Here is a 115343-nt window from a genome sequence, read left to right as displayed (position 1 = left end):
GTATCGAAATTGTAGGTTTTCGCGGCATTAACCGGCTGTCGCTGATGCTGGACGACAACACGCTGTTGCTCGGCGAAAACGCCTGGGGTAAATCCAGCCTGTTGGATGCGCTGACGCTGCTGCTGGCGCCGGAGCAGAAGCTGTATCGGTTTGAAGCGCACGACTTCCATTTCCCTCCCGGGGAGGAGGCGGCCAAAGAGCGCCACCTGCAGGTGGTGTTCACCTTCTGCGAAAAAGACATCGGCCACGCGCACCTGCCGCGCTATCGCCACCTGACGCCGCTGTGGGTCAAGGGCGAAGATGGCTTGAGCCGCATTCATTACCGCTGCGAGGGCGAGCTGGCCGACGACGGCACGGTGTGCACCTGGCGTGGTTTTCTCGACGCCGACGGCAACGCCTTTCAACTGCACCATATCGAACAACTGGCCCACGCCATTATCCGCATCCATCCGGTATTGCGCCTGCGCGACGCGCGCTTTATTCGTCGCCTGCGCCCCAGCAGCCTCGGCGATGAACGCAAACCCGATACCCAGGCGCTGGCGCAGCAGTTGGATCAGCTGACGCGCGAGCTGGTGCGCAATCCGCAGAAGTTGACCAACGGTGAGCTGCGTCAGGGGCTGGCGGCGATGCAGCAGCTGCTGGAGCACTATTTCGCCGAGCAGAGTTCACAGGTGACGCGGCCGCGCCGCCGCGGCGGTGAACCGGAGCAGGACGCCTGGCGCGCGCTGGACGGCATCAACCGCATGGTGGCCGAGCCGAACAGCCGCAGCATGCGCCTGATCCTGCTGGGGATGTTTTCCACCCTGCTGCAGGCCAAGGGCGACGTCAAGCTGGATCCCCATGCCCGGCCGTTGCTGCTGGTGGAGGACCCGGAAACTCGCCTGCATCCGATCATGCTGTCGGTGGCCTGGGGGCTGCTCAATCAGCTGCCGCTGCAGCGCATCACCACCACCAACTCCAGCGAACTGGTGTCGCTGGTGCCGGTGGAGCACGTCTGCCGGCTGGTGCGCGAGTCGGGGCGGGTTGCGACCTACCGTCTCGGGCCGCGCGGGCTGAGCGCCGAAGACGGGCGGCGCATCGCGTTTCACATCCGTTTCAACCGGCCGTCGTCGCTGTTCGCCCGCTGCTGGCTGCTGGTGGAAGGCGAGACCGAAGTGTGGCTGCTGAACGAGCTGGCGCGCCAGTGCGGCTACCATTTCGAGGCGGAAGGGGTGAGGGTCATCGAATTCGCCCAGTGCGGCCTGAAGCCTCTGCTGCGCTTCGCCCGCCGTATGGGTATCGAGTGGCATGCGCTGGTGGACGGCGACGAGGCGGGCAAAAAGTACGCCAATACCGTGCGCAGTCTGCTGGACAATCATGAAGACAACGAACGCGATCGGCTGACCGCGCTGCCGGCGCCGGACATGGAGCACTTCATGTTCCGCGAAGGGTTCGGCCCGGTTTATCACCGAATGGCGTCGGTGCCGCTCAACGCGCAGATGCCGGTGCGCAAGGTGATCCTGAAAGCGGTTCACCACTCGTCGAAGCCGGATCTGGCGATTGAGGTCGCGATGCAGGCCGGCGAATGGGGCACGGACTCGGTGCCGCCGCTGCTGAAGAAAATGTTCTCACGGGTAATCTGGCTGGCGCGCGGCCGGGCGGACTGACGGCCCGCCGGGCGTTATCGGGCGCAGAAATGCGCCGTCAATCCCTGTTCCAGTTCGTCCAGCAACTGATAGCGGCGGCGATACTCGGCGCGCTTCTTGCTGGCAATCTCTTCGATCGGCTTGCGGGCGATGCGCTCGGGCAGCAGGAAATAGCCGCTGTCGAGCGGTTTGGCGCCCATCGACAGCCAGAACTGATCGTAATCGGCGTGCAGTTGATCCTTCTTCTTACTCTGGTAACGCCAGTTTTGATAGATATGGGTGGCATTGCCGACGGCTACGATCCGGCGGATGCCGAGATGCCGAGCCAGCGTGCAAACGCCTTCCAGCACCAGACGTTTAGGGAACAGACCGTGACACTCCTTGGTGGTGTGCTGGATCTCGGCGTGCGGCACCTCATGGTTCGCGCCCTGCAGGCCGCCGATGAACAGCGTCGGCTGCTGCTGATAATGCATCAGCGCAAAGGTGATTTCCGCCAGCATCACGCCGTTGGCGTTGCGCAGCAGCAGCGTGGCTTCCCCTTCCTTATTCAGTTTGTCGATCGCCGCCAGTTCCAGCGAGATCGGCGCTTCGTTTTTGCCCATCGCGCGGGCCAGCACGAAAGGCTGTGGGCCGAGGTGGCCGAGACGCATCTTCAGCGGCATGCGCTGCACGATGAGATCGTAATGATCGCGCAGGGCGAACAAGCATTCGATCTTGCTCATGTTGGCCGCCAGGTAGGGGCGATGCAGCTTGCACGGCAGGTTCGGCTGCGCGTTCAGGATCTCTTCCAGCAGCGGGTTGCTGGCCAGGGTGCTGAGCAGGCCGCTGGTGGTGCGCCAGTTGAGCAGCGAACGGCCGAGAAACTTCAGGCGAAACGAGGTTTTTTTCCAGGCGTTGCTTGGCGCCTTTTCGCCATTGATCAACGCCGTCATCAGTTGCCAGCCGTTAAGCGGCCGGGGGGAGGCGAGTGGGTAGCTGAGCTGTGACATGATGAAATCCTTGGCTGTGTTGAATGGCGGTATTTCATCAAGGTTTCACTAAACGGGAGTTCAATGCTGAACTGTAACCAGGCGTGTCTCCACATTGTGTTGAGCTAAGGTTTAGTTATTCCCTACGTTGCATGCTAATTTAGCTCCGCCGCCGCAATGGGCGGTCGATATTCACAAGCACAGGCAGGTCAATTTTGACAGGGTTTAAAGGACATAAACGCCGCTGGATACTCGCACTGGCGGTGATTGCGGCGCTTGCCGCGGCGGCCGTTTGGCACTTTCGCCATCCGGCGCCGACCGATTTCAAAACGGTGAAGGTCACCCAGCGCGATCTGCAGCAGAACGTGTTGGCGACCGGCCAGCTGGACGCCGTGCGCAAGGTTGACGTCGGCGCGCAGGTCAGCGGGCAGTTGGAAAAACTGTATGTCGAGATCGGCGACAAGGTGAAAAAAGGCCAGTTGCTGGGGGTTATCGATCCGCAACAGGCGCAGAACAGCATCCGCGAAGGCGAGGCGACGCTGCGCGAACTGCATGCGCAGCTGCTGCAGGCGCAGGCGGAACAGCAGCTGGCGGCGGTCACGCTGCAGCGCAACCAGGCGCTGGCCAGGCTGCAGGCGGTGTCGCGTCAGGATTTGGATCAGGCGGCGACGCAGCTGGCGGTGAAGAAGGCGCAGGTGGGCACCATCAATGCGCAGATCGCGCGGAATCAGGCCAGCCTGGACACCGCCAAGATCAACCTGGCCTACACCCGCATCGAAGCGCCGATGGATGGCGACGTGGTGCAGATCACCACGCTGCAGGGCCAGACGGTGATCGCGGCGCAGCAGGCGCCGAACATTCTGACGCTGGCGGATCTCGGCACCATGCTGGTGAAGGCGCAGGTCTCGGAGGCCGACGTCATTAACCTCAAGCCGGGTCAGAAGGCCTGGTTCACGGTGCTGGGCGATCCGACCCGGCGCTTCGACGGCGTGCTGAAAGACATTCAGCCGACGCCGGAAAAGGTCAACAACGCCATCTTCTATTACGCGCGTTTCGAAGTGCCCAACCCGGAAAGGCTGCTGCGCTTGCAAATGACGGCGCAGGTGCACATTCAGTTGGCCGGCGTCCAGCAGGCGCTGGTGATCCCGCTGGCGGCGCTGGGCGATCAGATCGCCGACAATCGCTACCACGTTTCGGTGCTGAAACAGGGCAAGGAAGAGAAGCGTGAGGTGGCCATCGGCCTGCGCAACAATATCGATGTGCAGATCCTCAGCGGGCTCGAGGCGGGCGATGAGGTGATCGTCAGCCGCGGCGGCGTGGAGGCCGGCTGATGGCGGCGCTGTTGCAGCTGAACGGCATTCGCCGCAGCTACCGTTCCGGCGAGCAGACGGTGGAGGTGCTGAAGGGGATCAGTCTGAGCATCGACACCGGTGAAATGGTGGCGATCATGGGGGCTTCCGGCTCCGGCAAATCGACGCTGATGAACATTCTCGGCTGCCTGGACAAGCCGAGCGCCGGCGTGTATCGGGTAGCCGGGCAAGATGTGGCGATGCTGAGCGACGATGCGTTGGCGCAGCTGCGGCGCGAGCATTTCGGCTTTATCTTTCAACGCTATCATCTGCTGCCGCACCTGAGCGCGGCGCACAACGTCGAGGTGCCGGCGGTGTATGCCGGGCTGGGCAAAGCGGCGCGGCGCGAACGGGCGGAAGCGCTGTTGCGCCGTCTGGGGCTGGGGGAGCGAGTCAACTATCGGCCGAGCCAGCTTTCCGGCGGCCAGCAGCAGCGCGTCAGTATCGCCCGCGCGTTGATGAACGGCGGGCAGGTGATCCTGGCGGATGAGCCGACCGGCGCGCTCGACAGCCATTCCGGCGAAGAGGTGATGGCGATCCTTAAACAGTTGTGCGCCCAGGGGCACACGGTGATCCTGGTGACTCACGATCCGGTGGTGGCGCGCCAGGCTGAACGGATCATCGAGATCCGCGACGGCGAAATCATCTCCGATTCGCGCCCGACGCCGTCGGAGGATGCCCAGGCCAAGCCGCTGGCGCTGGCCGCCGTGGCGCCTTCCTGGCGGCAGATGGGCGGCCGTTTCCGCGAGGCGCTGATCATGGCCTGGCGCGCGATGGCGGCCAACAAGATGCGCACCGCGCTGACCATGCTCGGCATCATTATCGGCATCGCCTCGGTGGTGTCGATCCTGGTGATCGGCGACGCCGCCAAGCAGATGGTGTTGGCGGACATCAAATCCATCGGCACCAATACTGTCGATATCTATCCCGGCAAGGATTTCGGCGACGACGATCCGACCTACCGGCAATCGTTGAAATACGGCGATCTCGACGCGCTGCGCGAACAGCCTTACATCAGTGCGCTGTCGCCGAGCATCAGCAGCAGCATGCGGCTGCGTTTGGGCAACGTTGATGCGGCGGCCAACGTCAACGGCGTCAGCGAGCAGTTCTTCCGCGTGTACGGCATGAGCTTTACCCAGGGCGTCGGCATCGATCCGATGCAGGTACAGTCGCAGGCGCAGACGGTGGTGATTGACGCCAATACCCAACGGCGGCTGTTCCCGCACCAGAAGAACGTGGTGGGGGAAGTGATCCTGGTGGGCAACATGCCGGCGACGGTGGTCGGCGTGGCCAAGGAGAAGCAGTCGATGTTCGGCAGCAGCAAGACGCTGAACGTGTGGGTGCCGTACAGCACCATGGCCAACCGGCTGATGGGCAACAGCTATTTCGATTCGATCACCGTGCGCATCCGCGACGGTTACGACAGCAAGGAAGCGGAGCAGCAACTGTCGCGCCTGTTGACGCTGCGCCACGGCAAGAAGGACTTTTTCACCTATAACATGGACAGCCTGGTGCAAACCGCGGAGAAAACCACCCGCACGCTGCAGCTGTTCCTGACGCTGGTGGCGGTGATTTCGCTGGTGGTCGGCGGCATCGGCGTGATGAACATCATGCTGGTGTCGGTGACCGAGCGCACGCGCGAGATCGGCATCCGCATGGCGGTGGGCGCCCGTTCCGGCGACGTGTTGCAGCAGTTCTTGATCGAGGCGGTGTTGGTCTGCCTGGTGGGGGGCGCGCTGGGGATTACGCTGTCGTTCGCCATCGGCCTGGCGGTGCAGTTGGTATTGCCGGGCTGGCAGATCAGCTTCCCGCCGGCGGCGTTGCTGAGCGCGTTCCTCTGTTCCACCGGTATCGGCGTGGTGTTTGGCTATCTGCCGGCGCGCAATGCCGCGCGGCTGAATCCGATCGATGCGCTGGCGCGCGAGTAAGTAAAAGGCATAAAAAATGCCAGTCACACGGCGGCTGGCATTTTTATCGCAGTCAGGGTCAATGCAGCGCGACGCTGCTGGAGGCGTTCAGGACAGCGCCTCGCTTTCCACCGGCACAATCAGACTGGCATGGTTCCCTTTTGGCCCTTGATGCACGTCGAAGCTGACCTGCTGGCCTGCCTTCAACGTTCTGTAACCATCCATCTTGATGGTGGAATAATGCGCGAAAATATCTTCGCCACCGCCGGCTGGGCAGATGAAGCCAAAGCCTTTGGCGTTGTTAAACCATTTAACAGTACCCGTCTCCATGCTTTTACATCCCTCGCAACGCTATTTTAAGTGAGATGAATAACTGAATTCGCACCCGCCGTGGGCGGGTAGCAGGGTGGACAAGGGGTGGTTAAAAGACCACCAGCCACGAATTTACACTCTAGAGCAAATGATCGGGGCGTCAAGGGATCGGCTTTTGTCGGCGGGGAGCAGTTCACCAAAGTTTGAAGCAGGTAACGCTATTGCCACGATTCAGTCACAATTGGCCCGTTTTTTTGCGCACGTTACAGTGCGGCGGGACGATGGCGAAGATGATAAAATAGTAACTATCCCCACTTTGAATAACCGAAACCTGTCCCCATATCAGAGGGCAGAGCAGAGAAGATGAGCAGCGATGGGCAATAACAACGACTGGCTAAATTTTGAACACTTGGCCGAAGAAAAACAAATCGATGCGGTAAAACCGCCGTCTATGTATAAAGTTATACTTAACAACGACGATTACACACCGATGGAATTTGTGATTGACGTTCTGCAAAAGTTCTTTTCTTATGATATTGAACGCGCAACGCAACTGATGCTCACGGTCCACTATCAAGGCAAGGCGATCTGTGGTGTTTTCACCGCCGAGGTGGCGGAAACCAAAGTCGTCCATGTGAACCGGTACGCAAGGGAGAACGAGCATCCGTTGCTTTGTACGCTGGAAAAAGCCTGAATAAGGCAATCTATTGGGGAGGTGCTTATGCTCAATCAAGAACTGGAACTCAGTCTCAACATGGCTTTCGCCAGGGCGCGTGAGCACAGACACGAGTTTATGACCGTGGAGCACCTGTTGCTGGCGTTGCTGAGCAACCCTGCCGCGCGAGAAGCGCTCGAGGCATGTACGGTGGATCTGGCCGCGTTGCGCCAGGAGCTGGAAGCCTTCATCGAACAAACCACACCGACGCTGCCCGCCGGCGAAGAAGAGCGCGACACTCAGCCGACGCTCAGCTTCCAGCGCGTGTTGCAGCGCGCGGTCTTCCATGTGCAATCTTCCGGCCGCAGCGAAGTCTCCGGCGCCAACGTGTTGGTGGCCATCTTCAGCGAGCAGGAGTCGCAGGCGGCCTATCTGCTGCGCAAGCACGACGTCAGCCGTCTCGACGTGGTGAACTTCATTTCACATGGCACGCGTAAAGACGAGCCGGGCCAAGCGCCGAATGCGGAAAACCCGGTGAACGAAGAGCAGTCCGGAGGGGAAGACCGTATGGAAAACTTCACCACCAACCTCAATCAGTTGGCCCGTGTGGGCGGCATCGATCCGTTGATCGGCCGCGATCGTGAGCTGGAGCGCGCGATTCAGGTGCTGTGCCGCCGTCGTAAAAACAACCCGCTGCTGGTCGGCGAATCCGGCGTGGGCAAGACCGCGATCGCCGAAGGCCTGGCCTGGCGTATCGTGCAGGGCGACGTACCGGAAGTGATGGCGGACTGCACGCTGTATTCGCTGGATATCGGTTCACTGCTGGCCGGCACCAAATACCGCGGCGACTTCGAGAAGCGCTTCAAGGCGCTGCTCAAGCAGCTGGAACAGGATCAGAACAGCATCCTGTTCATCGATGAAATTCACACCATCATCGGCGCCGGTGCGGCTTCCGGTGGGCAGGTGGATGCCGCCAACCTGATCAAACCGCTGCTGTCGAGCGGCAAGATCCGGGTGATCGGCTCGACCACCTACCAGGAGTTCAGCAACATCTTCGAAAAGGATCGCGCTTTGGCGCGCCGCTTCCAGAAGATCGATATCACCGAACCGACGGCGGAAGAGACCGTTCAGATCATCAACGGCCTGAAGGCCAAGTATGAAGCGCACCATGACGTGCGTTATACCGCCAAGGCGATCCGCGCCGCGGTGGAGCTGTCGGTGAAATACATCAACGATCGTCATCTGCCGGACAAGGCGATCGACGTGATCGACGAGGCGGGCGCCCGCAGCCGGTTGATGCCGGCCAGCAAGCGCAAGAAAACCGTCAACGTGGCCGATATCGAATCCGTGGTGGCGCGCATTGCGCGCATCCCGGAGAAAACCGTGTCGGCCAGCGATCGCGACGTGCTGAGAAATCTGGGCGATCGCTTGAAGATGCTGGTATTCGGCCAGGATCAGGCGATCGAAGCGCTGACCGAAGCGATCAAGATGAGCCGTGCCGGTCTGGGCCACGAGCGCAAGCCGGTCGGTTCCTTCCTGTTTGCCGGGCCGACCGGGGTCGGGAAAACCGAGGTCACCGTACAGTTGGCCAAGGCGATGGATATCGAGCTGCTGCGTTTCGACATGTCCGAGTACATGGAGCGGCATACCGTCAGCCGTCTGATCGGCGCGCCTCCGGGCTACGTCGGTTACGATCAGGGCGGGCTGCTGACCGATGCGGTGATCAAGCATCCGCATGCAGTGGTGCTGCTCGATGAGATCGAGAAGGCGCATCCGGACGTGTTCAACCTGCTGCTGCAGGTGATGGACAACGGCACGCTGACCGACAACAACGGCCGCAAGGCGGATTTCCGCAATGTGATCCTGGTGATGACCACCAACGCCGGGGTGCGGGAAACCGAACGCAAGTCGATCGGCCTGGTGCAGCAGGACAACAGCACCGACGCGATGGAAGAGATCAAGAAGGTGTTTACGCCGGAGTTCCGCAACCGTCTGGATAACATCATCTGGTTCAACCATCTGTCTACCGAGGTGATCCAGCAGGTGGTCGACAAGTTTATCGTCGAACTGCAGGCGCAGCTGGATGCGAAGGGCGTCTCGCTGGAGGTGAGCGACGAAGCGCGTGATTGGCTGTCGGTGAAGGGTTACGACCGTGCGATGGGCGCTCGTCCGATGGCGCGCGTCATGCAGGAGAACCTGAAGAAACCGCTGGCCAACGAGTTGCTGTTCGGCTCGCTGGTGGACGGCGGTTCCGTGAAGGTCGAGCTGGACAAGGACAAGAAACAGCTGACCTACCACTTCCTCAGCGCCGCCAAGCGCAAAGCGGACGAGGGCGCGGTGCACTAAGGCCGCCTTCAGGCAAAGAAAAAGCGATGCTTCGGCATCGCTTTTTTTATGGGTGAGATTCACCGTATAACAGAAACGAGTGAGCCCTCTCAGTTTACCTGCGCACCTGCAACCCGTTGTGTAACGTCGCTGCGGGGGTAAACGGAAAGGGCTCCCGAGGGATTACATCCTCGATGCCGCCAGCGTGTGGCGCGCGGTGAGCCGATTAACGGCTACGGAAGACAATGCGGCCTTTGCTCAGGTCGTACGGGGTCAGCTCTACAGTGACTTTGTCGCCCGTCAGGATGCGGATATAGTTTTTACGCATTTTACCGGAGATGTGTGCGGTTACCACGTGCCCGTTTTCCAATTCAACGCGGAACATGGTGTTCGGCAGCGTATCAAGAACGGTGCCCTGCATTTCAATATTGTCTTCTTTGGCCATCGAATCCTCTAGGTCTAACTACCTTAGTTTTTAACCGGCAAGATAATGCCGAAAAACCCCCATTATGTAAAGATGTGTCGGTGAACATTGCACCGTTTCCACCAATTAGTTTGCTGGGCAGGGCGGTTCAACCGGCTGTGGGGATATGACTTGCGGCGCCCAGCACGCCGGTGCCAAAGGCCGCCGTTGAAGGGTGCTGAGCTGCTGCAAAAATTGACGGCGCGGAATTTCACGCGCGCCAAGGCGGGCAGTGTGAGCGTTCAGCACCTGGCAGTCAATCAATTCCCCGCCATAAGCGGCAAAATGGCGGCAAAAGGCCATCAATGCGCATTTTGAGGCGTTGGTGACGCGGCTGAACATCGATTCGCCGCAGAACAACGCGCCCTGCGCCACGCCGTACATGCCGCCGACCAGTTGATCATCCTGCCATACCTCCACCGAGTGCGCGTAGCCGAGGCGATGAAGATGTTGATAGGCGCGCTGTACCTCCGGGCCGATCCAGGTGCCTTCATCCGGCCGGTGGGCGCAGGCGGCGATCACTGAGGCGAAGTCGTGATTAAGCGTGATGCGAAACGGATCGTGGCGCAGAAAGCGTTTCAGGCTGCGGTTGAGATGAAACTCGGCCGGGAACAGCACCGCACGCGGATCGGGTGACCACCACAGAATCGCTTCCCCCGGCGAGTACCAGGGGAAGATGCCGCGCTCGTAGGCTGCCAGCAGCCGTGGTGCCGTCAGGTCGCCGCCGATCGCCAGCAGGCCGTTGGGATCGCGCAGGGCGCCCTCAGGCGAGGGAAACGCCAGCGACTGAGGGGAAAGCTTAACGATGCGCATACAGGGTTTCTGCGTCCTCTACGGGCCGATTACGGCGCCAGGTTGCTGATACGGTTGCGAAAGCGGGCATAGCGGCCCTGCTGGCGCATTAGGGCGGCGTGATCGCCCTGTTCGACAATTTGGCCGTCATCCATTACGCAAATGCGATCGAGATGCTCCAGGCCGTACAGGCGGTGCGTCACCAGGATCAGCGTCTTGCCCTGACAATGCCGGCGCAGCAGCGCCAGGATCTGCTGCTCGGTCTCGGCGTCCAGCCCTTCGGTGGGTTCGTCAAGCAACAGCAGCGGGGCAGGGTGCAGCAGCGCGCGGGCGATGCCCAGCCGGCGCTGTTCGCCGCCGGACAGCTGCCGGCCGCCTTCCCCCAGCCAGGCGTTCAGCCCGCCGTCGCTGTCCAGCAATTTGCCGAGCCCCACCTGCTGCAACACCTCGCTCAGGCGAGCGTCGCCGGCATCCGGTGCGGCCAGCCGCAGGTTTTCCCGCAGCGTATCGCTGAAGATATGCACTCGCTGGCTGACGACCGTGGTCATTCGACGCAGCGTGGTTTCATCATAATCTTCCAGCGGTTCGCCGTTGAGCAGAATTTTTCCGCCGTCGGTGCGCCAGGCGCGGGTCAGCAGCTGCAGCAGGGTGGACTTGCCGCAGCCGGTGCGGCCGAGCAAGGCGATGTGTTCGCCGGCTGCCACCTCGAGCGTGACGTCGCGCAGCACCGGCTGCGGCTGATCGGGGTAGGTGAAACTCAACTGCCGCAGGCTAAGCTGAGCCCGGTCGGCGGCGGCCGGGCCGACGGCCGGGAAGGAGACTTCCGGTTGGCGATCGATGATCTGTTTGACCCGCGTGGCGGAGGCGATCACCTGGCCGAGGTGCTGGAAGGCGCCGGCCACCGGCATCAGCGCTTCGAACGACGCCAGCGCGGCGAAGACAAACAGCGCGATCAGCGCGCCGGGTTGGGTATCGCCGCCGATGCCGGCGGCGGTCAGCCACAGCAGCAGTGTCACCGTCAGCCCGCTGGCGAGGATCATCAGCGCCTGCGCCTTGCCGCTCAGCGAGGCTTGCTGCCACTGGCGGCGTTGCCACAGCTGTTCGGTGGCGTTCAGCGTCTGGCGGAAGTCGTTGACGGCGCCGAACACCACCAGCTCCGCCTGCCCCTGCAGCCAGGCGGTCAGGTCGGTGCGGTATTGGCCGCGCAGGGCGGTGAGTTGCCCGCCGATCGGTTTGCCGGCGCGATAGAACACCGGCGGCACCAGCAGCAACAGCAGCAACAGAATGCCGCCAAGCGTCAGGGCAAGCGCAGGATCCAGCCAGCTCAGGCCGTAGGTGACCACCAGGATCACCGCCGCCGCGCCTACCAGCGGCGAGATCACCCGCAGATAAAGGTGATCCAGCGTGTCCACGTCCGCCACCAGGCGATTGAGCAGGTCGGCCTGGCGGAAACGGGCGATGCCGCCCGGCGTCAGCGGCAGGATCTTGCTGAAGGTGAACACCCGCAGGTGCGACAGCACGCGGAAGGTGGCGTCGTGGCTGACCACGCGCTCGGCGTAGCGCCCGGCGGTGCGGAAGATCGCCGCGCCGCGCACGCCGGCGGCCGGCAGCATATAGTTGAAGGTCAGCAGGCCCGCCAATCCGGCCAGCGAAGAGGCGGCCAGGAACCAGCCGGAGAGCGCCAGCAGGCCGATGCTGGCCAGCAGGGTGACGATCGCCAAAAGGATGCCCAGGCTAATCAGCAGGCTATGGCGGCGATACAACGCCAAAAACGGCAGCAAAACGCGCATGATTAAAGCTCCCCGCGGCGATGGGCGATCAGCGTGGCGAACAGGCCCGGCTGGGCGCTGAGGGTGGCGTAATCGCCCTGCTGCACGATGCGCCCGTTATCCATCACCCAAATCTGATCGTAGTCTTCGGTATCTTCCAACTGGTGCGTCACCAGCAGGGTGGTTTGCTGATGCGAAGCGGCATTCAACGCCTGCATCACCCGTTGTTCGCTATGGGCATCGAGGCTGGCGGCCGGTTCATCCAGCAGCAGCAAGCGGCGCGGGCCGATCAGCGCCCGGGCGACCGCCACGCGCTGCGCCTGGCCGACCGACAGGCGGGCGGCGTTGTCGCCCACTTCGGTGTCGAGCCCCTGCGGCAGATACGGTAACAGTTCGCTGACGTAGGCGAGCTCCACCGCCTGCTGCAGCTGCGCTTCGTCGGCCTGCGGGCAGCCCAACAGGATATTGGCGCGCAAGGTTTGCGCCGGCAGATGCGGGTTCTGCCCGACCCAGCTCAACTGTTGCCTCCAGTTTTCTGCGGACAGTTCACGCAGCTCGACGCCGTTGACGGTCAACGAGCCGCGGTAGGGCAGAAAGCCGAGCAGCAGATTGAGCAGCGAACTTTTACCGGCGCCGCTCAGCCCGACCAGCGCCACGCGCTGCTGCGGTTGCAGGGTGAAACTCAGCGGCCCGGCCAGCAGCACGCCGTTCGGCGACAGGATTTCCAACGCGTTCGCCTGTAGCGTCAGCGGCTGATCGGCGGGCAGCTGCCGCGTGCCGTTGCCCATCTGCTCGCCTTCGGCGCTGAGGAAGGTTTCCAGCGCTTCCGCCGCGCCGACCGCCTGTGCTTTGGCATGGTAGAAGGTGCCGAGATCGCGCAGCGGTTGGAAAAACTCCGGCGCCAGAATCAGCACCAGAAAACCGGAAAACAGCGTTACGCCGAGGCCGTAGCTGCCGAAATTGAGTTCGCCGAGGTAGGAAAAGCCGAAGTACACCGCCACCACGGCGATGGAAATCGAGGCGAAGAACTCCAGTACGCCGGAAGAAAGGAAGGCCATGCGCAGCACTTCCATGGTGCGGCTGCGGAAGTCTTCGGAGGATTTGGCGATTTGCGCGGTTTCGGCCTGCGCGCGGTCGAACAACCGTAGGGTGTCCAGGCCGCGCAGGCGGTCGAGGAAGTTGCCGCTCAATCGCGCCAGTGCCACGAAGTTGCGGCGGTTGGCGTCGGCGGCCCCCATACCGACCAGCGCCATGAACAGCGGGATCAGCGGCGCGGTCGCCAACAGAATCAAACCGGCGGCCCAATTGATCGGGAAAACGGCGATCAGGATCAGCAGCGGGATGAAGACCGCCAGATACATCTGCGGCAGATAGCGCGAGTAATAGTCCTGCATATCCTCGATCTGCTCGACGATGATGCTGGCCCAACTGCCCGCCGGTTTGCCCTGGATCCAGGCCGGGCCGAGCTGCTGCAACTTATCCAGCACCTGCTGGCGCATGCGCTGACGGATCACCTGGCCACACTGGAAACCGACCCGCTCCCGCAGCCAGCTCAACAGCGCCCGCAATGCGAACGCGACGATCAGCCAGATAAACGAAGGGATCAGCTGTTCGCGCGGGATGTGCTCGATGATCAGGGCGTGCAGCAGGCTGGCCAGCAGCCACGCCTGCGCCACGATCAGCAGGCCGCTGAACAGCCCCAACAGCATGGAAAGGCGCAGCCAACGCTGCGCTAACGAACTCTGGGTTTTAAGCCAACGGGTTAACTGTTGCTGTCTGGTTTTTTTCATCAGATATGCGTCTGCGTCGCCGGCGCCCGTTTGTTACGGGCTGGGTTAACGTACTGTTAAATAATAGTGTTTGGCGCAATCGGCGACAAACAAGCGAGGCCTCATGTTACCTCGTCACCCGGCAGACTGAAAAGAATAAAGAGGGCAAATATGGCTATAACAGATGGGAAGGAGAGATTGCTAAACCCAGAAACAAAAAAAGCGGCTCGAGAGCCGCTTTTTGCCGATGATGAAAACGTCTTAGCAGACTTCCGCGCCGGCGATGCCGTCCAGGTAACGTTCTGCGTCCAGCGCCGCCATACAGCCGGTGCCGGCGGAAGTGATCGCCTGGCGGTAGACGTGATCCATCACGTCGCCTGCGGCGAAGACGCCGGGGATAGTGGTTTGGGTCGCATTGCCGTGAATGCCGGACTGTACCTTGATGTAGCCGTTTTCCAGCTCCAGCTGGCCGCCGAAGATGCCGGTGTTCGGGCTGTGGCCGATAGCGATGAACACGCCGGCCAGTTCCAGTTCACGGGTTTCGTTTTCCGCTTTGGTGCTGCGGATGCGCACGCCGGTCACGCCCATTTCATCGCCCAGCACTTCGTCCAGCGTATGGTCGGTGTGCAGCACGATGTTGCCGCTTTTCACTTTTTCCATCAGCCGGTCGATCAGGATCTTCTCCGAGCGGAAGCTGTCGCGACGGTGGATCAGGTGAACCTCGGCGGCGATGTTGGACAGGTACAGCGCCTCTTCAACGGCGGTGTTGCCGCCGCCGACCACCGCGACTTTCTGGTTGCGGTAGAAGAAACCGTCGCAGGTCGCGCAGGCGGAAACGCCTTTGCCCTTGAAGGCGTCTTCGGAAGGCAGGCCAAGGTAGCGGGCGGAGGCGCCGGTCGCGATGATCAGCGCGTCGCAGCTGTATTCGCCGCTGTCGCCGAACAGGCGGAACGGACGCTGCTGCAGATCGACGCTGTTGATATGATCGAAGACGATTTCAGTCTGGAACTTCTCCGCGTGCTCGCGCATGCGCTCCATCAGCGCCGGGCCGGTCAGCCCTTCGGCGTCGCCCGGCCAGTTTTCCACTTCGGTGGTGGTGGTCAGCTGGCCGCCTTGCTCCAGACCGGTGATCAGCACCGGATTCAGGTTGGCGCGCGCCGCGTAGACGGCGGCGGTGTAACCGGCCGGGCCGGAGCCCAGAATCAGTAATTTGCTATGTTTAGCCGTGCCCATGAATAACCTCTTTATTCCACAATGGCGGACAATGAAGCCGATTGTAGGGAAAATGGCGCAGTAAAAAAAGCGCCGGGCGACGTTGTTAACGATTTGTATGATAGTTGTCGCCTATTAATGCACCCGCTGTCGGCAAATCGTACGCCGAACGCAGAAATTTACCTTATCAAAGCCGCATTCGGCTGCTGAATCGCCAACCGCGCAAAAACGGCGCATTCTGCGACTTCAGCCGCTCCCCGCCGGGGTTTATCTGCCAGCGATTCATAACCAAAAATGGGATGCAGACTTTTCGTGACGGTACGTTGTTCTGATTTTGCTTCTTTTACTTTGACAATCCGCTGCGCATTTGCGAAAACATCATAGGAAGAAGAAATTATCCCCGTAACACCAGCAAATCGTACGTATTTGCGCCGCGAGGCGGCAATGCGCGATGGGTGTGCGGAGCAGAGCGCGCAAGCGTTTGCTGATTTTTTCTCGACCTAAACGTCGTTACCTGCATCGCGCGGAGTTGGACAGACAGGCTGCGCGGCGTGGAATGATGGTAGTGAAGAAGCATATGACAGGCATCGGGTCTTCGCTTGGAACGAACCCTTACACATTGACGTTGGCTAGGGTGTGGCAAGTGCACGGAAGAAAATAAGAGAGACAATAATAATGGCAGACAACAAGAAACGCCCGGGTAAAGATCTTGACCGTATCGACCGCAACATCCTGAATGAGCTGCAGAAGGATGGGCGTATTTCGAACGTCGAGCTTTCGAAGCGCGTGGGGTTATCCCCGACACCATGTTTGGAACGCGTGCGCCGTCTCGAGCGCCAGGGTTTCATTCATGGCTATACCGCATTGCTTAACCCGCATTATTTGGATGCGTCCCTGCTGGTTTTCGTGGAGATCACGCTGAACCGCGGCGCGCCGGATGTGTTTGAGCAATTCAACTCGGCAGTGCAGAAGCTTGAAGAGATTCAGGAGTGTCATCTGGTTTCCGGCGATTTCGACTACCTGTTGAAAACCCGCGTACCGGACATGTCGGCTTACCGCAAATTGCTGGGCGAAACCTTGCTGCGTTTGCCGGGGGTTAACGACACCCGTACCTACGTAGTGATGGAAGAAGTGAAACAGAGTAACCGTCTGGTTATCAAAACACGGTAAGGTGCAGGTGCAAAACCTGATTAAATTGGTTACACTCCTGTTTATTCATACAGTTTCGGCGCCGGGGCAGTTTCTCGGCGCTGTTGCTATGTCAGCTAACAGGAACCTGGAGAGCCTTTCTTGAGCCAGGAATATACAGAAGATAAAGAAGTTACCCTGAAAAGACTCAGCAGTGGCCGGCGTTTGCTGGAAGCTGTGCTTATCGTGGTAGCGATTTTTGCCGTTTACCTCATGGCTGCGTTGGTCAGTTTCAATCCGTCTGACCCAAGCTGGTCGCAGACCGCGTGGCATGAGCCGATTCACAATCTGGGCGGCGGTGTCGGGGCCTGGTTGGCCGATACGCTGTTCTTCACCTTCGGGGTGCTCGCCTACGCGATACCGCCGATCATGCTGGTCCTGTGCTGGGCGGCTTATCGCCAACGCAGCAACAGAGACTATATCGACTATTTCGCGCTTTCCCTGCGCCTGATCGGCACCCTGGCGTTAGTGCTCACCTCCTGCGGGCTGGCGGCGCTGAACGTCGACGATCTCTATTACTTCGCTTCCGGCGGCGTGATCGGCAGCCTGCTGAGCAACGCCATGTTGCCGTGGTTCAACGGCATCGGCGCTACGCTGGCGCTGCTGTGCGTATGGGCGGCGGGGTTGACGCTGTTTACCGGCTGGTCCTGGCTGGTGATCGCCGAGAAGATCGGCGGGGCGGTGCTGGGCGTCGCGACGGTGATGACCAATCGCTCACGTCGCGAAGAGCGCTATTTTGAGGATGACGAGCGTTACGTCGACGACGAGCCTGAGCAGGCAGGGAAGGGCGCCGCCGCAGCGGTTGCCGCGACCGCCGCCGGAGCCGCGGCCGCCGATGACGACGTGCTGTTCTCCGCGCCTTCGGTCACCGACAGCGCCAAAGCGGCGGCGGAAGACGCCGCCGATCCGTTGCTCAGCGGCCTGCGCGCCGACGATGGCGAGCTTGAAGCAGAAGCCGCATCCATCGCGCCGGCGGCTTCGCCTGCACCGGCGGTGAAGGCAGAGATCCACGAGCCCGTTGCAGCGCCGATCGCCACACAGGCGCCGTCGGTGACGGTGGCGCCGGCCGCGCCGGCCTCTGTCAATCAGCACCCGGTGAGCGCCCCGGCGCAAGACGCTACGCCGCCGCTGTATTCCTTCGAGATCCCGGAAGAAACGCCCGCGCCTAAGGCGACGCGTCCAACGCCCGCGCCTAAGGCGACGCGTCCTGTCGATCCTTATCAGGATGACGATGAGCCGCGCCTCGGCAACTGGCAAGAGCCGGCCGCACCGCAGCCGCCGGCGCGTTCTCCCTTTGATTTTACCGCCGCACAGCGTGACAGCGTCGACATCGGCAATTCGAGCGGTTTCAGCGCCACCGGCGCCAAACCGCAGCCGGATACGGCGGCAGCCGCTGCTGCTGCAGGTGCCGCGGCGGCGACCTTTATGCCGGCCTTCACGGCGACCAGCGACGGCAATCCGCAGGTTAAGCAGGGCATCGGCCCTGAACTGCCGCGGCCGAATCCGGTGCGCATCCCGACCCGTCGCGAACTGGCTTCCTACGGCATCAAGCTGCCTTCGCAGCGTGCGGCCGAACAGGAGCAGCGCCAGACAGAGGCGGTGGTGAACCCGCAGGAAGAAGAGGCGCTACAGGAAGCCGCGCTGCGTCAGGCGTTTGCCGAGCAGCAAAGCCAGCGCTATGGCGAAAGCTACGCGCCGGAGCAGGATGATGAACAGGCTCAGCAGGAGGCCGAGCTGAGCAAGGCGTTTGCCGAGCAGCAGCACCAACGCTACGGCGAAGGCTATCAACAGGACGACGAAGAGGCGCAGCAAGAGGCCGCGCTGCGCCAGGCGTTCGCCGAGCAGCAGCAGGCGCGCTACGGCCAGCAAGCACCTGCTCCGCAGGCACCGGCCACCAGCCCGATCGATACCCGCAATGCTTTCAGCTTCTCGCCGATGGCGGATCTGGTGGACGATGGCCCGAGCGAGCCAATGTTCACGCTGTCCCCGCAGCTTGAAGAGCGCATTGAACAGCAAAGCGAGCAGGAGGACGATGTGCCGTTCGGTCAGTTTGAGCCTGTGGCGCCTGCGGCTCAACCTCAGCAATCGCATCAGCCGCCTCAACAATACCAACAGCCGCAGCCGCAGCAATACCAGCAGCCGCAGCAACAGCAGTATCAACAGCCGTCGCAGCCGCAATATCAGCAGCCGCAGCAACCGGCGCAGCAGCAGCCTCAGCAAGCTCAGGCCGAGCAACATCCGGCGATGGACAGCCTGATTCACCCGTTCCTGATGCGCAACGATCAGCCGCTGCAGAAGCCGACCACGCCGCTGCCGACGCTGGATCTGTTGACCGAAGCGCCGAAAGAGGTGGAGCCGGTCGATTCCTTCGCGCTGGAACAGAAGGCGCGCCTGGTGGAGGCCAGCCTGGCTGATTACCGCGTGAAAGCCGACGTGGTGGACATCCTGCCGGGGCCGGTCATCACCCGCTTCGAGCTGGATCTGGCGCCGGGCGTTAAAGCGGCGCGCATTTCCAACCTGTCGCGCGATCTGGCGCGCTCGCTGTCGACTTCGGCGGTGCGCGTGGTGGAAGTCATCCCCGGCAAGCCTTATGTCGGTCTGGAGCTGCCGAACGCCAAACGGCAAACGGTGTATCTGCGCGAAGTGCTGGATTGCCCGGCTTTCCGTGACAATCCGTCGCCGCTGTCCATCGTATTGGGTAAAGACATCTCCGGCGAACCGGTAGTGGCCGATCTGGGCAAAATGCCGCACTTGCTGGTCGCCGGTACCACCGGTTCCGGTAAGTCGGTCGGGGTCAACGCCATGATCCTGAGCATCTTGTATAAGGCCACGCCGAAAGAAGTGCGCTTTATCATGATCGACCCGAAAATGCTGGAGCTGTCGGTTTACGAAGGCATTCCACACCTGTTGACCGACGTGGTCACCGACATGAAAGACGCCGCCAACGCGCTGCGCTGGTGCGTGGGTGAAATGGAACGCCGCTACAAGCTGATGTCAGCTCTGGGCGTGCGTAACCTGGCCGGCTACAACGAGCGCGTCGATCAGGCCGAAGCGATGGGGCGTCCGATCCCGGATCCATTCTGGAAGCCGACCGACAGCATGGACATCACGCCGCCGGTGCTGGAGAAAGAGCCGTACATCGTGGTGATGGTCGACGAATTCGCCGATCTGATCATGACGGTGGGCAAGAAGGTCGAAGAGTTGATCGCTCGCCTGGCGCAGAAAGCGCGTGCGGCGGGTATCCACCTGGTGCTGGCGACCCAGCGTCCGTCGGTGGATGTGATCACCGGCCTTATCAAGGCCAACATCCCGACGCGTATCGCCTTTACCGTGTCGAGCAAGATCGACTCTCGCACCATCCTCGATCAGGGGGGCGCCGAGTCCTTGCTGGGCATGGGTGATATGCTTTATCTGGCGCCGAACTCCTCGATCCCGGTGCGCGTACATGGCGCATTCGTGCGCGATCAGGAAGTGCATGCGGTGGTCAAGGATTGGAAAGCGCGCGAGCGGCCCCAATATAAAGAGGGCATTCTCAGCGGCGGTGAAGACGGCGAGGGCGGTGCCGGCGGCGGCATGGACGGCGACGAAGAGCTGGATCCGCTGTTTGACCAAGCGGTGGATTTCGTGGTGGATAAACGCCGCGCCTCCATCTCCGGCGTACAGCGCCAGTTCCGTATCGGCTACAACCGCGCGGCGCGCATCATCGAACAGATGGAGGCGCAGGGCATCGTCAGTGAGCAGGGGCATAACGGCAACCGCGAGGTGCTGGCGCCGCCGCGGCATGACTGATGGTTTAGCCGTTGCAATTCAATAAGAAAGGGCCGCTTAAGCGGCCCTTGTGCAAAGAAGCGTAAACCCGTTTCTTCTCGGAACATTGGCCTACCGGCCGATCGCCGGCTTCAGGTAAAGTAACGGGAGTAAAGGGTTGATTGACCCGCACGGCGTCGCCCTGCGGTTAACGCATTTCATAAGGTATCTGGAATAATGAAAAAACTGTTAGTTGCCTGCTGTCTGCTTTCGGGATTCGCTTCTACCTCCGTGCTGGCCGACGCCGCACAGGATCTGCAAAGTCGCCTGGCGAAGGTGAACAGTTTCCACGCCAGCTTCTCGCAAACCGTGACCAGCGCCGAAGGCGCCGCGGTGCAACAGGGTGAAGGCGAGCTGTGGGTGAAGCGGCCGAACCTGTTCAACTGGCACATGACCTCACCCGATGAGAGCGTGCTGGTCTCCGATGGCCAAACCCTGTGGTTTTACAACCCGTTCGTCGAGCAGGTGACGGCGACCTGGTTGAAGAACGCCACCGGCAATACGCCGTTTATGCTGATCACCCGCAATAATGCCAGCGACTGGAAACAGTACAACGTGAAGCAAAAGGGCGATGATTTCGAATTAACGCCAAAATCCGCCAGCGGCAACCTGAAGCAATTCGCCATCAGCGTGACCAACAGCGGCACCATCCGCAGCTTCGCCGCAGTGGAGCAGGACGGCCAGCGCAGCGCTTATACGCTGAAAAGCCAGCAGAACGTTGCCGCCGATCCGGCCAAATTCAAATTTACCCCGCCGAAGGGGGTGACGCTGGACGACCAGCGCCAGTGAGGTGCAAGTGAGTAATAATCTGTCGCTCGATTTTTCCCAGAACGAGTTCCAGCCGTTGGCCGCGCGCATGCGGCCGACCACGCTGGCGCAGTATATCGGCCAGCAGCATCTGCTGGCCGCCGGCAAGCCGCTGCCGCGCGCCATCGAGGCCGGGCAGTTGCACTCGATGATTTTATGGGGGCCGCCGGGCACCGGGAAGACGACGCTGGCAGAGCTGATCGGCCGTTATGGTCAGGCGGATGTCGAACGGATCTCCGCCGTGACCTCCGGCATCAAGGAGATCCGCGAGGCGATCGAACGGGCGCGGCAAAACCGCGACGCCGGCCGCCGCACTATTCTGTTCGTCGATGAAGTGCACCGCTTCAACAAAAGTCAGCAGGACGCCTTCCTGCCGCACATTGAAGACGGCACCATCACCTTTATCGGCGCCACTACCGAAAACCCGTCGTTCGAATTGAACTCGGCGCTGCTGTCGCGCGCCCGCGTGTATCTGCTTAAGGCGCTGACCGCCGAAGATATCGGCCAGGTGCTGGATCAGGCCATGAACGACAAGGCGCGCGGCTTTGGCGGCCAGAACGTCGAGCTGCCGGCGGAAACGCGCCGCCTGCTGTCGGAGTTGGTGGGCGGCGATGCGCGCCGGGCGCTGAACAGCCTGGAAATGATGGCGGACATGGCGGAGATCGACGCCAAAGGCGTGCGGGTGCTGACGCCGCAGCTGCTGAAAGAGGTGTCGGGCGAGCGCAGCGCGCGCTTCGACAACAAGGGCGACCGTTATTACGACCTGATTTCCGCGCTGCATAAATCGGTGCGCGGTTCGGCGCCGGACGCCGCGCTGTATTGGTATGCGCGCATCATTACCGCCGGCGGCGATCCGCTCTATGTGGCGCGCCGTCTGTTGGCGATCGCCTCTGAAGACGTGGGCAACGCCGATCCGCGCGGCATGCAGGTGGCGATCGCCGCCTGGGATTGCTTCACCCGCGTGGGGCCGGCGGAGGGCGAGCGCGCCATCGCGCAGGCGATTGTTTACCTGGCCTGCGCGCCGAAGAGCAACGCGGTTTACACCGCGTTCAAGGCCGCCATGCGCGACGCCAGGGAGCAGGCCGATTATGACGTGCCGGAGCATTTGCGCAACGCGCCGACCAAGCTGATGAAGGAGATGGGGCTGGGGGCGGAGTACCGTTACGCCCACGACGAACCCAACGCCTACGCCGCCGGCGAGAACTACTTCCCGCCCGAAATGGCCCATACGCGCTACTACCAACCGACCTCGCGCGGGCTGGAAGGGAAAATCGGCGAAAAGTTGGCATGGCTGGCTGAGCAGGATCAAAATAGCCCGACAAAACGCTACCGCTAGCGTGGCCGTTGCGGTAAGGTTAGCGGGTATCACTCTTCTTTTATGCGGCTATAAATCAGCCGCATAGAACAACAACACTTCTTTCAATAACAACAAGCACAGGATTAGCATGCTCGATCCCAATCTGCTGCGTAATGAGCTAGACGCAGTCGCCGTCAAACTGGCTCGCCGAGGCTTTAAACTCGATCTGGATCTGCTGCGTTCGCAGGAAGAACGCCGCAAAGTTCTGCAGGTAGAAACTGAAACGCTGCAAGCGGAACGCAACTCCCGATCGAAATCCATCGGCGCGGCCAAAGCGCGTGGGGAAGACATCGAGCCGCTGCGTCGCGAAGTGAACGAGCTGGGTGACAAGCTGGATGCCGCCAAGGCGGCGCTGGATGCGCTGCAAAGCGAGATCCGCGATTACGCCCTGACGCTGCCTAACCTGCCGGACGACGCGGTGCCGGATGGTAAAGACGACAGCGAAAACCTGGAAGTCACCCGCTGGGGCGAACCGCGCCAGTACGACTTCGCGGTGCGCGATCACGTCGATCTGGGCGAAATGGCCGGCGGGCTGGATTTTGCCGCCGCAGTTAAGCTGACCGGTTCGCGTTTCGTGGTGATGAAAGGGCAAATCGCCCGCATGCACCGCGCGCTGTCCCAGTTCATGCTGGATCTGCACACCGAGCAGCATGGCTATCTGGAGGCCTACGTGCCTTATCTGGTCAACCACGCCACGCTGTACGGCACCGGCCAGCTGCCGAAGTTCGGCGAAGATCTGTTCCATACCCGCCCGCTGGAAGAAGAAGCCGACAGCAGCAACTACGCGCTGATCCCAACGGCGGAAGTGCCGCTGACCAACCTGGTGCGCGACGAGATCGTGGAAGAGGAATCTCTGCCGCTGAAGATGACCGCACACACGCCATGCTTCCGTGCGGAAGCCGGTTCTTACGGCCGCGACACCCGTGGTTTGATCCGCATGCACCAGTTCGACAAGGTTGAAATGGTGCAGATCGTCCGTCCGGAAGATTCGATGGATGCCCTGGAAGAGCTGACCGGCCACGCGGAAAAAGTGCTGCAGTTGCTGAACTTGCCTTACCGCAAGGTGCTGCTGTGCACCGGCGACATGGGCTTCGGCGCGTGCAAGACTTACGATCTGGAAGTGTGGCTGCCGGCGCAGGATACCTACCGCGAGATCTCGTCCTGCTCTAACATGTGGGACTTCCAGGCGCGTCGCATGCAGGCGCGCTGCCGCAGCAAGGCCGACAAGAAACCGCGTCTGGTTCACACGCTGAACGGCTCCGGCCTGGCGGTCGGCCGTACACTGGTGGCGGTGCTGGAAAACTACCAGCAGGCCGACGGTCGCATTCAGGTGCCTGAAGTGCTGCGTCCTTATATGGGCGGCCTGGAATATATCGGCTGAACAGCCAATCACTAGAAAAAAGCGCCTGCGGGCGCTTTTTTTATGTCGAGAATTCAGCCTTTCGCCAGCGCGTAGGCTTGTTTAATGTAGTCCGCCAGGTGCTTGCTTTTCACTTCGGCGGGCGAGTGAAGCTTGATGTGCCGCCGATATTGGCCGTTGCCTTCAAGTTGCTGATAGCGATCTTCCAGTCGGTGCCCTTGGCCGAATTCCACCGTGACGTGATTGCGGTAGGCGAAAACGCCGCAGAAAAATTGAGTATGCGAGAACATGATGCCGCCGTATTTGACCGATTCGCTGACGCCACTGCCGCTCGCCGTGGCGATCCGGCGCACCTGTTGTACGATCTCCAGCAGCTCGCCGTGCGTGCTGCCGATGTCCGCCAGCAAGGTCTCGACCGCCGCATTATTTGCCTGACTCATCTCGCTTCTCCGTCGTCAAATCCGCTCTGCGCTGAGCATAACGCTTTTTCGGTCGTTTGGTCGGAAACAAATCGTGCGCTGGAATGATAAGAGGCGATTGACTTTTTTATCGCCAGTGGCATGATGCGCGCACTCTCATTGCGCGTTCGGTCACAATTTCACTATGTCCGCATACTCCCGCCCAGTGCTCCTGTTGCTCTGCGGCCTGTTGTTGCTCACGGTATCCATTGCCGTTTTGAATACGTTAGTGCCTCTTTGGTTAACCCATGCTCAGCTGTCGACCTGGCAAGTGGGAATGGTCAGCTCCTCCTATTTCAGCGGCAACCTGTTGGGCACGTTGGTGGCGGGTAAACTGATCCAGCGCGTCGGCTTCACCCGCAGCTACCATCTCTCCTGTTTGTTGTTCGCCGCCGCGACCGCCGGTATGGTGCTGTCGATCGATTTCTGGAGCTGGCTGGGCTGGCGCTTCTTCGCCGGCGTCGGTTGCGCCTGGATTTGGGTGATTGTGGAAAGCGCGCTGCTGCGCAGCGGTAATCTCAGCAACCGCGGCCAGCTGCTGGCGGCCTATATGATTGTCTATTACCTCGGGACGGTGACCGGCCAGTTACTGTTGAGCATGACCTCGACCGAATTGCTGCACGTGGTGCCGTGGGTGACCGCGATTGTGATCAGCGCCATGCTGCCGATGCTGTTCGCGCGGGTAAACCGCCATGAAGACGAGCCGCAGCAAGCGGCGGTATGGACAATGTTGAGACGCCGCAGCGCGCGCCTGGGCATCAACGGCTGCATCATCTCCGGCATCGTGCTCGGTTCGCTGTATGGCCTGATGCCGCTGTACCTCTCTCATCAGGGCATGAGCGACGCTAACGTCGGCTACTGGATGGCGCTGTTGGTCAGCTCCGGCATCGTCGGCCAATGGCCGGTCGGGCGCCTGGCCGATCGTTACGGGCGCCTGCTGGTGCTGCGCATTCAGGTGTTTGTGGTGATCCTCGCCAGCGTGGCGATGCTCGGCAACTACGCCATGGCGCCTTCACTGTTCATCCTCGGCTGCGCCGGCTTTACCCTGTATCCGGTGGCGATGTCTTGGGCCTGTGAGAAGGCAATGCCGCACGAACTGGTGGCGATGAACCAGGCGCTGCTGATGAGTTACACCATCGGCAGCTTGCTGGGCCCATCGATGACGGCGCTGCTGATGCAGAACTATTCCGACCGCGTGCTGTTCGTGATGATCGCCGCCGTGGCGCTGGTTTACCTGCTGATGCTGCTGAAGAAGCAGAAGCCGGATCACCATCACACGCCGTTCGCCGCCGCCTGAGCATAAAAAAACCGGCTATGAGCCGGTTTGTCTTTGGCGCTGCGCCAATCAGTAAATGACTTTGTGGCCGTAGCTTTCCAGGATGCCTTTGACGCGATCCATGGTCTCGGCCTTCGGCGGATGCACGCCGTCCAGTTTGTACTCTTCCCCCATCGCTATCCATTTGTGCTTGCCCAGCTCGTGGTAAGGCAGCAGCTCGATTTTCTCGATGTTGGTCATGTCTTTGGTGAACTCGCCCAGCAGGTGCGCCGATTTATCGTCGTCTGACCAACCCGGCACCACCACGTAACGGATCCAGGTGCGCTGGTTGCGTTTCGCCAGGTAGCGGGCGAATTCCAGCGTGCGATGGTTGGAAACGCCGACCAGATTCTGGTGGATCTCATCGTTCATCTGTTTCAGATCCAGCATCACCAGATCGGTAGTGTCCAGCAGCTCGTCGATCACCGGATCGTAGCGGCGCACGAAGCCGTTGGTATCCAGACAGGTATTGATGCCTTCGGCGTGGCAGGCGCGGAACCAGTCGCGCACGAATTCAGCCTGCAGGATCGCTTCGCCGCCGGACGCGGTCACGCCGCCGCCGGAAGCGTTCATGAAGTGGCGGTAGGCCACCGCGTCTTTCATCAGCTCTTCGACGGTCACTTCTTTGCCGCCGTGGGTATCCCAGGTGTCGCGGTTATGGCAATAGAGGCAGCGCATCAGGCAGCCCTGGAAGAAGACGATAAAGCGGATCCCTGGCCCGTCGACGGTGCCGCAGGATTCGAAGGAGTGGATGCGACCAGTTACTGACATTGCGGGGTTTTCTCCAATATTGACTGTCAAACGCAGTCTAAAAATAGGCGCGTGGCCGCCGGCCAGGTATCTGCGATGCAGTGGCGGAGTGAGCCCGCCACCGGGGGTAATGATGCCTGTCGGCCGGTCAGTTGCCGGATAACTGTTTTGCCGGTTATCCATTCAGTATAGATGTCCGGCAAAACAGACTCGTACAGAGTCAGGGGAGAGCGGTGGGAGAAAAGGGCCGGCAGAACCGGCCCTGACGTTGCTACCGGGCAGTTTCCCGCCCGGCTGGCGCATTACATCGTTTGAGTGAAGGTACGAGTAATGACGTCCTGCTGTTGCTCTTTGGTCAGCGAGTTGAAGCGCACGGCGTAACCGGAGACGCGGATGGTCAGCTGAGGGTATTTCTCAGGGTTTTCCATCGCGTCCAGCAGCATTTCGCGGTTCATTACGTTGACGTTCAGGTGCTGGCCGCCTTCGATGGAGGCTTCATGGTGGAAGTAACCATCCATCAGGCCCGCCAGGTTGGCTTTACGCACGTCGTCGTCTTTACCCAGCGCGTTAGGCACGATGGAGAAGGTGTAGGAGATCCCGTCTTTCGCGTAGGCAAACGGCAGTTTGGCTACCGAGGTCAGGGAGGCTACTGCGCCTTTCTGGTCGCGGCCGTGCATCGGGTTGGCGCCTGGGCCGAATGGTGCGCCGGCGCGGCGGCCATCCGGGGTGTTACCGGTTTTCTTACCGTACACCACGTTGGAGGTGATGGTCAGTACGGACTGGGTCGGTACCGCGTTGCGGTAGGTGCGCAGTTTCTGAATTTTCTTCATGAAACGCTCAACCAGGTCGCAGGCGATGTCATCGACGCGGGCGTCGTTGTTACCGAACTGCGGATACTCGCCTTCCACTTTGAAGTCGATAGCCAGGCCGTCTTCGTCGCGAATGGTGGTGACTTTCGCGTACTTGATGGCGGACAGGGAGTCGGCCGCCACGGACAGACCGGCGATGCCGCAAGCCATGGTGCGATAAACGTCACGGTCATGCAGCGCCATCAGCGCAGCTTCGTAGCTGTACTTGTCGTGCATGTAGTGAATGATGTTCAGCGCGGTCACGTACTGCTTGGCCAGCCAATCCATAAAGTGGTCCATGCGCGCCATGACTTTGTCATAGTCCAGCACTTCGTCCATCATCGGCGCTTCTTTCGGGCCGACCTGCATTTTCAGTTTTTCGTCAACGCCGCCGTTGATGGCGTACAGCATGGTTTTCGCCAGGTTGGCGCGGGCGCCGAAGAACTGCATTTGTTTGCCGACGATCATCGGGCTGACGCAGCAAGCGATGGCGTAGTCATCGTTGTTGAAGTCAGGGCGCATCAGGTCGTCGTTTTCGTACTGAACGGAAGAGGTGTCGATGGACACTTTCGCCGCGAATTTCTTGAAGTTCAGCGGCAGCTTCTCAGACCACAGGATGGTCATGTTCGGTTCCGGAGACGGCCCCATGGTGTACAGGGTGTTCAGGAAGCGGAAGCTGTTTTTGGTGACCAGGGTACGGCCGTCGACGCCCATACCGGCCAGGGACTCAGTCGCCCAGATTGGGTCGCCGGAGAACAGCTCATCGTACTCAGGGGTACGCAGGAAGCGCACCATCCGCAGTTTCATCACCAGGTGGTCGATCAGCTCCTGCGCTTGCTCTTCGGTCAGTTTGCCCGCCTTGATGTCGCGCTCGATGAACACGTCGAGGAAGGTGGACACGCGGCCGAAGGACATGGCGGCGCCGTTCTGGGATTTCACCGCGGCCAGGTAGCCGAAGTAGGTCCACTGCACCGCTTCTTGCGCGCTGGTGGCTGGGCCGGAGATGTCGTAACCGTATTTGGCGGCCATCTCTTTGATCTGAGCCAGAGCGCGATGCTGTTCAGCGATCTCTTCGCGCAGCTGGATGGTCATTTCCAGGTCTTCGCCGTTTTCCAGTTTTTCCTGCAGCGATTTGAACTGGTTCAGCTTGTCGGCCATCAGGAAGTCGATACCGTACAGCGCCACGCGGCGGTAGTCGCCGATGATGCGGCCACGGCCGTAGGCGTCCGGCAGACCGGTCAGCACGCCGGATTTACGGCAGTTCAGGATGTCTTTGGTGTAAACGTCGAATACGCCCTGGTTGTGGGTTTTGCGGTATTCGGTGAACACTTTTTTCAGCTGCGGATCCAGTTCGCGGCCGTACACTTTGCACGAACCTTCGACCATTTTGATGCCGCCGAACGGGATCAGCGCGCGTTTCAGAGGGGCGTCGGTCTGCAGACCCACGATGGTTTCCAGCTCTTTGGCGATGTAACCCGCGTCGTGAGAAACGATGGTTGAAGCAACGTTGGTGTCGAAATCAACCGGCGCATGAGTGCGGTTTTCCAGTTTGATCCCTTCCATAACCTTGTCCCACAAGGTGGTGGTGGCTTGAGTAGCGCCAGCCAGGAAGGATTCGTCACCCTCATAAGGCGTGTAGTTTTTCTGGATGAAGTCACGAACGTTGACTTCATTCTGCCAGTCACCCTTGCTGAAACCTTCCCAAGCGTTGGCTAATTTCTCGTTAAGTTCGGTCATTGTACACCTACCTTTGATTGTGGATTTCTAACTCTGCGCGCGGTTACTCACAGCTTAGTGCTGCTCGCGGCCCCCGCGCAGATAAATTACCCAGTAAGTCAACCCAACCAGCAGACCACCGCCGATGATGTTACCGAGGGTGACCGGAATCAGGTTGTCGATGATGAAGTTGCTTACTGTCAGATGAGCGAATTGCTCAGGTACCGCCCCTACGGCTTGCCAGAACTCCGGCGTGGCGAAGTGTTTGACCACGATGCCCATAGGGATCATAAACATGTTAGCGATGCTGTGTTCGAAGCCGCTGGCGACAAACATCCCGACCGGCAGCACCATGGCGAGCATCTTGTCGGTCAGGGTGCGGCCGGAGTAGCTCATCCAGACCGCCAGGCAGACCATCAGGTTGGCCAGAATGCCGAGGCAGACGGCTTCGATGAAGGTGTGATGCAGCTTGTGGTCTGCGGTTTGCAGGACATTCAGGCCCCACTGGCCGTTGGCGACCATATACTCGCCGGAGAACCAGATCAGCGCCACGAAGAACAGCGCGCCGACCAGGTTGCCGAGATAAACGTTCAGCCAGTTGGCGCCCAGCTGGCCCCAGCTGATGCGGCCGCTGGCCTTGGCGATGACGATAAGCACGGTAGAGGTGAACAGGTCGGCGCCCGACACCACCACCAGCATTAACCCGAGAGAGAAGCAGATGCCGCCGACCAGTTTCGCCAGCCCGAAAGGCACGCCGGCGGTGCCGGTGGTCGCCGTGATGTAGAAGACGAAGGCGATGGAAATGAAGACACCGGCGGTGATCGCCAAATAAAACGTTTTCAGCGGATGTTTGGTGGCTTTATACACGCCGGCATCTTCAGCGATTTTCGCCGTTGCCGCAGGTAAAATCAGATCGAAGGGGCTGTCAGTTTTCAAACTAACTCTCGCTCTTAAGGGTTAAAACAACGCAATGAGATACTAGCAAAGCAGTATAGGGGAAAATTTGATTTGGATCATAAGGCGGGGAAGTAGAGCGGTGAAATGGCGTGTTTTTTGTGTGGCTTTTATGGTTAATTTATTGATTTTTAATCAAAAACAATTTTTTAATGTTTGCAAATTTTTTTGAATCCACCGAGTGGTCGGCGTGGAGTAAAGTTAAATTTTTAGGCGTTTTGTCGCCGCGCGGCGCTGAAAGTTTAATTATCGGTTAATTATTATTTCACCGTCCGGCAACAATTGACGGTTTATTTATTTTTATGGTCGTTTAACCACCTATTTCCCGGCGAAAAAATAAAACCGAATGCGTTGAAATAAACCGCAAAATTGAAAACGCCGCAACGGAGTGCGGCGTTTGGCAACAGGGGTACTCCCAAAGTGGCAGTATCCCCTGATGATGCTTAGGCCTTGGCCCAGTGGCGGCGTTTGGCCGCCTGCAGCTTCTCGTAAGCCGCCAGCAGCGCCTGATGGGCCGGCAGCGCCTTCAGATCGGCATCGACGGCGAACAGCCCGTTGAAGCGCTCTTCACCGCTGATGGCGGCGGAGGCGGCGTCGACCGCTTCCTGGCCGTACATCTTCACGAACGCGGTATAGTACTGCGCCGCTTCGCGTTCAGGCTCCTGCGCCAGCAGCAGCAGCGTTTGCAGGCAGCGGTAGTAGTTGCTGCGCGCCGGGCTCAGCACCGAGGCGTTGAAGTCCTGCGTCCATTCGGTCCAGATCAGCGCCTGATCCAGATCGCCGCCCGCCAGCGCCAGCATCGACTTCAGCTCGCCCACGCGCAGGGTATACCAGGCGTTGTCTTTGCCGCTGGCAATGCCCAGCAGTTCGCGTACGCGGGTGAAATCGTCCAGCCCTTCGTCGTCCAACTGCTCGATCAGCGCCAGGTATTCTTCCGGCTCCCACTCGCTGCCCGGCAGCGCCAGCAGCGTATCGCGCAGGTGCGCCCCCATGCTGTTGTTAGCCAGCAGCAGGTCTTCCGCCGGGTAGATATCGGACATGCCCGGCACGATGATGCGGCAAGCGTAGACGCCCAGGTGCTCGTAGTCGGCGATGTACACTTCCGCGTCTTCCTTGTCGAAGATGCTCATCAGGGTGGCGAACTCTTCCTGCGTGCTGCCGCTGAAGTTCCAGTCAACGAACGGATAGTCCGCGTCCTGCTTGAACAGATCCCAGGAGATCAGGCCGCTGGAGTCGATGAAGTGCGTTTCCAGGTTGGTGTGTTCCGCCACTTCTTCGTCATCGAAGGTCGGCGCGGTGAACACGTCGAGATCTTTCAGGCTGCGGCCCTGCAGCAGTTCGGTTACCGTGCGCTCCAGCGCCACGCCGAAGTCCGGGTGCGCGCCGAATGAAGCGAAGCAGGTGCCGTTGGTCGGGTTGAACAGCACCACGCAGATCACCGGGTAGTTGCCGCCCAGCGAGGCGTCATAGGAGAGGATCGGGAAACCTTCCTCTTCCAACTTGGCGATGGCTTCCACCACGCCCGGGTAGCGGTTCAGCACCTCGTCCGGGATCGCCGGCAGGCTGATGGATTCGGCGATGATGCGGTTTTTCACATAACGCTCGAACACTTCCGACAGGCCCTGCACGCGCGCTTCGTTGGCGGTGTTGCCGGCGGACATGCCGTTGGAAACATACAGGTTGCCGATGATATTCATCGGGATGTACACGGTTTGCTGGTCGGACTGACGGGTGAACGGCAGCGCGCACACGCCGCGATCGGCGTTGCCGGACTGCAGATCGACCAGATCGCTGGCGCTCAGCTCTTGCTGCGGATCGTAGAAGGCGTGCAGACGTTCGTCGAGGATGCCGGCCGGCAGCGCGTCGTCTTCAGGGATCGGGAACCATTTCTCATTCGGATAGTGCACGAAGTCGCCTTCGGCGATCTGCTTGCCCAGATAGAAATCGGCGAAGAAGTAGTTGGTGGACAGGCGCTCGAAATATTCACCCAGCGCGGAGGCCAGCGCGGCTTTTTTGCTGGCGCCTTTGCCGTTGGTGAAGCACAGCGGGCAATCGCGATCGCGGATGTGCACCGACCACACGTGCGGCACCGGGTTCAGCCAGGAGGCTTCTTCGATGTTGAAACCGAGATCGCTCAGCTTCTGCTGGAAACGGGAGATGGAGTCTTCCAGGGCGGCGTCTTTACCGGGGATAAAAGTTTGCGTCATTGTCTTCACTTTTTGCGCGTACTAAAAACGCGCAATGATACGGGGTTTTACGCTGGAGCTCCACGTATTCCTAAAGCGGTGGCAAAGTCACAGTTTTTTTAAGGATAAAGACCATAATTCAGCAAGTTATCTGTCACGGAGAAATCTAATGAAATCAGTGAAACTCAGCGCGTTAACCCTCTTGTTGACCGGTGTCAGCGCCTCGGCGCTGGCGCTGCCCAACATCACCCTGCTGGCGACCGGCGGCACTATCGCCGGCGGCGGCGATTCGGCGACGAAATCCAACTATACCGCGGGCAAGCTTGGCGTCGAGGCGTTGGTCGATGCGGTGCCGGCGCTGAAGGATATCGCCAACGTGCAGGGGGAGCAGGTGGTGAACATCGGCTCGCAGGACATGAACGATCAGGTCTGGCTGACGCTGGCGAAGAAAATTGACGCCGACTGCGGCAAAACCGACGGCTTCGTCATCACTCACGGCACCGATACGCTGGAAGAGACGGCCTATTTCCTTGATTTGACGGTGAAATGCGACAAGCCGGTGGTGTTGGTGGGGGCGATGCGGCCGGCGACGGCGATGAGCGCCGACGGCCCGTTCAACCTGTATAACGCGGTGGTGACGGCGGCGGATCCGCAATCGGCCAACCGCGGCGTGCTGGTGGCGATGAACGACACCGTGCTGGACGCGCGTGACGTCACCAAGACCAATACCACCGCCGTGCAGACCTTCCAGTCGCCAAACTACGGCCCGCTGGGGTATATCCACAACGGCAAGATCGATTACCAGCGCTCGCCGCAGCGTAAGCATACCCGGGAGACGCCGTTCGACGTCAGCAAGCTGAACGAGCTGCCGAAGGTCGGCATCGTCTACAACTACGCCAACGCCTCCGATGCGCCGGCCAAGGCCCTGATCGCCGAAGGCTATCAGGGCATCGTCAGCGCCGGGGTCGGCAACGGCAACCTGTATAAAACCGTGTTCGACACCCTGGCGACGGCGGCGCACAACGGCGTGGCGGTGGTGCGTTCTTCGCGCGTGCCGACCGGCGCCACCACCGAGGATGCGGAAGTGGACGACGCCAAGTACGGCTTCGTGGCCGCCGGCACGCTGAATCCGCAAAAGGCGCGCATTCTGCTGCAGCTGGCGCTGACGCAAACCAAAGACGCGAAGCAGATCCAGCAGATGTTTAATCAGTACTGATCGTTTCCTCTCCTGCGGGGGCCATCCGGGCTCCCGCAGCCATGTTGGCTGAATACAGCATAAAACACCGCGTTAACCCGCTGAATTTCCCCATGTCACAGGGTTTTATCGTCCAAACAATCGCGACGGCCGCAGAGCCTGTCATCACCCGGCACGGCCGTTTGCCGCCGACGGGCGAATAAGCGTTGCAGCCATGGGGCGTGAGTGATAAAACCGATGGGTTGGTTAACGCGAGCGTTAACTTCGGGCGTCTTTTCGACAGGTCGCTTTTCTGCGGCGAACAGTGAATGTGGTGAGGGGAAATGACTCAGGTTTATAATTTTAGCTCTGGCCCGGCGATGCTGCCGGTGGAAGTGTTGCGTCGTGCGGAACAGGAACTGTGCAACTGGCACGGCCTGGGAACGTCTGTGATGGAGATCAGTCACCGCAGCAAAGAATTCATCGCCGTTGCCGAGCAGGCGGAACAGGATCTGCGCGATCTGCTGAAAGTCCCCTCCAACTATAAAGTGCTGTTTTGCCACGGCGGCGCCCGCGCGCAGTTCGCCGCGCTGCCGCTGAACCTGCTGGGCGACAAGGCCACCGCCGACTATATCGACGGCGGCTATTGGGCGCACAGCGCCATCAAGGAAGCGGAAAAGTATTGCGCCCCGAACGTCATCGACGTGAAAACCCGCATCGACGGCCTGAGCGGCATCACGCCGATGAAAGAGTGGCAACTGAGCAACGACGCGGCTTACGTGCATTATTGCCCGAATGAGACCATCGACGGCGTGGCCATCGATGAAACGCCGGACTTCGGCGACAAAGTGGTGATCGGCGATTACTCCTCGACCATCCTGTCCCGCCCGCTCGACGTCAGCCGTTTCGGCGTGATTTACGCCGGCGCGCAGAAAAATATCGGCCCTGCCGGCCTGACGCTGGTGATCGTGCGCGACGATCTGCTGGGCAAGGCGCGCAAAGAAGTGCCGTCTATCCTTGACTACACCGTGCTGGCCGAGAACGGCTCGATGTTCAACACCCCGCCGACCTTCGCCTGGTACTTGTCCGGGCTGGTGTTCAAATGGCTGAAAGAGCAGGGCGGCCTGGTGGAGATGCAAAAACGCAATCAGGCCAAGGCCGAGCTGCTGTACGCGACCATCGATAAATCTGACTTCTACCGCAGCCAGGTGGCGATCGCCAACCGTTCCTGGATGAACGTGCCGTTCCAGCTGGCCGATGCGGCGCTGGACAAGGTGTTCCTCAGCGAAGCCGAGGCTATCGGCCTGCAGGCGCTGAAAGGCCACCGGGTAGTTGGCGGCATGCGCGCTTCTATTTACAATGCCATGCCGCTGGCCGGCGTCCAGGCGCTGACCGACTTCATGGCCGACTTCGAACGTCGTCACGGTTGATTCCGGCAGCCCGCCAGGCGCGGGCGGCCTCAGGCTGTTGTCCTTTTGCATTAAAGCGGCTCCGGCATTATTCCGGAGCCGTTTCGTTTATCAGAATTGGAGAGTTTTGTTCACATGGTGGATTCCCTGACGTTACAACCGGTCGCCCTGGTCAATGGCACCGTCAACTTACCCGGCTCGAAGAGCGTTTCTAACCGCGCTCTGCTGCTGGCGGCGCTGGCGGAGGGAACGACCCGGCTGACCAACCTGCTGGACAGCGACGACGTGCGTCATATGCTGAATGCGCTGCAGGCGTTGGGTGTGAACTACCGGCTTTCCGCCGACCGCACCGTGTGTGAAGTGACCGGCGTGGCCGGGCCGTTGGTGGCCAACCAACCGCTGGAACTGTTCCTCGGCAATGCCGGCACCGCGATGCGCCCACTGGCGGCGGCGCTGTGCCTTGGTGAAGGCGACGTGGTGCTGACCGGGGAACCCCGCATGAAAGAACGCCCGATCGGCCATCTGGTGGACGCGTTGCGCCAGGGCGGGGCGCAGATTGATTACCTCGAACAGACCGATTACCCGCCAATTCGCCTGCGCGGCGGTTTCCAGGGCGGCGACGTCACCGTTGACGGCAGCGTTTCCAGCCAGTTCCTGACCGCGTTGCTGATGACCGCGCCCCTGGCGCCGCAGGATACGCAGATCCACATCAAGGGCGAGCTGGTTTCCAAGCCGTACATCGACATCACGCTGCATCTGATGCGCACCTTCGGCGTATCGGTGAGCCACGACAACTACCGGGTATTCCATATCCAGGGGCGCCAGACGTATATCGCGCCGGGCGATTACCTGGTTGAGGGCGACGCTTCTTCCGCCTCTTACTTCCTGGCGGCGGCGGCGATCAAGGGCGGCACCGTGCGCGTGACCGGCATCGGTCGCAAAAGCGTGCAGGGCGACACCAAGTTTGCCGACGTGCTGGAGAAAATGGGCGCGCGCATCACCTGGGGCGACGATTTCATCGAGTGCAGCCGCGGTGAACTGCGCGGCATCGACATGGACATGAACCACATTCCCGACGCGGCGATGACCATCGCCACCGCAGCGCTGTTCGCCGAGGGGCCGACCACCATCCGCAATATCTACAACTGGCGGGTGAAGGAGACCGACCGTCTGGCGGCGATGGCCACCGAGCTGCGTAAAGTGGGGGCGGAAGTGGACGAAGGCGAAGACTACATTCACGTCGTGCCGCCGGCCAAACTGCAGTTCGCCGAGATCGGCACCTACAACGATCACCGCATGGCAATGTGCTTCTCGCTGGTGGCGCTGTCGGATACGCCGGTCACCATTCTCGATCCGAAATGCACCGCGAAGACCTTCCCGGATTATTTCGAACAGCTGGCGCGCATCAGCCAGCCGGCGTAACCCGTCAAATCGTTTATTTTAAGGCCCCTTTGCGGGCCTTTATCGTTTTTAACCTTTGGCGACCGGCGTTTCTTCTATACTTTTTCGCGGTTGTGCGCTTATTTTCAACAACCGGATAGTTCCAGGGTAACAGATCGCCGTAGGGCAGCGTATAATACGCCACCGTATTTGCCCCTGATTGGGCAGGTGACAGAGCTCACGGGCTTCGAGTCGAAGCACGCCGTGTCTCTGTGAGGTTTTCTACCTGAAGGAGAGAGAAATGACGGCTACAGCCCCGGTGATAACCGTTGATGGACCAAGTGGCGCGGGCAAAGGCACGCTGTGTAAAGCGTTGGCCGAGTCCCTTGGTTGGCGTTTGCTGGACTCCGGCGCGATCTATCGCGTGCTGGCGCTGGCGGCGTTGCATCATCAGGTGGATATCACTTCTGAGGAAGCGCTGGTTCCGCTGGCCGCACATCTCGATGTTCGCTTCGTTGCCCAGGACGGCAAGCTGCAGGTGATTTTGGAAGGTGAGGACGTCAGCAATGAGATCCGCACCGAAACCGTCGGCAACACCGCGTCGCAAGCGGCTGCGTTTCCGCGCGTGCGCGAGGCGTTGCTGCGCCGCCAGCGCGCATTCCGTGAGGCGCCCGGCCTGATTGCCGATGGCCGCGACATGGGCACGGTGGTGTTCCCTGACGCGCCGGTCAAGATTTTCCTCGACGCCAGCTCGGAGGAGCGCGCGCACCGCCGCATGCTGCAGTTGCAGGAGAAAGGCTTTAATGTTAACTTTGAACGTCTTTTAGCCGAGATAAAGGAACGGGACGACCGTGACCGTAATCGGCCTATCGCGCCTCTGGTGCCCGCTTCTGACGCCCTCGTGCTGGATTCTACCAGCATGTCGATCGAAGAAGTGATCCGGCAGGCGTTGACGTATGCACAGAAAGTGTTGGCGTTGCCGCAGCAATAAGCGCGGCGGCGCTATTGGCTTTTTGTCATATTTGTCATAGCGGTATCGCAATATATCGGGTAAAATTTTACCCCTGTAACCTTAAACCCTGTCGGCATGGAGCCAATGGCGGGGTATGTGAAACAACCCCATTCGGCGGGACGCTAAATGGACGTTAAACTAAAGAACCCTGAAGATTAACAACATGACTGAATCTTTCGCTCAACTCTTTGAAGAATCCTTAAAAGAAATCGAAACCCGCCCGGGTTCCATCGTTCGTGGCGTCGTTGTTGCTATCGACAAAGATATCGTACTGGTTGACGCCGGTCTGAAATCTGAGTCTGCCATCCCGGCTGAGCAATTCAAAAACGCCCAGGGCGAGCTGGAAATCCAGGTTGGTGACGAAGTTGACGTTGCTCTGGATGCTGTTGAAGACGGCTTCGGTGAAACCCTGCTGTCCCGTGAGAAAGCTAAGCGTCACGAAGCTTGGATCACGCTGGAAAAAGCCTACGAAGAAGCTGAGACTGTAACCGGTGTTATCAACGGCAAAGTGAAGGGTGGCTTCACCGTCGAGCTGAACGGCATCCGCGCGTTCCTGCCAGGTTCCCTGGTTGACGTGCGTCCGGTACGTGACACTCTGCACCTGGAAGGCAAAGAGCTTGAGTTCAAAGTCATCAAGCTGGATCAGAAGCGCAACAACGTTGTCGTTTCTCGCCGTGCGGTTATCGAATCCGAGAACAGCGCTGAGCGCGATCAACTGCTGGAAAACCTGCAGGAAGGCATGGAAGTTAAAGGTATCGTTAAGAACCTCACTGACTACGGTGCATTCGTTGATCTGGGCGGCGTAGACGGCCTGCTGCACATCACTGACATGGCTTGGAAACGCGTTAAGCACCCAAGCGAAATCGTCAATGTTGGCGATGAAATCACTGTTAAAGTGCTGAAGTTCGACCGCGAGCGTACTCGTGTATCCCTGGGCCTGAAACAGCTGGGCGAAGATCCATGGGTTGCTATCGCGAAACGTTACCCAGAAGGCACCAAGCTGACTGGCCGTGTAACCAACCTGACTGATTACGGCTGCTTCGTAGAAATCGAAGAAGGCGTTGAAGGTCTGGTACACGTTTCTGAAATGGATTGGACCAACAAAAACATCCATCCGTCCAAAGTTGTTAACGTGGGCGACGTAGTGGAAGTGATGGTTCTGGACATCGATGAAGAACGTCGTCGTATCTCCCTGGGCCTGAAGCAGTGCAAATCCAACCCATGGCAGCAGTTCGCAGAAACCCACAACAAGGGCGACCGCGTTGAAGGTAAAATCAAGTCTATCACTGACTTCGGTATCTTCATCGGCCTGGACGGCGGCATCGACGGCCTGGTTCACCTGTCTGACATCTCCTGGAACGTTGCAGGCGAAGAAGCAGTACGTGAATACAAGAAAGGCGACGAAATCGCTGCTGTTGTTCTGCAAGTTGACGCAGAGCGCGAGCGTATCTCCCTGGGCGTGAAGCAACTGGCTGAAGACCCGTTCAATAACTACCTGTCTATGAACAAGAAAGGTGCTATTGTTACTGGTAAAGTCACTGCAGTTGACGCCAAAGGTGCTACAGTTGAATTGGCAGGCGGCGTAGAAGGTTACCTGCGTGCATCTGAAGCCTCTCGCGACCGCATTGAAGATGCAACTCTGGTTCTGAACGTAGGTGACGAAGTTGAAGCTAAATTCACCGGCGTTGACCGTAAGAACCGCGTTGTAAGCCTGTCCGTACGTGCTAAGGACGAAGCTGACGAGAAAGACGCCATCGCAACTGTTAACAACAAACAGGAAGAAGGCAACTTCTCTAACGCAATGGCTGAAGCTTTCAAAGCGGCTAAAGGCGAGTAATGACGGGGGGCGGTCGCTGACCGCCCCAATACGGTAGTTTAGCTGCAAAGCTTGGAGGTACTATGACCAAGTCTGAACTTATTGAAAGACTTGCTGGCCAGCAATCTCATATTCCGGCGAAGGCCGTTGAGGATGCAGTGAAAGAGATGCTTGAGCACATGGCCGCTACGCTGGCCGAGGGCGAACGCATTGAGATCCGCGGATTCGGCAGTTTTTCTCTTCACTACCGTGCCCCGCGTGTAGGCCGCAACCCGAAAACCGGTGACAAAGTCGAGCTGGACGGCAAGTACGTTCCTCACTTCAAACCAGGCAAAGAGTTGCGTGACCGCGCCAATATCTATGGCTAGTCGCTGACTGAGCATAGCGTTGTTGCTTGTAAAGAATATAAAACGGTGCCTGTAAGGCGCCGTTTTTTTTCGCCTGCGATTCTCCACGATACGCTTGTGAATTGCGTACTGCGCCGCATTTGCGGTGTAGTTGCTGCATAAACCTCTCTTACCCTGGCGCGCTCGCCGCATTCTCGCTAAAGCCCGCTGGTCGCGACATGCCGCTTGACTCATCCTGTTTGCCTGCCGTAACGCGCTTGTGCGCGTGGCGGGTGCGATGGGAGAAGAACGATCAAAATTTCGCTGGATCTGGCGATATTCGCCGTTATCTGCGGCATCTTGCCGCTGCTGATTTTACCGCAGTTGCCAGAACTATGGCTGCTGTGGCCGATGCTGTTTGTCGGCTGCTTGCTGTTGCGCGCGCGTTGGCCGTTCTGCCGCTATTTGGCCTGCCTGGGATTGGGATTCACATGGGCGGTTTTCAACGCCGGAAGCCTGCTCGGGCAAATGGAGCGCTTAACTCGCATGCCGGACGTGACGGCGGTGGTGCAGGTGAGCAGCGTCGCGCTGGAGCCCGCCGCCAGTAAACAGACGCTGATGCGCATCGAGCGGGTCGACGGTCATTGGTTGGCGCCTGCGCTGGCGTTTACCACGACGTGGGCTCCCGAACAGCAGCGGCTGTGCGCCGGGCAGCGTTGGCAATTGAAACTGCGCCTGCGGCCGGTACATGGCAAGCTCAATGAAGGCGGATTTGACAGCCAACGTTGGGCGATTGCCCAGCGCCAGCCGTTGACGGGGCGGGTCAGGCAGGCTCGTTTGCTGGATGGCGACTGCGGGCTGCGTCAGCGCATCATCAGCCATGCGGAAACTAACATCGGTGAATTGCGTTACAAGGCGGTATTGCTGGCGCTGGCGTTTGGGGAACGAACCGCGCTGGAGCAGGCTTTGCGCACGCTGATGCTGAAAACCGGCATCGCTCACCTGATGGCCATTTCAGGGTTGCATGTGGCGATGGTCGCCATTTTGTTCTGGGCCGCGTTGCGAGCGCTGCAGTTTTTTCTTCCCGCCCATTTGATTGGCTATCGCTTTCCATTGGTCGCAGGCTGGGTGGCGACGCTGATCTATGTTTGGTTGGTGGGCGCCCAACCGCCGGCGGTGCGTACCGCGTTGGCGATGACGCTGTGGATGCTGCTGCGCTTGCGCGGCGTTCATTGTTCTTCCTGGCAAGTGTGGCTGTGGTGTATCGGGCTGATTTTGCTGTGCGATCCGTTGGCGGTTTTGTCAGACAGTTTTTGGCTGTCGGTGCTGGCGGTGGGGTGTTTGATTTTTTGGTTTGAATGGGCACCGCTCAGCGAGCGATTTCGCTCGGCCTGGTATTGGGCGCCGGTACGCTGGCTGCATATTCAGTTGGGCATGACGTTGTTGCTGGTGCCGATGCAGGTCGCGCTGTTTTTAGGCCTGACGCTGACCTCGCTGCCTGCCAATCTTTGGGCTGTGCCCATCGTCTCATTGGTGACGGTGCCGTTGATTTTGCTGGCGGTGATCGGCGGCGTCTTCCCCTCGCTAAGTTACGGGCTTTGGTGGTTGGCAGATTTCACGTTGAGCGGGGTGTTTGTGCCGCTGCATTACCTGCAACGCGGTTGGGTGGATTTGGGGGCCGCCTCGCTGCTGGCCAGCATAGCGGGATGGCTTATCGTTATCTGCTGGCGCTTTCATTGGTGGTGGCGCTATGCGCCGGGGCTGGCGGCGGTGGCGATATGCTGCGTGTTGTGGCGTGGCAAAGCGCCGGACTATCGCTGGCGCGTCGATATGCTTGATGTCGGGCACGGGTTGGCGGTGGTTATCGAGCAAAACGGCAAGGGGATACTGTACGATACCGGCGATCGTTGGCCCACGGGCAGCGCTGCCGAACGGCATATCTTACCGATGTTGAACTGGCGGAATATTGAACTGGAGCAGATCATTATCAGCCATATTCACCTCGATCATATCGGCGGGCTGCCGGTGATGCGGCGGGCGTTTCCGCAGGCGACGGTGCGCAGCCCGATACGCGGGGAAGGGCACTTGCCCTGCATCGCCGGGGAGCGTTGGCGCTGGCAATCGCTGCAATTCGAGGTGCTGTGGCCACCGAAAACGCGCAAAAGGCCGGTCAATGACGACTCCTGCGTGATCCGCATCGACGATGGGCAATTCAGTTTGCTGCTCACCGGCGATGCGGAAAAGAAGGCGGAGGCGCAGCTGTTACGGTTGCGGCGCGATCGCTTGGCGGCTACGGTGTTGCAGGTGGGGCATCACGGCAGCAAGACGTCCTCGACGCCGCCGTTTCTGCGCGCGGTCAATCCCGAAGTGGCGCTGGCCTCCGCATCGCGTTACAACAAATGGCGATTGCCGGCGCGGAAAGTGGTCGCCAGATACCGGGCAAATGGCATCCAATGGCGCGATACAACGCGCTCGGGTCAGTTATCGGTACTTTTTTTCGACAACGATTGGCAAATTAAAGGCTTTCGCGAACAATTAATGCCCCGTTGGTACCATCAGCGGTTTGGCGTAGAGGGTGATAATGAGTAAAATAGGCCGCTATTTCTTCCGATGCTGGTATTTGCATGATGAATGATAAAGATCTCTCGACCTGGCAGACGTTCCGTCGACTCTGGCCGATGATCACTCCTTTTAAGACCGGGCTGATTGTGGCCGCCATTGCGTTGATTATGAACGCAGCGGGGGACACGCTGATGCTGTCTCTGCTTAAACCGCTATTGGACGATGGGTTTGGAAAAACCGACAGCAGCGTGCTGGTATGGATGCCGTTGGCGGTGATTGCGCTGATGTTGATGCGCGGCGTGACCAGTTTTGTTTCAAGCTACTGCATTTCCTGGGTTTCCGGCATGGTGGTGATGCAAATGCGCCGCCGCCTGTTTGGCCACATGATGAGAATGCCGGTGGCCTTCTTCGATCAGCAGTCCACCGGGACTTTGCTGTCGCGTATTACCTATGATTCCGAGCAGGTAGCTTCCTCCTCTTCCAGCGCGCTGGTGACCGTGGTGCGTGAAGGAGCCTCGATCATTGGCCTGTTCATCATGATGTTTTACTACAGCTGGCAGCTGTCGGTGATCCTGATCGTGCTGGCGCCGATCGTCTCCATCGCCATTCGCCTGGTGTCCAAGCGTTTCCGCAACATCAGCAAGAACATGCAGAACACCATGGGGCAGGTGACCACCAGCGCCGAGCAGATGCTGAAAGGCCATAAAGAAGTGCTGATCTTCGGCGGCCAGCAGGTGGAAACCGAGCGTTTTAACTCGGTGAGCAACCGCATGCGCCAACAGGGCATGAAACTGGTCTCCGCGTCTTCGATTTCCGATCCGATCATTCAGCTGATCGCTTCGCTGGCCCTGGCGTTCGTGCTGTTTGCCGCCAGCTTCCCAAGCGTGATGGAAACCCTGACCGCCGGCACCATTACCGTGGTGTTCTCGTCGATGATCGCGCTGATGCGTCCGCTGAAGTCGCTGACCAACGTCAATGCCCAGTTCCAGCGAGGGATGGCGGCCTGTCAGACGCTGTTCTCCATTTTGGATATGGAACAGGAAAAAGACACCGGCACCCGCGAAGTGAAGCGTGCGAAAGGCGATATCGAATTCCGCAACGTCACCTTCTACTACCCGGCCAAAGAAACGCCGGCGCTGCGTGATATCAACCTGAAAATCTCCGAAGGCAAAACCGTCGCGTTGGTGGGCCGTTCCGGTTCGGGTAAATCCACCATCGCCAACCTGCTGACGCGCTTCTACGATATTCAGGAAGGCGAAATCCTGATGGATGGCCACGATCTGCGTGAATATACCCTGGCCTCGCTGCGCAATCAGGTGGCCCTGGTTTCACAAAACGTGCACCTGTTCAACGACACCATCGCCAACAACATCGCCTATGCGCGCGAGAGCGAATACAGCCGCGAGCAGATTGAGAAAGCGGCGGAAATGGCGTACGCGATGGACTTCATCAACAAGATGGAAAACGGTCTGGATACGGTGATCGGTGAAAACGGCGTGATGCTGTCCGGCGGCCAACGCCAGCGCATTGCCATCGCGCGTGCTTTGCTGCGCGATTGCCCGATCCTGATCCTGGATGAGGCGACGTCTGCGCTGGATACCGAATCCGAGCGTGCCATTCAGGCCGCGCTGGACGAGCTGCAGAAAGACCGCACTTCGCTGGTGATCGCACACCGTCTGTCGACCATTGAGAAGGCGGACGAGATCCTGGTGGTGGAGGACGGCCGCATCGTCGAACGCGGTGAACACGCCGAGTTGCTTGAGCGCCAGGGCGCCTATGCGCAGCTGCACCGCATGCAGTTTGGTCAATAATGATTGAGCGCATCTGGTCCGGCGGTTCGTTGCTTTATCTGGCGCTATTGCCGCTCTCGTGGCTTTATGGCTTGTTCAGTTGGCTGATCCGCCTCAGTTACCGCTGCGGCCTGCGTAAAAGTTGGCGTTCGCCGGTGCCGGTAGTGGTGGTGGGTAACCTCACCGCCGGCGGCAACGGTAAAACGCCGATGGTGATTTGGCTGGTGGAACACCTGCAACAACGGGGCTATCGCGTTGGCGTGGTGTCACGCGGCTACGGCGGCAAGTCGGCGGTTTATCCGCTGGTGCTCGGTCAGAATACGTCGACCCGCGAGGCGGGCGATGAGCCGGTGCTGATTTATCAACGTACCGGTGCGCCTGTGGCGATCGCGCCCAAGCGAGCCGAGGCGGTGCAGGCCCTGCTGCAACAACAGCCGCTGGATGTGATCATCACCGACGACGGCTTGCAGCACTACGCTTTACAGCGTGACTTCGAGCTGGTGGTCATCGACGGCGTGCGTCGTTTCGGTAACGGCTGGTGGTTGCCGGCCGGGCCGATGCGTGAACGTGCCGCGCGGCTTGGCAGCGTCGATGCGCGCGTCGCCAATGGTGGCGTGGCGCAGGCCGGGGAAATTGCCATGCGCCTGCAGGCGCGTGATGCGGTGAACCTGCTGAGCGGTGAACGTCGCCCGGCGGCCGAGCTGCCGCGCGTGGTGGCGATGGCGGGCATCGGCCATCCGCCGCGTTTCTTCGCGACGTTGGAAAAGTTGAACGTCGAAGTCGTGCAGGAAGTGGCGTTTGCCGATCATCAGGAATATCAGCAGGAACCGCTGGCGGCGTTGGTTAATGCAGATCAAACGCTGTTGATGACGGAGAAGGACGCGGTGAAGTGTCGCGCCTTTGCCCAGCCCAATTGGTGGTATTTGCCGGTTGATGCGGTGCTACCGTCCGCTCAGGCTGAGCAACTGCTGCAGGATATCGAGTCCCTGCTGACTAAGTAATCTCAGGATGCCAGCGTGGCAAGCCCCAGGGCTTGCGCGCAGGCTTCCAGCGAACGCTGCTGGGTTTGCTGATACAGCGCCAGCTCGTCGATCACCTCACTGCCCAACGCTTGTTCAAACGCTGCCCGGCTGGAAACCGCGTTGTACTGCGCGTGGCGGCTGTCCCCCAGATTCGACTGGAAAATCCCCGCCGCGCTGACCGGCAGAAAATCTTCATACACCAGAGGCTGGAAGCGAACGTGTTCTTTCTCGATCAGCTGTTCCAGGGTGCTGTGCTTGTCCAGCGACTCTTTGGCCGCCAGGCCGCATTCGGTCGGGAAATAGCGGAACCAGGCTAGCTGTTGCTCACGCAGCGTGGCGTAATCATCCGGAAACGCCCGGAAGTTTTCCTCCAGCAGTTGATAGTAGCGCTCGGCATTCTTCTCGCTCGGCGGCGCCTGCAACGCATCGTTGGTCGCCTGCAGCAAACGGTCGTAAAGTTCGCGTCCTTTAGGCGTTAGCGCCACGCCGCGTTGTTCGATCTCGCCGAAGCGCGCGGTATGGTGACCGGCGATGGCGTGGCCGTCGTGCTCAACGAAATCGACGCTTTCTTCCAACGCTTTGAAGCTGGTTTGGCGCAGCAGGATCGCGCGGCGGCGGCGCGGCGGGCCCTCGATGACCGCTTTGGGCGTAATACCGCGGCCGGGCATCGCTTGCTGAACGCGATCGATATCCAGCGTACGTGGTGTCAGGTGGTTGATATGCGGCCCTTTAAACGCCACTACGTCGGCGATCAGGCGATGCTGATCGTGCAGCTGCCGGTATTCTTCGGCGCTGACCGTCGCCTGGTTATGCCAGCGGAAGGTTTCCAGCGCTTGTTCGACAAATTCTTGCGCCTGCACTTCATTCAGCCCGCCTTGCGCTTCCTGCAGCGCCATCAGCTCCAGCGCGCGATCGGTAAAGATACGGCGGCGCGCCAGCAAGCGCTCGGCCAGCGCACGCAGCGCGGGATCTTCTATCAGTTCCAGGCGCAGCAGGGAGGTGAACACGCGGAAAGGACTGATCTGCAGCGCGTCTTCGTGTATGGCGCGAAAAGCGGTGGAGTGCACCGGAACGCCCGCCACCGACAGGTCATAGTAACCGACCGGCGCCATGCCCATTACCCGGAACAGGCGGCGCAGGGTGGCCAGTTCGTCCGCCGTGCCGACCCGGATCGCGCCGTGGCGCTCCATGGCCAGGCGTTCGATCTCGCCGGTGATTTGCAGTTGATGAGCCAGTGCGGCATCTTCGCGTAGAACCTGCCGGTTGGTTTCCGCCACCAGCTCCAGCAGATCGCCGTACAGCGGTACCTCTTTTTGATACATGTCCGACATCGCGTGAGAGAATCTGGCGCGGATTTCATTAGGTGAAACGAACTGCTGGGCGGTCATGCGCATAGCTCCTTGATTCAGCATAATCTGAAAAATCGTGTTTTTAGCGGCAAAAGTGCTGGCGAAAAAGCCGTCTGCCTTGTTTTCCCCTCAAGTTTAGCCATCTGATTTGGGATTTGTTATAGCGGCGTCAAGCATATTAGAGTTTTATGCGTTAGCTCTCATTTGCAGCGCTCAGACGGGCAAATGATGCCCCGGTGAGGAGAGGAACGCGCTGGATCGGCTGCGGCGAGCGTTAAATTAAGTCATGTATATTCATGGGGATAAAAATAAATTCGGTGTAATGATGAATTTATTGCAATAAACCTCTTGTGCATTCACCATTTTTATGAGTAAATGCAAGTCGGCCTGTAATCCAGACCTATTTATGTTCGAGTTTAGAGTTAAGCAGTTCCTCCAAAAACGTTATCATCCGATTCCGCTTCAAAGACGAACCTTCTAAGTACCTCCCATAAGTAATGTTTCTGAAATGGCCGCAATTGCCTCTTATGGCAGGTTTTGTAAATATATTTAAAGGTAAAAGTAATGTCTAAGAAGACTGGTCAAGTTAAGTGGTTCAACGAAAGCAAAGGTTTTGGTTTCATTGAGCAGCACGACGGCGGCAAAGATGTATTCGTACACTTCTCCGCAATCATGACCGACGGTTTCAAGACCCTGGCTGAAGGCCAGCGCGTCGAGTACACCATCCAGGACAGCCCGCGCGGGCCGGCTGCCGCCAACGTAGTTGCTCTGTAAGAAGACAGGGAACGCGTATAAAGAGATCTTAATACAACCATGGTGACGCTTCAGCGCTGAGTCATGCGGAAGATATTAAGTTCAACAAGCCCGCCTTAGTGCGGGTTTTTTATTTTTTTGCTCACGAGAGGTTTGTTACGAAAAACTTTAGGATGGGCTGGTAGCGTCCAGACAATATAAAAAATGACGTTGTCAAGGATGCTCAAGTAAAAGGATATAAGTTATGTTTAAAAATACTGTGTTAAAAATGGGGCGTGTGAAATGGTTTAATCAGGCCGAAGGCTATGGTTTTATTTCACCGGTAGATGGCAGCGACGAAATCTATGTCAACCGCAACGCTATCGCCAACACCAAAAATAAGTCGTTGAACGAAGGTCAGAACGTTGAGTTCTCGATCTATCGCAGCTCGCATGGGCTGTCCGCGGCAGACGTTATCGCGTTCTGATCGCATCCTCCTTCCTCGCCAGTGCCGGTGTCGCCACCCGCAAGCACTGGCGAAGATAAATCCCGCGATATCCACTATTATCAGGCCATTGCCTACTCGCCACGGATATCAGGATGACCACCCCGACCATTTCCCTTACCGCCGCTCGCGCACTGCACCTTGCCGCCCAGGGGCTGCTTTCTCCGCTTAAACGCCAGGCTCGGCCCGATGATGTCGTGAGCGCGATCCAGCGCATGGGGCTGTTACAAATCGATACCATTAGCGTCGTCGCCCGCAGCCCGTATCTGGTGCTGTTCAGCCGTTTGGGGGCCTATCAGCCGGAGTGGCTGGAGCAGGCGCTCGCCGGCCGCAAGCTGTTCGAGTATTGGGCGCACGAGGCCTGTTTCCTGCCGATCGAGGATTTTGGTCTGTTGCGGCATCGCATGCTGGCGCCGCATGATATGGGCTGGAAATACTCGGCTGACTGGGTGCAGCAGCACCAGGCAGCGATGGACAACCTGCTGCGGCACATCGAACAACAGGGGCCGGTGCGTTCCGCCGATTTCAGCGCCGAGAAGAAAGGCAACAGCGGGTGGTGGGACTGGAAACCGGAGAAACGGCACCTGGAGATCCTGTTTACCGCCGGCAAGCTGATGGTGGCCGAGCGTCGCAACTTCCACCGGGTTTACGATCTGACCGAAAGGCTGCTGCCGGCCTGGGACGATGCGCGTCATGCGCTGCCTGCGGAGCGGGCGCGCCGGCAGATGTTGCATCGCACCTGCCGCTATCTGGGCATTTTCCGCGCCGAGTGGTTGGCGGATTATTATCGGCTGAAACGCGTGGCGCCAAAAGCCTTGCTGGCAGAGCTGCAGGCGCAGGGGGAAATTTCGCCGGTGCAGGTAGAGGGGCTGGAAGGGCAGTTCTATGTGCATGAATCACTGGCGGAACTGCTGCCGCTGGCGGAGCAGGGCAAACTGAAATCGACGGTCACCAGCCTGCTGTCGCCTTTTGATCCGGTGGTGTGGGATCGCCGCCGGGCGCTCGAACTGTTCAACTTTGACTATCGGCTGGAGTGTTACACGCCGAAAGAAAAACGTCGCTATGGTTACTTCACGTTGCCGGTGCTGCATCGGGGCGAGCTGGTGGGGCGGATTGACGCCAAGGCGCACCGTCGCCAGGGCATCTTCGAGATCATCAGTTTCCATGCGGAGCCGCAGGTGCGCTTCGGTAAACAGCGAACGCAGGACATCCGACAGGCCATCGCGCGCACGGCCAAATGGCACGGTGCGCAACGCGTCGCGCTGGGCGACATTCCGGCCGCGTTGGCCGCGGAATGGGGTGCCGGCTGGGAAGTGGGATAACGAGCGACGCCGTCGGTGGGGTAAAACGAAGTGAAGCGTCGCTCGTTACAAAGGGTCTCAGTGGCTGAAGTTAGCGAACAGAGCGATGATTTTATGCAGACGTTTGATCATGTATCACGGCTTTCTTTTGTGATTTGTGTCACAAAATTCTACGCCGGGATGCGCCGCAGTTCAAGCTGTCGCGCTGACGCAGTGAGGAAATATCGGCACCTTGGCGCCGCCGATGATTAACCTGAGGCCGGGCGTTATGCTATCCTCACTGCCTTTCCCAGATGACCTATCCCCTAGCGGAGGATGCATGGACCACCGTTTACTCGAAATCGTTGCCTGCCCGGTATGCAACGGCAAACTCTATTTCAATAAAGAAAACCAGGAACTGGTGTGCAAAGCGGACGGGTTGGCTTACCCGCTGCGTGACGGCATTCCGGTGCTGTTGGAAAATGAAGCGCGTGCGCTGTCGCTGGATGAGAAGCACGCATGAGTTTTATCGCTATTATTCCCGCCCGCTATGCCTCAACCCGTTTGCCGGGCAAACCGCTGGCCGATATTCACGGCAAGCCGATGGTGGTGCATGTGATGGAGCGCGCCCGTGAGTCCGGCGCCAGCCGCGTCATCGTGGCGACCGATCATCCTGAAGTCGCCAAAGCGGTGGAAGCCGCCGGCGGCGAAGTGTGCATGACCAGCCCGGATCACCATTCCGGCACCGAGCGTCTGGCGGAAGTGATCGCGCACTACGGCTTTGCCGACGACCAGATCATCGTTAACGTGCAGGGCGATGAGCCGCTGATCCCACCCGTTATCGTGCGGCAGGTGGCGGAAAACCTGGCGGGCAGCCAGGCCGGCATGGCGACGTTGGCGGTGCCGATCGAGAGCGCCGAAGAGGCTTTCAATCCCAATGCGGTGAAGGTGGTGATGGACGCGCAGGGCTACGCGCTCTATTTCTCACGCGCCACCATTCCGTGGGATCGCGAGCGTTTCGCCGCGTCGAAAGAGAGCATCGGCGACAGCCTGCTGCGTCATATCGGCATCTACGCATACCGCGCGGGCTTCGTGCGCCGCTACGTCAGCTGGGCGCCGAGCCAACTGGAGCAGATCGAGCTGTTGGAACAGCTGCGCGTGCTGTGGTACGGTGAAAAGATCCACGTGGCGGTCGCGAAAGCGATCCCGAGCGTGGGGGTCGATACGCCGGAAGACCTCCAGCGCGTGCGCGACAGCATTCAACCCTGAGCCTGATTTCGTCGGCGCGCCGCGCAACGCGCCGACGATGCAATACCCCCATTATTGATCCCCGTTTTGTTGATCTGCGTTGAAGAATTTTTCCGCTCGCCGTTCGATGATGTTACGCATCCCCCCTAATTAGCCTGAGGTGAATGCCTTATGGAGCAGTTACGCGCCGAACTGAGCATTGTGCTGGGTGAGTCCATCAGCCGGCTGGAGCGGGTGAGCGAACAGCCTTATGCGCATATGTATTCGCTGTACGATCGGCAGGGCAACGCGATCCCGCTGATGGCGAAAAGCTTTATCTGTCGGGGCATCGCCCAGCAGGAGGCGTACAAGCTGTCGATGCTGGCGCGCGACGGGGATATTCGCCTGCCTACGGTGTATGGCGTGGTGTGTACCCAGCAGGCGCCGTATACGGAAATCCTGCTGATCGAGCGCCTGCGCGGCGTGTCGGCTGAGGCGCCGACGCGCTCGCCGGATCGCTGGAATATGTTGATGGAGCAGATCGTTGACGGGATATTGGCCTGGCACCGCATCGACAGCCACGGCAGCGTCGGCAGCGTTGACAGCACGCAGGAGAATGACTGGTTTTGCTGGTATCAACAGCGGGTCGAAGTGCTGTGGGCGACGGTGGTCAATCTCACCACCCCGCAGTTGACCATGGCGGATCGGCGTTTGCTGTACCGCACGCGCGAAGCGCTGACCCATTTCTTCGTCGGCTTCGATGATCCCTGTGTTCTGGTGCACGGTAACTTATCGCTGCGCAGCATGCTGAAAGATCCCAAAAGCGATCAACTGCTGGCGATGCTCAATCCCGGCGTAGTGCTGTGGGCGCCGCGCGAATACGATCTTTTCCGCCTCTGCGAGGCGGGCATGCCCAGCCAGCTGCTGTTCAGCTATCTGCAGCGGGCGCCGGTCGCCGACGCTTTCCTGGCGCGGCGCTGGCTATATGTGGTGTGGGAAGCGGTAGGGCGTTTGATCCATACCGGCAAGCTGGAGCGGCGGCCGTTCGACTATGCGTCGCAACAGCTGCTGCCCTGGCTGGCCGGTTGAACGAGCTTTACTCTGCGCCGGCGCTATCTGCGCCCTTCAGCCATTGCCACAGACTACCCAGCGTTTCATACCACGCGCGCTCGGTATGGCCGAGGAACATTGACGACGGTGTGGCGCGATCCCAGATATTCAGCGGCGAGTCGATCGCTAACTGGTTGGCCGGCGCCGGGATCGGGTGCAGCCCCTTAGCCTTGAAGAAACGCATGGCGCGCGGCAGATGGTTGGCGGAGGTCACCAGAATGAACGGTTGCTCGCCGACCAATTTGGCGACCTGAGTGGCCTCTTGCTCGGTATCGCGCGGTTCCCCCAAGATCACCATATCACTGCGCGGCACGCCCAGGCTTTCGGCCACCAGCGCCGCAGTGGCGGCGTTGCTTTGCATGGGGCCGGCGGACGCGCCGGTGAACACCATCCTGGCGCCGGGATGTGCAAGGTAGAGCCGCACGCCTTCCGTCACGCGCGGCAGACTGTTGCCGAGCAGGTTTGAACTGGGCGCCCAATCGGGATTGTAGGTATAACCCCCGCCCAACACGACGATGTAGCTGACCGGATCGTTACCGCGATAAGTCTGGTATTCGGCCTCGATCGGCCGCAGCAGCCGGTCGGCCACCGGTTGCAGGCTGAAAAGCAGTAAAAACAGCCAGCTCAGCGTGAAAATCGTCTTACCGCTTTTTTGCCAGCGGGTGAACCACAGCAGCAGCAGCGCCAGCCCCATCAGCAGCATCAACAGCGGCAGTGGCATCAGCAGGGCGCCAAAGAACTTTTTCAGGTTGAACAGCATCGAAAATCAGATCCTTTTGGGTGAAAAAGCGGCATCCAGGTATAAACAGGCCGCAAGAAGATACATTCTAAGTCAGTCTGTGCCAAAATAGCAGGTTTGAATGGGCGTGCGCTTTGCCGCCGACAAGAATGAGATCAGCGGAGCCGTTGTCCATGCAGGATCGCAATTTTGACGATATTGCTGAAAAATTTGCGCGTAATATTTACGGCACCACGAAAGGAAAAATCCGCCAGGCGGTGGTTTGGCAGGATCTGACCGGGCTGCTGGCGCAGTTGCCGCAGCGGCCGCTGCGCATTCTCGACGCCGGGGGCGGTGAAGGCCATATGGCCTGCCAACTGGCAGAATTAGGACATCAGGTGTTGTTGTGCGATCTTTCTGGTGAGATGATCCAGCGCGCCGCGCTGCTGGCGGAGCAGAAAGGTGTGAGCCAGAACATGCAATTCGTACAAAGTTCTGCGCAGGATATCGCTCAACATTTGGAACAGCCGGTTGATCTGATATTGTTTCATGCAGTGCTTGAATGGATCGCCGAGCCCGAAGCGGCGCTGCAGGCGTTGTATGACTGCCTGACGCCGGGCGGCGCACTGTCGCTGATGTTCTTCAACGCCAACGGCCTCTTGATGCGCAACGTGGTGTTGGGTAATTTCCAACTGGTGGATCCCGAGGTCAGACGGCGCCGCAAGCGTTCGCTGTCGCCGCAATATCCGCACGATCCGCTATTGGTCTACGGTTGGTTGGAACAGCTGGGCATGCGCATCGGCGGCAAAACCGGCGTGCGGGTGTTCCACGACTATCTGCAGAGCAGACAGCTGCAAACACAAAAATTTGAAGAGTTACTGGCGCTTGAACAGCACTATTGCCGGCAGGAGCCGTACGTGAGTTTGGGGCGCTATATTCACGTCATGGCGCATAAACCAAACCTGAAGGACGAACTATGAGTGAATTTTCCCAGACAGTACCCGAACTGGTCGCCTGGGCACGGAAAAATGATTTCTCTATTTCGCTCCCTACGGAGCGTCTCGCATTTCTGCTCGCCATCGCCACCCTGAACGGCGAACGACTGGACGGCGAGATGAGCGAAGGTGAGCTGGTTGATGCATTTCGCCATGTCAGCAAGGGTTTTGAACAGACGCATGAAACGGTGGCGATGCGCGCCAACAATGCGATCAACGACATGGTGCGCCAGCGCCTGTTGAACCGCTTTACCAGCGAACTGGCGGACGGCAACGCGATTTACCGCCTGACGCCGCTGGGTATCGGCATTACCGATTACTATATTCGCCAACGCGAATTCTCCACGCTGCGTCTGTCGATGCAGCTGTCGATCGTGGCGCAGGAACTCAAACGCGCCGCCGATGCCGCCGACGAGGGCGGCGACGATTTCCATTGGCACCGCAACGTGTTCGCGCCGTTGAAATATTCGGTGGCGGAAATCTTCGACAGCATCGACATGACCCAACGCGTGATGGACGAGCAGCAGCAGAGCGTGAAGAACGACATCGCGGCGCTGCTGAGCAAAGACTGGCGGGCGGCGATCTCCAGCTGCGAGATGCTGCTGTCGGAAACCTCGGGCACCCTGCGCGAGCTGCAGGATACGCTGGATGCGGCGGGCGATAAGCTGCAGGCCAACTTGCTGCGTATCCAGGACGCAACCCTCGGCAACGTGGAGCTGGGTTTCGTTGACAAGCTGGTGTTCGATCTGCAAAGCAAGCTGGATCGCATTATCAGCTGGGGTCAGCAGGCGATCGACCTGTGGATCGGCTACGATCGCCACGTGCATAAATTTATCCGTACCGCTATCGATATGGACAAAAACCGCGTGTTCGCCCAGCGCCTGCGCCAGTCGGTGCAAACCTATTTCGACCACCCGTGGGCGCTGACCCATGCCAATGCCGATCGTCTGCTGGACATGCGCGACGAAGAACTGGCGCTGCGCAGCGATGAAGTGACCGGGGAACTGCCGCCGGATCTGGAGTTCGAAGAGTTCAGCGAGATTCGCGAACAGCTGGCGGCGATGATCGAAGAGGCGCTGAAGGTGTACCAGGAACAGCAGATGCCGCTCAACCTTGCAGCGGTGATGCGCGATTATCTGGCGCAATATCCGCGTGCGCGTCATTTCGACGTGGCACGTTTAGTGGTCGACCAGGCTGTGCGCCTCGGTGTGGCTGAAGCAGATTTCTCAGGGTTGCCGGCGGAATGGCAGGCAATCAATGATTACGGAGCCAAGGTCCAGGCCCATGTCATCGACAAATATTGAACAAGTAATGCCAGTCAAGCTGGCCAAGGCGCTGTCCAACTCGCTGTTTCCGGCATTGGATAGCCAACTGCGCGCGGGTCGTCACATCGGTATCGATGAGCTGGACAACCACGCCTTTTTAATGGATTTCCAGGATGAGCTGGAAGAGTTTTACAACCGTTACAGCGTCGAGCTGATTCGGGCGCCGGAAGGTTTCTTCTATTTGCGCCCGCGCTCCACCACGCTGATCCCGCGTTCGGTGCTGTCCGAGCTGGATATGATGGTGGGTAAGATCTTGTGCTACCTGTATCTCAGCCCCGAGCGCCTGGCGCACGAGGGCATTTTCAGCCATCAGGAGCTGTACGACGAGCTGCTGAGCCTGGCCGATGAGAACAAGCTGCTGAAGTTCGTCAACCAGCGCTCTACCGGTTCGGATCTCGATCGGCAGAAGCTGCACGAAAAGGTGCGCACCTCGCTGAACCGTCTGCGCCGCCTCGGCATGGTCTATTTCATGGGCAATGACAGCAGCAAGTTCCGCATTACCGAGGCGGTGTTCCGCTTCGGCGCCGACGTGCGCAGCGGCGACGATCCGCGTGAAGCGCAGCTGCGCATGATTCGCGACGGCGAGGCGATGCCGGTTGAAACCAGCCTGTCGCTGAACGATGAGAATGACGCTGAGGATCAGCAGGTTGATAACGCTCCTGACGGTGCAGAGGATGAACAGGAATGATTGAACGCGGTAAATTTCGCTCGTTGACGCTGGTTAACTGGAACGGCTTCTTCGCCCGCACCTTTGATCTGGATGAGCTGGTGACCACGCTGTCCGGCGGTAACGGGGCGGGGAAATCCACCACCATGGCGGCCTTCGTCACCGCACTGATCCCCGACCTGACGCTGCTGCACTTCCGTAACACCACCGAAGCGGGCGCCACCAGCGGCTCGCGCGACAAGGGCCTGCACGGCAAGCTGCGCGCCGGCGTGTGTTACTCAACTCTTGACGTCGTCAATTCACGCCACCAGCGCGTGGTGGTTGGCGTGCGTCTGCAGCAGGTGGCAGGGCGCGACCGCAAGGTCGATATCAAACCGTTCACCATTCAGGGGCTGCCGACCGCGGTACAGCCGACTGAATTGCTGACCCAGACCGTGGGTGAGCGCCAGGCGCGTGTGCTGTCGCTGCAAGAGTTGAAAGAGCGCGTGGAAGAGATGGAGGGCGTGCAGTTCAAGCAGTTCAACTCCATCACCGATTACCACTCGCTGATGTTCGATCTGGGCGTGATCCCGAAACGTCTGCGTTCGTCCGCCGATCGCAGCAAGTTCTACCGTCTGATCGAAGCGTCGCTGTACGGCGGTATCTCCAGCGCCATCACCCGCTCGCTGCGTGATTACCTGCTGCCGGAAAACAGCGGCGTACGCAAGGCGTTCCAGGACATGGAAGCGGCGCTGCGCGAAAACCGCATGACGCTGGAAGCGATCCGCGTCACCCAGTCGGATCGCGACCTGTTCAAGCATCTGATCTCCGAGGCCACTTCCTATGTGGCGGCGGACTATATGCGTCATGCCAATGAACGCCGCATCCATCTGGACGGTGCGCTGGCGCTGCGCAGCGATCTGTTGGGCAGCCGCAAGCAGCTGGCCGCCGAACAGTATCGCCATGTGGAAATGGCACGCGAGCTGAGCGAACAGAGCGGTGCCGAATCCGATCTGGAAACCGATTACCAGGCCGCCAGCGACCACCTGAATCTGGTGCAGACGGCGATGCGTCAGCAGGAGAAGATCGAACGCTATGAAGCCGATCTGGAAGAGCTGACCTACCGTCTGGAAGAGCAGAACGAAGTGGTGGCCGAGGCGAGCGAGCAGCAGGCCGAAAACGAAGCGCGCGCCGAAGCGGCCGAGCTGGAAGTGGATGAGCTGAAGAGCCAGCTGGCCGACTACCAGCAGGCGCTCGACGTGCAGCAGACCCGCGCCATTCAGTATCAGCAGGCGCTGCAAGCGTTGGAGCGCGCGCGCGCGCTGTGCCAACTGCCGGATCTGACCGCCGACAACGCCGAGCAGTGGCTGGACACCTTCCAGGCTCGCGAGCAGGAAGCGACCGAAGCGCTGCTGATGCTGGAACAGAAGCTGAGCGTGGCCGACGCCGCGCACGGCCAGTTCGAGCAGGCCTATCAGCTGGTGGGTAAAATCGCCGGCCAGGTCAGCCGCAGCGAAGCCTGGCAGTGCGCGCGCGAATTGCTGCGCGACTGGCCTTCGCAGCAACACCTCGCCGAGCGCGTTCAGCCGCTGCGCCTGCGCCTGAGCGAACTGGAACAGCGCCTGCGCTCGCAGCAGGACGCCGAGCGCCTGCTGCAAGAATTTTGCAAACGCCATGGTCAGGAGTACCAGCCGGACGATCTCGACATGCTGCAGCAGGAGCTGGAAGAGCGCCTGGAAGCGCTGTCGCAGAACGTCAGCGAAGCCGGCGAACGCCGCATGGAGATGCGCCAGGAGCTGGAGCAGATCCAGCAGCGCATCCGTGAGCTGACGGCGCGTGCGCCGGTTTGGCTGGCGGCGCAGGACGCCCTGAGCCAGCTCAGCGATCAGAGCGGAGAGCCGCTGGAAAACAGCCAGCAGGTGACTGAATACATGCAGCAGCTGCTGGAGCGTGAGCGCGAAACCACCGTCGAGCGCGACGAAGTGGCGGCGCGCAAGCGCGAAGTGGAAGCGCAGATCGAACGTCTCAGCCAGCCGGGCGGCGCGGAAGATCAACGCCTGGTCACCTTGGCCGAACGTTTCGGCGGCGTACTGCTGTCGGAAATTTACGATGACGTCACCATCGACGACGCGCCTTACTTCTCGGCGCTGTACGGCCCTTCGCGCCACGCCATCGTGGTGCCGGATCTGTCGCTGGTGCGCGAGATGCTGGAAGGGCTGGAAGATTGCCCGGAAGATCTCTACCTGATCGAAGGGGATCCGCAGTCGTTCGATGACAGCGTATTTGCCGTCGAAGAACAGGACAAAGCGGTGGTGGTGAAGATCGCCGATCGCCAGTGGCGTTATTCCCGCTACCCGGAAGTGCCGCTGTTCGGCCGCGCGGCGCGCGAAAACCGCCTGGAAGTGCTGCATGCCGAGCGTGAAACGCTGGCGGAGCGCTATGCCACGCTGTCGTTCGACGTGCAGAAAACCCAGCGTTCGCATCAGGCCTTCAGCCGCTTTATCGGCACCCATCTGGCGGTGGCGTTCGACGCCGATCCGGAAGCGGAGATCCGCGGCCTGAACGCCCGTCGCGGCGAGATCGAGCGTGCGCTGAACAATCACGAAGCGCAGAATCAGCAGCAGCGTCAGCAGTACGACCAGGCCAAAGAGGGCATTTCCGCGCTCAACCGCCTGATGCCGCTGGTGTCGTTGCTGAACGATGAAACGCTGCAGGATCGCGTCGACGAGATCCGTGAAGAGCTGGAAGAAGCGCAGGACGCCGCGCGCCACATTCAACAGCACGGGGTGTCGCTGACCAAACTGGAGCCGCTGCTGTCGGTGCTGCAGAGCGATCCGCAGCAGCATGAACAGCTGCAGCAGGACTACGCGCAGGCGCAAAGCGTGCAGCGTCAGGCCAAACAGCAGGCGTTCGCGTTGACAGAAGTGGTGCAGCGTCGCGCGCACTTCAGCTATACCGACTCCGCCGGCATGCAGAATGCCAACAACGATCTCAACGACAAGCTGCGCCAGCGTCTGGAACAGGCGGAAGCCGAACGCGCCCGCGCCCGTGAGCAGCTGCGTCAATATCAAACCCAGTTCACCCAATACAGCCAGGTGCTGGCCTCGCTGAAAAGCTCGTATGATGCCAAGCGCGACATGCTGAAAGAGCTGAGCCAGGAGCTGGTGGATATCGGCGTGCAGGCCGACGCCAACGCCGAAGCGCGCGCGCGTCAGCGCCGCGACGAGCTGCATGCGGCGCTGAGCAACAACCGAGCTCGCCGCAATCAGCTGGAGAAACAGCTGACCTTTTGCGAAGCCGAAATGGATGGCCTGCAGAAGAAACTGCGCAAGCTGGAACGCGACTATCATCAGTTGCGCGAGCAGGTGGTGACCGCCAAGGCGGGATGGTGCGCGGTGATGCGCCTGGTGAAAGACAACGGCGTGGAACGCCGCCTGCATCGCCGCGAGCTGGCGTATATGGATGGCGACGAGCTGCGCTCGATGTCGGATAAGGCGCTCGGCGCGCTGCGTCTGGCGGTGGCGGACAACGAACACCTGCGCGACGTGCTGCGTCTGTCGGAAGATCCGAAGCGGCCGGAGCGTAAGATTCAGTTCTATATCGCGGTGTACCAACACCTGCGCGAGCGTATCCGCCAGGACATCATCCGTACCGACGATCCGGTCGAGGCCATCGAGCAGATGGAGATTGAGCTGGGCCGTCTGACCGAAGAACTGACCGCGCGCGAGCAGAAATTGGCAATCAGTTCGAAAAGCGTGGCCAACATCATTCGCAAAACCATTCAGCGCGAGCAGAACCGCATTCGCATGCTGAACCAGGGGTTGCAGGCCGTGGCTTTCGGCCAGGTGAAGAGCGTCCGTCTGAACGTCAATGTGCGCGAAGCGCACGCCACTCTGCTGGACGTGCTCTCCGAGCAGCAGGAACAGCATCAGGATCTGTTCAACAGCAACCGCCTGACCTTCTCCGAAGCGTTGGCCAAGCTGTATCAGCGCCTGAATCCGCAGATCGACATGGGGCAGCGTACGCCACAGACCATTGGCGAGGAGTTGCTGGACTACCGCAACTACCTGGAAATGGAAGTTGAGGTGTACCGTGGTTCCGACGGCTGGCTGCGTGCGGAAAGCGGCGCGTTGTCTACCGGTGAAGCCATCGGTACCGGGATGTCAATCCTGGTGATGGTGGTGCAGAGCTGGGAAGAAGAGTCCCGCCGCCTGCGCGGTAAAGATATCTCGCCGTGTCGCCTGCTGTTCCTCGATGAAGCGGCGCGCCTGGATGCCAAGTCGATCGCCACGCTGTTCGAACTGTGCGATCGTCTGGAGATGCAGCTGATCATCGCGGCGCCGGAAAACATCAGTCCGGAGAAGGGCACCACCTATAAACTGGTGCGTAAAGTGTTCCAGAACCACGAGCATGTGCACGTGGTGGGGCTGCGCGGTTTCGCTGGCGAGCCGCCGGCGCTGGGCACTGCGCCGGTTGAGACGCCGTAACGCAGAAAAACGCCCTAAAAATCCGAAAATAGCCGCCGCAGGGTGGCTATTTTTTTGTGCGCGTGGATGATAGTCCTGCTTTTTTATCCGTTGAAAAGCGGTTAGTTTAATCAGATAAACAGTAATTCGACGTCCTCAGGGCGAAACGGCCTTTCTGTTTGTATACTGAAACTATATGCAATTTTTGACGTTTTTTTTGTGAGCATACAGGGGGCAAGGGATGTTGCTTAAAAAGGGAAACTCTCTACGACGTTTGGCGCTGAGTGGCGCTATCGCCTGTAGTCTTGTGTCGTCGTTTTCCGCCTTGGCCACCGTAACGGCGTTACCGGTGGCATCAGCAGGCATGTCCGTTGCGCAGAGTCGTTCTGAACTGCTGGCCGCGTTGCCGCGCGGTATGGATCTGCACTACCTTTCCACGCTGGCGCCGCTGTATGCGGCGAATCATATGCAGCCGATGTGGCAGGATCGCGAGGCCGTTCAGCAATTTCAACAGCAGCTGGCCGAACTGGCGATGTCCGGCGTACAGCCGCAGTTCACCCAGTGGGTGAAGATGTTGACCGATCCGGCGCTCAGTGAAGCGGGCCGCGATGCGGTGTTGTCCGATGCGATGCTGGGCTATTTGCAGTTTGTATCCGCCATCGGCGCCAACGGCAACAACTGGCTGTACAGCAATATTCCTTACAAGCTTGGTTTGCCACCCACGGCGGTGATCAATCAATGGCAGCTGGCGGTGCGCCAGGCGCGAACCCTGAGCTACGTGAATTCGCTTGCGCCGCAGCATCCGCAATACGCCAAGATGCATCAGGCGCTGCGTGACATGCTGGCGGACAACCGCCCCTGGCCGCAGGTGGGCAGTGGCCCGAGCCTGCGCCCAGGCCAAATGAGCAACGATATCCCGGCGCTGCGTGAGATCCTGACGCGCACCGGCATGCTGGCCGCCTCGGCGCCGGAAGCGGAGCCGGAACCGGCGGTGGTTTCGGCGAAGAGCAATGAACCCGACGACGGCGGGCTGACGGTAGACGAAGAGAAAAGCCGCGTGACGGTCAGCCCATCGGCGGCGCCGGTGACGGAGTTGACCGCGGAACAGACGCCGCCGCAGATCGGCAGCGTGGTGAGCGACAACCTCTATACCAACGAGCTGGTGGAGGGCGTCAAGCGTTTCCAGAAATGGCAGGGGTTGACGGCGGACGGCGTGATCGGCGTGCGCACCCGCGAGTGGCTCAACGTGTCACCGAAAACCCGCGCCGCGCTGTTGGCGCTGAATATCCAGCGCTTGCGCATCTTGCCGGGGCATGTCGGCACCGGCATTATGGTAAACATTCCCAACTACTCGCTGACCTACTATCAGAACGGCAACGAAGTGTTGTCCTCCCGCGTTATCGTCGGGCGGCCGAGCCGCAAGACGCCGTTGATGAGCAGCGCGTTAAACAACGTGGTGGTCAACCCGCCTTGGAACGTGCCGACTACGCTGGTGCGTGAGGATATCGTGCCGAAGGCGATGCGCGACGGTAACTATTTCCAGAAACACGGCTATACCGTGCTGTCAGGCTGGAGCAACGATGCGGAAGTGATCAACCCGGCGATGATCGACTGGAGCATGGTTTCTGCGCGCAACTTCCCGTATCGCGTCCGTCAGGCGCCGGGGGCCACCAACTCGCTGGGGCGTTTCAAGTTCAATATGCCGAGCTCGGATGCCATCTACCTGCACGATACCCCGAACCACAGCCTGTTCCAGAAAGACATCCGCGCGCTCAGCTCCGGCTGCGTGCGGGTGAACAAGGCTTCCGATTTGGCGAATATGCTGCTGCAGGATGCCGGCTGGAACAATAGCCGCGTTTCCTCCACGCTGAAAGAAGGCAATACCACTTATGTGAATATTCGCCAGCGTATTCCCGTAAAACTGTATTATCTAACCGCCTGGGTTTCGGATGATGGCCAACCGCAATTCCGTACAGATATTTACAATTATGATAATACGGTGAGATCGGGCGCACAAATTTTGGCTCAGGCCAAAAAATTAATGCAGTAAATGCAGTAATTATAAATAAATAACGGTCAGAATGTTTGGCTATACCGCAGGCCCTCGTAGGCGGGGGCCTGTAAACCTAGGCGTATCGCGGGTTGACTCAGCATACGCAGGCGGTTATGGTTCGGACAGTGCGCTGCTTTGTGCATTTATTTTGACATTCTTGCCGGGTTTAACAGAGTCATGGACAAAATTGATCATCATCGCCGTAAATGGCTGGCGCTAGGTGGCGCCGCTATGGGCATAGCGCTGCTTCCAGGGCAGGCATTTGCCAGTCTTTCCACCGCTCGACCGCGTATTTTAGTGCTGAATAACCTGAATACCGGTGAATCTATTAAAGCCGAGTTCTTTGACGGCAAAGGCTACAATAAAGAAGAGTTGGTTCGGCTAAATCATCTGTTCCGCGATTATCGCGCCAACAAGGTCAAATCGATCGATCCCAGCTTGTTTGATCACCTCTATCGCCTGCAGGGGCTGCTGGGTACCAGCAAGCCGGTGCAGCTGATCTCCGGTTACCGTTCCGTAGATACCAATAACGAATTGCGCGCGCACAGCCGTGGTGTGGCCAAGCACAGCTACCATACCAAGGGCCAGGCGATGGATTTCCATATTGAAGGTATCCAATTGAGTAATATCCGTAAAGCGGCGTTAAAAATGCGCGCTGGTGGTGTAGGATATTACCCACGTAGCAACTTCGTGCACATCGATACCGGCCCGGTTCGGAGCTGGTAATCGCGGTGCCCTCAGTGAATAACGCCGCTCCTTGCGGAGGCGGTGTTATTGTCGTTGGAGCCTTATGAAATACCATCTTATTCCCGTTACCGCCTTTAGCCAGAATTGCAGCCTGATCTGGTGTGAAAACACGCAGCAGGCGGCGTTGGTCGATCCCGGCGGCGAAGCGGAAAAAATCAAAGCGGAAGTGGCGAAACAGGGTGTGACAATCACGCAGATTTTGCTGACGCACGGCCATTTGGATCACGTCGGTGCGGCGGCGGAGCTGGCGGAACATTATCAGGTGCCGATTTACGGCCCGGATAAAGAGGACGCTTTTTGGCTGGATGGTTTGCCGGCGCAGAGCCGGATGTTCGGGCTGGAAGAGTGTGCGCCGCTGACCCCGACCCGCTGGCTGTCGGAAGGCGATGAGATGCAGGTGGGTGAGATGACGCTCAAGGTGTTGCATTGCCCTGGGCACACACCGGGCCACATCGTCTTTATCAATGAGCAGGCGCGTTTGGCGCTGGTGGGTGACGTGCTGTTTAACGGCGGCGTGGGGCGCAGCGACTTCCCGCGCGGTGATCATCAGGCGCTGATCGCCTCTATTCGCACCAAGCTGCTGCCATTGGGCGACGATATGCGCTTTATTCCCGGCCACGGCCCGATGTCGACCTTTGGCCACGAGCGCCAGACCAATCCGTTCCTGCGCGAAGAGCCGGCGGTGTGGTAACGATTATTTCCCGGCCGAAATAATCAAGGGCGCATAGAGCGCCCTTTTTTTATGATTTATGACCTGCGTCGATGCTTTAGAGCACGGCGACGATGGCTTCACACAGCGGTGCCATGTTGTCCGGCGTCATGCCGGCCACGTTCACCCGGCCCGAGTTTACGGCGTATACGCCGAACTCTTCACGCAGACGCAGCACCTGTTCTTTGGTCAGGCCGCTGAATGAGAACATGCCGTTCTGCTGGATGATAAAGCTGAAGTCCTGTTGTGCGCCTTTCTCCTGCAGGGTGTTCACGAACAGCTGACGCATGCGGTGAATGCGCTGGCGCATGTCGGTCAGCTCCTGCTCCCACATCGCGCGCAGGGCGTCGTTGCCCAGAATGGTGGCGACAACGGCCGCGCCGTGCGACGGCGGGTTAGAGTAGTTGGCACGAATGGCCGCTTTCACCTGGCTGAAGGCGCGATCGGCGGTTTCGGCATCGGCAGCTACAAGGGTGCAAGCGCCGACGCGCTCATTGTACAGGCCGAAGTTTTTCGAGTAGGAGCTGGCGACGATCAGCTCTTGATGTTTGGCGGCGAAAATACGCAGGCCCTGCGCATCCTCTTCCAGACCGTTGGCGAAGCCCTGGTAGGCGAAGTCGAACAGCGGCAGCCAGCCATTGGCGGCGGAAAGCTCAGCCAGCTGTGCCCACTGTTCCGCCGTTGGATCGATACCGGTCGGGTTATGGCAGCAGCCGTGGAACAGCACGACATCACCGGCCTGAGCCTGTTTCAGGCTGTTCAGCAGGCCGTCAAAATCCAGCGCGTGGTTGGCAGCGTCGTAGTAGGCGTACTCCAGCACTTCCAGGCCAACGGCGCTAAAGACGTTCTTGTGGTTCGGCCAGCTTGGGTTGCTGATCCAGATGCGCTTGGCGCTGGTCTGGTTGGCGATAAAGTCTGCCGCTACGCGCAAGCCGCCGGTGCCGCCTGGCGTCTGTGCGGTGCGTGCGCGACGATCGGTGACGATCGGGCTCTCTTTACCGAACAGCAGCTCTTGCGTGCAGCTGGCAAACGCCGGGATGCCTTCAATGCCGAGATAGTTTTTGGTGGTCTCGTTTTCCAGCAGATACTGTTCAGCTTTTTTTACGCTGGTCAGCACCGGGGTTTTGCCGGTTTCATCTTTATAAACGCCAATGCCTAAATTGATTTTATTCGGGCGGGCGTCGGCGCGGAAAATGTCGGTCAGGCCCAGGATCGGGTCGGCGGGTGCGGCGGTGATTTTTTCAAACATGTCAGGTGCTTCCAAATCTCGGAGTTAAGCAGACAGAAGCATCAGGGTAGCGCCAGTTATCGGCTTTGCCAACCGTTTGCGATAAAAACACCGCGATCTTGTGAACGGGAAGGATTCGACAGAAAAAATGAGGGATAAGGGGAAATCTGCAGGATAAAACGTTACCGGCAGACACAAATAAAAACAGGGCCGAAGCCCTGTTTTTTTAACTTAGCCGACGGTAAACCGCCGTTAAGCGAGACAACTTAGAACTGGTATACCAGACCAACAGCTACGATATCGTCGGTAGCGGTGCCGGTTGCTTTGGTGAACTCGTTGTCATCCAGCAGGTTGATTTTGTAATCAACGTAGGTGGACATGTTCTTGTTGAAGTAATAGGTGGTACCAACAGAAACATATTTAACCAGATCCTGGTCAGAACCCACGCCTGGGACGTTCAGGTTTTTACCTTTAGATTGCAGGTAAGACACTTCTGGACGCAGACCGAAGTCGAACTGGTACTGAGCAGTCACTTCGAAGTTCTGAGTTTTGCTCGCGAAGCCGCCGCACTTGTCATCGGTAGCTGCACAGCCTGCACCGAAGTTACCGCCGCCGAACGGAGTCATGTTACGGGTTTCTGCGTACATCGCCGCCAGGTAAACGTTGTTGGCGTCGTATTTCGCGCCCACGGTCCATGCGTCAGCCTTGTCGCCACGCTCGTTGGAACGCAGTTTTTGGTCGTCGGTACGGTTAGAAGATGCGTATGCAGCGCCGAAGCTTACGCCTTCGCCGATGTCATAAGTAGAGGAGATGCCCCAGCCGTCGCCGTTTTGTTTCTTGACGTTACGGCCGTCGTTCTGGTTTTTGCCCTGGTACTGAACGGCGAAGTTCAGACCGTCAACCAGACCGAAGAAGTTGTTGTTACGATAGGTCGCAACGCCGTTGGTACGGCCGGTCATGAAGTTGTCGGTGTAGGTGTAAGTATCGCCACCGAACTCTGGCAGCATATCGGTCCAGCCTTCCACGTCGTACAGTACGCCGTAGTTACGGCCGTAGTCGAAGGAGCCGTAGTCAGCGAATTTCAGACCCGCGAAGCCCAGACGGGTTTTGGTGCCTTCGGTGCCCTGAGATTCGGAGTGGTTAGCCTGGACGTTGTATTCCCACTGGCCGTAACCGGTCAGTTGGTCAGTAATCTGAGTTTCACCTTTGAAGCCGAAACGAACATAGGTCTGATCGCCGTCATTACCTTTGTCGTCGGAGAAGTAGTGCAGACCGTCAACTTTGCCGTACAGATCCAGCTTGTTGCCGTCTTTGTTGTAGATTTCAGCTGCGTTTGCTGCACCAGCAGCCAACAGAGCCGGGATAACCACTGCAAGAATGTTGCGCTTCATCATTATTACCCTCATTGGTGTTATTCGGACACCTTTGCCACTGCCGCCAATAATTCCTTGGGAACTATTGTTGATAGATTGGTGTCGTCCTGTGTCTGAACGCAGTGTTCCATTCACAGGCGGGTTAATCTAGGACGAAAATGATACCAATGTCGCAATGAGGTTGCAAAAGGAAAGTATGTGTAACCAAATGTAATTTTTCGGGAACTTTGTGACGTGCGTCAATATTAAAAAATGCGAAAGGCCAGCGAGGCTGGCCTTTGTTTTGTAACGAAATCGTTTAAAAAACGTGTGATCGTATAAATTAGAAGCTTGCGTTACGTGGGGTGCGTGGGAACGGGATCACATCGCGCACGTTTTGCACGCCGGTGACATAGGCGATTAAACGTTCAAAGCCCAGGCCGAAACCGGAATGCGGCACGGTGCCGTAACGACGCAGATCGCGATACCACCAGTAGTCTTCCTTATTCAGGCCCATCTCTTCCAGACGCTGATCGAGTACGTCGAGACGTTCTTCACGCTGAGAGCCCCCGATGATTTCACCGATGCCCGGCGCCAGCACGTCCATGGCCGCGACGGTTTTGCCGTCTTCGTTCATGCGCATATAGAACGCTTTGATGTCTTTCGGGTAGTTTTTCACCACTACCGGCGCCTGGAAGTGTTTCTCCGCCAGATAACGCTCATGTTCGGAAGAGAGATCGATACCCCAGGAGACCGGGTTTTCGAAGGTTTGGCCAGAGGCCAGCAGGATCTCAATGGCGTCGGTGTAGTCTACCTGGGCGAAATCGGAAGAGACGAAGCGCTCCAGACGCGCGATAGCGTCTTTATCCACGCGCTCGGCGAAGAATTTCAGATCGTCTGCGCGTTCATCCAGCACAGCCTGGAACACATACTTCAGCATGCTTTCGGCCAGGCCGGCGACATCGTCCAGCGTCGCGAAGGCCACTTCCGGCTCGATCATCCAGAATTCCGCCAGGTGGCGGCTGGTGTTTGAGTTTTCGGCGCGGAAGGTTGGGCCGAAGGTGTATACCTTGGACAGCGCACAGGCGTAGGTTTCGCCGTTCAGCTGGCCGGAAACGGTGAGGAAGGCTTCCTTACCGAAGAAATCCTGGCTGAAATCGACGGCGCCCTTGTCGGTGCGCGGCAGGTTTTCCAGATCCAGCGTGGAGACGCGGAACATCTCGCCGGCGCCTTCGGTGTCGGAGGCGGTGATCAGCGGGGTAGATACCCAGAAATAGCCATTTTCATGGAAGAAGCGGTGGATCGCCTGCGCCAGGGTATGACGCACGCGCGCCACGGCGCCGATCAGGTTGGTGCGCGGGCGCAGGTGGGCCACTTCGCGCAGGTATTCGATGCTGTGACGTTTGGCCGCCATCGGGTAAGTATCCGGATCGTCGACCCAGCCGACCACTTTGATCGCGGTGGCCTGCAGCTCGAAGCTCTGGCCTTCGCCCGGTGAGGCGACGACCTTGCCGGTAACTTCAACCGAACAGCCGGTGGTCAGGTGCAGCACTTCATCTTGATAATTCGGCAGAGAATTATTAACGACGGCCTGTAACGGATCAAAGCAGGAACCGTCATAGACGGCCAGGAAGGAGATACCAGCTTTTGAATCTCTCCGGGTACGTACCCAGCCGCGTACGGTGACTTCACTGTCAACCGCAGCACGACCTTGCAGTACGTCGACTACAGGCACTACGCTCATAGATTTCTCTCTTTAATAATTTGGTTTAGAAATAGCTTACAACCCAAGAATATGGGGGTAATGGCTATGTTACTTGCCGCGGTGCAGAGCACAAGCAGAAATCATCGGATTGGCGCAACATTTATCGCGGCTGACTGAAAAGAGGGCGTTCGGGATAAAAACAAAAAAGCCGGCGCGTGAACCGGGCCGGCTTTCTCTCTTTATATAAAGAAGGCTCAGCTGGCTTTCTTCACCAGCGGCAGATCGAAGGCCTTGCGCAGAGCCCTGACGAACGCCTGGTCCTGGCAGATGGTCTTGCCGGGGCTGTCGGAGAGTTTGGCCACCGGCTTGCCTTTGCACTCGACCAGCTTGATCACGATATTTAACGGCTTAACGCCGGGAATATCGCAGGTCAGGCGCGTGCCGATGCCGAAGCCGAGATTAATGCGCTGATAGAAATGGCGATAGAGCGCCAGCGCTTTTTCCAGATCCAGATTGTCCGAGAACACCAGCGTTTTGCTCAGTGGGTCGATGCCCAGTTTCTGATAGTGGGCAATGGCCTTTTCACCCCACTCGACGGGATCGCCCGAATCGTGGCGAAGCCCCTGATAACGCTCGGCGAACTGCGGGCCGAAGTCGCGCAGGAAGGCATCCATGGTGATGCAGTCGGTGAGCGCGATGCCAAGCTGGTCCGGATATTCATCCAGCCAGGCCTGCAATGCGGCGCGCTGGCTGTTGGCCAGCACCGGGCTTATCTGCTGATGCGCCTGGAACCACTCATGCGCCTGCGTGCCGACCGGCGCCAGACCCAGCTGGTGCGCCAGATCGTAATTGCTGGTGCCCGACAGGTACGGGAATTCGGCCTGCAAGGTGCTGACGATAGCCTGTTGCACGCCCTGAGAGAAACGGCGGCGGGTGCCGAAGTCCATCAACTTGAAGCGCGAAAGATCCAGATCGCCCGCCAACGTCTTGAACTGCGCCAGCTTGGTTTGCAGATGCGCCACCGCCTGTTCCGGCGTCGCCAGCGGCGAGCGCCGGCGGTGCACCACTTCGCTGATCACCGCCAGCAATGGGACTTCCCACATGATCACTTCACGCCAGGGGCCGGCGATGCGGATTTGCAGCTTGCCGTCGCGGTTGTCGATGGTGACCTGCTGCGGATCGTAGCGGAACGTTCGCAGCCAGTTCAGGTAATCTTGACGGAAGAAGGGCAGGCCCGAAAGATAAGCGAATTCGGCGTCGGTTAGCGCCAGCCGGCTCATCAGCGCCACCTGCGCGCGGATCTCGTCGGCATATTCGCCCAGCAGTTCGTCGCCGCGGCAGCGGAATTCCGCCGCCACGCTGATCGCGGGATAGCGATGGAACACTGCTTGCTGCATATGAAGCTTATAAGCATCGGTATCAAGCAGTGATGTCAAAATCGGGGAAGCGTATTGAGTCATAGCGCGTTACAGCATCCTCGTCAGGCGCGTGTCCAAATCCGGATAATCATAAAAGTGGGGGTGGAGTATACCCGGATTATCCTGTTATTGAAGCTGCATCACACCATAAATCACCGAAGCGGGTCGAGGATTAAACGTGCCTTTATGGCAGCCGGATAGCGGCGGAGAGGAAAAAAAGCCAGATATGCCTGTAAGGTGAATGACTTAGCCTAATTAGTCATAAAAATTATAATGTTAATTATTTTAAACAGCGAATCAGATAAAGCCGGCCTGGGTATGCACGCTGACCCGATCCTTGCCGTTCTTTTTGCAAAAGTAGAGCGCTTCGTCCGCCTGTTTGATCGCCGCCTGCAGCGCGGTGAACGCGCTGACTGGCGCAATGCCGCAGCTGGTGGTGAAACGCACTTGCCGTCCGTCGGCCAGATTTAGCGTCAGGCGATGAGTACGGGCGCGCAATTGCTCCATGATGTCCCGCGCGTTGTCCAACGAACAGTTGCCCAGCAGCACCGCGAACTCTTCGCCGCCATAGCGGCAGAAGATGTCGCTGGCGCGGAACGCGCGTTGCAGCAGGTGGCCGAAGGCCACCAGCGCCCGGTCACCCACGTCGTGGCCGTAGCTGTCGTTGAGTTGTTTGAAATTGTCGATGTCGATCAGGCAAAAGGCCTGCGGGTAGCTGGCGTTGCCCAGCAGTTGACATTCAAGGAAGAATTTACGGCGGTTGTAGATATTGGTAAGCGGATCGAGGAAGGAAGAGGCCTCGAGCTCTTTAATCAGCAGTTGTTTCTCGCTCTCAAGCGAGACCTTGTCCAGCTGGTATTGCCTGAGCTGCTGAATGGCGTCGCTGATGGCGATCAATTCCTGGCTGTAGAAGGCGTCGTTGCGATCGATATTCATCTCACCGCGCGACAGCCGCACGATATTGTTGTGGGTCTTGGTCAGCCAGCGGTTGATGCTGGTGCAGAACACCAACGCCGGCAAAATGAACAGCAAAACCACCAGGCCGGCCAGCGCGATCATGCCGTAAATGGTCGTCTGGCTATCGTAAATCTTGTGGCGCGAAGCGACGGTTTCCAGCTCGAAGCTGCGTTGATACAGCGCCTGCGAAAGCCCGCTCAGCTCGTCGACATAGCGCGAAATAAGCGCTGCGGGATAGGGTTTTTGGGTATTGATGGCGGTGTATAACCCATCGGTGATCTGCTTGAGACGTTCGGCCGACACTAGGGTGAGCAACTGATTGACGAGCTCGGTGGTTTGCACGTCGTCGTAGTTGATCTTCATGAAGATCAATCGGGTGCTCAGCGCGTTCAGCACGCCGGTTAGCTGAATGGACTTCAGATAGGCGTCTTTGCGAACGAGCTGGCTGACGTTGACGTCGATAATCTGATCGCTTAATTCCGTCAATGACATATTTAGCCGGTTATTGAGGCGGATGGCCTCGAGAAACATAAAGGAGTCGGTATCCACCATCCGGGTATCGTAGGTGTAGCGGTAATAACTCTTGCTGGTTTGCGAGATGTAATAGGCGCTGTTGATGTTGAACAGATTGGCGTTGGTGTTATTGACCTGCGAAAGCTGCAGGTTGTCATTATCCAGCAGCTGTTCCATCAAAGCGATCATCGACAGCGCGGCGATTTTTTGCTGAACCCCAAGCTGTCTGGCGACCTCATCGTCCAGATGTTCGCGGATCCGGGTGATTCTCTCACGCGCCACCCGATCGGCGGCCAAACATTGCGCACGGGTGATTTGCGGATCGATCAGGCTCAATCGTTTGAGGCGATGAGCCAGCAACGCAGCCTGAAAAGCTTCGGAAATTTCTTTGGCGCGATCAATTTTGTACAGGTTTAGCTGGTTGTCGCGGTAGTCGGTATGGGCTTCGAGCAGCTCATCGACGATGAACAGAGAGAAAGAAGTCATCAGGCACAGGGTGAAAAAATAGATTGCGTATTTAATCTTCATAATGCGAGCCATCCCTGAACCTGATGCCGCAATTATACCACCATGCCGCCGGTGTCGCCTCAACTATGCCGGCGCGCCGCGATGGCGGTTTTTTAGCAGTAAATGCTGATTTTTATTTGGCCATTGGTCACCCGCACTGCCGCCTGCCGGGCGATTTATGATTTGCCTCTGATTTCTCTCTCCTGGTCGCCCTGCGGCTCTGGGCTTTTCGGCCAGCTGTGATACAGTTTATTCACAATTCAGGCTCACCGCGCGCCGCAGGGGAACATACCGGCTGCGGTACGAAGGAGAAGAGCAGCCTGGCACCTATAACTCACTGAGACGTTTAAGGGTTTTTATGACACAACAGCCACAGGCAAAATACCGCCACGATTATCGCGCGCCCGATTACACCACGACCGATATCGATTTGGACTTCAGTCTGGACGCGGAAACCACGCGCGTGACCGCCGTCAGTAAAATCAAACGTCAGGGGGCGGCCGGTGCACCGCTGGTGCTGGATGGCGAAGATTTGACGCTGGTGAGCATTCAGGTGGACGGCCAACCGTGGAGCGCCTACCGTCAGCAGGATAACCAGCTGATCATCGAAGAGTTGCCGGCACAATTCACTCTTACCATTGTCAACGATATTCACCCGGCGAAGAACACCGCGCTGGAAGGGCTGTACCTGTCCGGCGATGCGCTGTGCACGCAATGCGAAGCCGAAGGCTTCCACCACATTACTTATTACCAGGATCGCCCGGACGTGCTGGCGCGCTTTACCACCCGCATCGTGGCCGACAAGACGCGCTATCCGTTCCTGCTGTCGAACGGCAACCGCATCGGCCAGGGCGAATTGGCCGATGGCCGCCACTGGGTGCAATGGCAGGATCCGTTCCCGAAACCTTGCTACCTGTTCGCGCTGGTGGCGGGGGATTTCGACGTGCTGCGCGACAGCTTCACCACCCGTTCCGGCCGTAAGGTCGCACTGGAGCTGTTCGTCGATCGCGGCAACCTGGATCGCGCCGACTGGGCGATGACTTCGTTGAAGAACTCGATGAAGTGGGACGAGACCCGCTTCGGCCTGGAATATGATCTCGACATTTATATGATTGTGGCGGTCGATTTCTTCAATATGGGCGCGATGGAGAACAAAGGGTTAAATATCTTTAACTCCAAATATGTGCTAGCGAAGGCGGAAACCGCGACCGACAAGGATTACCTGAACATCGAAGCGGTGATCGGCCACGAATACTTCCACAACTGGACCGGTAACCGCGTGACCTGCCGCGACTGGTTCCAGCTCAGTCTGAAAGAGGGGCTGACGGTGTTCCGCGATCAGGAATTCAGTTCCGATCTGGGATCGCGTTCGGTCAACCGCATCGACAATGTGCGCGTGATGCGCGGCGCGCAGTTTGCCGAAGACGCCAGCCCGATGGCGCACGCCATCCGCCCGGACAAAGTCATCGAGATGAACAACTTCTACACCCTCACGGTGTATGAAAAGGGTTCCGAGGTGATCCGCATGATGCATACCCTGTTGGGGGAGGAGAACTTCCAGAAAGGGATGCAGCTCTATTTCGAACGCCACGACGGCAGCGCCGCTACCTGCGACGATTTCGTGCAGGCGATGGAGGATGCGTCTAACGTCGATCTGTCGCGCTTCCGCCGTTGGTATAGCCAGTCCGGCACGCCGCTGTTGACGGTGCGCGACGAGTACGATGCGGAAACTCAGCAATATCGCCTGCATGTCAGCCAGAAAACTGCGCCGACCGCCGATCAGCCGGAGAAGTTGCCGCTGCATATTCCGCTGGATATCGAACTGTACGACAGCGAAGGCAATGTCATTCCATTGCAAAAAGGCGGCCTGCCGGTCAACAACGTGCTGAACGTCACCGAAGCGGAGCAGACCTTCGTGTTCGACGGCGTGGCGCACAAGCCGGTACCGTCGCTGCTGCGCGAATTCTCCGCGCCGGTGAAACTGGACTATCCGTACAGCGATCAGCAACTGACCTTCCTGATGCAGCACGCACGCAATGAATTTGCACGTTGGGATGCGGCACAGAGCCTGCTGGCGACCTATATCAAGCTGAACGTGGCGCGGCACCAGCAGAAGCAGCCACTGTCGCTGCCGCTGCACGTGGCCGATGCGTTCCGTGCGGTGCTGCTGGACGAAAAACTGGATCCGGCGCTGGCGGCGCAGATCCTGACGCTGCCGTCGGAGAACGAAATCGCCGAGCTGTTCGCCACTATCGATCCGGAAGCGATCGCCGCGGTGCACGAAGCGATCGTACGCTGCCTGGCGCGGGAGTTGGCCGAAGAGTGGCTGGCGGTGTATCACGCCAACAAGACCGACGGCTACCGCGTGGAGCATGCCGAGATCGCCAAGCGCGCCTTGCGCAATGTGTGCCTGGGCTATCTGGCGTTCGGCGAAGATGAGGCGCTGGCGGACCAGCTGGTGAACGAACAGTATCGCCAGGCGGACAACATGACCGACTCGCTGGCGGCGCTGTCTGCCGCGGTCGCGGCCCAGCTGCCGTGCCGCGATGCGCTGCTGGCGGCGTTCGACGAGCGCTGGCATCAGGATGGCCTGGTGATGGACAAATGGTTCGTGCTGCAGGGCGGCAGCCCGGCGGCAGACGTGTTGAGCAAGGTGCGCGCGCTGTTGCAACACCGCTCGTTCAGCCTGAGCAACCCGAACCGCACCCGTTCGCTGATCGGCGGCTTCGCTTCCGGCAACCCGGCGGCGTTCCATGCCGCGGACGGCAGCGGCTATCAGTTCCTGGTGGAGATCCTCAGCGATCTCAACCAGCGCAACCCGCAGATCGCCGCGCGCCTGATCGAACCGCTGATTCGCCTGAAGCGTTACGATGCCGGCCGCCAGGCGCTGATGCGTAAGGCGCTGGAACAGCTGAAAGGGTTGGAAAACCTGTCCGGCGATCTGTACGAGAAGATCAGCAAGGCGCTCGACGCCTGATTTTTTCGCGCTAGAGACATCAAGGGACGGCCTGGGCCGTCCCTTTTTCATTCATTCAATTCGCCGCCCGGCGCGCGGCGTCCGTCGCGGCAGGCGGCGATAACACCCGTTCCAGCACTTCGGCCTCCAGTTCCGCCAGCCTGGCCGAGCCTTTGCGGCGCGGCCGCGGCAGATCGATGCTCAGATCCAGCCCGATATGCCCCTCTTCAATCAGGATCACCCGATCCGCCAGCGCGATGGCTTCGCTGACGTCATGTGTGACCAGCAGTACGGTAAAACCGTGTTGTAGCCACAGCGTCTCTATCAGACCTTGCATCTCGATGCGCGTCAGGGCATCCAGCGCCCCGAGCGGTTCGTCCAGCAGCAGCAGGCGGGGGCGGTGGATCAGCGCGCGCGCCAGGGCGACCCGCTGTTTTTGTCCGCCGGACAGCGCCGCCGGCCAATCGCGGGCGCGATCCGCCAAACCGACCGCTTCCAGGGCTTGCAACGCCGCGTCGCGCCACTGGCCGCGCAGCCCCAGACCCACGTTATCGATCACCGTTTTCCATGGCAGCAGGCGCGCATCCTGAAACATCAACCGGGTATCCTCTTTAGCGGCGGCGAGCGGCGCGTTGCCGCTGAGCAAAGCGCCGCTGCTGGCCTGTTCCAGGCCGGCCAACAGGCGCAGCAGGGTGCTCTTGCCGCAGCCGCTGCGGCCAACCACCGCCACGAACTGCCCGGCGGAAATGCGCAGCTGAATATTGTCCAGCACCGTGCGGTTGCCGTAACGTTTGCCGATAGACTCCAGCGTCACCGGCGTGCCTTGCGCAAGGCGAGCGGGAAGGGTCATAGCGCTTCTCCCTGTTTCAGTTGATAGGCCGGATGCCAGCGCAACCAGACGCGCTCCAGCAGCTGCGCGCCCACGTCCGCCAGCTTGCCGAGCAGGGCGTACAGCACGATCGCCACCACCACCACGTCGGTTTGCAGAAATTCACGCGCGTTCATCGCCAGGTAGCCGATGCCCGAATTGGCCGAGATGGTTTCGGCGACGATCAGCGTCAGCCACATGAAGCCGAGAGCGAAACGCACGCCGACCATAATCGACGGCAGCGCGCCCGGCAGCACCACCTGTGTAAACAGGCGAAAACCGCTCAGGCCGTAGCTGCGGGCCATCTCCAACAGGCCGCGATCGATGTTTTTGATGCCGTGATAGGTATTGAGATAAATCGGGAACAGCGTACCGAGCGCCACCAGAAAGATCTTGGCGGATTCATCGATGCCGAACCACAGGATCACCAACGGGATCAGCGCCAGATGCGGCACGTTGCGGATCATTTGCACCGAGCTGTCCAGCAGGCGTTCGCCCCAGCGCGACAGCCCGGTAATAAAGCCGAGTATCAGTCCGATGCTGCCGCCGATGGCGAAGCCTAACAACGCGCGCTGGCTGCTGATGCTCAGGTGCTGCCACAGTTCGCCGCTTTGGCTCAGGCGCCAGAAGGCGGCCAGCACCGCACTCGGCGCCGGCAAAATGCGGTTGGACAGCCAGCCGGTTTCGACGGCGATTTGCCAGATGATCACCAGCGCCAGCGGCAGCGTCCAGGGGGCCAGCCGATACAGGATGCGTTGTACGTTATTTGCCATCGGGGCGCTCCTCAGCTCTGCGATACTTTTTGCGGAACATAGATGTTGGCCACCACTTCGCCCTGCGGACGCACCGGCTGAAGGCGAGCGGGCGTTTCCTCCTGCGCTAGATCGAGGTGCGGGAACAGCAGTTCGCCGACGCGGTAGGCCTCTTCCAGATGCGGATAGCCGGAGAGAATAAAGGTGTCGATGCCCAGATCGGCATATTCCTGCATGCGCGCCGCGACCGTCGGGCCATCGCCCACCAGCGCGGTGCCGGCGCCGCCGCGCACCAGGCCGATGCCGGCCCACAGGTTCGGGCTGATCTCCAGGTTATCCTTTTTGCCGCCGTGCAGCGCCGCCATGCGCCGTTGGCCGACGGAGTCGAAGCGCGCAAAGGCCTGCTGCGCGTTGGCGATGGTTTCCTCATCGAGGTGGGCGATCAGCCGGTCAGCGGCGCGCCAGGCTTCTTCGGTGGTTTCCCGCACGATGACGTGCAGCCGGATGCCGAAACGCACCTGGCGGCCTTTCGCCGCCGCTTTGGCGCGCACCTCTTCGATCTTCGCCTTAACCTGCGCCGGCGGCTCTCCCCAGGTGAGATACATTTCTACCTGCTCGGCGGCCAGATCCTGCGCGGCGGCGGAGGATCCGCCGAAATAGAGCGGCGGGCGCGGCTGTTGCACCGGCGGGAACAGCAGTTTGGCGCCTTTCACCTGAATATGCTTGCCGTGGAAATCGACGGTTTCCCCTTCCAGCACCCGGCGCCAGATGTGGGTGAACTCGGTTGAGGCTTCGTAGCGTTCTTCATGGCTAAGGTGCAGCCCCTCGGCCGCCAGCTCTTCCGGATCGCCGCCGGTGACCAGATTGAACAGCGCGCGCCCGTTGGACAGGCGATCCAGCGTCGCCGCCTGGCGCGCCGCCAGCGTAGGGGAGATGATGCCCGGCCGCAGCGCGACCAAAAATTTCAGCCGCTGGGTGACCGGGATCAGCGAGGCGGCCACCAGCCAGGAGTCTTCGCAGGAGCGGCCGGTGGGGATCAGCACGCCGCCGAATCCCAGCCGATCCGCCGCCTGGGCGATCTGCTGCAAGTAACCGTGATCGACGCTGCGCGCCCCTTGTGCGCTGCCAAGATAGTGGCCGTCGCCGTGGGTGGGTAAAAACCAGAAAACGTTCAGGCTCATCGTCAATGCTCTCCCGTATTTATTGCGCGCTAGGGCGCCAGATGCGTTGCGAGATGTCGACCTTCACCGGCACCAGCCGGTTGGTGTAAAACAGGTCGGCGGTTTGCTGCTGCGCGGCGATGGTATGCGCATCGAGCGGTGTGATGGCGGTCGGGGGGCGGTGATCCAGATAGCTGGCGATCACCGGTTCCGGCAGCCCCATGGCGTTGGCCAGCAAGGTCACGCTTTGCGCCCGGTCGCTGCGGGTGAGCGCATCGGCCTGGGTCAGCACCGTCAGGATCTGGCTGATAAAGGCGCCGTTGGCTTCGACATAAGGGCGCGCCGCCAGATAGAAGGAGCCGGTCTGGTTCAGATCGGTGCCGTCGCCGAGCACCCGCACGCCGCCCTGCAGCAGCGCGGCGGAATAATAAGGATCCCAGATCGCCCAGGCATCGACGTTGCCCTGTTGGAATGCGGCGCGCGCATCGGCGGGCGTCAGATAGGCGGGCTGGATATCCGTAAATTTCAGTCCGGCTTTTTGCAGCGATCGCAGCAGCAGGTTATGTGAGCTGGATCCTTTCTGGAACGCGACCTTATGGTCTTTCAGATCTGCGACGGTTTTGATCGGGCTGTTTTCCGGCACCAGGATCACTTCCGCCTTCGGTTTGGGCGGCTCAACGCCGACATACAGCAGATCGGCCCCGGCGGCCTGCGCGAAGATCGGCGGAATATCGCCGGTGCTGCCCAGATCGATGCTGCCGACGTTCAGGGCCTCCAGCATTTGCGGGCCGGCGGGAAACTCGATCCAACTGATGCGGGTGGCGGGGAAACGTTCCTCCAGCAGCCGGTGGCTCTTCGCCAGCACCAGACTGACCGATCCTTTTTGGTAGCCGATGCGGAACTGCGCCGGATCCTGAGCGACGGCGGCGTTGGCCCAAACCAGCGACAGCAGGCCGGTGAAGGCGGCGGCGCTCAGCCAACGCCGCAAAGCAATGCGTTGTTTCATTCAGGCTCTCCTTTTCCAGGCGTTTCAGGCGGTTTGACGCGCCGCCAGTGGCGAGGCGACGCGCAGCGCCGGCGGTTTGCGGCGGCCAAGTGCCAGATAGAAACTGGCCAGTGCCTCTTCCAGCCGGGCGGCCACGGCGTCGGTGAGCGTGGCGCCTTCGTCGGTCAGCTGGATCTGGCTGTCGTCGGCGAACACGCCGTGCAGCACCTCTTGCGCTTTCAGCGCCGCCAGTACCGGTTTCAACGCATAGTCCACCGCCAGCATGTGGCCGATCGAACCACCGGTCGCCAGCGGCAACACCACCTTATGATCCAGAGCGCGTTCCGGCAGCAGATCCAGCAGGGTTTTCAGCGCGCCGGAGAACGACGCTTTATAAACCGGCGTGGAAATCAGCAGGCCGTCGGCCTGCGCCAGCTGCTCGGCAAACGCCTTGATCGCCGGACTGTTGAAGTTGGCGTACAGCAGATCTTCGGCGTCAAAGTCGTGCAGGGTATAGGCCGTCACTTCCACCCCTTGCTGCCGCAGCCAGTTCTGACTCAGCGAGAGCAGCGCGGCGGAACGTGATGGGATGCGTGGGCTACCGGCCAGTGATATAACGCGCATTGCCACTCCTTATAACTAAAAGTTAGGTTTAATTAGAAAATCAATAGGAAGTGTTTTAAACCTACCAGCAACCCGGCGCGTTTTTTAAATCTCATTTTTTGATTTGGATATGCGCAAAAGCGGATTAGCGCCGATTTGGCGGTGAAGAGGGAAAACGATTGCGTAAAAACGGCTTTTTTTGCCTTTAATCAATTCCAATTAGGCGGGGGATACCGGATAATACGCCCCCGGTTTGCAACCGGGAAATCAGGAGAGTCCATGTACTACCCCCTCATCAGGAAAGCGTTGTTCCAGCTCGATCCGGAGCGCGCGCACGAAGTGACCTTTCGTCAGCTCAGCCGTATTACCGGCACCCCATTAGCGTTTCTTGTCCGTCAGTCCGTGCCGACCAAACCGGTCAACTGCATGGGGCTGTCGTTTAAAAACCCGCTGGGATTGGCCGCCGGTCTGGATAAAAACGGCGAATGCATCGATGCGTTCGGCGCGATGGGCTTCGGCCATGTGGAAGTCGGCACCGTGACGCCGCGTCCGCAACCGGGCAACGACAAGCCGCGCTTGTTCCGCGTGGTTGAGGCGGAAGGCCTGATTAACCGCATGGGGTTCAATAACCATGGCGTGGACAATCTGGTTGAAAACGTTAAGAAATCCCATTTCGGCGGCATTCTTGGGATCAATATCGGCAAGAATAAAGACACGCCGGTCGAGCAGGGCAAAGACGATTATTTGATCTGCATGGATAAAGTTTATCCGTATGCCGGATATATCGCGATTAACATCTCTTCACCGAATACGCCGGGGTTACGATCCTTACAGTATGGCGAAGCGCTGGACGATCTTTTGGCTGCGATTAAAAATAAGCAGCAGGAATTACATGCGCGTCATCACAAATATGTGCCGGTGGCGGTAAAGATCGCGCCGGATCTTTCAGAAGAAGAATTGATCCAAATTGCCGATAGCCTGGTGCGGCATAATATCGATGGCGTGATCGCCACCAATACCACGTTGGATCGAAAATTGATCCAGGGGTTGAATTACTGCGAACAAGCGGGCGGGTTAAGCGGGCGTCCGTTGCAATCACGCAGCACCGAAGTTATCCGTCGTCTCTCCACCGAACTGCAGGGGCGCCTGCCGATTATTGGCGTAGGCGGCATCGATTCGCTGACGGCGGCGCGCGAAAAAATGGAGGCCGGCGCGAGCCTGCTGCAAATTTATTCCGGATTTATCTATCACGGCCCGCGTTTGATTAAAGATATCGTTACCCATATCTAATATTTTTCCTCTCATTTTATTCCGGGGGTTTATTTCTGCCCCCGGCTCGTCTATATTTTGTTCGTTAGCTTAAATATCGTTCGCGGAATTATCCGATGTTTAAGCGATTTCATCGGTGATAAAATCGCCTTTTAGGGTGAGTGCGGCGTTGGCATAGGCAGCGAGAAGGATACGAAATGAAGATAAAACCTGACGATAATTGGCGTTGGTATTTTGATGCCGAACACGATCGGCTAATGCTGGATTTAGCTAATGGTATGATCTTTCGTTCACGTTTCCCGGCCAAAATGTTAACGCCGGACGCCTTTGATGAATGTGCTTTTTGCGTGGATGACGCCGCCCTTTATTTCACCTATGAAGAACAGTGCAAGCAGGTCAAGCTTAGCCATGAACAGCGCGCCGAGCTGGTGCTGAATGCGCTGGTCGCCTATCGCTTCCTGAAACCGCTGATGCCAAAGAGCTGGCATTTCTCGCAGCAGCATTACCCGCTGCAGCCGAAAAACGGCGAGCTGGCGGCGGTGAAAGTGATGGAGAGCGGCGCGGAAGCGCGCTTGCTGGTGGTGGAGGCCGGGGATAACGCCAGCCTGTGCCTGCTGGCGCAAAATCAGCTGACGGTCGCCGGCCGTACCATGGTCTTGGGCGACGCCATCAAGGTGATGCACGATCGGCTGAAGCCCTGCGCACAGGATGAAAGCGCCGCCCCGGCTTACGACAGGGCGGTATAAGGCGGTTTACGCCAGGGTCAAATCACTTTTCGGGATGCAGCTGCAGCACAGGATGGTGCCGTTGTCGCCCAGCGCGCTTTTCTTCAGGGGCGCGACTTCACCGTTCAGCAACGTAATGCGGCAACTGCCGCAAATCCCGGCGCGGCAGGAGTAAGGTACGCGGATGCCTTGCTGTTCCAACTGTTCGAGCAAGATCTGCTGGTTGTTGCCGGTAAACACCTTTCCTTCATATTCGATCGTGACGCTGTGCGCGCTGTCTTGCGGCGCCTGCACGCTCTCCACCACTTTGCCTGCGCCATAAGGGCGCGGCGGCTTGGTCGACAGCACTTCCACCGTATCGCCCACGCGGATGATGCCGCTGTTGCGGGCGATCATATTCTGGCCGAAATCGATATCGCCGTTGTCGGCGGAGCGGAATTTTTGCAGCGTGCTGAGCGGTTCGCCGCTCGGGTGCTTGCGGCCGCGCTCGGTGCTGACGGTGGTGAGCACGCAGCGGCTGCAGGGTTTCACCAGATCGAACATCACGTCGCCGACGCGGATCACCTGCCAGCCGTCCTCGGCCCAGGCGGTGGCGCCACTCACCACCAGATTGGGGCGGAACTGCTCCAGCTTGATGCTGCCAGGGCAACGCTGCTGCAGATCGTTAAACGAAGCCTGGTTAATCAGCAGATAAGGATAGCCGTCGGCAAACGTCAGTGGGATTTCGGGGTGCTTCTTCACCCGGCGGGTCAGCTCCGGCCCCAGCCAGCGCAGCTGTACGTCGCGCTGGAAATAGCCGCTCAGCCAGCGGTTGATCTCATCCGGCGCGGTCAGCGCGGTGAAATGGTTGCCCCACACCTCGGTCGGCTGCGGCGCGGCGGCGAAGTCGCTGAAGCGAATGGCGGCGCTTTCGCCGTCCGGCGCGGTCAGGAATAGCCCGTCCGGCAACAGCGCCGGCGTGAACAGCACCATCTGCGGGTATTGGCGCGCGGTAATAAAGGTGCCGTCCGGCTCGGTGATCATAAAGTTGCGGTCGAAGGCCAGACCGCTGCTGCCGACCTGGGCGTAGGAAAGCTGCAGGCCGCGCAGTGATTTAACCGGATGGACGTAGAGTCTGGAAAGCGTGATCACCCTTATCTCCGTGCGATGATTAAATAGAAGGGAGCAACTTTATGACAAGCGGTGCGGATTAGCTATAATGCGCAACAATTTTCTTTTTGGTGATAAGTACGATATGAACTCTCTGTTTGCCAGCACGGCGCGTGGATTGGAAGAACTGTTAAAAAGCGAGCTGGAAGCGCTTGGCGCTCACGACTGCAAAGTGGTGCAGGGCGGGGTACATTTTCAGGGTGACGATCGTCTTCTGTACCAAAGCCTGCTGTGGAGCCGCCTGGCTTCGCGCATTCTGTTGCCGCTGAACGAATTCCGCGTGCACAGCGATCTGGATCTGTACCTCGGGGTGCAGGCGATCGACTGGCCGAGCATTTTTGGCGTGGATAAAACCTTTGCCGTGCATTTCAGCGGCGTGAACGAAGAGATCCGCAACAGCCAGTATGGCGCGCTGAAGGTGAAAGACGCCATCGTTGACAGCTTCACCCGTAAGCTCGACCAACGCCCGACGGTTGCCAAACAGCAGCCGGACATTCGCGTTAACGTCTTCCTGCAGCGCGATATGGCCAGCGTGGCGCTCGATCTGAGCGGCGAAGGCCTGCACCAGCGCGGCTACCGCGATCTCACCGGCCAGGCGCCGCTGAAGGAAAACCTGGCGGCCGCCATCGTGTTGCGTTCCGGCTGGCAGCCGGGCACGCCGATGCTTGATCCGATGTGCGGCTCCGGCACGCTGTTGATCGAAGCGGCGATGATCGCCGCCGATCGCGCGCCGGGTCTGCACCGTCAACACTGGGGCTTCAGCGCCTGGAATGGCCACAACGCCGAACTGTGGCGTGAAGTCACCACCGAAGCGCAGGTGCGCGCGCGTCGCGGCCTGCAGGAAACCGCCTCTCGCTTCTTCGGCTCCGATATCGATCGCCGGGTGATTGAGATGGCGCGCGGCAACGCCCGCCGCGCCGGCGTCGCCGAGCTGATCACCTTCAACGTCGGCGACGTCGCGCGCTTGACCAACCCGCTGCCGGAAGGCCCGCACGGCACGGTGATCAGCAACCCGCCTTACGGCGAGCGTCTGGAAAGCGAACCGGCGCTGATCGCGCTGCACAACATGCTGGGGCGCGTGATGAAAAACGCCTTCGGCGGCTGGCAGCTTTCGCTGTTCAGTGCCTCGCCGGAGCTGTTGAGCTGCCTGCAGCTGCGCGCCGAGCGCCAGTTCAAGGCGAAGAACGGCCCGCTGGAGTGCGTGCAGAAAAACTATCAGCTGGCGGCAAGCCCGGCCGGTAGCGCCACCGGCGGCGTGCAGGTGGCGGAAGATTTCGCCAACCGTCTGCGCAAGAATTTGAAGAAGCTCGACAAGTGGGCGAAGCAACAAGGCATTGAATGCTACCGCCTGTACGACGCCGATCTGCCAGAATACAACGTCGCGGTGGACCGTTACGGCAGCAAGGTGGTGGTGCAGGAGTATGCGCCGCCGAAAACCGTCGATGCGCAGAAGGCGCGTCAGCGCCTGTTCGATGTGATCAACGCGACGCTGGCGGTGCTGGAATTGCCGTCGAATCAGCTGATCCTGAAAACCCGCGAGCGCCAGAAGGGCAAAAATCAGTACGAGAAACTGGCGCAGAAGGGCGAGTTCCTGCTGGTGGAAGAGTATAACGCCAAGCTGTGGGTCAACCTGACCGACTATCTCGATACCGGCCTGTTCCTCGATCACCGCATCGCGCGCCGTATGCTGGGCGAGATGAGCAATGGCAAGGACTTCCTCAACCTGTTCGCCTATACCGGCACCGCCAGCGTGCACGCCGGGCTGGGCGGCGCGCGCAGCACCACCACGGTGGACATGTCGCGCACCTACCTGGAATGGGCGGAGAAGAACCTGCGCGCCAACGGCCTGACCGGCCGTCAGCATCGGCTGATCCAGGCCGATTGCCTGTCTTGGCTGAGCAACGCCAATGAACAGTTCGACGTGATCTTCATCGATCCGCCGACGTTCTCCAACTCCAAGCGGATGGAGAACACCTTTGACGTGCAGCGCGATCATCTGGCGCTGATGAAAGATTTGAAACGGTTGCTGCGCCGCAACGGGACCATCATGTTCTCGAACAACAAGCGCGGTTTCCAAATGGATATGGCAGGGCTGAGCGCGTTGGGTCTGGAGGCGAAAGAGATCACCGCCAAGACGCTGTCGCAGGATTTTGCCCGTAACCGTCAGATCCACAACTGCTGGCTGGTGACTCACGCCGGCGAAGGAAAATAATTACTATGTCGTTAATCAGCATGTCCGGCGCCTGGCTCTCTTTCAGCGATGCGCCACTGTTAGACAACACCGAAATTCATATTGAAGACAACGAGCGCGTGTGTCTGGTCGGGCGCAACGGCGCCGGCAAATCCACGCTGCTGAAGATCCTCGGCAAAGAGATCCCGCTGGACGACGGCCGGGTGATCTACGAACAGGATCTGATCGTGGCGCGTCTGCAACAGGATCCGCCGCGCAATATCGGCGGCAGCGTGTTCGACTTCGTGGCGGAAGGCGTTGCGGAGCAGGCGGAACACCTGAAGGCCTATCACGCGATCTCCCACCTGGTGGAAAGCGACCCGAGCGAGAAAAACCTGGCGCGCATGGCGCAAATCATGGAGATCCTCGATCACCAGGGGCTGTGGCAGCTCGACAGCCGCATCAGCGAAGTGCTGCTGCAGCTGGGGCTGAACGGCGACGCCGAGCTTTCCTCACTGTCCGGCGGCTGGCTGCGTAAAGCGGCGCTGGGCCGCGCGCTGGTGAGCTCGCCGCGCGTGTTGTTGCTCGACGAACCGACCAACCACCTGGATATCGAAACCATCGACTGGCTGGAAGGTTTCCTGAAAGAGTTCGACGGCAGCATCGTCTTCATCTCGCACGACCGTTCGTTTATCCGCAACATGGCGACGCGCATCGTCGATCTGGATCGCGGCAAGCTGGTTTCCTGGCCGGGCAACTACGATCTGTATCTGCAGAGCAAAGAAGAAGCGCTGCGGGTGGAAGAGCTGCAAAACGCCGAGTTCGACCGCAAGCTGGCGCAGGAAGAGGTCTGGATCCGTCAGGGCATCAAGGCGCGCCGCACCCGCAATGAAGGCCGCGTGCGCGCGCTGAAGGCGCTGCGCGTCGAGCGCTCGCAGCGCCGCGAAGTGATGGGCACCGCCAAGATGCAGGTGGAAGAGGCGACCCGCTCCGGCAAAATCGTGTTCGAGCTGGAAGACGTCAATTATCAGGTTGGCGAAAAGGTGCTGGTGCGCGGTTTCTCCGCCCAGGTGCAGCGCGGCGACAAGATTGCGCTGGTGGGGCCGAACGGCTGCGGCAAAACCACGCTGCTGAAACTGATGCTCGGTCAGCTGAAAGCCGACAGCGGCCGCGTGCACTGCGGCACCAAGCTGGAAGTGGCCTATTTCGACCAGCACCGCGCCGATCTCGATCCTGAGCGCACGGTGATGGACAACCTGGCGGAAGGCAAGCAGGAAGTGATGGTCAACGGCCGTCCTCGCCACGTATTGGGCTATCTGCAGGACTTCCTGTTCCACCCTAAACGCGCGATGACGCCGGTGAAGGCGCTGTCGGGCGGTGAGCGTAACCGCTTGCTGTTGGCTAAGCTGTTTCTGAAACCGAGCAATCTGTTGATCCTCGATGAACCAACCAACGATCTCGACGTCGAAACGCTGGAGCTGCTGGAAGAGCTGATCGACGGCTATCAGGGCACCGTGCTGCTGGTCAGCCACGATCGTCAGTTCGTTGACAACTCGGTGACCGAGTGCTGGATCTTCGAAGGCAACGGCGTGATCAATGCCTTCGTCGGCGGTTACTACGATGCGCATCATCAGCGCGCGACGGCGAAACCGATTCGTCAGGCGGCGCCGAGCGCGAGCAAACCGGCGGCGGAGAAAAAGGCCGAACAGCCGAAGAAAACGGCGGCCAAGCTGAGTTACAACCTGCTGCGTGAGCTGGAACAGTTGCCGCAGCGGCTCGAACAGCTAGAAGCGGAAATCGGAGCGCTGCAGGCGCAGATGAGCGACGCCGACTTCTTCACGCGGCCGCATAGCGAAACGCAAGAAGTGCTGACAGCGCTGGCTGATGCCGAGCAAGCGCTGGAACAGGCTTTCGCCCGTTGGGAAGAGCTGGAAGCGATGAAAAACGGCTGACCGTTGCGATGCCGCCCGCGCGCTGCTGCGGGCGGCATCGACGTGCCGGTGAGCGACGTTATTTAGGAGGAATATGGTGTGTTCCCACAACAATCATCAGCAGCATAGTCATTCCGCACCCTCGGCGGCGCAGCAGGATAACCTGATGCTGTGTCCGCAGTGCGACATGCTGGTGGCGCTGCCGCCGCTGGCCTATGGCAGCAAAGCGGTATGCCCGCGCTGCAAAACCACGCTCAGCGCCCGCTGGGACGAGCCGCGCAAGCGGCCGATCGGTTACGCGCTCAGCGCCTTGTTCATGCTGGTGCTGGCCAACATTTTCCCGTTTATCAACATGCGCGTCGCCGGCCTCGGCAACGAAATCCGGCTGATCCAAATCCCGGAAGTGATGGTGGCGGAAGACTACGCCAGCATGGCCACCTTGTTTATGGTGTTCGTGCAGCTGATCCCGGCGTTTTGCATGGTGGCGATTATCCTGCTGTGCGCCAGAGTGCGCTTGCCGCTGGGGCTCAAAGAGTGGATGGCTCGGGTGCTGTTCCAGTTCAAGACCTGGTGCATGGTGGAAATTTTCCTTGCCGGGGTGCTGGTCAGCTTCGTCAAGCTGATGGCCTACGGCGATATCGGCATCGGCAGTAGCTTCGTGCCTTACTGCCTGTTCTGCCTGCTGCAGGTGCGCGCCTTCCAGTGCGTGGATCGGCGCTGGCTGTGGCAGGATATCGAACCGGCGCCGCGACTGCATCGCCCGCTGACGGTGGGGCGCACCGGCATGCGCCAGGGCGTGCGCTCCTGCGCGTGCTGCACGGCGATCCTGCCGGCCGATCAGGTGCGCTGTCCGCGCTGTCACACCAAGGGCTACGTGCGGCGTCGTCACAGCCTGCAGTGGACGCTGGCGCTGCTGGTGACCTCTGTCATGCTGTATATTCCGGCCAACCTGATGCCGATCATGGTGACCGAGGCGCTGGGCAACAAGATGAACTCCACCATCATGGCGGGGGTGATCCTGCTGTGGGGGGACGGCTCTTATCCGGTGGCGATGGTGATTTTCATCGCCAGTATCATGGTGCCGTCGCTGAAAATGTTGGCGATCGGCTGGCTGTGCTGGGATGCGAACGGCAGGAAGAAACCGCGCGCCGACAGCGAGCGTATGCATCTGATTTATGAAGTGGTCGAATTCGTTGGCCGTTGGTCAATGATCGACGTCTTTGTGATCGCCGTGTTGTCGGCGTTGGTGCGAATGGGGCAGTTGATGAGCATTTATCCCGCGACGGGCGCCGTGCTGTTCGCGCTGGTGGTGATCCTCACCATGTTCGCCGCCATGACATTTGATCCCCGGCTGACCTGGGATCGCGCAAGTGAAACAATCAACAAGGAGCCGCAAGGTGACGGAAAATAATCATAGCGTCGCAGACGTTGAGAAGATCAAACGCTGGTCGCCGGTGTGGATCATTCCCATCGTGACCGCGCTGATCGGCGCCTGGATCCTGTTTTACCACTTCAGCCATCAGGGGCCGGTGGTGACGCTGGTGACCACGACGGCGGAAGGGCTGGAAGCGGGTAAAACCAAAATCAAAAGCCGCAGCGTTGACGTCGGGGTGGTGGAAACCGTCACGTTGAGCGATGACCTGAGCAAGGTGATGGTGCAGGCTCGCCTCAATTCCGGCATGGAAAAATTGCTGCGCCAGGATTCCGCCTTCTGGGTGGTGAAGCCGCAGATCGGCCGTGAAGGCGTCTCCGGGCTGGGCACGCTGCTCTCCGGCGCCTATATCGAACTGCAGCCGGGCAACAAAGGCAAAGACGGCAAAGACAACTATCAGCTGCTCGATGCGCCGCCGCTGGCTTCCCCGGATGCCAAAGGGTTGCGCATCGTGCTGGACAGCGAGAAATCAGGCCAGCTCAACGCCGGCGATCCGGTGCTGTTCCGCGGTTATCGCGTCGGGTCGGTGGAAACCAGCTACTTCGATCCTAAAGAACGCGCCATGCGCTATCAGCTGTTCATCACCGCGCCTTACGATCAGTTGGTCACCACCAACGTGCGCTTCTGGAAAGACAGCGGCGTGGCGTTCGATATGTCGGCGCAGGGCATGCGGGTGGAGATGGGCTCGTTGACCACGCTGTTCAGCGGCGGGGTCAGTTTTGACGTGCCGGACGGCTGGGATCGCGGCGATCAGGCGAAAGAGAAGGCGGAATATCAGCTGTTCGACAACCAGCGCAGCACGCAGGATTCGCTGTATACCGTGCATAAGGATTACCTGCTGTTCTTCTCCGACTCGGTACGCGGCCTGCAGCCGGGCGCGCCGGTCGAGTTCCGCGGCATCCGTCTGGGTACGGTGGCGCAGGTGCCGTTCTATAAAGACGGCATGGCGCAGCGTCTGGATAACGATTACCGCATTCCAGTGCTGATCCGCATCGAGCCGGATCGCTTCCAGAAACAGCTGGGCGGCAACTTCGATATTGAAGGGCACCTGAAAGATGCGGAATCTCGCGGCATGCGCGCCTCGATGAAGTCCGCCAACCTGCTGACCGGTTCGCTGTACATCGATCTCGACTTCTATCCGCAGGAAAAACCGTGGAAAGGGCCGCGCGAGCTGTTCGGTTATCCGCTGATGCCGACCACCAGCGGCGGTCTGGCGCAGATCCAGCAGAAACTGATGCAGACGCTGGATAAGATCAACTCAATGCCGATCAATCCGATGATCAACGAAGCGACCAAGACGCTGGCGGAGAGTCAGAAAACCATGAAGTCGACGCAGCAGACCATGAAGTCGCTGAACGACATCATCGCCAGCAAAGAGATGCAGGCGCTGCCGCAGGACATGCAGAAAACGCTGTTGGAACTGAACCGCAGCATGAAAGGGTTCCAGCCTGGTTCACCGGCTTACAACAAGATGGTGGGCGATATGCAGCGCCTCGACCAGGTGTTGCGTGAGCTGCAACCGGTGCTGCGCACCCTGAATGAGAAGAGCAACGCGCTGGTGTTTGAAGCCGCCGGCAGCAATGACCCTCAGCCGAAGAAGGCCACGAAATGATGAAATGGATCCCGGTAGCCCTAGCGCTGTTGCTCAGCGCCTGCAGCAGTTCACCACAAAAGACTTACTATCAGTTGCCGGCGCTGGGTGCGCCTGCTGCGGCCAGCAGCAGCGGCGCTTCCACGCGCCAGCTGTGGCTGGAACACGTGAGCGTGGCGGATTATCTGGCGCAGAGCGGCGTGGTGTATCAGACCAACGACGTACAGTATGTGATAGCCCAGAACAACCTGTGGGCCAGCCCGCTCGACCAGCAGTTGCAGCAAACGCTGGTCACCAACCTGAGCAGCGCGCTGCCGGGGTGGGTGGTCTCTTCGCAGCCGATGAGCAGCGATCAGGATGTGCTGAACGTGACCATCAGCGGCTTTCACGGTCGCTTTGACGGGAAAGCGATCATTCGCGGCGAGTGGGTGCTGAACCGCCAGGGGCGTTTGATCAAAAGGCCTTTCAACCTGGAGCTGAAACAGGGTGAAGACGGCTATGATGCCCTGGTGCGCACTCTGGCGCAGGGGTGGCAGCAGGAAGCCCAGGCTATCGCAGCACAGATGGGCGGCATTTAGTCATAATTTGGTCTAAAATCGTCTAATCCCTGTCGGCGTGAAAATCCGTTTTTTCTCGCTGGCAGGGATTTCTATTTCATTTCAAACAGTTAACCCCTTTCCCAGCAGATCAGCCACTTAGCACTTTCCTCGGGCGTAGCTCACAAATATGACATTGGCGTGAATTTTGCGCATTGATCTTCTCTTCTTTTAGCGCTATTGATTACTCGTGGCTGCGCAAAAAGCAGCCATTGTTTTCTTTCCACCAGACCAAAATGAGGGAAACGAGGCATGAAGAGACAGAAACGCGATCGTCTGGAAAGGGCGCATTCGAGAGGGTATCAGGCAGGTATTTTAGGGCGTTCCAGGGAACATTGTCCCTACCAATCATCGGTGGACGCCCGGTCTCAATGGCTGGGAGGTTGGCGAGAAGCCATGGAAGACAGGGCTGTGACCGCTTAAGCGGCTCCCTGTCAAATAAAAGGAATAACCTCCGCCCTTGGCGGAGGTTTTTGTTTGTGCCGTTTACTCGTCCTGCCAGCGTTTCAGTAGAATACTCGCATTCACGCCGCCAAAGCCGAAGCCGTTCGATAAGGCGTAGGTTATGTTCATCGATTCAGCCCGTTTCGCGACCAGGTGTAAACCTGCCGCCGCCGGATCGGGATTGTCCAGATTCAGCGTCGCGGGGGCGATCTGATCGCGCAGCGCCAAGGCGGTAAAGATGGTTTCCAGCCCCCCGGCGGCGCCGAGCAGGTGCCCGGTGGCGGATTTTGTCGAGGTTACCGCGACGCTTCCTGTCGTGCCAAACAGGTGTTTGATGGCATTGATTTCGCCCAGATCCCCTACGGGTGTCGACGTCGCGTGTGCGTTTAAATGCTGAACCTCTTCTGGGGCGATGTTCGCCTGCCTCAACGCGATTTTCATCGCCCGATAAGCACCGTTGCCGTCTTCGGCACCGGAGGTCATGTGGTAGGCGTCGGCGCTGGTGCCATAACCGACGATTTCCGCGAGCGGGGTGGCGCCGCGCGCCAGCGCGTGTTCCAGCGTTTCAATCACCAGCATGCCGGCACCTTCCCCCATGACAAATCCGTCCCGTGCACTGTCGAAAGGCCGGGAAGCCTGCCTTGCCAACTCGGCCGGTGCGGTGGACATGGCGCGCGCGGCGGCGAACCCGCCCAGGCTGACGGTATCTATAGCGGCTTCGGTGCCGCCGCACACGGCGATATCGGCTTCATCATTGCGGATCATACGCACTGCGTCGCCAATGGCTTGCACGCCGGCGGCACAGGCGGTGACCGGCGCGCCAATCGGCCCCTTGAAGTGGTGTTTGATTGAAACGTGGCCGGCCGCCAGATTGACCAGGAATGAGGGGATGGTGAACGGCGACAGCCGCTTGGCGCCGCGGCTGTCGGTGGTGCGCACCGCCTGGGCAATCGCCGGGAAGCCGCCAATGCCCGAGGCGATGACGGTGGCGGTGCGCTCTTGTTTTTCGTCCGTATCGGCTATCCAGCCGGCCTGACGAACGGCTTCATCCGCCGCCGCCATGGCAAACAGGATAAAGCGATCCATTTTCTTTTGGTCCTTGGGGGCGACGGCAGCGTCGGGGTTGAAGCCCGCTTCAGCATCCTGCGCCAGCGCCGGAACCTGACCTCCGACCTTGACCGGTAAATCTGCAACGATCTCGTCAGGCAACGCTCGAATGCCGGACTCTCCTTTTAACAAACGTTGCCAGATGGCTTCAACACCGCACCCTAGCGGTGAAACGGCGCCCATGCCGGTAATGACGATACGACGATTGCTCATGATGGCTCCTTGGTAAATTCGGGTAAATCGGCGAGGCGCCGTTGCCGCATCAGTGCGGCGCGTTGATGTATGCCTTCATTTGCCGCAGGCCCTGGTGCCAACGTAATAAACTGCGGCGGCACCTGCTGTTGGGTATCGACATTGACCAATTGGACCTGGATCGGCCGATCGGTGCGGCCGTCGACTAACAAGGCGCTGATGTCACCATCGATCAAATGGCGATTGCCCCATTCTGAAAGAGCCGCCAGCACGGGGAGAAAATCGTTGCCGCGTTCGGTGAGCAGATACTGATAGCGAACCGGCCGCGTTTGATAACGTTGCTTATGCAGAATGCCGTGGGCTACCAAATCCTTCAGTCGCCGGGCCAGGAGAGTCGGTGACATCCCCAGACTTTGTTGGAATTCGTCGAATTTGGATAACCCCTGAAAGGCATCACGCAGGATCAGAATGCTCCACCATTCTCCGACACGATCTAATGAACGTGCGACGGGGCAAGGTGCATCGCTAAAGCGGGTTTTTTGCATATCGGCCCTTAGTTGGTACATTTATTGTAGTTACATGGGTGGCTATACTAGGTGATTTTAAGGGGCAAGAAAATAACCGGATGCAAAAAACGCTATCGTGTCGATAGCTGGCTGTGGGAGGGGGGCGCTCAAACTGGCCTGTGGCTTTGACCGTTTCGGGCAGGAAAAGGGTAGAGACAGGAGGGATAAGTCGGTTCGGTAACGGGCGATTAAAGGAGGTAGGTAGTCTTTAAACGGTAAGAGAAAGAAATGCCATCACGCTGGGCGTGATGGCATGCGAAGAGCATTAGCAAAGAAGACGATGGCCGCCCTCTCGTCTGCGTGATTAGAACGCTGTGGTATCCTTGAACAGACCCACTTTCAGATCGGTGGCGGTATAGATCACTTCGCCGTCAACCAGCACTTCGCCATCGGCGACGCCCATGATCAGCTTACGGGTGATGACGCGTTTGAAGTTAATACGGTAGGTCACTTTTTTCGCGGTTGGCAGCACCTGGCCGGTAAACTTGACTTCACCAACGCCCAGCGCGCGGCCTTTGCCTTCGCCACCCAGCCAACCGAGGTAGAAACCAACCAACTGCCACATCGCATCCAGGCCCAGACAGCCTGGCATGACCGGATCGCCGATAAAGTGGCAACCGAAGAACCATAGGTCCGGATTAATATCCAGCTCCGCTTCCACATAACCTTTGTTGTGAGTCCCGCCGTCTTCGGTCATCTTGACCACGCGGTCCATCATCAACATGTTACCTGCCGGCAACGGTGGGCCACCGGCGCCGAACAGCTCGCCACGGCCGGATGCTTCGAGGTCTTCTTTCGTATAGGAATCGCGTTTATCTACCATGTTCTCAGTAAGCCTTATTTTAATGAAGGACGCAGGTTAGCTAACACGTGTACGCTGAACAAGTCCGATCAGCCGTGGTTGAACCAGTTGAGCCAGCGCAGCGGCCAAGGACGACGGCGTTCCTGCAGGCTCACCTGCGCAATCCGTTCCTGAATGGCCGCCAACAAATTCGGCTGTTGTTCGTCAGAGTAGAGGCAACCTGTGAGCAAAGGCAAGGCTTCCGCCGCGCTCTCTACCGCCCACAGATGGAACTGCCCCTCGCGCACCGCGTCGACGATATCTTGACGCAGACACAGATGGCGCACGTTGGTCACGGGCAATACGACACCCTGTTTGCCCGTCAGGCCGCGGCGTACACAAACCTCGAAGAAACCTTCGATCTTTTCGTTAACGCCACCTATCGGCTGTACGTTGCCGAATTGGTCGACGGAGCCAGTGACGGCGATCTGCTGGGTGATCGGTTGCTGTGACAGGGCGCTGACCAATGCGCATAGCTCAGCCAGCGAGGCGCTGTCACCGTCCACTTCACCATAAGATTGCTCAAAGACGATGGAAGCGGAGAAGGGCAGCTGCTGATCAAGATCCAGTTCGGCGATCAGAAACGCCTGCATGATCATCATGCCTTTAGCGTGCAGGTTGCCGCCCAGTTCGGCTTTGCGCTCGACGTCGGTGAACTCGCCGTCGCCGAGATGCACAACGCAACTGATCCGTGACGGTTCGCCAAAGCTGCGTGGATGACCGGGATAATCCAGGACAGACAGACCGTTGATCTGTCCGACCACTTCACCCTCGGTCTCAATCAGGATCTGACCCAACTCAATCTCATCCTGCATACGCTCGGCCAGATAGCTTTCGCGCCATTCTCGGGCATTTAACGCCGCCTCGAACGCTTTGGCCGTAATGAGATCTTCTTCGGCATACAGTGCGGCTTCGGATAGCTGCTGGCCAAGCCAAACCGGCGAGAGTGGTAGAATGCCCTGATCGCCACTGTAACGCACAGCCTGGACGATCAGCGGCGGCCAGGCGTCGTTCGCCAGCATCGGCAATTGCTGGTCGGCAATCACGCCGTTGACGTAACCGCACCACTGCGTCATATCATCAACTTCAGTCAGCTGCAGATCGTCTTCGAATTCACCGTAGATCGCTTGTTCACTCAGTTCCGGCTCGATATCGTGAAAATCGGCCAGGCCGTGACGATCGCCGACTACAATCAGCCGCAGATCCAGCGGCATCGGTGGAATGGCTACCGGCAGCGGGCGGGTTTCGTCTGGCGAAACCCAGTGGAACTGGCGCTGGCCGATCATTTGCTTCAGCCGCAGCCACAGCAACGGCTGAGCAAGCAGCGCCCGCGCCGACAGAATCAGAATGCCGCCGTTGGCCTGGTGCACCAGACCCGGCTGCAGGGTAATGTCGCCATTGTGGATCCGTACGCAGCCAAACAGCTGTTCCGGTTCAATCCACTCCTGGAACAGACAAGCGCCGCCGGCGGCAAAAGGTTCATCGCCACGGCTGGCTGGCTCGACGCTGACCTTGCCATCCTGAATGACATAGTGGCTGCCGCGGCATGCCGTATTTTTCGGCAGCAGTGGTTTGACGGCGTGAGCGATCAGTTCCAGATACTCTCGCGTTTCTTGCGCTTTCAACAGCATGAAACGCGGTGGCGATTGGGGGTGGCAAAATAGCGTCAGGGCATTTTCCAGCCGAGGCTGAATGGCGGAAAAGGGCACGGGTGCCAACTGAGCGGCGGTATCAAATATCGCCTGATAAGGCGTTACGTCCGGCAATAAAGATTGCCATTCAAGTCGGTTATTGGTCAAAGTGTTAGATGCAATCGTTAAAAAGGGAAAGGGCGATTATACAAGAATAACGGCGGCTTGATACATGTGGAGTGCCAGTTGGCATCAGGGAGTTTGACATCGCGCGGTGACTGTGCAAAAAACAGTCTAAAAGACGGTTTAATTGCCGGGGAAATTCGGCGCAAAGCTGTTATGCTTATTTGAAGTTACGCGGTCACTGAAGAGCTCAAGATGAAATATCAGCAACTGGAAAATCTGGAGAGCGGTTGGAAATGGAAGTACCTGGTGAAAAAGCATCGGGAAGGGGAACTCATTACCCGCTACATTGAAAACAGCGCTGCTCAGGAGGCGGTTAACGAGCTGCTGAAGCTGGAAAATGAGCCGGTAAAGGTACTTGCATGGATTGCCGCTCATATGAATCCGGAACTGGATAACCGGATGAAACAAACGATCCGCGCCCGCCGCAAACGTCATTTTAACGCAGAACACCAGCATACGCGTAAAAAATCTATCGATCTGGAGTTTTTGGTTTGGCAACGATTGGCTGCCCTGGCGCGCCGCCGTGGCGTTACGCTGTCGGAAACCGTCGTGCAGCTTATCGAAGACGCTGAACGCAAAGAAAAGTATGCGAACCAGATGTCGTCGTTGAAAGAAGACTTGAAGGCGATTCTTGGCAAAGATCCCAAGTAAGCGCGTGAGAACGCCCCTATGGCGCCAGGCATTGAATGTTCTGGCAACAAGAGGACGAAAAAAAACCCCGCATTGGCGGGGTTTTTTATTAGGCGAGTAAACTTAGCCCTGAGGCTGAGTTACAACGTCTTTGATACCTTTAACTTCGATCTCTACGCGACGATCTGGTGCCAGGCAAGCGATCTGAGCTTTGGTAGCGCGGCCAGATTTGTAGCCACAGGTGTTGCCTGTAACTGCATCTGCTTCACCCATACCACGTGCAGAGATTTTGTCTGACGGGATGCCTTTGGAGACCAGGTAGTCAACAACGCTCTGTGCGCGTTGTTCAGACAGTTTCTGGTTGTACTGGTCAGAACCAACGGCGTCGGTGTAACCCAGAACAACTACGGAGCCGTCTTTAGGATCCATGGAGCTCAGCTGGGTGTACAGCTGATCCAGAGCCTGCTGGCCTTCTGCTTTCAGAGTAGATTTGTTGAAGTTGAACAGCACGTCAGACTTCAGAGTGAAACGCTTGGTTTCAACAACTGGAGCTGGAGCCGGAGCTGGTGCTGGAGCAACTACGTCATCCTGACCGAAGCGGTAAGAAACGCCCAGGCTCAGCATAGTGTTGTCTGGACGTGCGCCAACGGTACCTGCGTCACCGATGTTGCTTACGAACTGGTAATCCAGGCGGGTAGCCCAGTTTTTGGTCAGTGCGTATTCAACACCAACAGCAGCCAGCGGAGAAACGCCGGTGTCGTGGTCGCTCAGACGCTGACCAGTACGGCCGTAGTTAGCTTTGGAGTCTGCACGCCATACCATACCACCCAGACGAGTGTAGATGTCCAGATCGTCAGCAATTGGGTAGCTCAGTTTAGCGGCCAGTTGAACGCCCTGCGCTTTGAAAGCACCGTTGTTCACGCTGCCTTTGTAAGGCATGCGGCCGAGCCAGTCATAGCCCAGCTCGAAGCCCAGGTATTGGTTTGCCTGGTAGCCCAGGAACGCGCCGGCACCCAGCTGATCTTTGTGGGTTGGGCCGTTGCCGATACCGTTCTGGTAACCGTTACCGTAGAAACCAGTGTCGTGGTACTGGGACCAGCCCAGTTTAGCACCGGTGTACCAGGTGTTATCTTTTGGAGCGGCTTGCGCTACGGTAGCGAAACCTGCCAGTGCCACTGCTAATGCGATAGCTGTCTTTTTCATTTTGCGCCTCGTTATCATCCAAATAGGCAATGAGCTTTAAAGCTGTTTAAGCCCTTGGTTAAATTCCTTCGCCAAGGTTTAAGCCCTCGTTTGTTACTCGCCAGTTTTTCTGACGTTATAGAGCAACCTTGGCGATGTAAAGTCTACAACGTGGCGCGAAAGTTACAAGTGTGATGTGATAAGGCTCTAAAAAAAAACGCGGAATCGTACATATTTGCTAACATTCTTAGCCTAAAAAAGCGGCGATTCATCGAGCGTTTTTGCCTGCCAAACCGCAGCCGGACTCGCTTTTTGCCTTCCCCCACAAAGGTTCCGCTTAGGGGGTGCGAAAATGATGGGAAAAATCCTAAATTTACTTAATGATACAAAGAAGAGTGAATTTTTAGGGTAGAACAGTGTCCGTGAGTCGGGCTAATGTCACGTTGAGGGCGCATGATAAACCCATAGGCATTACCCAATTCTGCCGCACGTCTTAATTTTAGACGATCCTCCTCCGTTAGCTCGGGCAACCAGCCGAGAACCACGCTGTAATTTCCCGTTTGCAGCGCTTTTTCCATCGCCTCGACCGTATTCACCGGGCTGATCTGGCTCAGTTGCACCATTTTATCTACAGGCAGACCGGATTGCTGCAGCCATTGCTTGCTTAATTTTTGCTGCGGCGTCAGCCACAGAAGCCAGCGAGACTGTTTGCCCAATTGCAGCAGCAGGGGCAACAGTAATTGAGCCACTGCGGGCTGGCGCTCGTTGTAAACAAGTTCACTGATCAAGCCATTCTCTTTGCCGATATCCGTGTTCTTCGCAACATTGCGCGTTGTATAAGAGCCATGGCCGAAATGAGGTTGGTAGAGTGATTGAGTACGCATAAAGTTCCCGCCCGTCGTGTTACTGTATGTTTATACAGTATCCCTGATTTAGGATAAGATCAACCCAAATTTTCGTAGCGGCTCGCATAATTGCGATCATTTTTTGTACTGGCGGTTTTTGTGATTGGCAGGCGGGCGGATAGTGCGTATTTTTCTAATTAGTTGTTCACGTTACTTTTTTCATTGATGAGAGAAATAATACGGCCAGAACCTAAAAAGGAGGAACGCTATGAAAAGGATGTCGACGAGAAGGATCGCGCAGGCTAAAAATTGCTTTGCGGCGCTGGGCGCCATCACAACACGATCACAGTTTGGCGGCTATGGGCTGCTGGCTGAAGGGATAATGTTTGCGGTAGTAGCGGAAGGGGAATTGTACTTGCGGGCTACGGCGAGCATGGAACCGGCCTTTCGCGCCCGGGGCATGGTCAATATGGTCTATTCCAAGCGCGGTGTGCCCATCACCTTGCGCTATTACTGGGTTGACGAGTCGCTGTGGCGGGAACGCAACGAGCTGGTAGGGTTGGCCTGGCAGGCCATCAGGGAAGCGCGCCGAGAGCAGCGGCTCAAGGCCGGCGATCACGGCAGATTGAAGGCGTTGCCAAATATAGATGTCAACATGGAGCGCTTGCTATGGCGAGCGGGTATTCGCAATGCCTATGACCTGCGGCTGCATGGCGCCAAACGTAGCTATCTTCGCCTGCTGCAACAGCAGACCAATCTGGGGTTGCGCGTGCTGCTGTCGCTGGGCGGCGCGATAGCCGGCTATCATCAGGCGGCATTGCCGACCGAATTGCGCAACGAACTGGTGCGCTGGTTCGATCATACGATGGCTATGCGCCGCCATGGGCATGAGCCAGTAGTTCAGGGCCCATCGAGCGGGCCCTGAATAATTAGGTTGCCTTATTGATTTGGGTATGGAGTGCGGTGAGTTCCGGCAGCAGCTCGAGCATTAGCCCCACCTGCTGCAAAACCAACTGTTCTTTGCTTTCAGGTTCCGGAACGGCTGTGCGAATGCGCTCCGCCAGCTGTTCCAGCGCTTGCGCAATGCGCTGGCTGTTCCGTTCTTCTTGATGTAAGGCGCCGTCCACGTAACACACGGCATCATTGAGCAGATCGAGTGTGGCAGGGGTATTCAACCGCTCGCGGTGCGCCCCCAACGCCGAGATATAACTCAGGAGAGTGTGGTTCAGGCAGAGCAGACGGAAGGCGGCTTCTTGCAACGCCTTGTCGGCCTTGGGATCGGCGGACATGTTGGAGATGACCGAAGCCAGTTCAGCATCGCTGTTGTGGGCATCTCGCCGCGCGATGCGGTAAGCGAGCCCGTTATCCTTACCCTGATGATATTGCACCAGAATGGCGTCCAGATAGCGACAGTTGGCATTCAGCGTTTTATCCACTATCGCCGGCAGTTGGCGGAACTTCCAGTCCGGCCAGATAAAGCTGACCGCCGCCCAGGCGATGGCGCAACCCAACAAGGTATCGTAAACGCGCGGGGCTGCTACTTCGAAACCTTCACCCAACAGGTTAAAGCACAGCAACACAAGCAGCGTAATGAACATCGTTGCATGGGCATACTGCACGGTGCGAAAAGCGAAGAACAGGACACCGGTGATGACGATCAACACCAGTTGTCCTTCCACGGAAGGCACGAAATAGAGGATTGGCAGGCCGATCAGGATACCGGCCAGAGTGCCGATGATGCGCAGCGCCAGGCGCCGGCGGGTTGCGTTGTAGTTCGGTTGGCAGACGAACAGGCTGGTCAACAGGATCCAGTAACCGTGTTGCATGCCGGTGAACTGGATGAAGGCGTAACCCACGCACAGCACTACCGACATGCGGATCGCATGGCGGAACAGGGCCGACTGCGGCGTCAAATGGCGGCTGATGCGCAGTCGGATGTCGCTCCAGCCGGTTAAGCGATCGTCGGCCAGGCTGTTCTCTTCCGCCTGCCCGCTGGCCAGCGTCTGCTCTGACTCGATATTGGCCAGCTGCGCATCGATCGCATGCAGGTTTTTCAGCAGGTGCGCCAGCGCTTTGGTTTGCTCTGAATTGCCCTGGGTTTCGGTTATGCGTGCCAAGGCCTCCTGAATGCGGCTGAAGGCTGGCTCAAAACGCGGGTTGTGCTGGTATTTTTGCCGCAGCAGGATCGATTGTGCCAGCTGGCGGCAGGCGCGCGCCTGCATGCTCAGCAAACGCTGGAAGCGGAATAAAATATCGCTGTGACGGAATTGCCGGCTGAGCGCGTGGTACTGAACATGGGAAGAGCTGGCGCGTTCGTGGATATCCTGCGCGACAAAATAGTAGTGCAAGGTGCGGCGGGTGCCGCGTTGGCCGCGATCGCCTTTCAGGCGCGTCAGCAGCGAGGCTTTGGTCTGGTTCAGCAACGCGACCAACGCGCTGTTGGCCATCGCGACATCCATCCATGGCAGGTCGGCGTCGCGTTCGGCGTCGGGATCGAACAGGTTGGCCTTGGCATCCAGATAGTTGGCCAGCTGCTCGTAGCAGCGTGCCAGGTTCTCTTGCAGCGGCCGGATAGGGAACAGCAGGTGGCCCGCCAGCGTCAGCAGGTTATACCACAGCGCGCCGATCACCAGCAGCAGCGGTTGCTGATACCAGGCATCGTACATGGCGGTGCCGAGCATGGTGTAAACCGCGATCAGCAGCGCGCCGAAGGCGATGGTGGCGTAACGTTGCCCTAAGGCGCCCAGCAGGATAAAACCGCAGGTTGAGGTGGTTAAGCCAAGGGCGAACAACCAGGGATAGGGAAACAGCAGTTCGATTGAAGCGGAGGCGACAAAGAAGCACACCAACGTGATCAGCAGGTTGCGTAACCTGCCGGCCAGGCGGTCGTCCAAATCGGTCAGTGCCGCTGCCACCACGCCCAGCGTCAGCGGGATAGTCAGCTTGGGAATGCCCAGCCACCAGGGAACGGCGGTGGTGCCGATCAGCGCAATAAGAATGCGCAGGTGGTACAGCAGATTGCTGTTGTAGGTATAACGACGTACTGCGGGTGCAAAAGAGAGCACAAAAAACTCCTCAAACGGAGAAAAAATTAACGCTGATGATAGTGGCGGCGAGCATTCTCAATACGCGCTTGCTGAGCCATTTCTACCGAGACGACGCGGCGCCCCACCGGCCACAGCGCGATGGCGGCTATTTTGAAATTGGCGATACCGACCGGAATGCCGATGATTGAAACGCATTGCACGATACCGGCGGCGATGTGTGACAGGCACAGCCACCAGCCGAACAGCACCAGCCAGATAATGTTGAGCAGTGAGCCGCCGGCGGAGAGCAGCGCATTGCTTTTCTCCGGGTACAGTTCATCGACATGTATCGCCTCGTTGCCGAACGGCACCAGTGACAGCTTGGTGATTTCCCAGCAGGAGCGAGTGAGCGGCAGCGTGATGACCAGTAGCACGCTGAACACTGTCGCAATGAGCCAGCCTAGCGTGGTGAAGAAACCGCCCAACACAAAATTAAGAATATTCAGTACAGTACGCATAGACGTCATTCTGCTCTAATGATAGCCAAACCGCGATGCGGGCGTATTCACGATAAAAACGCAAAATCTATTCTACCCTTTTTTTAGCGCTAGAGTGCCACTGCTTATCGCAGGTAAACTGGCAGATATCCGTTATTTACTCTCAACATAGTCATGGCGCGACGATATGGAACTTAAAGCGACATCGCTGGGGAAACACCTGGCTCAGCACCCTTATAACCGCGTGCGGTTGCTGCACGCCGGCGTTGAGGTGAGCGGGGAAAAACATGAATACCTGATCCCCTTCAATCAACTGATTCAGGTCAGGTGCAAGCGCGGCATCGTCTGGGGCGAGCTGGAATTTGAATTGCCGGACGAAAAAGTGGTGCGGCTGCACGGTACCGAATGGCAGGAAACGCAGCGTTTTTATCACTATCTGCAGCAGGCGTGGCAGCACTGGAGCGCCGAAATGAGTGAGGTCAGCGCCGGCGTGCTGCAACAGCAGGTGGCGCAGATTCAGCGCATTGAGCAGCAAGATAAATGGTTCAAAAAGTCTGAGCTGGGCAAGCTGCAGCAGCAAATTCGTGAGGCTTTCTCCGCGCTGCCGATGCCGGTAGCGCGCCTGGATGAATTCGATAACTGCCGGGCCGATTACCATCTGTGTCTGCAATGGCTGCAGCAGGGGCAACGCAGCGTTGAACAACGCAACCGGCAGTGGACCGATCGCATGCTGGAGCAACATCACGACTTCTTCCAGACCGTCGAGAGCTCGCCGCTCAACGACGCCCAGAGCCGGGCGGTGGTCAATGGCGAGGATTCCGTGCTGGTGTTGGCCGGCGCCGGCAGCGGCAAAACGTCGGTGCTGGTGGCGCGCGCCGGCTGGCTGCTGCGCCGTCAGGAGGCGGAGCCGGGGCAAATCTTGCTGTTGGCGTTCGGCCGCCAGGCCGCCGGCGAGATGAACGACCGCATCAAAGAACGTTTGGGCGATGTCGGCATTCAGGCCAAGACCTTCCATGCCTTGGCGCTGCAAATCATTCAACAAGGCAGCCGCAAAGCGCCGGCCATCAGCAGGTTGGAAACCGATGCCAACGCGCGCAAAGCGCTGCTGATTACCCATTGGCGCCAACAGTGCGCGGAGAAGAAAGCCCAGGCCAAGGGGTGGCGTCAATGGTTGACCGAAGAGCTGGAATGGGAAGTGCCGGAAGGCGACTTCTGGCAGGATAAACGCCTCGCGGATCGGCTGGCGGGCCGGCTCGAGCGATGGCTGGGGTTGATGCGCATGCACGGCGGCAGCCAGGCGGAAATGATCGAGCAGGCGGATGAAGAAATCCGCGATCTGTTTTCGAAACGCATCCGGCTGATGGCGCCGCTGCTGAAAGCCTGGAAAAGCGCCTTGAAAGAGGAAGGGGCGGTGGACTTCTCCGGCCTGATCCATCAGGCAGTCAACATTCTCGACAAGGGGCGCTTCGTCAGCCCATGGAAACATATTCTGGTCGACGAATTTCAGGATATCTCACCGCAGCGTGCGTTATTGCTGGCGGCATTGCGCCGACAGAACAAGCAGACCTGCCTGTTTGCGGTGGGGGATGACTGGCAGGCGATTTATCGCTTCAGTGGCGCAGAGTTGACGTTAACCACGGCTTTTGCCACCCACTTCGGCGAAGGGGCGCAGTGCGCGCTGGACACGACTTATCGCTTCAACGAACGTATCGGCGAGGTGGCCAACCGGTTCGTGCAGCAGAATCCGCACCAGCTGAAAAAACCGCTCAACAGCCTGAGCAAGGGCAATAAAAAGTCGGTGGCGATCCTGCCGCACGAGCAGTTGGAACCCTTACTGGACAAGCTGAGCGGCTACGCCAAGCCAGATGAACGCATCCTGGTGCTGGCGCGTTACCACCATCTGAAACCGGAAGCGTTGGCGAAAGCGGCCACCCGCTGGCCTAAACTGAATCTGGAGTTTATGACCATCCACGCCAGCAAGGGGCAGCAGGCGGAATACGTCATCATTGCCGGTTTGCATGAGGGGCGTGACGGTTTCCCCGCCGTGGCGCGCGAGTCGGTGTTGGAAGAGGTGCTACTGCCGCGGCCGGAGGATTTCCCGGATGCCGAAGAACGCCGTCTGCTGTATGTCGCGTTAACTCGCGCTAAACATCAGGTATGGCTGTTGCAGGATCGTGAGCACCCTTCGGTATTCGTTGAACACCTGCAGGTTCTTGGCGTACCGGTGCAGAAAAAACCGTAAGCTCGGGCCTGGCGGCAGCCAGGCCGTGAGGACTACTTCAGGCGGTCTTGCAGGTAGCGCTGATAGTCGGGGATAGCGATCTCCACCTCGCTTTTGAACAGCGGAGAGTCGATCAGAAAGTCCGCGGTCGAGCGGTTGGTGGCCACCGGAATATTCCATACGGTCGCCAGCCGTAGCAGCGCCTTCACGTCCGGATCGTGCGGCACCGCGTTCAACGGATCCCAGAAGAAGATCAGCATGTCTATCTTGCCTTCCGCAATCAGTGCGCCAACCTGCTGATCGCCGCCCATCGGCCCACTCAGCATGCTGGTGACGGGAATGCCGCTGGCGCGCTGTATCAGGTTGCCGGTCGTACCGGTGGCGTACAGCTGATGCTGCGCCAGAATAGTCTTGTGGCTTTCTACCCACTCCAACAGGGCCTGTTTGCGGTGATCGTGCGCCACCAGCGCAATGTGTTTGCGCGCGGCGATAGTGCGGGTAGTCAATTCCATCTCGGTGTCCTTCGCTAATCAGGGGGATGTGCGACAGATTACTGAAACTGTTTTTCACTGCCTAGCGTTTGCGCTTGAAAATGCGAAGAAAAGGCGCCTTTGCGGGGAAAGACGCCGGGAGGGATCAGCGAATCGGTTGTTTATTGGCCCAGCGCAGGAAGCGCTTCTGTGTTTCCTTGTCGGCCTGTTGGAACCAGTATTGCAACATCTGTTCCGACACGTTTTCACCTTTCAACGTCACCGTCGGGGCATTCAGCGGTGCGCCGGCCAACGCGGGGGTTGAGGGATTGCCTGCGTTCGCCTGCACAAAGGTCGGAACGGAGGCTGGGCGGTTCTGGCGGTTGTAATCGGTCATCACCTTTTCCAAATCGGTATTGAAGGTGACGCTGTCGGGATGCAGCGCATCATGCCGGAATGGCAAGGCGTTGCCGTCTTTATCGACCACCAGATAATTTAACGTTCTGTCAAAGCGTTGCGCATCACGATCGTTCTCGATGCGCGGCAGTTCGATCGCCACTTGGCTGATCTTTTGCGTATTGAAGCTGGCAACCAGCGGCAGGGAGGTATAGGCCTGTGTATGCTGGCCAGAACGTACGGTTTTGGTCACTTTAAACAGCAACTGGTGCTGCCCGCCATCCAGTTCAAGGCTGTCGGCACCTTTTAACAACGAACCTGTCATTTTCTTGCCGTCGACCACCAGCAGGTCGATGTCCGGGGAGAGTTTCAGGGTCGTAGCCGCGGCAGGCATACTGATGCTGAGCAACGCCGCAACCACCAGACCAAATTTCATCATTATCTCCTTATAAAGTGACGTAGCTCTAAGTGTTGAACACGGCATAGGTTGTGTCAAAATTTTTCAATCGGGTATTTTGTTTACATTTTTACATATTTTATCGCGATTAGACACGACCGTGCGCAGCTGAACCGCGACAGCCTCTGACCATAAGATTGCGGTGAAGTTTCCTTCGCATTAGCGTTTAACCGAGCGAATGCCGATCGGTTACACTCGAAATGGAAAGTGACGCAGTGATAAACGGGAGTTGAAGATGCAAGATCAAGAGATTGTTGAGCTGTTGCAGCAGGTGAAAACCATCGCGCTGGTCGGCGCCAGCGATAACCCGTCGCGGCCCAGTTATGGTGTGATGGCATATCTGTTGGCACAAGGGTATCAGGTGATCCCGGTCAGCCCAAAACTGGCGGGGCAGACGCTGCTGGGGCAGCAGGTTTACCCTACGCTGGCCGCTATCCCACAGCCGGTGGATATGGTTGACGTGTTTCGCAATTCGGAGGCGGCTTACGGCGTGGCGCAAGAGGCGATAGCGATCGGCGCCAAGGCGCTGTGGTTGCAGATAGGGGTGATCAACGATCAGGCGGCAGCGCTGGCGCAACAGGCTGGGCTGCGCGTGGTGATGGATCGCTGCCCAAAAATAGAAATCCCGCGTTTAGGGCTGGAGCGCTAAATAAAAAAAGGGCCTGGCGCGATGCCGGGCCCTCTCGGGGTTTCTCAGGTCTTGGCGCGGTCAATTGCGCAAACGTGGCGCCTGTAACTGGTGACGGATGGATTCCGCCAGTTCATCCAGCGATGGTTGCTCGGGGTGCGCCTCCTGGGGCTCACCATCCAGCTGCGCTTCCGCCAGATAGGTGTGCACCGGTTGGCCTTCCTCGTCTTCCATCACCACGTGGTACCAAGGGGCGGAACGCAGTTCGTCGTTCGCCGCTATCTCGTCAGCTTTGGGTTGTTCTAAAGAGTATTCCGGGTCGATATCGATAACGACCCCCAAATACCCCAGCAGTTTATGCCTAACCTGTTGTCCGATACCGAATTTGCTGGCAATCATGATGACCTCCTGAGAAACAATGCCTTGCTCATATATGGGGGCAAGGCAGCGCATTTCAAGTTACATCACCCGACAAGCGAAGCCTTTCAGATACAGCCCCTCAGGATACGTGGCGATCACCGGGTGATCGGCAGCCTGGCGGAACTGCTCTATAAATTGTACATCACGTCCGGCATCTACAGCGGCATCGGCCAAAATTTTCTGGAACAGGTCGGTCGGCATCAGGCCGGAGCAGGAGAAGCTGAGCAGAATGCCGCCTGGATTCAGCAACTGCAGCGCCAGCATGTTGATGTCTTTGTAACCGCGGCAGGCGCTGGCCAGCTGATTCTTGTTCTCGACGAACTTAGGCGGATCCATGATGATCAGATCGAATTTTTCGCCTTGAGCGCGGTAGTTGCGCAGCAGCTGGAACACGTCATCGCGAACGAACTCCGCCTTGTTCAGATCAAGCTTGTTGAGTTCGACGTTCTGTTTGGCGATGTCCAGCGCCGCCTGCGAGGTATCCACGCTGATCACCTGCGCGCAGCCGCCCATCAGAGCGGAAACGGCGAAGGCGCCTGTGTAGGAGAAGCAGTTCAGCACTCGGCGGCCGGCAGAGTAGTTCCGCGCCGCCAGGCGGCTGTCGCGTTGGTCGAGGTAGAAACCGGTCTTGTGCCCTTGCTGAATGTCCACCAGCAGCTTCATGCCGTGCTCGGTAATAGGCAGGAGTTCCGGCGGCAGATCGCCCAGCACCGGACCCTGCGCCAGCGGCAGGCCTTCTTTTTTACGCACCGCAACGTCGGAGCGATCGTAAATCGAACATTCCGGGTAGCAATGCTGCAGGGCGGAAAGCAGGGCCGGGCGCTGGTATTCGGCACCGGCGGACAGCAGCTGCAGCACCAGGAAATTCTGGAAGCGATCGATAGTGATGCCCGGCAGGCCGTCGGACTCGCCGGCGATCAGGCGGTATCCGTCCAGACCGTCACGCTGCGCGACCCAGTCGCGCCAGCTTTGCGCTTGCTGCAGGCGGCGAATGAAGAAATCGATGTTAATCTCTTCATCCTGCTGGAAAGTCCAGACGCGTGCGCGGATCTGCGACTCGGGCGAATAGGCGCCGCGCCCCAGCCACTTGCCCTGGCTGTCGAGGATATCGATGGTTTCACCGGAGAGGGCTTTACCCTCAACGCGTTGAACGGCGCCGGAGAACACCCAAGGGTGGCGACGGAGTAAGGACTTTTCACGTCCTTTGGCGAGAAACAGGCGTACGGTCATAATTAATAATGCTGCCAGCTAGGATAGAAAGAGTGACACGGCGGTGCAAAGGCACGGCAATGCCATAATGAAAACTGAATTAAGGGGGCGATTATGACACAAGTTTGCATTGCTGCGTATGTGTATGGCGTGGTGCAGGGGGTAGGGTTCCGCTATTCCACTCAGCGGCAGGCCGAGGCGTTGGGGGTGACCGGCTATGCGCGCAATCTCGATGACGGCAGCGTTCAGGTGGTGGCCTGCGGCACACAGGCGCAGGTGGATAAGCTGGTGGAGTGGTTGAAACAGGGCGGCCCGCGCAGCGCGCGCGTTGAACGCGTGCTGGTGGAACCGCAGGGGGTGGCCGATTACGCCGGGTTTGGCATTCGCTATTAAATGCTCGCCTGCAGCGGCGCTGCGGGCGGCGCGGTCAGATGCATTTCACCGGTTTCGGCAAGCCGGCGATTTTGGTGGCTTGTTTGGCCGGCCCTTTCGGGAACAGGCGATACAGATAGCGGCTGTTGCCTTTTTCTTCGCCGTATTTCTGCGCCATGGCTTTGACCAGCATGCGAATAGCCGGCGACGTATTGAATTCCTGATAGAAGTCGCGCACGAAGCGCACCACTTCCCAGTGTGCTTCGGTGAGCACGATCTCTTCCTGCGCGGCCAGCAGCGGCGCCAGGCCCTCATGCCAGTCGGCGCTGTTTTTCAAATAGCCCTGCGCGTCAGTGTCGATAACCTGACCTTCAAACTCCAACATACTGCCTCGATAACGGATAATTCGGAACGGCCGCCAGTTTAGCAAATTTTTTCGGCCGCAAAAAACAAAGCCCCGCCGGAGCGGGGCCTGGAAGACATGCGTAACGCGCGATCAGTTGCTGCGGGCGAAGCCCAGAATGCTCAACAGGCTGATGAACATGTTGTAGAGCGACACGTACAGGCTAACGGTGGCGCGAATGTAGTTGGTCTCGCCGCCGTGAATGATGTTGCTGGTTTCCCACAGGATCGCGCCGGCGGAGAACAGGATGAACAGCGCGCTGATAGCCAGGTGCAGAGCAGGGATCTGCAGGAACAGGTTGGCGATCACCGCCACCAGCAGCACCACAAAACCGGCCATCATCATGCCGGACAGGAACGACATGTCTTTACGAGTGGTCAGCACATACGCCGAGCAGCAGAAGAACACCGCGGCGGTGCCGCCCAGCGCCAGCATGATCAGATCGCCCGCGCCCGCGTTCAGGAACGAACTGAGGATCGGGCCGAGGGCGTATCCCATGAAACCGGTCAGCGCGAAAGCCGCCAGAATGCCCGCCGGGCTGTTGGCCAGTTTATGGGTCAGGAACATCAGGCCGTAGAAACCGACCAGCATCAGCAGCAAGCCTGGTGCAGGCAGACCCAACATTGTACTGGCGGTCGCGGTCAGGGCTGAGAAAGCCAGGGTCAGGGATAACAGGAAATAGGTGTTGCGCAGGACTTTATGCGTGCTGAGCAGCGAGTCGCGCGAAGAAGATGAGACGACAATGCGGTCCATAATGCTCTCTCTTATCAGGCCATCACAAAATAATCCCGATGATAGGCAGCGCAAGGGCTTGATTAAAGTTTGTTTACCAATCTTTACCCTTAGTTATCATTATGGCAACAGCGGGGTGGGTGTTCGTTTGATCGCCGTTTGCTTTGCCTGCGGCGATTTTTCGCGCGGTTGAACGCGTTCGGGCTTTACAAGCGAATAAGGTCTGTTTATAGTGCGCGTCGTTGCGGAGGGGTGGCCGAGTGGCTGAAGGCAACGGTCTTGAAAACCGTCGACGGGAAACCGTTCCAGAGTTCGAATCTCTGCTCCTCCGCCATACATTCTGACCCCGTGCTCTCTGAGCACGGGGTTTTTTGCTTTTGCGTGCGGATAAACCGGGGCGCTTTTGCAGGAAACGCGATCGGCTATTGATAAGGGCCATGCGTCGGTGAGATTATGCACCTATCAAGGCCGGCCGCTCGGCTGCCTGCTGTTGCCAGGCGTTACCGGTGCGACAAGCAACGCCGCCTTATCAATTTCGTTTAATGCTCTTATGGAGACAGAGATGAACTGGTATCAAGTCGCCTTATGGACCATGATCTTTTTGAAGTCCGGCGCTTTCCTGGTGTTCGTATGGTGGTGGATGTTCAAACGCGCGACCAAACCTTATGTCCGCCCGCAAGACGTCGTGGTGGACGATACGCCGTACGATGAGAACCTCACCATGGAAGAGGTGATGAAAAACCATGGCATCGTCCGCACGGATATGTCGGTAAAATAGTCTTCCCGCCTCCCCAACCGTTATCTGGGGCGTGTTTGCCAAGAGCGCGCCCCCTTGTGTTTCTTCGCTGTCTCTTTATGGCATTCTGCTTTCACGTTAACGGCATAACGTGACCGGGAAAAGCACGCCATGAACGATGTACGCATCCTGTCGCACTTTACGCATCGAAAAAACGCCGTTCTTAATGCCGAGAGAGATCATGGGGATTTCTTTGGTCAGCTCATCCGGCGCGTTATCGTCGGGGGCTTTGCTGATTTCTCGGTGGGTGGTCATGTAAAACCCGTGATCCAACCTCTTTATATCAAAGTTTATTTTTCTATCCAGGCTGTAGGTTTTTCCTCCCACGGTAATGTCCCCACGTTGAACGATCATGGCGCGATGCTCGTCATAGATGAATAAACTGCCCGTCACTTTTAGTTCCAGGTCATCGCCTGAAGCTAATCGTTTTTTTGTGATCGTATCGGCTTGGCAATTCATATGTACAGGTGCGTCGGGTGTGAAAACGCGAAGCAGGACAATGAAGAGAATCACTGCCAAAAATCCGATAATCAGTATTTTTGGGTTGCGCAATGCGGCCATTTATTTTCCATTGAGAATTTTGTAGGTAACACACTGGGTATATCGACCTTGCGAGCCGAGATAGCATACACCGAGGAAGGTGTTATAAATCAACGTATGTTTTTCGGAGGAAAAATAGATATCCGCCTTACTGGCTAGACAATCCACACCGCTGCCTTCTAATGCCTGGTTGACCATGCGCTTTTCCAGTTCGTCATCAATATGTTTATCTGCATCCAGAGAATATAAGGTGCAATTTTCTTTTTTTCCTAACGCAACTAAATTCTCCCGAGGTTGATCAGCAGGTTCGATAGGATAAAGCGTCGCTACGATCAACAGAGGAATAAATACGCAGCAGACAGTGGCAACAGCGCTAACCTTTACCTTTTTCTGCGGCGGCACCAGGTGTGGTTCGGCAACAGGTGCCAGGGGCGAAAGCGGCTCTGAAGCATAAGAAGGCGGCGTTTCGCTGACGGTTACCTGCGGTGGCGGATAAATTTCAATCATAGCGGTGAAACAAAACCCGACTTTCGCCAGGGTTTTTATTGGGGAGGTCTCTCTACCCAGAAGCTTGAATGCTTTCCTTATTTCACTGACGGCTACATTTAGACTGGTCGATGAGCCTGAAAAACCATACTCTTCCCATACCTTTTTTATCAACATCTCACGTTTCAATGGGATATTGGGGTGAGTCAGCATTTCAATTAACAGGCGTGAAGCCGGGTTGGATATCCGTATCGATGACTCATCATTATCAATGAGTTGGAGACGACACGCGTTTGCGTCATAGATCACGCAGAGGTCGATAATATATTTCATGTATTCAGGTTTTTATAATGATATAGGCTTCCAGTTCGCGGCTAGTATTTAGTGAAACTTCGGGTAGGTCAAGGTTCTGGGCGGAAAACATAAATAATCAAGGACGTTTTTTTATTTTCTCGGCGAACGGAAAACGCAGTCCTTTGCCGTTTTTTATGTCATTTTTGGAGTTAAATTCTAAAAAAATTAGTTTTTACAGATTATAATAATTAAAATTTAGGTTAATAAAAATAATGTTCCTGTCGTTAATGATTTGATGCAGAATTATCTTAGTGTTTACGGCGCTTGTTTATGTGCCAATCGCTTATTGTTTGCTCCCGAACGGCAATGTGAGTTTTCCAAGGAAAAGACAGGTATTTAGTGCAAAGTATCGACGTTGTCTTTGGCCATGGATGGAGGAAGTATGCTCAGTATCGGTATCGTATCTGAAAACATTTTCTTCAGAGAGGCGATAAAAAGAATATTGATGCCAAGGATTTTTCATAAAGATCACGTTATTGCCTACTACGACGATCTGCCTTTGGCTATGGGGCGAAATTGCCACGATATTCTGATCGTCGATGATGCGGTAAAAAGCATGTTGCGTTTCAGTATGGCTGTCGCGTTATTGGCTGCTATTCATGGTGTAAAGATTTTTTTGACGACGGAAGAGAAGCGCCGTCTGTTATTTCGTTCTGTCTCGCATGATGTCGTCGTGCTCGATAAAAAAGGCAGTGTCCCCGGCATCAGTAAAGAGCTGTCTTTTCTGATGGATAATATCTCGCAGCGCCCTGCATTGAATGGAGGCGTTGCGAGTGGAGTGGGGCGCCATACGAAAAGTTGTCTGACGGAAAGTGAAGTGGAAACGCTCCATTTGCTTTCCTTCGGCTATACGGTGACTCAGGTTTCCAAGATTCTTGATAAAAGCGTAAAAACGGTCAGTACGCAGAAATGCAGTGCATTACGCAAAATGGGATTGAAGAATCGGGTGCACAACTTACTGGAAATCTCATCCGGTTTCTCGGAGGTTCCCTAGAGATTCGTTATTTTCATCGTTTTTATTGTCGGGTGATTAATAACGCTATTGCTTGATTTTATAAAAACAGGAATGTGTTCATCCTTTTGCCTCTGTATTACGGGGAGGGATTTCTTTATCCCGCCGGCAGCGGCTGATTTTTATTTATTCTCTTAAACCAAACTGTTATGGAGTTTTATCTCATGATGAAGAAGATGTTTTCTGTTGCAATCATGGCGGCTGCGGTCGCTGCGCCAACGGCTTTTGCTGAAGACAATTCCGCCGGTGGCATCATTAACTTTACCGGTGCCATTACCGACACCACCTGTACGATTAACGGCGGAAAAAGCGCGGATTTCACCGTTGCGCTGAGCCCGATCTCGGTGACCGACGCGGGTAACGCCGTTGGGCCAATCACCAAGAACAAGAAGTCCTTCTCGCTGACCTTCTCCGGCTGTTCGCCGGCGGCCGGCACTGCAGGCACCCCGCTGAAAATCTACTTCTCCTCCGCGGATAACATCTCCACCGACGGCAAATATTTGCTGAACAACTCGGTCAACGAGAACGACGCTTCCGTTGCGAAGAACGTGGGCTTCTCTCTGGCTGAAACCGGTTCTTCCACCCCGATCCAGCTGAACGTGCCTTATGTCACCGACATCATGGGCGATAAAGCGGCACCGGATTCAGAAACCCTGACGCTGGACGCGTACTACTACAAAACCAACGCTGAAGCGGCAAAAGTGGGCGCTCTGAGCTCCAACGTGACTTACACCATTTCTTACCTGTAATCGCGCTGAAAGCCAGGCCCTTGATGGGCCTGGCCACCCGGGGGAACGATGAAAAAATATATGATGATAGCGGCGCTGTTGCTCGGTTCCGTTGGCGCGCAGGCCAATGTGGTGGTTAACGGTACGCGGGTGATCTACCCGGCAAACAACAAGGATGTGATTGTCCAACTGCTGAATAACGGTGCCGATCCCTCACTGGTTCAGGCCTGGATCGACGACGGCGACATCAATTCCACCCCGGAAACCGCCAACGTACCGTTTTTGCTATCGCCACCGGTGGTGAAAGTGAACGGCAACAGCGGGCAGCAGCTGCGCATTCAGAAAGTCGGCGCCGCGTTGGCGGCGGATCGTGAATCGGTGTTCTATCTCAACGTGCTGGATATCCCGCCGACGCCGGAAAACCTGCAGGGTACCAATACGCTGCAGCTGGCGATCAAATCGCGCATCAAGCTGTTCTACCGCCCGCAGGCCTTAACCCGCGGCGTAGAAAACGCATTGGAAAAACTGACGCTGCAAGCCAATGGCAAGGGGTTCAACGTCATCAACAACAGCCCGTATTTCATCACGGTAGCGAATATCGGCCAGGGTGAGGACAAGCATCTGCTGGTTGATTCGCTGATGGTTGCGCCGTTTTCCACCCAGTTTGCTGCCAGCAAACGATCGGTCAGTAAAAACGCGCGTTATGACCTGATGTATATCGACGATCTGGGGGCTTACAAGTCTAAAGCCATCACCGCACACTAACCTGAAAGAACAACAATGAAGCTGAATAAAAAAGTCCTCTCGCTGCTGACCGCCTCTTCATTCTTGTTGCCGGATACGGCCTGGGCGGTGACGTTCGATACTTCGCTGTTGGCCGGCGAATCGCGCGATTCCGATCTTTCGCGTTTTTACCTCAACAATGACATGCCTGCCGGCCGGCAGGAGATCGATGTGTATGTCAATCATGACTGGAAAGGGCGCTACGCGCTGCTGTTTGGCACGCAACGCGACGATATTCAAATTACCTACCAGGATGCACAGCGGTTGGGCATCGATCTGAGTCAATTGCCGACACCTCAGGCGCCCCAGACGACGCTGTCGATCGCCTCGCTGGTACAGGGCGGGCGGTTCGATATGGACGTCGGCGCGCTGAGCCTGCGGTTGACGGTGCCGCAGGCGCGGGTCAACCGATCGGAAGCAGGGTACGTGGATCCGGCTTTCTGGAATCGTGGCATCTCCGCGTTGACGCTGGCTTACAACGCGACCTACTACCACGCCGAGGCGCGTGGCGAAGGCAATCGCAGCAATAATGACGATTTTTATACCGGGCTGGAGTCCGGGATCAATCTGGCCGGCTGGCAATTTCGCGACAGCAGCAGCTTTCGCCACGGCAGCGGGCGGGGGAGCCAGTGGCAAAACAACACGCGTTATCTTCAGCGCGGGTTCGCCGACATCAAATCCAACCTGACCGCCGGTGATTTTTATTCGCCGGGGGAGCTGTTTGACTCGGTACGCATTCGCGGGGTGGCGCTGGCGTCGGATATCAGCATGCGGCCCAACTCGCAGCAGGGTTTTTCACCGATTGTGCGTGGCGTGGCGCAATCCAACGCCCTGGTGAAAGTGGTGCAGAACGGCAACGTGATCTACCAGGAAAACGTGCCGCCGGGCGCCTTTACCCTCGACAGCATTCAGCCGACCGGTTCGGCGGGCGATCTGTGGGTGACGGTCAAAGAGGCTGACGGGCGCGAGCAGTCGTTCAGCGTGCCGTTTTCAGCCGTACCCAACATGTTGAAACAGGGTGTCAGCCAATACAGCGTACTGGCCGGCAAGGTAAACGAAAGCAATACCGATTACGAACCCGGCTTTGTACAGGGCACCCTGCAGTACGGTTTCAACAATCTGGTAACGGGTTATGCCGGCAGCATTTTGAGCGACGACTATCAGGCCTGGCTGCTCGGCAGCGGCTGGAACCTGCCGATAGGGGCGGTGTCCATTGATCTGACACATGCCGATACTCGCCTGAAAAACCGCCGTGAAAGCGGGCAGAGCTTCCGTATCGCCTACAGTAAATTTCTCGATGTCACCGCGACCAACTTCACGCTGGCTGCCTATCGCTACTCCACCCGCGGTTATTACAGCTTTACCGACGCCATTTACTCCAATGACGGCTATCGCCAGCTGGAGCGTCAGTTTGATCGCTGGCGCGACGAGGAGGGCGTGTCCGAACTGGATATGAACACCTGGGATGCGCTGCGTTCGGCTCGGCCGAAAAATACCTTTACGCTCAACCTGAACCAGCGTCTTAACGAAGGGTGGGGCACGCTGTTCTTCTCCGGCTCCCAGCGTGATTACTGGACGGCCAATGCGAAAAGCCGCGAATACCAGCTGGGGTACTCCAACAATCTGGGGCGCGTCAGCTACTCCGTTTCAGCCAGCCGGGTGCGCAACAGCCAGCGTGAGGAAGAGACTCGCTATTACCTGTCGTTCAGCCTGCCGCTGTCGGTGTTCGATAACAACGCCTACCTCAGCACCGGCCTGTCTGCGACAGACTCTCACTATCAGCAAAGCACGGTCAGCCTGAGCGGCAATGCGCTGGAGTCCAACCGCCTGAGCTACTCGCTGAGCGGCAGCAATCGCAGCGGCGGTGACAATATGGCCAGCGTCAATGCGGCCTATCGCGCCCGCGCCTCGACGCTGGGCGTCTCCTACAGCGAAGGCAACGATTATCGTCAGAGCGGCCTCAGCGCGCGCGGCAGCCTGGTGGCGATCCCCTGGCATCTGCTGGCGTCGAACGAGATCGGCAACACCATGACGGTGGTCGAGGCGCCGCAGGCCGAAGGGCTGATGGTCAACGGCGACGAAAGCATCGTGACCAATGCGCAGGGTTTGGCGCTGGTGCCTTATGCCACGCCGTACCGGCAAAACTCGGTCACGCTATCGGATACCGGCCACAGCAGCGGGGCGGAAATCAGCGGCAACGTCGCCAACCATGTGCCTTACTACGGCGCGGTCAGCTACCTGAAATTCGAGACCGATCAACGTCGGCCATTCCAGCTGCGTGCGCAGCGCGCCGATGGTGCACCGCTGCCGTTCGGCGCCGAAGTGATGGATGAAAACGATCGGTCGGTAGGTTTTGTCGGCCAGGCCAGCGTGTTGTACCTGCGCGCCGAACAGCCGCCAACGGCGTTGACGGTGCAATTGCGCGACGGCAGTTGCCACATCGCCAAACCGAATCTGGCGCTGGATGCGTCGCCCGGCGTTTGCCGCTAATACAGGATAACCGAATCTATGATCAGGCTGATTTTTTTGCTGCTGCTGTCCGGGTTGTTCAGCGGCTATAGCTATGCTTCCTGCTATGGCAAGGGCATTGAGTACGCCCCTGCGCTATTTGTAGACCTTTCTGACAAACTGAGCGCCGCTAACCCGGTCTGGGAATACCAGACGTCTACCCAATATAGCGGGACTTTCCGATGTTCAGGCCGCAAATTCGAATTTTCCTATACGCCGGTGCTGTCACCGAAAGATAAATATGCCACCTATATCGGTTTCAATGATGGCAAGCAGTGGGTACGCGCTGAAATCACCAATGACATCAAGAATATTACGTTAAGAGGGGCGGGAAGCCATTCGGCCAGCGAACTGAATACAATGATGACGGTGCGATTTTCGCTGGTGCAAAAACCCAAAGACGGGTTGTTGGTCAATGGCGATAGCTATCCGTTTGAAGACGTGCTGTTCGTCAGTGATATGAGCGGTATGTCATTGGGAGAGATCCTTGGCTGGCCGTTAAAAATGTTGAGCAAACTCCTGTCGTGGATCGCGAGCGGTTTTCGAAAATGGCCTTATGACGACCGTGATATGTACGGTCAACCGATGACGGTGAGGTACGCGCCGAAAACCACCACCTGTCATTTCGACAATGCCGGCCTGACGGTCAGGTTGCCCAAAATGGGCGTGGCGCAGGTGCTGAATAACAATCAACCCGGCTACACGCCGTTCTCGCTGAACATCAGCTGCCAGAACATGCAGCAGGAAGGCATCGCGGATCGCGCCGTTGAGATGTTCCTGTCCAGCAATAACCTGCTGGCCTCTGACGCCAGCGTGTTGACCAATGCCAATGCGGGCGGTGCGCAAGGGGTGGGGCTGCGCCTGGTCAAGCGCGACATGCCGAGCTCGCCGGTGGTATTGTCGCCTTCCAACGTCGATCGCGGCAGCGCCACCTCGCTGTTTCATGTCGCCGCCGGCGGCAGCCTGAACAGTCATTTCATCATCGGCATGGGCGCTTATTATTACCCTTATCAGCGCGATGGCGTCACGCAGGGGGAACTCAACACCTCGGCCACGTTGAACATTATTTATCCCTGATGAATGGGGAGGCAAAAAAACCGGCAGCTGCCGCTGCCGGAGAGGGTTATTGATAAGTCATTGCGTTGGCGTGCAGCTTGTTATTGCCTACGATCGCGATGATTTTGTAGTAACGGGCACCGGTCTTGTCGGTTTTGTCTGCCAACATCTTTTCCGCATCGCTCAGATTCGCGGCACCGCTAACGGTAATCACTTGGCGCGGCGTCAGGGCGTCCGCCTGTTGACTATTGATTTGCGTTGCCGCGATTGTTGCGCCTGAAAAGACAAAAGCGCCCAGCAGCATCGTTTTAAACATGACGTTCTTCATGATGTTCTCCTCAATCGCAATACGCTTGTTCTTTGCTATGGTTGAATCTTTTTGTTTCGTTATGCTAAAGGATAAGCAGCGGGGTGCCGGCGCGGTAGTGCCTGAAAGCGTAATGCATCGTTTCCAAACTGGAAACGATAAGGAGGGGGCATGCAGGATTTGAACGATCTTCAACTGTTTGCTTT

The 115343-nt window shown here is 58.5% G+C and carries 96 protein-coding genes and 1 tRNA gene (2 of these 97 cut by a window edge); 55 read left to right on the top strand and 42 right to left on the bottom strand.

The features are described 5' to 3' along the window. Nucleotides 1-1646, top strand: the 3' portion of a protein-coding gene (locus tag AC2CGQ_RS11300) for an ATP-dependent endonuclease (RefSeq protein WP_004928362.1). The gene continues 13 nt to the left of window position 1, outside the view; the window shows 1646 of its 1659 coding nt (coding positions 14-1659); its start codon lies off the left edge, out of view; the stop codon is at nucleotides 1644-1646. A 14-nt stretch (nucleotides 1647-1660) separates the two neighbouring features. On the opposite strand, the gene AC2CGQ_RS11295 is transcribed toward AC2CGQ_RS11300, so the two are convergent. Further along, the gene (locus AC2CGQ_RS11295) at nucleotides 1661-2614 is read right to left on the bottom strand and encodes a VirK/YbjX family protein (RefSeq protein ID WP_049241121.1); all 954 of its coding nucleotides are present in this window, start codon (nucleotides 2612-2614) and stop codon (nucleotides 1661-1663) included. A gap of 194 nt (nucleotides 2615-2808) precedes the next feature. Between AC2CGQ_RS11295 and macA the strand changes: the two genes are divergently transcribed. Together macA and macB are read left to right on the top strand one after the other, a co-directional pair. Continuing rightward, nucleotides 2809-3924, top strand: a complete 1116-nt coding sequence (macA, locus tag AC2CGQ_RS11290; RefSeq protein ID WP_031299864.1) for a macrolide transporter subunit MacA — start codon at nucleotides 2809-2811, stop codon at nucleotides 3922-3924. Beyond that, complete coding sequence (gene macB / locus AC2CGQ_RS11285; RefSeq protein ID WP_484593669.1) at nucleotides 3924-5870, top strand: macrolide ABC transporter ATP-binding protein/permease MacB; 1947 nt, start codon at nucleotides 3924-3926, stop codon at nucleotides 5868-5870. Before macA ends, macB begins: the two co-directional genes overlap by 1 nt. 87 nt (nucleotides 5871-5957) lie before the next feature. On the opposite strand, the gene cspD is transcribed toward macB, so the two are convergent. After that, nucleotides 5958-6179 carry a cold shock-like protein CspD gene (gene cspD / locus AC2CGQ_RS11280; RefSeq protein ID WP_004928349.1) on the bottom strand — a complete coding sequence of 74 codons (222 nt, stop codon included), beginning with the start codon at nucleotides 6177-6179 and terminating at the stop codon, nucleotides 5958-5960. Between the two features lie 355 nt (nucleotides 6180-6534). On the opposite strand from cspD, the gene clpS reads away from it, so the two are divergent. Then, a complete protein-coding gene (gene clpS, locus AC2CGQ_RS11275) occupies nucleotides 6535-6855 on the top strand; it encodes an ATP-dependent Clp protease adapter ClpS (RefSeq protein WP_004928347.1) in 321 nt (106 codons plus the stop codon). A 27-nt stretch (nucleotides 6856-6882) separates the two neighbouring features. Next, the gene (gene clpA / locus AC2CGQ_RS11270) at nucleotides 6883-9162 is read left to right on the top strand and encodes an ATP-dependent Clp protease ATP-binding subunit ClpA (protein WP_004928343.1); all 2280 of its coding nucleotides are present in this window, start codon (nucleotides 6883-6885) and stop codon (nucleotides 9160-9162) included. Between the two features lie 205 nt (nucleotides 9163-9367). On the opposite strand, the gene infA is transcribed toward clpA, so the two are convergent. The 5 genes from infA to trxB all read right to left on the bottom strand — a co-directional run bounded on the left by infA (nucleotide 9368) and on the right by trxB (nucleotide 15167). Then, nucleotides 9368-9586, bottom strand: coding sequence for a translation initiation factor IF-1 (gene infA / locus AC2CGQ_RS11265; RefSeq protein WP_002211347.1), 219 nt, complete (start codon nucleotides 9584-9586; stop codon nucleotides 9368-9370). 105 nt (nucleotides 9587-9691) lie between these two features. Continuing rightward, nucleotides 9692-10417 (bottom strand): leucyl/phenylalanyl-tRNA--protein transferase, encoded by a 726-nt coding sequence (aat, locus tag AC2CGQ_RS11260; protein WP_015377315.1) that lies wholly within the window; start codon nucleotides 10415-10417, stop codon nucleotides 9692-9694. Between the two features lie 29 nt (nucleotides 10418-10446). Beyond that, nucleotides 10447-12186, bottom strand: a complete 1740-nt coding sequence (gene cydC, locus AC2CGQ_RS11255) for a heme ABC transporter ATP-binding protein/permease CydC (RefSeq protein ID WP_015377316.1) — start codon at nucleotides 12184-12186, stop codon at nucleotides 10447-10449. A 2-nt stretch (nucleotides 12187-12188) separates the two neighbouring features. Next, nucleotides 12189-13955 (bottom strand): heme ABC transporter permease/ATP-binding protein CydD, encoded by a 1767-nt coding sequence (gene cydD / locus AC2CGQ_RS11250; protein ID WP_075684378.1) that lies wholly within the window; start codon nucleotides 13953-13955, stop codon nucleotides 12189-12191. 240 nt (nucleotides 13956-14195) lie between these two features. After that, entirely contained in the window at nucleotides 14196-15167 is a 972-nt protein-coding gene (gene trxB, locus AC2CGQ_RS11245; protein WP_004928321.1) for a thioredoxin-disulfide reductase, read from the bottom strand. 654 nt (nucleotides 15168-15821) lie between these two features. Here trxB and lrp point away from each other — a divergent pair. From lrp to serS, 5 genes are all read left to right on the top strand, one after another. After that, the gene (lrp, locus tag AC2CGQ_RS11240; protein WP_004928318.1) at nucleotides 15822-16316 is read left to right on the top strand and encodes a leucine-responsive transcriptional regulator Lrp; all 495 of its coding nucleotides are present in this window, start codon (nucleotides 15822-15824) and stop codon (nucleotides 16314-16316) included. 120 nt (nucleotides 16317-16436) lie between these two features. After that, entirely contained in the window at nucleotides 16437-20123 is a 3687-nt protein-coding gene (locus AC2CGQ_RS11235) for a DNA translocase FtsK 4TM domain-containing protein (RefSeq protein ID WP_484593668.1), read from the top strand. Nucleotides 20124-20318: 195 nt separating this feature from the next. Then, complete coding sequence (lolA, locus tag AC2CGQ_RS11230) at nucleotides 20319-20930, top strand: outer membrane lipoprotein periplasmic chaperone LolA (protein WP_015377319.1); 612 nt, start codon at nucleotides 20319-20321, stop codon at nucleotides 20928-20930. Between the two features lie 67 nt (nucleotides 20931-20997). Then, nucleotides 20998-22284: a replication-associated recombination protein A gene (locus AC2CGQ_RS11225; protein WP_049811597.1), complete on the top strand. Its 1287-nt coding sequence runs from the start codon at nucleotides 20998-21000 to the stop codon at nucleotides 22282-22284. Between the two features lie 109 nt (nucleotides 22285-22393). Next, the gene (gene serS, locus AC2CGQ_RS11220; protein WP_038880767.1) at nucleotides 22394-23686 is read left to right on the top strand and encodes a serine--tRNA ligase; all 1293 of its coding nucleotides are present in this window, start codon (nucleotides 22394-22396) and stop codon (nucleotides 23684-23686) included. Between the two features lie 53 nt (nucleotides 23687-23739). Here serS and AC2CGQ_RS11215 read toward each other — a convergent pair whose 3' ends face one another. After that, complete coding sequence (locus tag AC2CGQ_RS11215; protein ID WP_015377322.1) at nucleotides 23740-24105, bottom strand: DUF1801 domain-containing protein; 366 nt, start codon at nucleotides 24103-24105, stop codon at nucleotides 23740-23742. Between the two features lie 163 nt (nucleotides 24106-24268). Between AC2CGQ_RS11215 and AC2CGQ_RS11210 the strand changes: the two genes are divergently transcribed. Further along, nucleotides 24269-25420 carry an MFS transporter gene (locus tag AC2CGQ_RS11210; RefSeq protein ID WP_033654251.1) on the top strand — a complete coding sequence of 384 codons (1152 nt, stop codon included), beginning with the start codon at nucleotides 24269-24271 and terminating at the stop codon, nucleotides 25418-25420. A gap of 48 nt (nucleotides 25421-25468) precedes the next feature. Here AC2CGQ_RS11210 and pflA read toward each other — a convergent pair whose 3' ends face one another. The 4 genes from pflA to ycaO form a co-directional block, all read right to left on the bottom strand. Next, nucleotides 25469-26209, bottom strand: coding sequence for a pyruvate formate lyase 1-activating protein (pflA, locus tag AC2CGQ_RS11205; RefSeq protein WP_031299859.1), 741 nt, complete (start codon nucleotides 26207-26209; stop codon nucleotides 25469-25471). Between the two features lie 281 nt (nucleotides 26210-26490). Beyond that, nucleotides 26491-28773: a formate C-acetyltransferase gene (gene pflB, locus AC2CGQ_RS11200; protein ID WP_004928286.1), complete on the bottom strand. Its 2283-nt coding sequence runs from the start codon at nucleotides 28771-28773 to the stop codon at nucleotides 26491-26493. A gap of 54 nt (nucleotides 28774-28827) precedes the next feature. After that, nucleotides 28828-29688, bottom strand: a complete 861-nt coding sequence (focA, locus tag AC2CGQ_RS11195; RefSeq protein WP_004928284.1) for a formate transporter FocA — start codon at nucleotides 29686-29688, stop codon at nucleotides 28828-28830. A 461-nt stretch (nucleotides 29689-30149) separates the two neighbouring features. After that, a complete protein-coding gene (gene ycaO, locus AC2CGQ_RS11190; protein WP_004928282.1) occupies nucleotides 30150-31913 on the bottom strand; it encodes a 30S ribosomal protein S12 methylthiotransferase accessory factor YcaO in 1764 nt (587 codons plus the stop codon). A 148-nt stretch (nucleotides 31914-32061) separates the two neighbouring features. On the opposite strand from ycaO, the gene ansB reads away from it, so the two are divergent. The 9 genes from ansB to lpxK all read left to right on the top strand — a co-directional run bounded on the left by ansB (nucleotide 32062) and on the right by lpxK (nucleotide 44362). Next, a complete protein-coding gene (gene ansB / locus AC2CGQ_RS11185; RefSeq protein WP_021504333.1) occupies nucleotides 32062-33108 on the top strand; it encodes an L-asparaginase 2 in 1047 nt (348 codons plus the stop codon). 302 nt (nucleotides 33109-33410) lie between these two features. After that, nucleotides 33411-34496, top strand: coding sequence for a 3-phosphoserine/phosphohydroxythreonine transaminase (gene serC, locus AC2CGQ_RS11180; RefSeq protein WP_004928275.1), 1086 nt, complete (start codon nucleotides 33411-33413; stop codon nucleotides 34494-34496). Between the two features lie 114 nt (nucleotides 34497-34610). Next, nucleotides 34611-35897 (top strand): 3-phosphoshikimate 1-carboxyvinyltransferase, encoded by a 1287-nt coding sequence (gene aroA / locus AC2CGQ_RS11175; RefSeq protein ID WP_016928320.1) that lies wholly within the window; start codon nucleotides 34611-34613, stop codon nucleotides 35895-35897. 259 nt (nucleotides 35898-36156) lie between these two features. Next, the gene (gene cmk / locus AC2CGQ_RS11170) at nucleotides 36157-36846 is read left to right on the top strand and encodes a (d)CMP kinase (protein WP_004928270.1); all 690 of its coding nucleotides are present in this window, start codon (nucleotides 36157-36159) and stop codon (nucleotides 36844-36846) included. Between the two features lie 184 nt (nucleotides 36847-37030). Continuing rightward, entirely contained in the window at nucleotides 37031-38704 is a 1674-nt protein-coding gene (rpsA, locus tag AC2CGQ_RS11165; protein ID WP_004928267.1) for a 30S ribosomal protein S1, read from the top strand. A 62-nt stretch (nucleotides 38705-38766) separates the two neighbouring features. After that, a complete protein-coding gene (gene ihfB, locus AC2CGQ_RS11160; protein ID WP_004928264.1) occupies nucleotides 38767-39051 on the top strand; it encodes an integration host factor subunit beta in 285 nt (94 codons plus the stop codon). Nucleotides 39052-39321: 270 nt separating this feature from the next. Beyond that, a complete protein-coding gene (locus AC2CGQ_RS11155; protein ID WP_412034282.1) occupies nucleotides 39322-41598 on the top strand; it encodes a ComEC family protein in 2277 nt (758 codons plus the stop codon). 35 nt (nucleotides 41599-41633) lie between these two features. Beyond that, a complete protein-coding gene (gene msbA, locus AC2CGQ_RS11150; protein WP_015377329.1) occupies nucleotides 41634-43382 on the top strand; it encodes a lipid A ABC transporter ATP-binding protein/permease MsbA in 1749 nt (582 codons plus the stop codon). Beyond that, nucleotides 43382-44362 carry a tetraacyldisaccharide 4'-kinase gene (gene lpxK / locus AC2CGQ_RS11145; RefSeq protein ID WP_015377330.1) on the top strand — a complete coding sequence of 327 codons (981 nt, stop codon included), beginning with the start codon at nucleotides 43382-43384 and terminating at the stop codon, nucleotides 44360-44362. The genes msbA and lpxK overlap by 1 nt, the downstream gene beginning before the upstream one ends. Before the next feature lie 2 nt (nucleotides 44363-44364). On the opposite strand, the gene hglS is transcribed toward lpxK, so the two are convergent. Further along, nucleotides 44365-45771, bottom strand: a complete 1407-nt coding sequence (hglS, locus tag AC2CGQ_RS11140) for a 2-oxoadipate dioxygenase/decarboxylase HglS (protein ID WP_004928247.1) — start codon at nucleotides 45769-45771, stop codon at nucleotides 44365-44367. 525 nt (nucleotides 45772-46296) lie between these two features. Here hglS and cspE point away from each other — a divergent pair. The 6 genes from cspE to AC2CGQ_RS11110 all read left to right on the top strand — a co-directional run bounded on the left by cspE (nucleotide 46297) and on the right by AC2CGQ_RS11110 (nucleotide 50565). Beyond that, nucleotides 46297-46506 carry a transcription antiterminator/RNA stability regulator CspE gene (gene cspE / locus AC2CGQ_RS11135; protein ID WP_004928244.1) on the top strand — a complete coding sequence of 70 codons (210 nt, stop codon included), beginning with the start codon at nucleotides 46297-46299 and terminating at the stop codon, nucleotides 46504-46506. A gap of 223 nt (nucleotides 46507-46729) precedes the next feature. Beyond that, nucleotides 46730-46951: a cold-shock protein gene (locus AC2CGQ_RS11130; RefSeq protein WP_004928241.1), complete on the top strand. Its 222-nt coding sequence runs from the start codon at nucleotides 46730-46732 to the stop codon at nucleotides 46949-46951. A 113-nt stretch (nucleotides 46952-47064) separates the two neighbouring features. Beyond that, nucleotides 47065-48291, top strand: coding sequence for a winged helix-turn-helix domain-containing protein (locus AC2CGQ_RS11125; RefSeq protein ID WP_049241142.1), 1227 nt, complete (start codon nucleotides 47065-47067; stop codon nucleotides 48289-48291). 298 nt (nucleotides 48292-48589) lie between these two features. Beyond that, nucleotides 48590-48772 carry a Trm112 family protein gene (locus tag AC2CGQ_RS11120; RefSeq protein WP_004928237.1) on the top strand — a complete coding sequence of 61 codons (183 nt, stop codon included), beginning with the start codon at nucleotides 48590-48592 and terminating at the stop codon, nucleotides 48770-48772. Beyond that, nucleotides 48769-49518, top strand: coding sequence for a 3-deoxy-manno-octulosonate cytidylyltransferase (gene kdsB, locus AC2CGQ_RS11115; RefSeq protein WP_004928235.1), 750 nt, complete (start codon nucleotides 48769-48771; stop codon nucleotides 49516-49518). The genes AC2CGQ_RS11120 and kdsB overlap by 4 nt, the downstream gene beginning before the upstream one ends. Nucleotides 49519-49668: 150 nt before the next feature. After that, the gene (locus AC2CGQ_RS11110; protein WP_088381436.1) at nucleotides 49669-50565 is read left to right on the top strand and encodes a YcbJ family phosphotransferase; all 897 of its coding nucleotides are present in this window, start codon (nucleotides 49669-49671) and stop codon (nucleotides 50563-50565) included. A gap of 7 nt (nucleotides 50566-50572) precedes the next feature. Here AC2CGQ_RS11110 and elyC read toward each other — a convergent pair whose 3' ends face one another. Then, the gene (gene elyC, locus AC2CGQ_RS11105; RefSeq protein ID WP_484593667.1) at nucleotides 50573-51346 is read right to left on the bottom strand and encodes an envelope biogenesis factor ElyC; all 774 of its coding nucleotides are present in this window, start codon (nucleotides 51344-51346) and stop codon (nucleotides 50573-50575) included. Nucleotides 51347-51498: 152 nt separating this feature from the next. Here elyC and cmoM point away from each other — a divergent pair, with 152 nt between their 5' ends. From cmoM to AC2CGQ_RS11070, 7 genes are all read left to right on the top strand, one after another. Further along, nucleotides 51499-52284 (top strand): tRNA uridine 5-oxyacetic acid(34) methyltransferase CmoM, encoded by a 786-nt coding sequence (cmoM, locus tag AC2CGQ_RS11100; protein ID WP_004928230.1) that lies wholly within the window; start codon nucleotides 51499-51501, stop codon nucleotides 52282-52284. Then, the gene (gene mukF, locus AC2CGQ_RS11095) at nucleotides 52281-53603 is read left to right on the top strand and encodes a chromosome partition protein MukF (RefSeq protein WP_015377335.1); all 1323 of its coding nucleotides are present in this window, start codon (nucleotides 52281-52283) and stop codon (nucleotides 53601-53603) included. Before cmoM ends, mukF begins: the two co-directional genes overlap by 4 nt. Further along, complete coding sequence (gene mukE / locus AC2CGQ_RS11090; protein WP_004928226.1) at nucleotides 53584-54312, top strand: chromosome partition protein MukE; 729 nt, start codon at nucleotides 53584-53586, stop codon at nucleotides 54310-54312. Before mukF ends, mukE begins: the two co-directional genes overlap by 20 nt. Next, a complete protein-coding gene (gene mukB / locus AC2CGQ_RS11085) occupies nucleotides 54309-58757 on the top strand; it encodes a chromosome partition protein MukB (RefSeq protein ID WP_004928222.1) in 4449 nt (1482 codons plus the stop codon). Before mukE ends, mukB begins: the two co-directional genes overlap by 4 nt. Before the next feature lie 220 nt (nucleotides 58758-58977). Further along, nucleotides 58978-60786 carry a L,D-transpeptidase gene (gene ldtD, locus AC2CGQ_RS11080; RefSeq protein ID WP_072062299.1) on the top strand — a complete coding sequence of 603 codons (1809 nt, stop codon included), beginning with the start codon at nucleotides 58978-58980 and terminating at the stop codon, nucleotides 60784-60786. A gap of 180 nt (nucleotides 60787-60966) precedes the next feature. Continuing rightward, on the top strand, nucleotides 60967-61515 hold the full coding sequence (gene mepK / locus AC2CGQ_RS11075) for a peptidoglycan L,D-endopeptidase MepK (protein ID WP_004928217.1): 549 nt from the start codon (nucleotides 60967-60969) through the stop codon (nucleotides 61513-61515). Between the two features lie 64 nt (nucleotides 61516-61579). Next, nucleotides 61580-62227, top strand: coding sequence for an MBL fold metallo-hydrolase (locus AC2CGQ_RS11070; RefSeq protein ID WP_015377338.1), 648 nt, complete (start codon nucleotides 61580-61582; stop codon nucleotides 62225-62227). Between the two features lie 76 nt (nucleotides 62228-62303). Here AC2CGQ_RS11070 and AC2CGQ_RS11065 read toward each other — a convergent pair whose 3' ends face one another. From AC2CGQ_RS11065 to AC2CGQ_RS11045, 5 genes are all read right to left on the bottom strand, one after another. After that, nucleotides 62304-63494: an amino acid aminotransferase gene (locus AC2CGQ_RS11065; RefSeq protein WP_015377339.1), complete on the bottom strand. Its 1191-nt coding sequence runs from the start codon at nucleotides 63492-63494 to the stop codon at nucleotides 62304-62306. Nucleotides 63495-63739: 245 nt separating this feature from the next. Beyond that, nucleotides 63740-64867 carry a porin OmpC gene (gene ompC, locus AC2CGQ_RS11060; RefSeq protein WP_015377340.1) on the bottom strand — a complete coding sequence of 376 codons (1128 nt, stop codon included), beginning with the start codon at nucleotides 64865-64867 and terminating at the stop codon, nucleotides 63740-63742. 301 nt (nucleotides 64868-65168) lie between these two features. After that, the gene (asnS, locus tag AC2CGQ_RS11055) at nucleotides 65169-66569 is read right to left on the bottom strand and encodes an asparagine--tRNA ligase (protein WP_015377341.1); all 1401 of its coding nucleotides are present in this window, start codon (nucleotides 66567-66569) and stop codon (nucleotides 65169-65171) included. Between the two features lie 215 nt (nucleotides 66570-66784). Continuing rightward, a complete protein-coding gene (gene pncB / locus AC2CGQ_RS11050; protein ID WP_004928202.1) occupies nucleotides 66785-67990 on the bottom strand; it encodes a nicotinate phosphoribosyltransferase in 1206 nt (401 codons plus the stop codon). A 255-nt stretch (nucleotides 67991-68245) separates the two neighbouring features. Then, a complete protein-coding gene (locus tag AC2CGQ_RS11045) occupies nucleotides 68246-69946 on the bottom strand; it encodes a GGDEF domain-containing protein (protein WP_041922208.1) in 1701 nt (566 codons plus the stop codon). A gap of 337 nt (nucleotides 69947-70283) precedes the next feature. On the opposite strand from AC2CGQ_RS11045, the gene pepN reads away from it, so the two are divergent. After that, nucleotides 70284-72902, top strand: coding sequence for an aminopeptidase N (gene pepN, locus AC2CGQ_RS11040; RefSeq protein ID WP_021504323.1), 2619 nt, complete (start codon nucleotides 70284-70286; stop codon nucleotides 72900-72902). Between the two features lie 55 nt (nucleotides 72903-72957). Here pepN and ssuB read toward each other — a convergent pair whose 3' ends face one another. The 5 genes from ssuB to ssuE are packed head-to-tail and all read right to left on the bottom strand — an operon-like array spanning nucleotide 72958 to nucleotide 77270. Beyond that, complete coding sequence (gene ssuB, locus AC2CGQ_RS11035; protein ID WP_015377344.1) at nucleotides 72958-73731, bottom strand: aliphatic sulfonates ABC transporter ATP-binding protein; 774 nt, start codon at nucleotides 73729-73731, stop codon at nucleotides 72958-72960. After that, nucleotides 73728-74522, bottom strand: a complete 795-nt coding sequence (gene ssuC, locus AC2CGQ_RS11030) for an aliphatic sulfonate ABC transporter permease SsuC (protein WP_015377345.1) — start codon at nucleotides 74520-74522, stop codon at nucleotides 73728-73730. Before ssuC ends, ssuB begins: the two co-directional genes overlap by 4 nt. A gap of 11 nt (nucleotides 74523-74533) precedes the next feature. Beyond that, nucleotides 74534-75682 (bottom strand): FMNH2-dependent alkanesulfonate monooxygenase, encoded by a 1149-nt coding sequence (gene ssuD, locus AC2CGQ_RS11025; protein ID WP_015377346.1) that lies wholly within the window; start codon nucleotides 75680-75682, stop codon nucleotides 74534-74536. Between the two features lie 19 nt (nucleotides 75683-75701). Beyond that, nucleotides 75702-76667: a sulfonate ABC transporter substrate-binding protein gene (locus AC2CGQ_RS11020; protein ID WP_088381439.1), complete on the bottom strand. Its 966-nt coding sequence runs from the start codon at nucleotides 76665-76667 to the stop codon at nucleotides 75702-75704. A gap of 24 nt (nucleotides 76668-76691) precedes the next feature. Then, complete coding sequence (gene ssuE / locus AC2CGQ_RS11015; protein ID WP_004928176.1) at nucleotides 76692-77270, bottom strand: NADPH-dependent FMN reductase; 579 nt, start codon at nucleotides 77268-77270, stop codon at nucleotides 76692-76694. Between the two features lie 258 nt (nucleotides 77271-77528). Here ssuE and pyrD point away from each other — a divergent pair, with 258 nt between their 5' ends. After that, entirely contained in the window at nucleotides 77529-78539 is a 1011-nt protein-coding gene (pyrD, locus tag AC2CGQ_RS11010) for a quinone-dependent dihydroorotate dehydrogenase (RefSeq protein ID WP_015377348.1), read from the top strand. Nucleotides 78540-78715: 176 nt separating this feature from the next. Beyond that, nucleotides 78716-79264, top strand: coding sequence for a cell division protein ZapC (locus AC2CGQ_RS11005; RefSeq protein WP_004928171.1), 549 nt, complete (start codon nucleotides 78716-78718; stop codon nucleotides 79262-79264). Nucleotides 79265-79270: 6 nt separating this feature from the next. On the opposite strand, the gene AC2CGQ_RS11000 is transcribed toward AC2CGQ_RS11005, so the two are convergent. Continuing rightward, entirely contained in the window at nucleotides 79271-80374 is a 1104-nt protein-coding gene (locus AC2CGQ_RS11000) for a YcbX family protein (protein WP_021504320.1), read from the bottom strand. Between the two features lie 103 nt (nucleotides 80375-80477). On the opposite strand from AC2CGQ_RS11000, the gene rlmKL reads away from it, so the two are divergent. The 6 genes from rlmKL to rmf all read left to right on the top strand — a co-directional run bounded on the left by rlmKL (nucleotide 80478) and on the right by rmf (nucleotide 88535). Beyond that, the gene (rlmKL, locus tag AC2CGQ_RS10995; protein WP_031299849.1) at nucleotides 80478-82604 is read left to right on the top strand and encodes a bifunctional 23S rRNA (guanine(2069)-N(7))-methyltransferase RlmK/23S rRNA (guanine(2445)-N(2))-methyltransferase RlmL; all 2127 of its coding nucleotides are present in this window, start codon (nucleotides 80478-80480) and stop codon (nucleotides 82602-82604) included. 5 nt (nucleotides 82605-82609) lie between these two features. Continuing rightward, the gene (locus AC2CGQ_RS10990; RefSeq protein ID WP_484593666.1) at nucleotides 82610-84514 is read left to right on the top strand and encodes an ABC transporter ATP-binding protein; all 1905 of its coding nucleotides are present in this window, start codon (nucleotides 82610-82612) and stop codon (nucleotides 84512-84514) included. 73 nt (nucleotides 84515-84587) lie between these two features. Then, on the top strand, nucleotides 84588-85904 hold the full coding sequence (gene pqiA, locus AC2CGQ_RS10985; RefSeq protein WP_015377352.1) for a membrane integrity-associated transporter subunit PqiA: 1317 nt from the start codon (nucleotides 84588-84590) through the stop codon (nucleotides 85902-85904). Then, the gene (gene pqiB, locus AC2CGQ_RS10980) at nucleotides 85891-87537 is read left to right on the top strand and encodes an intermembrane transport protein PqiB (protein ID WP_075684389.1); all 1647 of its coding nucleotides are present in this window, start codon (nucleotides 85891-85893) and stop codon (nucleotides 87535-87537) included. The genes pqiA and pqiB overlap by 14 nt, the downstream gene beginning before the upstream one ends. Continuing rightward, nucleotides 87534-88094 (top strand): membrane integrity-associated transporter subunit PqiC, encoded by a 561-nt coding sequence (gene pqiC / locus AC2CGQ_RS10975; protein ID WP_015377354.1) that lies wholly within the window; start codon nucleotides 87534-87536, stop codon nucleotides 88092-88094. The genes pqiB and pqiC overlap by 4 nt, the downstream gene beginning before the upstream one ends. 270 nt (nucleotides 88095-88364) lie before the next feature. Next, complete coding sequence (gene rmf / locus AC2CGQ_RS10970; RefSeq protein ID WP_004928150.1) at nucleotides 88365-88535, top strand: ribosome modulation factor; 171 nt, start codon at nucleotides 88365-88367, stop codon at nucleotides 88533-88535. A 63-nt stretch (nucleotides 88536-88598) separates the two neighbouring features. Here rmf and fabF read toward each other — a convergent pair whose 3' ends face one another. The 4 genes from fabF to AC2CGQ_RS10950 all read right to left on the bottom strand — a co-directional run bounded on the left by fabF (nucleotide 88599) and on the right by AC2CGQ_RS10950 (nucleotide 93061). After that, nucleotides 88599-89876 carry a beta-ketoacyl-ACP synthase II gene (fabF, locus tag AC2CGQ_RS10965; RefSeq protein WP_414160300.1) on the bottom strand — a complete coding sequence of 426 codons (1278 nt, stop codon included), beginning with the start codon at nucleotides 89874-89876 and terminating at the stop codon, nucleotides 88599-88601. Beyond that, nucleotides 89873-90400 (bottom strand): winged helix-turn-helix transcriptional regulator, encoded by a 528-nt coding sequence (locus AC2CGQ_RS10960; protein ID WP_031300129.1) that lies wholly within the window; start codon nucleotides 90398-90400, stop codon nucleotides 89873-89875. Before AC2CGQ_RS10960 ends, fabF begins: the two co-directional genes overlap by 4 nt. A 325-nt stretch (nucleotides 90401-90725) precedes the next feature. Then, a complete protein-coding gene (gene fabA / locus AC2CGQ_RS10955; RefSeq protein WP_004928144.1) occupies nucleotides 90726-91244 on the bottom strand; it encodes a bifunctional 3-hydroxydecanoyl-ACP dehydratase/trans-2-decenoyl-ACP isomerase in 519 nt (172 codons plus the stop codon). Nucleotides 91245-91312: 68 nt separating this feature from the next. Next, complete coding sequence (locus AC2CGQ_RS10950) at nucleotides 91313-93061, bottom strand: AAA family ATPase (protein WP_088381441.1); 1749 nt, start codon at nucleotides 93059-93061, stop codon at nucleotides 91313-91315. A 210-nt stretch (nucleotides 93062-93271) separates the two neighbouring features. Here AC2CGQ_RS10950 and matP point away from each other — a divergent pair, with 210 nt between their 5' ends. Continuing rightward, a complete protein-coding gene (matP, locus tag AC2CGQ_RS10945; RefSeq protein ID WP_004928138.1) occupies nucleotides 93272-93730 on the top strand; it encodes a macrodomain Ter protein MatP in 459 nt (152 codons plus the stop codon). 102 nt (nucleotides 93731-93832) lie between these two features. Here the strand turns inward: matP and ompA are convergent, their stop codons facing one another. Beyond that, on the bottom strand, nucleotides 93833-94912 hold the full coding sequence (gene ompA, locus AC2CGQ_RS10940) for a porin OmpA (protein ID WP_015377358.1): 1080 nt from the start codon (nucleotides 94910-94912) through the stop codon (nucleotides 93833-93835). A gap of 356 nt (nucleotides 94913-95268) precedes the next feature. Beyond that, nucleotides 95269-95775: an SOS-induced cell division inhibitor SulA gene (gene sulA / locus AC2CGQ_RS10935; RefSeq protein ID WP_015377359.1), complete on the bottom strand. Its 507-nt coding sequence runs from the start codon at nucleotides 95773-95775 to the stop codon at nucleotides 95269-95271. A 229-nt stretch (nucleotides 95776-96004) separates the two neighbouring features. On the opposite strand from sulA, the gene AC2CGQ_RS10930 reads away from it, so the two are divergent. Then, nucleotides 96005-96661: a TfoX/Sxy family DNA transformation protein gene (locus AC2CGQ_RS10930; RefSeq protein ID WP_049239718.1), complete on the top strand. Its 657-nt coding sequence runs from the start codon at nucleotides 96005-96007 to the stop codon at nucleotides 96659-96661. A gap of 4 nt (nucleotides 96662-96665) precedes the next feature. Here AC2CGQ_RS10930 and yccS read toward each other — a convergent pair whose 3' ends face one another. Together yccS and AC2CGQ_RS10920 are read right to left on the bottom strand one after the other, a co-directional pair. Further along, nucleotides 96666-98801 carry a YccS family putative transporter gene (gene yccS / locus AC2CGQ_RS10925; protein ID WP_015377361.1) on the bottom strand — a complete coding sequence of 712 codons (2136 nt, stop codon included), beginning with the start codon at nucleotides 98799-98801 and terminating at the stop codon, nucleotides 96666-96668. Nucleotides 98802-98827: 26 nt separating this feature from the next. Continuing rightward, nucleotides 98828-99280: a YccF domain-containing protein gene (locus AC2CGQ_RS10920; RefSeq protein WP_004928120.1), complete on the bottom strand. Its 453-nt coding sequence runs from the start codon at nucleotides 99278-99280 to the stop codon at nucleotides 98828-98830. Nucleotides 99281-99446: 166 nt separating this feature from the next. On the opposite strand from AC2CGQ_RS10920, the gene helD reads away from it, so the two are divergent. Continuing rightward, nucleotides 99447-101501 carry a DNA helicase IV gene (helD, locus tag AC2CGQ_RS10915; RefSeq protein ID WP_484593665.1) on the top strand — a complete coding sequence of 685 codons (2055 nt, stop codon included), beginning with the start codon at nucleotides 99447-99449 and terminating at the stop codon, nucleotides 101499-101501. Nucleotides 101502-101533: 32 nt separating this feature from the next. Here the strand turns inward: helD and AC2CGQ_RS10910 are convergent, their stop codons facing one another. Next, the gene (locus AC2CGQ_RS10910; protein WP_015377363.1) at nucleotides 101534-101992 is read right to left on the bottom strand and encodes a methylglyoxal synthase; all 459 of its coding nucleotides are present in this window, start codon (nucleotides 101990-101992) and stop codon (nucleotides 101534-101536) included. A gap of 124 nt (nucleotides 101993-102116) precedes the next feature. Continuing rightward, nucleotides 102117-102782 (bottom strand): DUF2057 family protein, encoded by a 666-nt coding sequence (locus AC2CGQ_RS10905; protein ID WP_004928109.1) that lies wholly within the window; start codon nucleotides 102780-102782, stop codon nucleotides 102117-102119. A gap of 256 nt (nucleotides 102783-103038) precedes the next feature. Here AC2CGQ_RS10905 and AC2CGQ_RS10900 point away from each other — a divergent pair, with 256 nt between their 5' ends. Next, nucleotides 103039-103452, top strand: a complete 414-nt coding sequence (locus AC2CGQ_RS10900; protein ID WP_015377364.1) for a CoA-binding protein — start codon at nucleotides 103039-103041, stop codon at nucleotides 103450-103452. Between the two features lie 60 nt (nucleotides 103453-103512). Here the strand turns inward: AC2CGQ_RS10900 and hspQ are convergent, their stop codons facing one another. Beyond that, on the bottom strand, nucleotides 103513-103830 hold the full coding sequence (gene hspQ, locus AC2CGQ_RS10895) for a heat shock protein HspQ (RefSeq protein WP_004928104.1): 318 nt from the start codon (nucleotides 103828-103830) through the stop codon (nucleotides 103513-103515). A 60-nt stretch (nucleotides 103831-103890) separates the two neighbouring features. Further along, nucleotides 103891-105081, bottom strand: a complete 1191-nt coding sequence (gene rlmI, locus AC2CGQ_RS10890; RefSeq protein WP_088381445.1) for a 23S rRNA (cytosine(1962)-C(5))-methyltransferase RlmI — start codon at nucleotides 105079-105081, stop codon at nucleotides 103891-103893. A 93-nt stretch (nucleotides 105082-105174) separates the two neighbouring features. Here rlmI and yccX point away from each other — a divergent pair, with 93 nt between their 5' ends. Next, nucleotides 105175-105453 carry an acylphosphatase gene (yccX, locus tag AC2CGQ_RS10885; protein ID WP_004928098.1) on the top strand — a complete coding sequence of 93 codons (279 nt, stop codon included), beginning with the start codon at nucleotides 105175-105177 and terminating at the stop codon, nucleotides 105451-105453. Between the two features lie 34 nt (nucleotides 105454-105487). On the opposite strand, the gene tusE is transcribed toward yccX, so the two are convergent. Beyond that, nucleotides 105488-105817 carry a sulfurtransferase TusE gene (gene tusE, locus AC2CGQ_RS10880; RefSeq protein WP_004928095.1) on the bottom strand — a complete coding sequence of 110 codons (330 nt, stop codon included), beginning with the start codon at nucleotides 105815-105817 and terminating at the stop codon, nucleotides 105488-105490. Between the two features lie 111 nt (nucleotides 105818-105928). Next, complete coding sequence (gene yccA, locus AC2CGQ_RS10875; RefSeq protein ID WP_004928091.1) at nucleotides 105929-106588, bottom strand: FtsH protease modulator YccA; 660 nt, start codon at nucleotides 106586-106588, stop codon at nucleotides 105929-105931. 225 nt (nucleotides 106589-106813) lie between these two features. On the opposite strand from yccA, the gene AC2CGQ_RS10870 reads away from it, so the two are divergent. Further along, nucleotides 106814-106901, top strand: a tRNA-Ser gene (locus AC2CGQ_RS10870). Between the two features lie 228 nt (nucleotides 106902-107129). Then, nucleotides 107130-107345, top strand: a complete 216-nt coding sequence (locus tag AC2CGQ_RS10865) for a hypothetical protein (RefSeq protein ID WP_016928277.1) — start codon at nucleotides 107130-107132, stop codon at nucleotides 107343-107345. 96 nt (nucleotides 107346-107441) lie between these two features. Here the strand turns inward: AC2CGQ_RS10865 and AC2CGQ_RS10860 are convergent, their stop codons facing one another. Together AC2CGQ_RS10860 and AC2CGQ_RS10855 are read right to left on the bottom strand one after the other, a co-directional pair. Beyond that, on the bottom strand, nucleotides 107442-107924 hold the full coding sequence (locus AC2CGQ_RS10860) for a hypothetical protein (protein ID WP_015377367.1): 483 nt from the start codon (nucleotides 107922-107924) through the stop codon (nucleotides 107442-107444). Next, nucleotides 107925-108722, bottom strand: a complete 798-nt coding sequence (locus AC2CGQ_RS10855) for a winged helix-turn-helix domain-containing protein (RefSeq protein WP_484593664.1) — start codon at nucleotides 108720-108722, stop codon at nucleotides 107925-107927. It lies immediately after the preceding gene. A 403-nt stretch (nucleotides 108723-109125) separates the two neighbouring features. Here AC2CGQ_RS10855 and AC2CGQ_RS10850 point away from each other — a divergent pair, with 403 nt between their 5' ends. The 5 genes from AC2CGQ_RS10850 to AC2CGQ_RS10830 all read left to right on the top strand — a co-directional run bounded on the left by AC2CGQ_RS10850 (nucleotide 109126) and on the right by AC2CGQ_RS10830 (nucleotide 114851). After that, nucleotides 109126-109737 carry a response regulator transcription factor gene (locus tag AC2CGQ_RS10850; protein ID WP_015377369.1) on the top strand — a complete coding sequence of 204 codons (612 nt, stop codon included), beginning with the start codon at nucleotides 109126-109128 and terminating at the stop codon, nucleotides 109735-109737. A gap of 182 nt (nucleotides 109738-109919) precedes the next feature. Then, a complete protein-coding gene (locus AC2CGQ_RS10845) occupies nucleotides 109920-110504 on the top strand; it encodes a fimbrial protein (protein ID WP_015377370.1) in 585 nt (194 codons plus the stop codon). 48 nt (nucleotides 110505-110552) lie between these two features. Continuing rightward, on the top strand, nucleotides 110553-111248 hold the full coding sequence (locus AC2CGQ_RS10840) for a fimbrial biogenesis chaperone (RefSeq protein ID WP_015377371.1): 696 nt from the start codon (nucleotides 110553-110555) through the stop codon (nucleotides 111246-111248). Nucleotides 111249-111263: 15 nt separating this feature from the next. Then, on the top strand, nucleotides 111264-113756 hold the full coding sequence (locus tag AC2CGQ_RS10835; protein ID WP_076740360.1) for a fimbria/pilus outer membrane usher protein: 2493 nt from the start codon (nucleotides 111264-111266) through the stop codon (nucleotides 113754-113756). A gap of 18 nt (nucleotides 113757-113774) precedes the next feature. Beyond that, nucleotides 113775-114851, top strand: a complete 1077-nt coding sequence (locus AC2CGQ_RS10830) for a fimbrial protein (protein WP_015377373.1) — start codon at nucleotides 113775-113777, stop codon at nucleotides 114849-114851. 46 nt (nucleotides 114852-114897) lie between these two features. Here the strand turns inward: AC2CGQ_RS10830 and AC2CGQ_RS10825 are convergent, their stop codons facing one another. Beyond that, entirely contained in the window at nucleotides 114898-115158 is a 261-nt protein-coding gene (locus tag AC2CGQ_RS10825) for a YdgH/BhsA/McbA family protein (RefSeq protein WP_033633414.1), read from the bottom strand. Between the two features lie 150 nt (nucleotides 115159-115308). Between AC2CGQ_RS10825 and AC2CGQ_RS10820 the strand changes: the two genes are divergently transcribed. Continuing rightward, on the top strand, nucleotides 115309-115343 hold the start of the coding sequence (locus AC2CGQ_RS10820) for a LysR substrate-binding domain-containing protein (protein WP_033633413.1). The gene runs 895 nt beyond the window's last position; the window shows 35 of its 930 coding nt (coding positions 1-35); the start codon lies at nucleotides 115309-115311; the stop codon falls past the right edge of the window.

Source organism: Serratia sp. DFXYC6 (assembly GCF_057196085.1).
This window is presented reverse-complemented; position numbering and strand designations above follow the sequence as displayed.

Excerpts from the sequence above, each read along its gene's own strand:
- AC2CGQ_RS11295 (WP_049241121.1), bottom strand. The coding sequence starts at position 2,614 with ATGTCACAGCTCAGCTACCCACTCGCCTCCCCCCGGCCGCTTAACGGC.
- macB (WP_484593669.1), top strand. The coding sequence starts at position 3,924 with ATGGCGGCGCTGTTGCAGCTGAACGGCATTCGCCGCAGCTACCGTTCC.
- cspD (WP_004928349.1), bottom strand. The coding sequence starts at position 6,179 with ATGGAGACGGGTACTGTTAAATGGTTTAACAACGCCAAAGGCTTTGGC.
- clpS (WP_004928347.1), top strand. The coding sequence starts at position 6,535 with ATGGGCAATAACAACGACTGGCTAAATTTTGAACACTTGGCCGAAGAA.
- clpA (WP_004928343.1), top strand. The coding sequence starts at position 6,883 with ATGCTCAATCAAGAACTGGAACTCAGTCTCAACATGGCTTTCGCCAGG.
- infA (WP_002211347.1), bottom strand. The coding sequence starts at position 9,586 with ATGGCCAAAGAAGACAATATTGAAATGCAGGGCACCGTTCTTGATACG.
- aat (WP_015377315.1), bottom strand. The coding sequence starts at position 10,417 with ATGCGCATCGTTAAGCTTTCCCCTCAGTCGCTGGCGTTTCCCTCGCCT.
- cydC (WP_015377316.1), bottom strand. The coding sequence starts at position 12,186 with ATGCGCGTTTTGCTGCCGTTTTTGGCGTTGTATCGCCGCCATAGCCTG.
- cydD (WP_075684378.1), bottom strand. The coding sequence starts at position 13,955 with ATGAAAAAAACCAGACAGCAACAGTTAACCCGTTGGCTTAAAACCCAG.
- trxB (WP_004928321.1), bottom strand. The coding sequence starts at position 15,167 with ATGGGCACGGCTAAACATAGCAAATTACTGATTCTGGGCTCCGGCCCG.
- lrp (WP_004928318.1), top strand. The coding sequence starts at position 15,822 with ATGGCAGACAACAAGAAACGCCCGGGTAAAGATCTTGACCGTATCGAC.
- lolA (WP_015377319.1), top strand. The coding sequence starts at position 20,319 with ATGAAAAAACTGTTAGTTGCCTGCTGTCTGCTTTCGGGATTCGCTTCT.
- AC2CGQ_RS11225 (WP_049811597.1), top strand. The coding sequence starts at position 20,998 with ATGCGGCCGACCACGCTGGCGCAGTATATCGGCCAGCAGCATCTGCTG.
- serS (WP_038880767.1), top strand. The coding sequence starts at position 22,394 with ATGCTCGATCCCAATCTGCTGCGTAATGAGCTAGACGCAGTCGCCGTC.
- AC2CGQ_RS11215 (WP_015377322.1), bottom strand. The coding sequence starts at position 24,105 with ATGAGTCAGGCAAATAATGCGGCGGTCGAGACCTTGCTGGCGGACATC.
- AC2CGQ_RS11210 (WP_033654251.1), top strand. The coding sequence starts at position 24,269 with ATGTCCGCATACTCCCGCCCAGTGCTCCTGTTGCTCTGCGGCCTGTTG.
- pflA (WP_031299859.1), bottom strand. The coding sequence starts at position 26,209 with ATGTCAGTAACTGGTCGCATCCACTCCTTCGAATCCTGCGGCACCGTC.
- pflB (WP_004928286.1), bottom strand. The coding sequence starts at position 28,773 with ATGACCGAACTTAACGAGAAATTAGCCAACGCTTGGGAAGGTTTCAGC.
- ycaO (WP_004928282.1), bottom strand. The coding sequence starts at position 31,913 with ATGACGCAAACTTTTATCCCCGGTAAAGACGCCGCCCTGGAAGACTCC.
- ansB (WP_021504333.1), top strand. The coding sequence starts at position 32,062 with ATGAAATCAGTGAAACTCAGCGCGTTAACCCTCTTGTTGACCGGTGTC.
- serC (WP_004928275.1), top strand. The coding sequence starts at position 33,411 with ATGACTCAGGTTTATAATTTTAGCTCTGGCCCGGCGATGCTGCCGGTG.
- aroA (WP_016928320.1), top strand. The coding sequence starts at position 34,611 with ATGGTGGATTCCCTGACGTTACAACCGGTCGCCCTGGTCAATGGCACC.
- cmk (WP_004928270.1), top strand. The coding sequence starts at position 36,157 with ATGACGGCTACAGCCCCGGTGATAACCGTTGATGGACCAAGTGGCGCG.
- rpsA (WP_004928267.1), top strand. The coding sequence starts at position 37,031 with ATGACTGAATCTTTCGCTCAACTCTTTGAAGAATCCTTAAAAGAAATC.
- ihfB (WP_004928264.1), top strand. The coding sequence starts at position 38,767 with ATGACCAAGTCTGAACTTATTGAAAGACTTGCTGGCCAGCAATCTCAT.
- msbA (WP_015377329.1), top strand. The coding sequence starts at position 41,634 with ATGATGAATGATAAAGATCTCTCGACCTGGCAGACGTTCCGTCGACTC.
- lpxK (WP_015377330.1), top strand. The coding sequence starts at position 43,382 with ATGATTGAGCGCATCTGGTCCGGCGGTTCGTTGCTTTATCTGGCGCTA.
- hglS (WP_004928247.1), bottom strand. The coding sequence starts at position 45,771 with ATGACCGCCCAGCAGTTCGTTTCACCTAATGAAATCCGCGCCAGATTC.
- cspE (WP_004928244.1), top strand. The coding sequence starts at position 46,297 with ATGTCTAAGAAGACTGGTCAAGTTAAGTGGTTCAACGAAAGCAAAGGT.
- AC2CGQ_RS11130 (WP_004928241.1), top strand. The coding sequence starts at position 46,730 with ATGTTTAAAAATACTGTGTTAAAAATGGGGCGTGTGAAATGGTTTAAT.
- AC2CGQ_RS11125 (WP_049241142.1), top strand. The coding sequence starts at position 47,065 with ATGACCACCCCGACCATTTCCCTTACCGCCGCTCGCGCACTGCACCTT.
- AC2CGQ_RS11120 (WP_004928237.1), top strand. The coding sequence starts at position 48,590 with ATGGACCACCGTTTACTCGAAATCGTTGCCTGCCCGGTATGCAACGGC.
- kdsB (WP_004928235.1), top strand. The coding sequence starts at position 48,769 with ATGAGTTTTATCGCTATTATTCCCGCCCGCTATGCCTCAACCCGTTTG.
- AC2CGQ_RS11110 (WP_088381436.1), top strand. The coding sequence starts at position 49,669 with ATGGAGCAGTTACGCGCCGAACTGAGCATTGTGCTGGGTGAGTCCATC.
- elyC (WP_484593667.1), bottom strand. The coding sequence starts at position 51,346 with ATGCTGTTCAACCTGAAAAAGTTCTTTGGCGCCCTGCTGATGCCACTG.
- cmoM (WP_004928230.1), top strand. The coding sequence starts at position 51,499 with ATGCAGGATCGCAATTTTGACGATATTGCTGAAAAATTTGCGCGTAAT.
- mukF (WP_015377335.1), top strand. The coding sequence starts at position 52,281 with ATGAGTGAATTTTCCCAGACAGTACCCGAACTGGTCGCCTGGGCACGG.
- mukE (WP_004928226.1), top strand. The coding sequence starts at position 53,584 with ATGTCATCGACAAATATTGAACAAGTAATGCCAGTCAAGCTGGCCAAG.
- mukB (WP_004928222.1), top strand. The coding sequence starts at position 54,309 with ATGATTGAACGCGGTAAATTTCGCTCGTTGACGCTGGTTAACTGGAAC.
- ldtD (WP_072062299.1), top strand. The coding sequence starts at position 58,978 with ATGTTGCTTAAAAAGGGAAACTCTCTACGACGTTTGGCGCTGAGTGGC.
- mepK (WP_004928217.1), top strand. The coding sequence starts at position 60,967 with ATGGACAAAATTGATCATCATCGCCGTAAATGGCTGGCGCTAGGTGGC.
- AC2CGQ_RS11070 (WP_015377338.1), top strand. The coding sequence starts at position 61,580 with ATGAAATACCATCTTATTCCCGTTACCGCCTTTAGCCAGAATTGCAGC.
- AC2CGQ_RS11065 (WP_015377339.1), bottom strand. The coding sequence starts at position 63,494 with ATGTTTGAAAAAATCACCGCCGCACCCGCCGACCCGATCCTGGGCCTG.
- ompC (WP_015377340.1), bottom strand. The coding sequence starts at position 64,867 with ATGATGAAGCGCAACATTCTTGCAGTGGTTATCCCGGCTCTGTTGGCT.
- asnS (WP_015377341.1), bottom strand. The coding sequence starts at position 66,569 with ATGAGCGTAGTGCCTGTAGTCGACGTACTGCAAGGTCGTGCTGCGGTT.
- pncB (WP_004928202.1), bottom strand. The coding sequence starts at position 67,990 with ATGACTCAATACGCTTCCCCGATTTTGACATCACTGCTTGATACCGAT.
- AC2CGQ_RS11045 (WP_041922208.1), bottom strand. The coding sequence starts at position 69,946 with ATGAAGATTAAATACGCAATCTATTTTTTCACCCTGTGCCTGATGACT.
- pepN (WP_021504323.1), top strand. The coding sequence starts at position 70,284 with ATGACACAACAGCCACAGGCAAAATACCGCCACGATTATCGCGCGCCC.
- ssuB (WP_015377344.1), bottom strand. The coding sequence starts at position 73,731 with ATGACCCTTCCCGCTCGCCTTGCGCAAGGCACGCCGGTGACGCTGGAG.
- ssuC (WP_015377345.1), bottom strand. The coding sequence starts at position 74,522 with ATGGCAAATAACGTACAACGCATCCTGTATCGGCTGGCCCCCTGGACG.
- ssuD (WP_015377346.1), bottom strand. The coding sequence starts at position 75,682 with ATGAGCCTGAACGTTTTCTGGTTTTTACCCACCCACGGCGACGGCCAC.
- AC2CGQ_RS11020 (WP_088381439.1), bottom strand. The coding sequence starts at position 76,667 with ATGAAACAACGCATTGCTTTGCGGCGTTGGCTGAGCGCCGCCGCCTTC.
- ssuE (WP_004928176.1), bottom strand. The coding sequence starts at position 77,270 with ATGCGCGTTATATCACTGGCCGGTAGCCCACGCATCCCATCACGTTCC.
- pyrD (WP_015377348.1), top strand. The coding sequence starts at position 77,529 with ATGTACTACCCCCTCATCAGGAAAGCGTTGTTCCAGCTCGATCCGGAG.
- AC2CGQ_RS11005 (WP_004928171.1), top strand. The coding sequence starts at position 78,716 with ATGAAGATAAAACCTGACGATAATTGGCGTTGGTATTTTGATGCCGAA.
- rlmKL (WP_031299849.1), top strand. The coding sequence starts at position 80,478 with ATGAACTCTCTGTTTGCCAGCACGGCGCGTGGATTGGAAGAACTGTTA.
- AC2CGQ_RS10990 (WP_484593666.1), top strand. The coding sequence starts at position 82,610 with ATGTCGTTAATCAGCATGTCCGGCGCCTGGCTCTCTTTCAGCGATGCG.
- pqiA (WP_015377352.1), top strand. The coding sequence starts at position 84,588 with ATGGTGTGTTCCCACAACAATCATCAGCAGCATAGTCATTCCGCACCC.
- pqiC (WP_015377354.1), top strand. The coding sequence starts at position 87,534 with ATGATGAAATGGATCCCGGTAGCCCTAGCGCTGTTGCTCAGCGCCTGC.
- rmf (WP_004928150.1), top strand. The coding sequence starts at position 88,365 with ATGAAGAGACAGAAACGCGATCGTCTGGAAAGGGCGCATTCGAGAGGG.
- fabF (WP_414160300.1), bottom strand. The coding sequence starts at position 89,876 with ATGAGCAATCGTCGTATCGTCATTACCGGCATGGGCGCCGTTTCACCG.
- AC2CGQ_RS10960 (WP_031300129.1), bottom strand. The coding sequence starts at position 90,400 with ATGCAAAAAACCCGCTTTAGCGATGCACCTTGCCCCGTCGCACGTTCA.
- fabA (WP_004928144.1), bottom strand. The coding sequence starts at position 91,244 with ATGGTAGATAAACGCGATTCCTATACGAAAGAAGACCTCGAAGCATCC.
- matP (WP_004928138.1), top strand. The coding sequence starts at position 93,272 with ATGAAATATCAGCAACTGGAAAATCTGGAGAGCGGTTGGAAATGGAAG.
- ompA (WP_015377358.1), bottom strand. The coding sequence starts at position 94,912 with ATGAAAAAGACAGCTATCGCATTAGCAGTGGCACTGGCAGGTTTCGCT.
- sulA (WP_015377359.1), bottom strand. The coding sequence starts at position 95,775 with ATGCGTACTCAATCACTCTACCAACCTCATTTCGGCCATGGCTCTTAT.
- AC2CGQ_RS10930 (WP_049239718.1), top strand. The coding sequence starts at position 96,005 with ATGAAAAGGATGTCGACGAGAAGGATCGCGCAGGCTAAAAATTGCTTT.
- AC2CGQ_RS10920 (WP_004928120.1), bottom strand. The coding sequence starts at position 99,280 with ATGCGTACTGTACTGAATATTCTTAATTTTGTGTTGGGCGGTTTCTTC.
- helD (WP_484593665.1), top strand. The coding sequence starts at position 99,447 with ATGGAACTTAAAGCGACATCGCTGGGGAAACACCTGGCTCAGCACCCT.
- AC2CGQ_RS10910 (WP_015377363.1), bottom strand. The coding sequence starts at position 101,992 with ATGGAATTGACTACCCGCACTATCGCCGCGCGCAAACACATTGCGCTG.
- AC2CGQ_RS10905 (WP_004928109.1), bottom strand. The coding sequence starts at position 102,782 with ATGAAATTTGGTCTGGTGGTTGCGGCGTTGCTCAGCATCAGTATGCCT.
- AC2CGQ_RS10900 (WP_015377364.1), top strand. The coding sequence starts at position 103,039 with ATGCAAGATCAAGAGATTGTTGAGCTGTTGCAGCAGGTGAAAACCATC.
- hspQ (WP_004928104.1), bottom strand. The coding sequence starts at position 103,830 with ATGATTGCCAGCAAATTCGGTATCGGACAACAGGTTAGGCATAAACTG.
- rlmI (WP_088381445.1), bottom strand. The coding sequence starts at position 105,081 with ATGACCGTACGCCTGTTTCTCGCCAAAGGACGTGAAAAGTCCTTACTC.
- yccX (WP_004928098.1), top strand. The coding sequence starts at position 105,175 with ATGACACAAGTTTGCATTGCTGCGTATGTGTATGGCGTGGTGCAGGGG.
- tusE (WP_004928095.1), bottom strand. The coding sequence starts at position 105,817 with ATGTTGGAGTTTGAAGGTCAGGTTATCGACACTGACGCGCAGGGCTAT.
- yccA (WP_004928091.1), bottom strand. The coding sequence starts at position 106,588 with ATGGACCGCATTGTCGTCTCATCTTCTTCGCGCGACTCGCTGCTCAGC.
- AC2CGQ_RS10865 (WP_016928277.1), top strand. The coding sequence starts at position 107,130 with ATGAACTGGTATCAAGTCGCCTTATGGACCATGATCTTTTTGAAGTCC.
- AC2CGQ_RS10860 (WP_015377367.1), bottom strand. The coding sequence starts at position 107,924 with ATGGCCGCATTGCGCAACCCAAAAATACTGATTATCGGATTTTTGGCA.
- AC2CGQ_RS10855 (WP_484593664.1), bottom strand. The coding sequence starts at position 108,722 with ATGAAATATATTATCGACCTCTGCGTGATCTATGACGCAAACGCGTGT.
- AC2CGQ_RS10850 (WP_015377369.1), top strand. The coding sequence starts at position 109,126 with ATGCTCAGTATCGGTATCGTATCTGAAAACATTTTCTTCAGAGAGGCG.
- AC2CGQ_RS10845 (WP_015377370.1), top strand. The coding sequence starts at position 109,920 with ATGATGAAGAAGATGTTTTCTGTTGCAATCATGGCGGCTGCGGTCGCT.
- AC2CGQ_RS10840 (WP_015377371.1), top strand. The coding sequence starts at position 110,553 with ATGAAAAAATATATGATGATAGCGGCGCTGTTGCTCGGTTCCGTTGGC.
- AC2CGQ_RS10835 (WP_076740360.1), top strand. The coding sequence starts at position 111,264 with ATGAAGCTGAATAAAAAAGTCCTCTCGCTGCTGACCGCCTCTTCATTC.
- AC2CGQ_RS10830 (WP_015377373.1), top strand. The coding sequence starts at position 113,775 with ATGATCAGGCTGATTTTTTTGCTGCTGCTGTCCGGGTTGTTCAGCGGC.
- AC2CGQ_RS10825 (WP_033633414.1), bottom strand. The coding sequence starts at position 115,158 with ATGAAGAACGTCATGTTTAAAACGATGCTGCTGGGCGCTTTTGTCTTT.